Origin of the sequence: Campylobacter concisus (genome assembly GCF_002913715.1) — a bacterium.
GTDB classification, from domain to species: Bacteria; Campylobacterota; Campylobacteria; order Campylobacterales; family Campylobacteraceae; genus Campylobacter_A; species Campylobacter_A concisus_AG.
The window spans coordinates 57,672-158,720 of the sequence record NZ_PPCE01000006.1 but is presented as its reverse complement, the minus strand read 5'-3'; the positions used below and the strand labels follow the sequence as shown (position 1 = coordinate 158,720).

General features: G+C 37.2%; 98 protein-coding genes (1 of these 98 cut by a window edge). 91 read left to right on the top strand and 7 right to left on the bottom strand.

Annotated elements, in window-relative coordinates; translation table 11 throughout:
* Positions 1-264 precede the first annotated feature (264 nt).
* From CYO92_RS03770 to CYO92_RS03530, 50 genes are all read left to right on the top strand, one after another.
* On the top strand, positions 265-2,148 hold the full coding sequence (locus CYO92_RS03770; protein WP_103588441.1) for a TonB-dependent receptor domain-containing protein: 1,884 nt from the start codon (positions 265-267) through the stop codon (positions 2,146-2,148).
* Between the two features lie 128 nt (positions 2,149-2,276).
* Positions 2,277-3,623: an FAD-dependent oxidoreductase gene (locus tag CYO92_RS03765; protein WP_103588440.1), complete on the top strand. Its 1,347-nt coding sequence runs from the start codon at positions 2,277-2,279 to the stop codon at positions 3,621-3,623.
* A 38-nt stretch (positions 3,624-3,661) separates the two neighbouring features.
* Entirely contained in the window at positions 3,662-4,339 is a 678-nt protein-coding gene (locus CYO92_RS03760) for a DUF4272 domain-containing protein (protein WP_223315374.1), read from the top strand.
* 45 nt (positions 4,340-4,384) lie between these two features.
* A complete protein-coding gene (locus CYO92_RS03755) occupies positions 4,385-5,443 on the top strand; it encodes an NAD-dependent epimerase (protein ID WP_103588438.1) in 1,059 nt (352 codons plus the stop codon).
* A gap of 9 nt (positions 5,444-5,452) precedes the next feature.
* Positions 5,453-6,031, top strand: coding sequence for a DNA-3-methyladenine glycosylase I (locus CYO92_RS03750; protein ID WP_103588437.1), 579 nt, complete (start codon positions 5,453-5,455; stop codon positions 6,029-6,031).
* Complete coding sequence (locus CYO92_RS03745) at positions 6,031-6,879, top strand: DNA ligase (protein ID WP_103588537.1); 849 nt, start codon at positions 6,031-6,033, stop codon at positions 6,877-6,879. Before CYO92_RS03750 ends, CYO92_RS03745 begins: the two co-directional genes overlap by 1 nt.
* An 80-nt stretch (positions 6,880-6,959) precedes the next feature.
* Positions 6,960-7,943 (top strand): UDP-glucose 4-epimerase GalE, encoded by a 984-nt coding sequence (gene galE, locus CYO92_RS03740; protein WP_103588436.1) that lies wholly within the window; start codon positions 6,960-6,962, stop codon positions 7,941-7,943.
* 8 nt (positions 7,944-7,951) lie between these two features.
* Entirely contained in the window at positions 7,952-9,274 is a 1,323-nt protein-coding gene (locus CYO92_RS03735) for a UDP-glucose dehydrogenase family protein (RefSeq protein ID WP_103588435.1), read from the top strand.
* Positions 9,271-9,711: an ecotin family protein gene (locus CYO92_RS03730; RefSeq protein WP_103588434.1), complete on the top strand. Its 441-nt coding sequence runs from the start codon at positions 9,271-9,273 to the stop codon at positions 9,709-9,711. Before CYO92_RS03735 ends, CYO92_RS03730 begins: the two co-directional genes overlap by 4 nt.
* On the top strand, positions 9,708-10,940 hold the full coding sequence (locus CYO92_RS03725) for a nucleotide sugar dehydrogenase (RefSeq protein WP_103588433.1): 1,233 nt from the start codon (positions 9,708-9,710) through the stop codon (positions 10,938-10,940). Before CYO92_RS03730 ends, CYO92_RS03725 begins: the two co-directional genes overlap by 4 nt.
* Before the next feature lie 8 nt (positions 10,941-10,948).
* Complete coding sequence (locus CYO92_RS03720) at positions 10,949-13,075, top strand: STT3 domain-containing protein (RefSeq protein WP_103588432.1); 2,127 nt, start codon at positions 10,949-10,951, stop codon at positions 13,073-13,075.
* Positions 13,075-14,592 (top strand): MATE family efflux transporter, encoded by a 1,518-nt coding sequence (locus CYO92_RS03715; protein ID WP_103588431.1) that lies wholly within the window; start codon positions 13,075-13,077, stop codon positions 14,590-14,592. Before CYO92_RS03720 ends, CYO92_RS03715 begins: the two co-directional genes overlap by 1 nt.
* Positions 14,593-15,354: a glycosyltransferase family 25 protein gene (locus tag CYO92_RS03710; protein WP_103588430.1), complete on the top strand. Its 762-nt coding sequence runs from the start codon at positions 14,593-14,595 to the stop codon at positions 15,352-15,354.
* Entirely contained in the window at positions 15,355-16,287 is a 933-nt protein-coding gene (locus CYO92_RS03705) for a glycosyltransferase family 2 protein (RefSeq protein ID WP_103588429.1), read from the top strand. It begins immediately after the preceding gene.
* Entirely contained in the window at positions 16,284-17,342 is a 1,059-nt protein-coding gene (locus CYO92_RS03700) for a glycosyltransferase (RefSeq protein WP_103588428.1), read from the top strand. The genes CYO92_RS03705 and CYO92_RS03700 overlap by 4 nt, the downstream gene beginning before the upstream one ends.
* On the top strand, positions 17,339-18,382 hold the full coding sequence (locus CYO92_RS03695; RefSeq protein WP_103588427.1) for a glycosyltransferase: 1,044 nt from the start codon (positions 17,339-17,341) through the stop codon (positions 18,380-18,382). The genes CYO92_RS03700 and CYO92_RS03695 overlap by 4 nt, the downstream gene beginning before the upstream one ends.
* Positions 18,379-19,503, top strand: a complete 1,125-nt coding sequence (pglJ, locus tag CYO92_RS03690) for an N-acetylgalactosamine-N,N'-diacetylbacillosaminyl-diphospho-undecaprenol 4-alpha-N-acetylgalactosaminyltransferase (protein ID WP_103588426.1) — start codon at positions 18,379-18,381, stop codon at positions 19,501-19,503. The genes CYO92_RS03695 and pglJ overlap by 4 nt, the downstream gene beginning before the upstream one ends.
* Complete coding sequence (locus CYO92_RS03685) at positions 19,496-21,595, top strand: STT3 domain-containing protein (protein WP_103588425.1); 2,100 nt, start codon at positions 19,496-19,498, stop codon at positions 21,593-21,595. The genes pglJ and CYO92_RS03685 overlap by 8 nt, the downstream gene beginning before the upstream one ends.
* Before the next feature lie 2 nt (positions 21,596-21,597).
* A complete protein-coding gene (pglA, locus tag CYO92_RS03680) occupies positions 21,598-22,713 on the top strand; it encodes a N,N'-diacetylbacillosaminyl-diphospho-undecaprenol alpha-1,3-N-acetylgalactosaminyltransferase (protein WP_103588424.1) in 1,116 nt (371 codons plus the stop codon).
* On the top strand, positions 22,706-23,311 hold the full coding sequence (pglC, locus tag CYO92_RS03675) for an undecaprenyl phosphate N,N'-diacetylbacillosamine 1-phosphate transferase (protein WP_103588423.1): 606 nt from the start codon (positions 22,706-22,708) through the stop codon (positions 23,309-23,311). The genes pglA and pglC overlap by 8 nt, the downstream gene beginning before the upstream one ends.
* Positions 23,298-23,888, top strand: coding sequence for a UDP-N-acetylbacillosamine N-acetyltransferase (gene pglD, locus CYO92_RS03670; protein ID WP_103588422.1), 591 nt, complete (start codon positions 23,298-23,300; stop codon positions 23,886-23,888). The genes pglC and pglD overlap by 14 nt, the downstream gene beginning before the upstream one ends.
* Before the next feature lie 48 nt (positions 23,889-23,936).
* Positions 23,937-25,028, top strand: a complete 1,092-nt coding sequence (pglE, locus tag CYO92_RS03665; protein ID WP_103588421.1) for a UDP-N-acetylbacillosamine transaminase — start codon at positions 23,937-23,939, stop codon at positions 25,026-25,028.
* Positions 25,029-26,810 (top strand): UDP-N-acetylglucosamine 4,6-dehydratase (configuration-retaining), encoded by a 1,782-nt coding sequence (gene pglF, locus CYO92_RS03660; protein WP_103588420.1) that lies wholly within the window; start codon positions 25,029-25,031, stop codon positions 26,808-26,810.
* A 2-nt stretch (positions 26,811-26,812) separates the two neighbouring features.
* Positions 26,813-27,709, top strand: a complete 897-nt coding sequence (locus CYO92_RS03655) for a PDC sensor domain-containing protein (RefSeq protein ID WP_009294679.1) — start codon at positions 26,813-26,815, stop codon at positions 27,707-27,709.
* Positions 27,706-28,317, top strand: a complete 612-nt coding sequence (gene hisH / locus CYO92_RS03650; protein ID WP_103588419.1) for an imidazole glycerol phosphate synthase subunit HisH — start codon at positions 27,706-27,708, stop codon at positions 28,315-28,317. The genes CYO92_RS03655 and hisH overlap by 4 nt, the downstream gene beginning before the upstream one ends.
* The gene (gene hisA / locus CYO92_RS03645; protein WP_103588418.1) at positions 28,317-29,027 is read left to right on the top strand and encodes a 1-(5-phosphoribosyl)-5-[(5-phosphoribosylamino)methylideneamino]imidazole-4-carboxamide isomerase; all 711 of its coding nucleotides are present in this window, start codon (positions 28,317-28,319) and stop codon (positions 29,025-29,027) included. Before hisH ends, hisA begins: the two co-directional genes overlap by 1 nt.
* A gap of 63 nt (positions 29,028-29,090) precedes the next feature.
* Positions 29,091-29,456: a chemotaxis response regulator CheY gene (locus CYO92_RS03640; RefSeq protein WP_103588417.1), complete on the top strand. Its 366-nt coding sequence runs from the start codon at positions 29,091-29,093 to the stop codon at positions 29,454-29,456.
* Positions 29,456-30,289 carry a 50S ribosomal protein L11 methyltransferase gene (locus tag CYO92_RS03635; protein ID WP_103588416.1) on the top strand — a complete coding sequence of 278 codons (834 nt, stop codon included), beginning with the start codon at positions 29,456-29,458 and terminating at the stop codon, positions 30,287-30,289. Before CYO92_RS03640 ends, CYO92_RS03635 begins: the two co-directional genes overlap by 1 nt.
* A complete protein-coding gene (gene ftsH, locus CYO92_RS03630; RefSeq protein WP_103588415.1) occupies positions 30,282-32,207 on the top strand; it encodes an ATP-dependent zinc metalloprotease FtsH in 1,926 nt (641 codons plus the stop codon). The genes CYO92_RS03635 and ftsH overlap by 8 nt, the downstream gene beginning before the upstream one ends.
* Before the next feature lie 2 nt (positions 32,208-32,209).
* Positions 32,210-32,836, top strand: coding sequence for a phosphatidylserine decarboxylase (locus tag CYO92_RS03625; RefSeq protein ID WP_087577562.1), 627 nt, complete (start codon positions 32,210-32,212; stop codon positions 32,834-32,836).
* Positions 32,829-33,560 carry a CDP-diacylglycerol--serine O-phosphatidyltransferase gene (gene pssA, locus CYO92_RS03620; protein ID WP_021091822.1) on the top strand — a complete coding sequence of 244 codons (732 nt, stop codon included), beginning with the start codon at positions 32,829-32,831 and terminating at the stop codon, positions 33,558-33,560. The genes CYO92_RS03625 and pssA overlap by 8 nt, the downstream gene beginning before the upstream one ends.
* A gap of 144 nt (positions 33,561-33,704) precedes the next feature.
* Entirely contained in the window at positions 33,705-35,219 is a 1,515-nt protein-coding gene (locus CYO92_RS03615; RefSeq protein ID WP_103588414.1) for a 2-isopropylmalate synthase, read from the top strand.
* 689 nt (positions 35,220-35,908) lie between these two features.
* Positions 35,909-36,865, top strand: coding sequence for a transposase (locus CYO92_RS03610; RefSeq protein WP_103588413.1), 957 nt, complete (start codon positions 35,909-35,911; stop codon positions 36,863-36,865).
* A 169-nt stretch (positions 36,866-37,034) separates the two neighbouring features.
* On the top strand, positions 37,035-37,223 hold the full coding sequence (locus CYO92_RS09505; protein ID WP_223315389.1) for a hypothetical protein: 189 nt from the start codon (positions 37,035-37,037) through the stop codon (positions 37,221-37,223).
* 24 nt (positions 37,224-37,247) lie between these two features.
* Positions 37,248-37,490 (top strand): hypothetical protein, encoded by a 243-nt coding sequence (locus CYO92_RS09500; protein WP_223315390.1) that lies wholly within the window; start codon positions 37,248-37,250, stop codon positions 37,488-37,490.
* An 84-nt stretch (positions 37,491-37,574) separates the two neighbouring features.
* On the top strand, positions 37,575-39,005 hold the full coding sequence (locus CYO92_RS03600) for a hypothetical protein (RefSeq protein WP_103588412.1): 1,431 nt from the start codon (positions 37,575-37,577) through the stop codon (positions 39,003-39,005).
* Positions 38,993-39,292: a hypothetical protein gene (locus CYO92_RS03595; protein ID WP_072594633.1), complete on the top strand. Its 300-nt coding sequence runs from the start codon at positions 38,993-38,995 to the stop codon at positions 39,290-39,292. The genes CYO92_RS03600 and CYO92_RS03595 overlap by 13 nt, the downstream gene beginning before the upstream one ends.
* 16 nt (positions 39,293-39,308) lie before the next feature.
* Positions 39,309-40,145 carry a hypothetical protein gene (locus tag CYO92_RS03590; protein WP_103588411.1) on the top strand — a complete coding sequence of 279 codons (837 nt, stop codon included), beginning with the start codon at positions 39,309-39,311 and terminating at the stop codon, positions 40,143-40,145.
* Positions 40,146-40,163: 18 nt separating this feature from the next.
* Positions 40,164-41,360, top strand: a complete 1,197-nt coding sequence (locus tag CYO92_RS03585; protein WP_103588410.1) for a hypothetical protein — start codon at positions 40,164-40,166, stop codon at positions 41,358-41,360.
* Positions 41,360-42,124 carry a hypothetical protein gene (locus tag CYO92_RS03580; protein ID WP_072594636.1) on the top strand — a complete coding sequence of 255 codons (765 nt, stop codon included), beginning with the start codon at positions 41,360-41,362 and terminating at the stop codon, positions 42,122-42,124. Before CYO92_RS03585 ends, CYO92_RS03580 begins: the two co-directional genes overlap by 1 nt.
* A complete protein-coding gene (locus CYO92_RS03575; RefSeq protein ID WP_072594637.1) occupies positions 42,114-42,311 on the top strand; it encodes a hypothetical protein in 198 nt (65 codons plus the stop codon). Before CYO92_RS03580 ends, CYO92_RS03575 begins: the two co-directional genes overlap by 11 nt.
* Positions 42,311-43,120: a hypothetical protein gene (locus CYO92_RS03570; RefSeq protein ID WP_103588409.1), complete on the top strand. Its 810-nt coding sequence runs from the start codon at positions 42,311-42,313 to the stop codon at positions 43,118-43,120. Before CYO92_RS03575 ends, CYO92_RS03570 begins: the two co-directional genes overlap by 1 nt.
* Entirely contained in the window at positions 43,083-43,442 is a 360-nt protein-coding gene (locus tag CYO92_RS03565; RefSeq protein WP_072594639.1) for a hypothetical protein, read from the top strand. The genes CYO92_RS03570 and CYO92_RS03565 overlap by 38 nt, the downstream gene beginning before the upstream one ends.
* Positions 43,443-43,495: 53 nt before the next feature.
* Entirely contained in the window at positions 43,496-43,888 is a 393-nt protein-coding gene (locus CYO92_RS03560; protein ID WP_103588408.1) for a hypothetical protein, read from the top strand.
* 476 nt (positions 43,889-44,364) lie between these two features.
* Entirely contained in the window at positions 44,365-44,712 is a 348-nt protein-coding gene (locus CYO92_RS03555; RefSeq protein ID WP_103588407.1) for a hypothetical protein, read from the top strand.
* A 10-nt stretch (positions 44,713-44,722) separates the two neighbouring features.
* Entirely contained in the window at positions 44,723-45,058 is a 336-nt protein-coding gene (locus tag CYO92_RS03550) for a hypothetical protein (RefSeq protein WP_103588406.1), read from the top strand.
* Positions 45,059-45,066: 8 nt separating this feature from the next.
* A complete protein-coding gene (locus CYO92_RS03545) occupies positions 45,067-45,444 on the top strand; it encodes a hypothetical protein (RefSeq protein ID WP_180997987.1) in 378 nt (125 codons plus the stop codon).
* The gene (locus tag CYO92_RS03540) at positions 45,425-45,682 is read left to right on the top strand and encodes a hypothetical protein (RefSeq protein WP_103588404.1); all 258 of its coding nucleotides are present in this window, start codon (positions 45,425-45,427) and stop codon (positions 45,680-45,682) included. Before CYO92_RS03545 ends, CYO92_RS03540 begins: the two co-directional genes overlap by 20 nt.
* The gene (locus tag CYO92_RS03535) at positions 45,657-45,956 is read left to right on the top strand and encodes a hypothetical protein (RefSeq protein WP_072594645.1); all 300 of its coding nucleotides are present in this window, start codon (positions 45,657-45,659) and stop codon (positions 45,954-45,956) included. The genes CYO92_RS03540 and CYO92_RS03535 overlap by 26 nt, the downstream gene beginning before the upstream one ends.
* Before the next feature lies 1 nt (position 45,957).
* Positions 45,958-46,296: a M15 family metallopeptidase gene (locus tag CYO92_RS03530; protein ID WP_103588403.1), complete on the top strand. Its 339-nt coding sequence runs from the start codon at positions 45,958-45,960 to the stop codon at positions 46,294-46,296.
* Between the two features lie 208 nt (positions 46,297-46,504).
* On the opposite strand, the gene CYO92_RS03525 is transcribed toward CYO92_RS03530, so the two are convergent.
* Positions 46,505-47,155, bottom strand: coding sequence for a tRNA threonylcarbamoyladenosine dehydratase (locus CYO92_RS03525; protein WP_103588402.1), 651 nt, complete (start codon positions 47,153-47,155; stop codon positions 46,505-46,507).
* On the bottom strand, positions 47,145-47,921 hold the full coding sequence (surE, locus tag CYO92_RS03520; RefSeq protein WP_103588401.1) for a 5'/3'-nucleotidase SurE: 777 nt from the start codon (positions 47,919-47,921) through the stop codon (positions 47,145-47,147). Before surE ends, CYO92_RS03525 begins: the two co-directional genes overlap by 11 nt.
* A gap of 102 nt (positions 47,922-48,023) precedes the next feature.
* Here surE and lpxB point away from each other — a divergent pair, with 102 nt between their 5' ends.
* From lpxB to CYO92_RS03400, 24 genes are all read left to right on the top strand, one after another.
* Positions 48,024-49,058, top strand: a complete 1,035-nt coding sequence (gene lpxB, locus CYO92_RS03515) for a lipid-A-disaccharide synthase (RefSeq protein WP_103588400.1) — start codon at positions 48,024-48,026, stop codon at positions 49,056-49,058.
* A 3-nt stretch (positions 49,059-49,061) separates the two neighbouring features.
* On the top strand, positions 49,062-49,547 hold the full coding sequence (gene greA, locus CYO92_RS03510) for a transcription elongation factor GreA (protein ID WP_072594430.1): 486 nt from the start codon (positions 49,062-49,064) through the stop codon (positions 49,545-49,547).
* 63 nt (positions 49,548-49,610) lie between these two features.
* Complete coding sequence (locus CYO92_RS03505) at positions 49,611-50,402, top strand: UDP-2,3-diacylglucosamine diphosphatase (protein ID WP_103588399.1); 792 nt, start codon at positions 49,611-49,613, stop codon at positions 50,400-50,402.
* The gene (locus CYO92_RS03500) at positions 50,402-51,355 is read left to right on the top strand and encodes a chemotaxis protein (protein ID WP_021091802.1); all 954 of its coding nucleotides are present in this window, start codon (positions 50,402-50,404) and stop codon (positions 51,353-51,355) included. The genes CYO92_RS03505 and CYO92_RS03500 overlap by 1 nt, the downstream gene beginning before the upstream one ends.
* A gap of 8 nt (positions 51,356-51,363) precedes the next feature.
* Positions 51,364-53,718, top strand: a complete 2,355-nt coding sequence (locus CYO92_RS03495) for a hybrid sensor histidine kinase/response regulator (protein WP_103588398.1) — start codon at positions 51,364-51,366, stop codon at positions 53,716-53,718.
* 9 nt (positions 53,719-53,727) lie between these two features.
* On the top strand, positions 53,728-54,225 hold the full coding sequence (locus tag CYO92_RS03490) for a chemotaxis protein CheW (RefSeq protein ID WP_085658145.1): 498 nt from the start codon (positions 53,728-53,730) through the stop codon (positions 54,223-54,225).
* An 8-nt stretch (positions 54,226-54,233) separates the two neighbouring features.
* Positions 54,234-54,860, top strand: coding sequence for a phosphoserine phosphatase SerB (gene serB, locus CYO92_RS03485; RefSeq protein WP_103576701.1), 627 nt, complete (start codon positions 54,234-54,236; stop codon positions 54,858-54,860).
* Between the two features lie 6 nt (positions 54,861-54,866).
* Positions 54,867-55,859: a transaldolase gene (locus CYO92_RS03480; protein ID WP_103588397.1), complete on the top strand. Its 993-nt coding sequence runs from the start codon at positions 54,867-54,869 to the stop codon at positions 55,857-55,859.
* Between the two features lie 118 nt (positions 55,860-55,977).
* Positions 55,978-56,514 (top strand): 50S ribosomal protein L25/general stress protein Ctc, encoded by a 537-nt coding sequence (locus CYO92_RS03475; RefSeq protein WP_021091684.1) that lies wholly within the window; start codon positions 55,978-55,980, stop codon positions 56,512-56,514.
* Between the two features lie 11 nt (positions 56,515-56,525).
* Positions 56,526-57,074 (top strand): aminoacyl-tRNA hydrolase, encoded by a 549-nt coding sequence (gene pth / locus CYO92_RS03470; protein ID WP_103588396.1) that lies wholly within the window; start codon positions 56,526-56,528, stop codon positions 57,072-57,074.
* The gene (locus CYO92_RS03465) at positions 57,071-58,135 is read left to right on the top strand and encodes an LptF/LptG family permease (RefSeq protein WP_103588395.1); all 1,065 of its coding nucleotides are present in this window, start codon (positions 57,071-57,073) and stop codon (positions 58,133-58,135) included. Before pth ends, CYO92_RS03465 begins: the two co-directional genes overlap by 4 nt.
* A 55-nt stretch (positions 58,136-58,190) precedes the next feature.
* Entirely contained in the window at positions 58,191-59,420 is a 1,230-nt protein-coding gene (lysA, locus tag CYO92_RS03460) for a diaminopimelate decarboxylase (RefSeq protein ID WP_103588394.1), read from the top strand.
* Complete coding sequence (pheA, locus tag CYO92_RS03455) at positions 59,398-60,477, top strand: prephenate dehydratase (RefSeq protein WP_103588393.1); 1,080 nt, start codon at positions 59,398-59,400, stop codon at positions 60,475-60,477. Before lysA ends, pheA begins: the two co-directional genes overlap by 23 nt.
* Entirely contained in the window at positions 60,477-61,574 is a 1,098-nt protein-coding gene (gene hisC / locus CYO92_RS03450; RefSeq protein WP_103588392.1) for a histidinol-phosphate transaminase, read from the top strand. The genes pheA and hisC overlap by 1 nt, the downstream gene beginning before the upstream one ends.
* A 4-nt stretch (positions 61,575-61,578) precedes the next feature.
* The gene (gene fliF, locus CYO92_RS03445) at positions 61,579-63,276 is read left to right on the top strand and encodes a flagellar basal-body MS-ring/collar protein FliF (protein ID WP_103588391.1); all 1,698 of its coding nucleotides are present in this window, start codon (positions 61,579-61,581) and stop codon (positions 63,274-63,276) included.
* Positions 63,276-64,307, top strand: a complete 1,032-nt coding sequence (fliG, locus tag CYO92_RS03440) for a flagellar motor switch protein FliG (RefSeq protein WP_021091747.1) — start codon at positions 63,276-63,278, stop codon at positions 64,305-64,307. The genes fliF and fliG overlap by 1 nt, the downstream gene beginning before the upstream one ends.
* Positions 64,304-65,167, top strand: coding sequence for a flagellar assembly protein FliH (gene fliH / locus CYO92_RS03435; protein WP_103588390.1), 864 nt, complete (start codon positions 64,304-64,306; stop codon positions 65,165-65,167). The genes fliG and fliH overlap by 4 nt, the downstream gene beginning before the upstream one ends.
* Positions 65,160-66,986 (top strand): 1-deoxy-D-xylulose-5-phosphate synthase, encoded by a 1,827-nt coding sequence (gene dxs / locus CYO92_RS03430; RefSeq protein WP_103588389.1) that lies wholly within the window; start codon positions 65,160-65,162, stop codon positions 66,984-66,986. The genes fliH and dxs overlap by 8 nt, the downstream gene beginning before the upstream one ends.
* 72 nt (positions 66,987-67,058) lie before the next feature.
* Entirely contained in the window at positions 67,059-67,469 is a 411-nt protein-coding gene (locus tag CYO92_RS03425; RefSeq protein ID WP_054197019.1) for a Fur family transcriptional regulator, read from the top strand.
* 139 nt (positions 67,470-67,608) lie between these two features.
* Positions 67,609-69,015 (top strand): CHAD domain-containing protein, encoded by a 1,407-nt coding sequence (locus CYO92_RS03420; RefSeq protein ID WP_223315369.1) that lies wholly within the window; start codon positions 67,609-67,611, stop codon positions 69,013-69,015.
* A gap of 12 nt (positions 69,016-69,027) precedes the next feature.
* On the top strand, positions 69,028-69,750 hold the full coding sequence (gene ubiE, locus CYO92_RS03415; protein ID WP_103588388.1) for a bifunctional demethylmenaquinone methyltransferase/2-methoxy-6-polyprenyl-1,4-benzoquinol methylase UbiE: 723 nt from the start codon (positions 69,028-69,030) through the stop codon (positions 69,748-69,750).
* The gene (gene xseA / locus CYO92_RS03410) at positions 69,743-70,909 is read left to right on the top strand and encodes an exodeoxyribonuclease VII large subunit (RefSeq protein WP_103588387.1); all 1,167 of its coding nucleotides are present in this window, start codon (positions 69,743-69,745) and stop codon (positions 70,907-70,909) included. Before ubiE ends, xseA begins: the two co-directional genes overlap by 8 nt.
* A 2-nt stretch (positions 70,910-70,911) precedes the next feature.
* Positions 70,912-71,991: a phosphoserine transaminase gene (gene serC, locus CYO92_RS03405; RefSeq protein ID WP_103588386.1), complete on the top strand. Its 1,080-nt coding sequence runs from the start codon at positions 70,912-70,914 to the stop codon at positions 71,989-71,991.
* Positions 71,991-73,451, top strand: coding sequence for a class I SAM-dependent methyltransferase (locus tag CYO92_RS03400; RefSeq protein ID WP_103588385.1), 1,461 nt, complete (start codon positions 71,991-71,993; stop codon positions 73,449-73,451). Before serC ends, CYO92_RS03400 begins: the two co-directional genes overlap by 1 nt.
* Before the next feature lie 30 nt (positions 73,452-73,481).
* Here CYO92_RS03400 and CYO92_RS03395 read toward each other — a convergent pair whose 3' ends face one another.
* Entirely contained in the window at positions 73,482-74,222 is a 741-nt protein-coding gene (locus CYO92_RS03395) for a sulfite exporter TauE/SafE family protein (protein ID WP_103588384.1), read from the bottom strand.
* Positions 74,223-74,373: 151 nt separating this feature from the next.
* Here CYO92_RS03395 and CYO92_RS03390 point away from each other — a divergent pair, with 151 nt between their 5' ends.
* Positions 74,374-75,645, top strand: a complete 1,272-nt coding sequence (locus CYO92_RS03390; RefSeq protein ID WP_103588383.1) for an anthranilate synthase component I family protein — start codon at positions 74,374-74,376, stop codon at positions 75,643-75,645.
* Here the strand turns inward: CYO92_RS03390 and CYO92_RS03385 are convergent.
* From CYO92_RS03385 to CYO92_RS03370, 4 genes are read right to left on the bottom strand one after another with little or no spacing between them, the layout of a single operon-like run.
* On the bottom strand, positions 75,642-78,512 hold the full coding sequence (locus tag CYO92_RS03385) for a response regulator (RefSeq protein WP_103588382.1): 2,871 nt from the start codon (positions 78,510-78,512) through the stop codon (positions 75,642-75,644). The genes CYO92_RS03390 and CYO92_RS03385 overlap by 4 nt on opposite strands.
* Positions 78,502-79,257, bottom strand: coding sequence for a hypothetical protein (locus CYO92_RS03380; RefSeq protein WP_103588381.1), 756 nt, complete (start codon positions 79,255-79,257; stop codon positions 78,502-78,504). Before CYO92_RS03380 ends, CYO92_RS03385 begins: the two co-directional genes overlap by 11 nt.
* The gene (gene uvrC / locus CYO92_RS03375) at positions 79,254-81,071 is read right to left on the bottom strand and encodes an excinuclease ABC subunit UvrC (RefSeq protein ID WP_103588380.1); all 1,818 of its coding nucleotides are present in this window, start codon (positions 81,069-81,071) and stop codon (positions 79,254-79,256) included. Before uvrC ends, CYO92_RS03380 begins: the two co-directional genes overlap by 4 nt.
* Positions 81,065-81,535 carry a hypothetical protein gene (locus CYO92_RS03370; RefSeq protein ID WP_180997986.1) on the bottom strand — a complete coding sequence of 157 codons (471 nt, stop codon included), beginning with the start codon at positions 81,533-81,535 and terminating at the stop codon, positions 81,065-81,067. Before CYO92_RS03370 ends, uvrC begins: the two co-directional genes overlap by 7 nt.
* A 9-nt stretch (positions 81,536-81,544) precedes the next feature.
* Here CYO92_RS03370 and CYO92_RS09320 point away from each other — a divergent pair, with 9 nt between their 5' ends.
* The 16 genes from CYO92_RS09320 to CYO92_RS03285 all read left to right on the top strand — a co-directional run.
* The gene (locus CYO92_RS09320; RefSeq protein WP_180997835.1) at positions 81,545-81,712 is read left to right on the top strand and encodes a hypothetical protein; all 168 of its coding nucleotides are present in this window, start codon (positions 81,545-81,547) and stop codon (positions 81,710-81,712) included.
* 115 nt (positions 81,713-81,827) lie between these two features.
* Positions 81,828-83,216, top strand: a complete 1,389-nt coding sequence (nhaD, locus tag CYO92_RS03365) for a sodium:proton antiporter NhaD (protein ID WP_103588379.1) — start codon at positions 81,828-81,830, stop codon at positions 83,214-83,216.
* Between the two features lie 10 nt (positions 83,217-83,226).
* Positions 83,227-84,759 (top strand): glutamine-hydrolyzing GMP synthase, encoded by a 1,533-nt coding sequence (gene guaA / locus CYO92_RS03360; protein ID WP_103588378.1) that lies wholly within the window; start codon positions 83,227-83,229, stop codon positions 84,757-84,759.
* Between the two features lie 371 nt (positions 84,760-85,130).
* Positions 85,131-85,535, top strand: coding sequence for a YbgA family protein (locus CYO92_RS03355; protein ID WP_103588377.1), 405 nt, complete (start codon positions 85,131-85,133; stop codon positions 85,533-85,535).
* Positions 85,519-85,887 carry a TIGR02328 family protein gene (locus tag CYO92_RS03350; RefSeq protein ID WP_103588376.1) on the top strand — a complete coding sequence of 123 codons (369 nt, stop codon included), beginning with the start codon at positions 85,519-85,521 and terminating at the stop codon, positions 85,885-85,887. Before CYO92_RS03355 ends, CYO92_RS03350 begins: the two co-directional genes overlap by 17 nt.
* A 555-nt stretch (positions 85,888-86,442) precedes the next feature.
* Positions 86,443-87,087 (top strand): cupin domain-containing protein, encoded by a 645-nt coding sequence (locus tag CYO92_RS03340; protein ID WP_103588375.1) that lies wholly within the window; start codon positions 86,443-86,445, stop codon positions 87,085-87,087.
* 113 nt (positions 87,088-87,200) lie between these two features.
* On the top strand, positions 87,201-88,361 hold the full coding sequence (locus CYO92_RS03335; RefSeq protein ID WP_103588374.1) for a multidrug effflux MFS transporter: 1,161 nt from the start codon (positions 87,201-87,203) through the stop codon (positions 88,359-88,361).
* Positions 88,354-88,992, top strand: a complete 639-nt coding sequence (locus CYO92_RS03330; protein ID WP_103588373.1) for a uroporphyrinogen-III synthase — start codon at positions 88,354-88,356, stop codon at positions 88,990-88,992. Before CYO92_RS03335 ends, CYO92_RS03330 begins: the two co-directional genes overlap by 8 nt.
* Positions 88,993-89,225: 233 nt before the next feature.
* Positions 89,226-90,470, top strand: a complete 1,245-nt coding sequence (gene purD, locus CYO92_RS03325) for a phosphoribosylamine--glycine ligase (RefSeq protein WP_103588372.1) — start codon at positions 89,226-89,228, stop codon at positions 90,468-90,470.
* Positions 90,467-90,916: an RDD family protein gene (locus tag CYO92_RS03320; protein ID WP_103588371.1), complete on the top strand. Its 450-nt coding sequence runs from the start codon at positions 90,467-90,469 to the stop codon at positions 90,914-90,916. The genes purD and CYO92_RS03320 overlap by 4 nt, the downstream gene beginning before the upstream one ends.
* The gene (locus tag CYO92_RS03315; protein WP_103588370.1) at positions 90,909-93,068 is read left to right on the top strand and encodes an LPS-assembly protein LptD; all 2,160 of its coding nucleotides are present in this window, start codon (positions 90,909-90,911) and stop codon (positions 93,066-93,068) included. Before CYO92_RS03320 ends, CYO92_RS03315 begins: the two co-directional genes overlap by 8 nt.
* Positions 93,069-93,767, top strand: coding sequence for a sodium:proton antiporter (locus CYO92_RS03310; protein ID WP_103588369.1), 699 nt, complete (start codon positions 93,069-93,071; stop codon positions 93,765-93,767).
* Positions 93,757-95,955: a polyribonucleotide nucleotidyltransferase gene (locus CYO92_RS03305; protein ID WP_103588368.1), complete on the top strand. Its 2,199-nt coding sequence runs from the start codon at positions 93,757-93,759 to the stop codon at positions 95,953-95,955. The genes CYO92_RS03310 and CYO92_RS03305 overlap by 11 nt, the downstream gene beginning before the upstream one ends.
* A gap of 17 nt (positions 95,956-95,972) precedes the next feature.
* Positions 95,973-96,824, top strand: a complete 852-nt coding sequence (locus CYO92_RS03300) for a universal stress protein (RefSeq protein ID WP_021091781.1) — start codon at positions 95,973-95,975, stop codon at positions 96,822-96,824.
* A 311-nt stretch (positions 96,825-97,135) separates the two neighbouring features.
* Positions 97,136-100,753: a DNA polymerase III subunit alpha gene (gene dnaE / locus CYO92_RS03290; protein WP_103588367.1), complete on the top strand. Its 3,618-nt coding sequence runs from the start codon at positions 97,136-97,138 to the stop codon at positions 100,751-100,753.
* Positions 100,753-101,049, top strand: partial view of a DUF6882 domain-containing protein gene (locus tag CYO92_RS03285; RefSeq protein ID WP_103588366.1) — the beginning only. Its footprint extends 393 nt past the window's final position; only the first 297 of its 690 coding nucleotides appear in the window; the start codon lies at positions 100,753-100,755; the stop codon falls past the right edge of the window. Before dnaE ends, CYO92_RS03285 begins: the two co-directional genes overlap by 1 nt.

Here is a 101,049-nt window from a genome sequence, read left to right as displayed (position 1 = left end):
TTTAAAAATAGTTTATATTTTTGCCAAAAAACTCAAAAATTTATCCAAAATTTATACTTAAAATTATAATATTCAATCTCAAAATTATGCTATAAAATTAAAATAGTAATTTTAATAACCAAATTAGGAGGAAATATGAGATTTAAAAGCTTATTGAAACTCTCTCTTGCAGCAAGCATAGCAGTTTGTGCAAATGGGGCAGACTAGAGCGTATTAAGCGGAGTTGAGGTAACAAGTAGTAGTGGCGGATATGGTGTTGATGACATCAAAATTTCAACTAGAAACGCTAGCCTAGTAAAAGACGTGATGAGAGACATCCCTGGGGTTTACGTAGGCGGAACAAACGGCATGAATCAAAAAATTTACATGAGGGGCGTGAGCGACCGCGGTCTAAATATCACGATAGATGGCGCAAAACAAAACGGAAATACATTTCACCACAACGCTGACTTGCTGATCGATCCAGATCTTATAAAAGCTGTTGATGTCGAGGTTGGTTCAAGATCAGTGGTAAACGGCTCAGGTGCACTTGGCGGTTCGGTCGCCTTTAAAACGGTTGATGCAAAAGACTTGCTTGATGATGGTGAGATCATCGGCGCAAAGATAAAGACAGGATACGCCTCAAATAACAGCGAATTTTCTCAAGGCCTTATGCTCTTTACCGCGCCGGTTGAAGGGCTTGATTTTATAGCCGCTATTAATCACAAGGGCTACGACTACGGCAAAAGCGGCAACAAAAGAAAGATAGGCGGCGACGGAAACGATCTTAGCTATCTTTTAAAGCTTGGTTACAGCTTCCTTGATGCGCATAGAATTTCTATCTCAAGAGAGCATAATGAATTTAAAGGCATGTATCCAATGAGAGCCGAGTTTGGCAGCTGGTATACTGGTCAATTTCCTGTTGATAACCGAAAATATGAACGTGATACTACAACGCTAAAATACGAGTACAAACCAAGCGATCTTCTAAATTTAGATGTAACGGTATACAATACCGAGCATAAAAAAGATGACCCGGTCTTAAAAATTTTAGGCGTAAAAACAAACGGTATAAATGCAAAGGCTAAAAGCGTAGTCGAGACCGGCGCTTTGACGCAGACGCTTAGATACGGCGCTGAGTTTTACCAAAGTAAAAATTTTAACAAGCCAAATAATCACTATCCTGAAAAAGTAAATAACTACTCTATCTACGCAGAAGATGCGCTAAATTTTAGTTCGTTAACTGTTACTCCAGGCATCAGATACACTCATCACGAGCTAAAAAGCTACGATGGTAGAGCCGGAAATGTAAAGAGCTACACTTATAAATACAATGAATTTACCCCAGCACTTGCACTTGATTATGAGATACTTAAAGGTCTTAACGCTTTTGCAAGCTATGCAAGAGTCTTTAGAGGGCCTGATGTCATGGAGTCTATGTATGCTAGTATGGCAGAAAATTTTGAAGCCAACAAAAATCTAAAAGCTACAACTGGAAACAGCTACGAAACTGGTCTTAAATATCATGGTGATATAAGCGAAGCTAGTTCATATAGCCTCTCTGCAAAATACTTTATGACAAAATATAAAAACTTAATCGTAGATAACAGCTCTTATAAAATTGGAATGCTGCCAAATACAACAACTATTTTTAAACGTATAAATGCTGGTGGAGCTGATATAAGTGGCGTTGAGCTACTTGCAAGGCTAAATTTAGACGCACTAAGCCTAGCTGCTAGCTACACTCATCAAAAGGTAAAATATAAAGATAGAGTTGCAAACACAGAAAGGGGCGGATACTATACCTCAAACGTTATCGGCTACCGCGATCAGGGCGATAAATACACATTTAACGCAGAGTACGCATTTTCAAGGATCGATACGCTAATAGGCTACAACTTAATCTACTTTGCATCAAAAAATACCGTCTCAGCCGGTAATGATAAGAGCGCTAAGATACCAAGCTACGCAGTTAGCGACATCTATGCTAGCTATACGCCAAGTAGCGGCAAATTTAAAGGGCTAGAGATAAATGCTGGAATTTACAACCTCTTTAATAAAACTTATGCTTCGCAGTCTCAAAGAATGGCTGATTATACAGGCAATCCAGACTATGTAGACTGGGAGCCGGGTAGAAATTTCAAAGTAAACGTATCTTATAAATTTTAACTTTGTGGCAAGGTGAAAGCCTTGCCAAATTTTTCTTTTATATAAAAATTCTAGCTTTTTTCACTATGCTGTTTGTTTTAAAATTAATATAGTATCATTTTGGCGACTAAACTTTTTTGGGAGAAAAAATGAGGCAGAAGCACTTTGAAGTGGTAATTGTCGGAGCAGGCATTAGCGGGACGGCGCTCTTTTACGAGTTGGCTGCATTTAGTGATATAAAAAAGGTTGCACTTTTAGAAAAATATGACGGCGTAGCTACTCTAAATTCAAACGGCAAAGGCAACTCACAAACCATTCATTGTGGCGATATCGAGACAAATTACACACTAGAAAAGGCAAAAAAAGTCTCTCGTGTGGCAAATATGCCAGTAAAATATGCTCTAAAATACAATCTTGATGGCAAGTATATGTTCGCTCATCAAAAGATGGCACTAGCTATCGGAGATGCCGAAGTAGAGCGCATGAAAGAGAGATATGAGAGTTTTAAAGAGCTTTTTCCTTACCTTGAAATTTATGATAAAGAGCAGTTAAAACAAATCGAGCCAAACGTCGTTTTTGACGCAAATGGCAATGAGAGGCCAGAAAACATCATCGCCATAGGCACGCAAAATGGGCAGTTTACGACGATGGACTTTGGTGGCTTAGCAAACTCTCTTGTGCAAAATGCGCTAAATTTAGGCGCAGATGGTTATGAGATCAGCCTAAACTCAGAAGTAACTGATATAAAAAAGGCGGGCGATACATTTCACATAAAGATAAATGATGGCGAGGTGATCACTGCAAACTACGTTGTAGTAGATGCTGGAGGGCATTCGCTATTTCTAGCTCACAAGATGGGTTATGGGCTTCATCTTAGCACACTGCCCGTTGCTGGAAGCTTTTATTTCGCAAAAAAACGCTTACTAAACGGCAAAGTTTATATGGTACAAAACGATAAGCTACCATTTGCCGCGCTTCACGGCGATCCAGATATCCTAGCTAATGGAAACACTCGCTTTGGACCAACAGCTCTAGTCATACCAAAACTAGAGAGATACCACGGCTGTTCAAGCTTTTTTGACTTTTGTAAATGCCTAAAATTTGATAAAAATATCTTTGAAGTCTTTACAAATCTCTTAAAAGATAGCGACATCAGATCTTATATTTTAAGAAATTTCTTATTTGAAGTGCCATTTATCAATAAAAAAGAATTTGTAAAAGATGCCAGAAAGATTGTGCCAAGCCTAAGTGAAAATGACCTAAGCTATGCTGTAAATTTTGGCGGCGTAAGACCGCAAGTTATCGACCGTAATAAAAAGTGCCTTGAGCTTGGCGAGGGCAAGATAAGCACAGGCGAGGGCATAAGTTTTAATATGACTCCAAGCCCTGGGGCTACGAGTTGCTTTGAAATAGCAAGAACTGATATGATCGAAGCCTGTAAATTTTTAGGTAAAAATTTTAACGAAGAGAAATTTAACGCTGAGTTTTTTGGATAAAAATGGGAGTGTTTGATATTTTTAAAAAAGGTGCGGATATGCCAAAAACAGCACAACAAAGAAAAGATGAGAGTATAAAAAATTTAAAAAAAGAGGGTGTGGCTGTGCTTGAGAGCCTGCCACTAAGGTATGACAATAGTGAAGTTACGCCAAGAAGCATTGATGAGATCATTGCTCGTGCGGTTTGCTCATTTACAGCGATCATGTGCGCTTGTACGATTCGTGACAATGGCCACTTAAGCGAAGATGAGATAGCTTGGGCTAAAGACTTTTTGGGCGATTTTTATAATGACCTAAGTGTAAAAGAAAAAGAGGTCGTAGAGGGTAGAGCCGATATAAATTTGGCCGTAAATATGGGCTGGAAGTATGAGTCACTTTGGATCTTGCTTTGGGCACTTGGCATAGCTAAAGATATCGGAGAGATGGATAAAATTTGCGACTGTGATTTAGTGATGGACGTCTTTAGAGAGGGTGGGCTCAAAAACCGCTCAAAACTGCGCAGTTTGGATGAAATTTTAAGCAAACTCGACCTAGTTTATCGCTACCACTGGGCGTGTGTGGACGCAAGGATAAATGGCAAAAAGGTTGCTGGACTTGACGAAGAGGTCGTTATGGAAAGACGTGCAGGGCTTGAGTGGTTATGTTGCAAAGGTTTGGAAAATGACGATTTGAAAGCTGAATTTAACGCTTGGGACTACCCTGATCTAAATACGTAAATTTACATTTTTGCACTAAAATAAGCCAAAAATGAAAGGAAAAATATGAAAATTTTAGTAACTGGAACAGCTGGATTTATAGGATTTCACTTGGCAAACGCCCTTACAAAAAGAGGTGATGATGTCGTTGGATATGACGTGATAAATGACTATTACGACGTAAATTTAAAGCTTGCACGCCTAAAAACGGCTGGCTTTGAGACTAGCGAGATAGACTACGGCAAGCTTATCGTCTCAAAAACACATCCAAATTTAAAATTTATAAAAGCAGACCTCGCTGATGAAAAGACGATGAAAGAGCTTTTTGGCAAAGAGAAATTTGATGTAGTGGTAAATTTAGCCGCACAAGCTGGCGTTCGCTACTCGCTCATAAATCCAAAAGCCTACATCGATAGCAACATCACAGGCTTTATGAATATCCTCGAATGCTGCCGCCACAATGAGATCAAAAATTTAGTCTATGCAAGCTCAAGCTCGGTTTATGGCCTAAATGAAAACATGCCATTTTCTACGCACGAGGCGGTAAATCACCCTATAAGCCTCTACGCAGCGACCAAAAAGAGCAACGAGATGATGGCGCACACTTATAGCCATCTATTTAATGTGCCAACGACTGGACTTCGCTTTTTTACGGTGTATGGACCATGGGGACGTCCTGATATGGCGCTATTTTTGTTTGTTGATGCTGCGCTTAAAGATAAAACTATCGACGTCTTTAACTACGGCAAGATGAAGCGCGACTTTACCTACGTGGACGACATCGTAAAGGGTATCATCAAGTGCATAGATAACCCTGCTAAGCCTAATCCAAACTGGGACGCAAAGCATCCAGATCCTGCCACTTCAAAAGCGCCGTTTAAGGTCTATAATATCGGTAACAACAGCCCAGTCGAGCTCATGGACTACATCAAAGCAGTTGAGATAAAGATCGGCCGCGAGATCAAGAAAAATTTTCTCCCACTTCAAGCAGGCGACGTGCCAGCGACATTTGCTGATGTGAGCGACTTGGTGGCTGACTTTGACTATAAGCCAAATACAAAAGTAAATGACGGCGTAGCTAAATTTGTTGAGTGGTACTGCAAGTTTTACGGAGTTGAGATTTAGGGAACGCAGATGAGGCGATGTGAATGGGCAAAAGGCGAGCTTGATATAGCTTACCACGATAACGAGTGGGGCAAAGCCATAAAAGATGATAGAAAATTTTTTGAAATGATAGTTCTGGAAGGCTTTCAGGCGGGACTTTCGTGGCATGGAGTGCTTCAAAAAAGAGAGGCCATGAGAGAGGCGTTTGATGGCTTTGATCCAGAGAAGATCAAGCATTACGGCGAGGCTGAGATAGCTAAATTTATGCAAAATGAGAGGCTGATTCGTAACCAATTAAAACTAAAATCACTTTCTGCAAATGCCCTTGCATTTTTATCCGTAACCAAAGAATTTGGTAGCTTTTATGACTATTTGTGGGGATATTTATTAAAAAAATTTGATTCCAAATTTGACGGCAAACAGATCATAAATCACTATCAAGATATCAAACAAGTGCCAGCCACTACGCCGATGTCAGACTTTGTGGCAAAGGAGCTAAAAAAGCGAGGGTTTAAATTTTTAGGCTCTGTTAGCACCTATGCATTTTTGCAAAGTGTGGGCGTTGTAGATGATCATATGGATTATTGTTTTTGCAAGGCAAAAGCTTGATTAGAATATTTTTTGCGGTTTTAGTCCTTTTAAATTTTGCATTTTCTCTTGATTTGCTGCGCCTTAGCGAGTATAAAGATCAAAATGTCAGTGGCTGGCTAGCTAGCGAGAAGCTTGATGGCGTGCGTGCCTACTGGGACGGAGAGAATTTACTCTCAAGACAGGGCAAAAAGCTAAATGCACCGCTAAGTTTTACTAAAAATTTTCCTAAATTTGCGCTCGATGGTGAGCTTTACTCAAAGGAGCTTAAATTTGAAGAAATTCAAGCGACCGTTATGGATAAGTTGCCCTATGAAAAAGCGTGGGGCAGGCTTAAATTTCACATTTTCGACGTGCCTGAGGCAAGTGGTGGCTTGCTTGACCGTCTTGAAGTTTTAGCTAAATTTCTAAAAAATAAGCCAAATCAAAATTTGATCATCATAAAACAGATAAAAATGCGTGATAACGCTCAATTTTTGAAATTTACTGAAAGTATCATCGCAAAAGGCGGCGAGGGAGCAGTGGTGCGTGAGCCAAATGCACCGTACGAGCGAAAAAGAAGTAAAAATGCACTGAAATTTAAAAAATTTAAAGATGCCGAGTGTGAAGTAATCGCTATAAATAAAGGCAGCGGCAAATACGTAAAATTTGCTGGCTCGCTTACCTGTAAAGCGCTTGGTGGCAAAGATGACGAAGAAAAAGCTGGCGAGCCAAAATCTGGCACTATCTTTAAAATAGGCTCAGGACTAAGCGACGAGCAGCGCACAAATCCCCCAAAGATAGGCTCTATCATCACATATAAATTTCAAAATTTAACCTCTAATGGCAAGCCAAGATTTCCAATATTTTTAAGGGTTAGAGAAGATTAAAATTTATTCAAAAGCCTTGCTTTACTTTTGCTTTACCCTATTTTTGATAAAATTAACCACTTTTTACGAAAGGCTTAAACTTGAAAATTTTAGTAACAGGTGGTGCTGGATACATCGGCAGCCACGTAGTAAAAGCACTTTTAAAGCAAGGCAATGATGAGATAACCATCATCGACAATCTCTGCAAAGGCTCACAAAAAGCACTTGAGGCGCTCCAAAAAATCGGAAATTTTAAATTTATAAACGCAAATCTAGAAGATGATCTAAGTGAAATTTTTGCTAATGGCAAATTTGATGCGATCATCCATTTTGCAGCGTTTATCGAGGTTTTTGAGAGCATGAGCGAGCCACTAAAATACTATCTAAACAACACTGCAAACGTTGCGAGGGTGCTAAGATACGCAAAAACTTACAATGTAAATAAATTTATATTTAGCTCAACTGCTGCAGTTTATGGCGAGCCAGACGTGGCAGAGGTGAGCGAAACAACGCCTACAAACCCGATAAATCCATACGGCAGAAGTAAGCTTATGAGCGAGCAGATCATCAAAGACTATGCTGCTTCAAATGAAAATTTTAAATTTGCAATACTTCGCTACTTCAACGTGGCAGGCGCGGACGAAGAGGGACTTATCGGTCAAAACTATCCAAACGCTACACATCTCATCAAGGTAGCTGTGCAAACTATACTTGGTAAGCGCGATAGCATGGGTATCTTTGGCGATGACTATGCAACAAAAGATGGCACATGTGTAAGAGACTACATTCACGTTAGCGACCTAGCAGACGCTCACATCAGCGCACTAGAGTATATTGGCAAAAATGGTAGCGAAACTTTTAATGTGGGATACGGCAGGGGATTTAGTGTAAAAGAGGTCATCGAGGCCGCAAAAAAAGTAAGTGGAGTAAATTTTAAAGTGCTAAATGCGCCAAGAAGGGACGGCGACCCAGCTATCCTCATTTCAAACGCAAGCAAACTACGCTCGCTAACAAGCTGGAAGCCAAAAAGAGATGATCTAGCTCTCATCATAAAAACCGCCCTTGAGTGGGAAAAGAAAATTTAAGGATAAGCATGAAAGTAGCTGTGATTGGAACCGGATACGTTGGACTAGTAAGTGGCGCATGCTTTGCCAAAATGGGCAACAGCGTGATCTGCGTCGATGTCGATGAAAAAAAGATCGAGGCACTAAAAAACGGTGTCGTGCCGATATATGAGCCAGGGCTTGCTGATATCGTAAGTGAGTGCTACAAAAATGGCTCGCTTAAATTTAGCACGCAGATAACTGAGGCGCTAGAGCATGCAGATGTGTTATTTATCGCGGTGGGTACGCCTATGGGCGCTGATGGACAGGCGGATTTAAAATATGTCCTCTCGGTGGCAAAATCGATCGGAGAAAATTTAAGCAAACCGCTAATCGTAGTCGATAAATCAACCGTTCCAGTGGGTACTGGAGCTAAGGTGCATGAGGTGATCAAGGCTGAGCTTAAAAAGAGAAATGTAGAGGTTAAATTTGAAGTCGTTTCAAACCCAGAGTTTTTAAAAGAGGGTGCAGCAGTTGAGGACTTTTTGAAGCCAGACCGCGTAGTTATCGGGGCTAGCAGTGAGTGGGGCTTTAGCGTGATGAGAGAGCTTTACGAGCCATTTATGAAAAATCACGACAGGCTCATTTGTATGGATGTAAAGTCAGCCGAGATGACAAAATACGCTGCAAATTCGATGCTGGCAACCAAAATAAGCTTTATAAACGAGATAGCAAATATCTGTGAACGCGTGGGCGCTGATGTAAATTTGGTGCGAAAAGGCATCGGCAGCGACTCAAGGATCGGATATAGCTTCATCTATCCAGGCTGCGGATACGGTGGCAGCTGCTTTCCAAAAGACGTTGAGGCACTCATCTACACAGCTAGACAAAATGGCTTTGAGCCAGAGCTTCTAAACGCAGTCGAGTCAAGAAATAAGGCCCAAAAAAGAGTACTGTTTGATAAAATTTATAACTTCTTTGGTGGCGATCTAAAGGGCAAGACGATCGCTCTTTGGGGGCTTGCATTTAAACCAAACACAGACGATATGCGCGAAGCTAGCTCGCTAACATTGATAAAGCTTTTAGACGAAGCTGGCGCGAAAGTGGTGGCATATGATCCTAAATCAAGCGAAGAAGCTAAAAAATATATGCCAAATTTAGATGTAAAATACGCTAAAAATAAATATGACGCGCTTAATAACGCCGATGCTATGGTGCTTGTAACCGAGTGGAGTGAGTTTAGATCGCCTGATTTTATGGAGATCAAAGAGAGGCTAAAAAATGCCGTTATTTTTGACGGACGTAACCAATATAACGCTAAAATTTTAGCTGAGCATGGATTTAAGTATTTCCAAATCGGAGTAAAGGCATGAGAAAAATTTTACTTTTTATCGCAGCTTGCGTGCTTCCATTTGCGCTTTTTGCAGGCGAAAATGCGCCAAAAACCGAGGAAAATATTTTTGAGTTACCTATCTCAAAGATGCCGCCTGATTATTTTAAATACGAAGTCGCGTTTTTTAAAGAGATAGAAATCGACTGCAACTTCGCCTTTTTGCTCGGCGGAAAGCTCGAGGAAAAAGAGGACGCGCGTGGGATTTATTACGAATTTAATGGCGGTGACGAGCTAGCGCAAACGATGATGCTCTGCAAGGACAGAAAGAAAAAGAGGCGGGTTTATTATGAGCTCACTAAAATTTTACCAGGCGTTAGCCCTATTAGAATCATAACTCCAAAAGGCGTAAGTGCGGAAATAAGAATGTACGAACGCGTAAAAAAGATAGAAGCAAAAAAGAAAGGAAAAAATAAATGAAAATAGCAGTAGTTGGACTAGGATATGTGGGACTTCCACTTGCAGCAGCTTTTAGCGAGAAGTACGAAGTAGTGGGCTTTGATGTAAATGCAAAACGTATAGAGGAGCTTAAAATTGGGTATGACAGAACGCTTGAACTTAGCAACGAGCAGATGAAAAAAGCGATCGATAATGGCATGAAATTTAGCCTAAATTTAGATGATATTAGAAGTTGCAACTTCTTCATCGTGACCGTTCCAACTCCGATAGATAAGAACAAGCGCCCTGATCTAACTCCAGTCGTAAAAGCGACTGAGAGTGTGGCAAAAGTGCTTAAAAAAGGCGACATCGTTGTTTATGAAAGCACCGTTTATCCAGGCGTTACAGAAGAAATTTGCGTGCCACTTCTTGAAAAAAGCGGTTTGAAATTTAACAAAGACTTCTTCTGCGGCTACTCACCAGAGCGCATAAACCCGGGTGATAAAGAGCATACTGTAACAAAGATCAAAAAGATCACAAGTGGCTCAACTCCAGAGATCGCTGATAAGGTCGATGAAATTTATCGCTCGATCATCACAGCTGGCACTCACAAAGCTTCAAGTATCAAAGTAGCCGAGGCTGCAAAGGTCATCGAAAACACTCAGCGTGACATAAACATCGCCTTTATAAACGAGCTTGCGATGCTTTTTGAAAAGCTTCATATCAACACTATTGACGTGCTTGAGGCTGCAGGTACTAAGTGGAATTTCTTAAATTTCCGCCCAGGCCTAGTTGGCGGACACTGCATCGGCGTAGATCCATATTATCTAACTCACAAAGCTCAAGAGGTAGGCTACAACCCTGAAATGATCTTAGCAGGTCGCCGTATCAACGATGATATGGGCAGATACGCAGCCGATCAAGTGATAAAACTAATGATAAGAAAAGGCGTGCTTATCAACAAAGCCCGCGTGCTTGTTCTTGGTATGACATTTAAAGAAAACTGCCCAGATATAAGAAATTCTCGCGTTATAGACGTGGTTGATGAGCTAAAAGACTTTGGCTGCAAGGTCGATGTGACCGATCCTTGGGCCGATAGCGCTGAGGTAAAACACGAGTACGGCTTTGATCTAGTAAAAGAGTATAACCTAAACGACTACGACTGCATCGTGATCGCCGTAGCTCACAATGAGTTTAAAAAGCTAAATTTAAAAGGCCATTTAGTTTATGATATAAAAAATATCTACCCAGAGGCTGACGCTAGGCTGTAAGGAATTTAGTGCACAAAGTAAGCATAAATTGTAAAATTTTACTTATATTTCTAGCCGCTTATCTGTTTGGGTTTGCGGTTAGGATGCTCTGGGTATTGTGGGCAAAGGATATGCCAGAGTTTTACTTTAATGGCGAATTTATGCTTACGACAAATGACGCATACTACTACGCAGAAGGTGCTAGAGATATGCTGGTTGGCTTTCATCAGCAAAATGACTTTAGCCCCTTTAATCACCCAATCTCAACTATAGTTTTTTATATTTGCAAAATTTTACCTTTTAAGATCGAAAGCGTGATGTTTTACATGAGCGTCTTTTTAGCTCCTCTTATCGCACTTCCAGTTGTTTTGATATCAAATGAGCTTAAGGCGCTAAAAGCTGGGGCAGTGGCAGCGTTTATGAGTGTTATCTTGCCAAGCTATCTTTCAAGGACATCGCCTGGATATTTTGATAGCGACATGTTAAATGTCACATTTGCACTTTTTATCATCTATTTTTTGATCAGGCTTTTAAACACAAATGAACAAAAATTTATCGTTTTGCCTGGAGTCTTTGTATCGCTTTATCTTTGGTGGTATCAAAGCTCATATGCACTTATTTTAAGCATTTTCTTTATGTTTTTGCTATATACGCTAGTTTTTATGCGAGATAGATTGCAAAATTATCAAGCGATATTTTTTATGTTTATAAGCATCGTAAGCTCAAATGTTTTTACTAAAGATCCACTAATAGCAAATAAAATTTTGGTTTTAAATTTAGCAGTTATTGCTTTGTTTTTCTCTCTTTTTTGCAAATATAAAAATTTACTCTCAGCTAGAAATTTAGCCATTTTTCTTACTTTAATGCTAGCTGTTTTTATCTATTTTGGTGGTTTTGATTTCATTACTTCAAAGATGGGTATTTATGTTTTTAAAGGCAATGAAATTCTTAGCGATAAATTTCACTTTATAAATGAGTATAATTTCATCAGCGAAGTAAAAAGTGCTAGTCCTTTGTATTTTATATATTTCATGTCAGGAAATATTCTTATATTACTGGCAGCTATTATTGGATACTTGCTACTTTGCTTTAAATTTCGTCCATTTTTACTTACTTTGCCAATGCTTGGACTTGGACTCGTCTCTTTCTTTGGTGGAGTTAGATTTGTTATGTACGTAACACCACTTGTTGCGCTTGGTTTTGGGTATTTTTTGCATTTTTTTTTAAATTTATTTGATCTTAGAAATTCTATTAAAAATTTATCACTTTTGGTTTTTGCCGTAGCCGCTCTTGCTATAAATTTAGATTTTGCTTATTCATATAGGCCAAAGACTGTAATTAGCCGTGATGAAGCAGTAGCGCTTGATGGGCTCAAAAAGGTCACAAAGCGCGATGATTATGTATTTTCATGGTGGGATTACGGGTATGCTATAAGGTATTTTGCTGATGTTATGACTTTAAACGATCCTGGTAGACAAGGTGGCGAAAATAATTATTTTGTTAGCCTTGCTTTGAGAAAAGATGAGGCATTTTCGGCTAGACTTGCAAGAGTGACAGTTACTTATAATGACATCTCACTTGAGCAAAATGTAAGGCCAATAGATAAAATTTTAAAAGACTACAACACAAGCAATATAAATACTTTTTTGAGTCAGCTTGAAAGCGAAAATTTCACTCTGCCAGCTGCAAAAAAAGAGGTTTATTACTATCTTGTGCCAAATATGATTGACATCGCGCCAAATATCTTTAGATATAGCTATATTGATATTACAACTGATAAAAGGCAAAAAGAGAATTTTTATCATGTTAGTGCATTAAATGGCGTTAGCGAAGCTAGTATCGACCTTGGAGATGGTTATACTTTGCCTACAAATGAGCAAAAATTTATCATACATAACGACGAGAAAATAGCCGTAAAATCATTTTATAAGGTAAAAGGTGCTGGAAGAGATTTGCGAATAGATGAAAAAATCATAGATGAAAACGCCAAAATTTATGTGGTTTTTTTGGAAGATTATGCGCGGATATTGTTGCTTGATGAAAATGCTTTTAACTCATCTTTTGTACAGCTTTTTATATTTGAGCGAGCTGATGAGCGATACTTTGAGCCATTTGTCATCTCAAGTGGTGTAAAAATTTATAGGTTAAAAATCTAATGCTAATCAATCTAATAAGCTCAATCGTCGTTTTTGTCGTATCAATGGGCATAAATTTCTTTCTTACGCCATTTATCTTAAAAAGTCTTGGCAACGAGGCTTTTGGCTTTGTGGGCCTTAGCAACGCCATCGTAAGCTACGCAGCGGTTGTAAGTGTAGCCATAAACTCGGTCAGCGGGCGCTTTGTCGCTCATGCATGGCACAAAAAGGATCTAAGCCTTGCGAACACCTACTACTCATCAGTTCTTGTTGTAAATATCTTATTTTGCGCCGTAGTCGTGGTGCTTAGCTCCGTTTTTATACTAAATTTGCAAAGCTTTTTAAACGTCCCTGAAAATTTACTTTTTGACGTGAGAATGACTCTTGTTTTTTACTTTATAAATTTCTGCGTTGGGCTATTTAACGGCGTTTTGACGGTTTGTGCTTTTGTGACAAACAAGCTCTATCTACTCTCCATCAGAAACGCCATCTCAAGCGCGATCCTAGCAGCCCTCATCGTGGCGCTCTTTTTCTTTTTTAAGCCATTTATCTCATACATTGCCATTTCAGCACTAGTTGCTAGCCTTTTTGTCTTTTTTAGCACCATTTTTATGTCAGCTCGCATCACACCGGAGCTAAAATTTAGCCTTAGTAAATTTGACTTTTCTAAGATAAAAGAGCTTTTAAGCTCTGGCATTTGGAACAGCTTTAATGCGCTAAATCGCATACTTTTAACGGGCATGGATCTTTTTATCTGCAACATTTTTGTCAATGCAAACGCCACTGGCCTTCTTTCAGTCGCCAAGGCCGCCCCTATCATACTTGAGAGCTTTGTAGCGCAGCTTAGTGGTATCTTTGCGCCAAAATTTGTCGAGCTTTACTCTAAAAATTTGATCACGGACCTCATAAAAGAGGCTAAATTTTCAATGAAGGTGATCGCCTTTGTGATGAGCGCTCCAGCCGCATTTTTCGTCGTTTTTGGGCTTGATTTTTACACGCTTTGGCTACCTTTTAAGAGCGCAGATGAGGTTAAATTTATCTACAATGTCTCGATGATCACGCTAGTGCCTATCGTATTTATAAGCTTTGTTTTCTCGCTTTTTAACCTTGATAGCGCGACAAACAAGCTTCGCCGCCCAGCCATTGCCAACACCATCCTTGGCGTTAGCACGATCATAGCGCAGATCGCACTACTTAAATTTAGTGACTACGGCGTTTATGGCATCGTCATCGTCGCAGCCATTTTTTATAGCATAAGAATTCTTGGCTTTGACCTCATAAATGCTGCTTTAAATTTAGAGGTGAAACTCACCACATTTTACGGGGTTTATTTTAAAAATTTAGCCGTTTTTGCGCTTTGCGTGCTTGCGATGTTTGCCTGCAAGGACTTTGTGAGCTTAGATAACTGGCGAAAATTTGCTATCTTTGCTGCGATATACGCCGGCGCAGCTTATGTTTTGGGATATTTTTTGTTTTTTAATGCCTTCGAGCGAGGCATAGTCTGGCGTAAAATTTTAAAAAAATTTAAAAGGTCTTAAATGAATGAAATTTACCTGATCTCTTTGGCAAAAGATACCAAAAGGCGCGAGCTTTTGCAGCAGAAATTTGGCTCTTATGATAGCTTTAAGCTAATAGACGCAGTTGATGGCAGGGAGCTAAACGCGAGGGAGTACTATAAGATCATTTCGCCATCATTTAAAGCTTACGGCAAGGTTTTAAGCCCAGCAGAGGTTGGCTGTTCGCTCTCGCACGTAAAAGCTTACGAGGCATTTTTGGCAAGTGAGGCGAAATTTGCCCTCATCTTTGAAGATGACGTGATAGGAGATGATAATGCCATAAAAGAGGCATTTTTGGCAGCTAGTAAGATGCCTGAAAATAGCGTGCTGATATGCGGCATGCAAGATGGGCTAGAGGGCAGGTTTAGCGCCTTCGGCAAAAAGGTGGATACTAGCCTAAGTAGGCCACTTTGGCAGGTCTCAAAGCACTCATTTTCAAGCATTTATAGAGCAGGGGCTTATGTGCTAACTAAAAAAAGTGCTAAAAATTTGCTTGAAATTCATAAGCGTGCGCTTTGCACGACCGATGTTTGGGACTATTTGCTTGGTGTTAATGATATGCAGATGTATTTTTGTGATCTTTTTGCACATCCAACTGATCTTAGTGACTCAAATATCGAGGGCGAGCGCCTTGAGAGAGGATACAGCGCAAATTTAAAGGCATATATAAAAACAATTAAATTTATACTTTTCTCACGGCTTGAAAAGCTTCAAGGCTATGAGAGAATTTTTAAAAGGAGCTAGATGAGCGAGCCATTAATCAGCATCGTAACCGCGACTTATAAGCGTCCAGAGCTTTTAAAAAAGGCCATAAAAAGCGCTCTAGCTCAAAGCTATAAAAATTTAGAAATAGTTGTAACCGATGACGGCGATGACGAGATTGCGAGTGAAATTTGCAAGAGTTTTAACGACGCTAGGATCAAATTTGTAAAAAACAGCGCTCACAAAAAGAGCCCAAATGGCAACAAAAATAACGGCTTTGACAACGCAACAGGCGAGTTTGTCTGCTTGCTTGACGATGACGATGAACTTTTGCCAGAGGCGATTGTTGAGTGCTATGAAATTTTAAAAAGTGGCGAGTATTCGTGCGTTTTTGCAGACGCGATCTGCGAGAAAGATGGCGTGATGACCGAGATGATAGCTGGTAGAAGCCCATATAACAAGAGTGGGGCGATGAGCAAGGTTGATTATCACTGTGGGCGGATAAATGGGGAGTATTTTAAGCTTTTTTCACGTGAATTTATAGATGATTTTAGGTTTGATGAGAGCAGTTTCGGCGGCGAAAATGAGCTTTACATCCGTTTTTTTGAAAAAAATGTATTCTATCTTAAAAAGCCACTTTACATCTACCGCATCGCAAGAAGCGATAGTGCGACGCTAAATGCCAGCAAACACGCTCTAAACGTAGCAAACGCCTACATAAAAACGGCAAATATGCACTACGATATAGCTATCAAACATGAGCCAAAATTTCTAGCCTTGCAGTATAAAAACGCCGCTTACTATGCCAAAATAGCAGGCGAATATGGCCTTATGCTAAGGTGTATCTTTAAAAGCCTTAGTATTAAATTTAGTAAAGAGGCGTTTATATTTTTGCTGCTTAGTCCGCTTCCAAGTGGCATTTTACCAGCACTTTCAAAGCTTAGAGTAAAGATCAAACAAAGGTTTGGCGTATGAAGATATTATTTGTCACATCAACGCTTAGAAGTGGCGGTGCAGAGAGGGTTTGCGCGGTGATCGCATCAAGATTTAGCGTGGATCACGATGTAAGCCTTGTTAAATTTGACAAGGATGAGCCATTTTACGAGCTGGCAAGCGGCGTGAAGCTCATAAATTTAGGCATTGGGGCTGATGAGCTTGGCTTAATTGGAAATTTAAAAAAGAGAGTTTTGAAAGCGCTTGCCTTAAGAGCGCTCATACGAGAGGGCAAATTTGACGCTGTAATATCCTTTTTAGACGCCGTAAATACCTTGGTACTCTTTAGCTCAGCTGGGTTAAAGACGCCTATAATAATAAGCGAGCACACAAACTATCTTGCACCAAAAAGAGCGATCTTTAAGGTGCTAAGACGCATAAGCTATCCATTTGCAAACGCACTTAGCGTCTTAAGCGACGAGGATCGTGGCTACTACTCAAAATTTTGCAAAAATGTGATGAAAATTTACAACCCACTCTTTGAAGAGGTGCGCAGTGAGAGTTTTGCCAAAGAAAATTTAATCATCTTTGTTGGCAGGCTAAATAAGATAAAAAACTGCGAAATGTTTGTAAGAGTGGCTGCAAGCTTAAAGCAATGTGGCTATAAATTTGCTGTCGCTGGAGATGGTGGTGAGAGAGCAAATTTAGAAAATTTAGCTAAAAATTTGGACGCTAATATCGAATTCTTAGGCAACGTTAGCGACATCGCCTCACTTTATAAAAGAGCAAAGGTGCTGCTTTCTTGCTCAAATTTCGAGGGTCTTGGAAACACCTTGATAGAGGCGATAAACTACGACTGCGTGCGGGTTGCGACAAGAACTAGCGGGGCAAAAGAGCTTATAAAAGATGGCTTTGATGGCTTGCTTTGCGAGATAAATGACGCTGATCAGATGAGCAAAAAGCTTGCAAATTTGATCCAAGATGAGACAAAAATGGGCGAATTTGTCAAAAATGCAAGGGCTAGACTTGATGAGTTTAGCGTGGAGCAAATTTATAAAAAATGGCTAGAGCTTTTAAGGCTTGGAGGTGTGAAGTGAAAATTCTTTTTGTCATCGCCGCACTTAGAAATGGCGGAGCTGAGCGAGTGCTAAATGTGCTTGCAAATGAGCTTAGCAAGGACAATGAGATCACTATCGCCCTGCTTGAAGAGGATCTTGGGCTTTATAAATTTAGTGACAATATAAATATCATAAATCTTAACGTCACTGGCTCAGGTGTCGCTTTAAAATTTAAGAAAATCCTCGCCCTTAGAGCACTTTTTAAAGAGCAAAGAGCTGATCTTATAATGAGCTTTATCGACTGGACAAATGTCGCTTGTGTGCTGGCAAATGCTGATCTAAGGAGCAAACTAATAGCAACCGAGCATCACGAGCATAGCTACTTAAAAAGCAAAATCGCAAGCGCTATGCGTGATATTTCCTATAAATTTGTAGATGGCTTAAGCGTGCTAAGCAAAAGCGACTACGAGTACTATAAATTTGTCAAAAACTGCGAGGTCATCCACAACCCACTTTTTATCGACATGCCTAAAATTTGCAAGAAGCAAAACGTCATCTTAAGCGTGGCGAGGCTGGAGGTGGTAAAGGGCTATGATGTCTATTTTGAGGCGCTTAGCAAGGTAGATAAGAGCTTGCTTGATGGCTGGGAGATAAAGATCGCAGGCAGTGGCAGGCAAGAAGTACAGCTAAAGCAAATGGCGTCAAATTTAGGGCTTAACATCAAATTCTTAGGCCATATGAGCGACGTCACAAAGCTTTATAGCGAGGCAAAAATTTTTACTCTTAGCTCAAGAAGCGAGGGGCTTTCAAATGTGCTAATAGAATCAGGCGCTTTTGGTTGCGCTAGGCTAAGCAGTGACACCGTGGGCGCAAGGGAGCTTATAAATGACGGCACGGACGGACTTATCTTTAAAAATGGCGACGCAAATGATCTAAAAGATAAGCTTGAAATGCTTTTAAAAGATGAAAATTTAAGGCAAAAACTAGCAAAAAACGCCAGCGAAAGTGCAAATTTATTTAGCAAAGAAAACATCATCAAGCAGTGGCGAGAATTTATAAAAAAGGTTGTTAGCAAGTGAAAAAATTAGCCGTTTTTTTATATTCGATGGGACCTGGTGGGGCTGAGCGAAATGTGGCAAATTTACTGCCATTTTTGATCAAACGTTATGAAGTTCATCTCATCTTAATGAGCAAGGTCATCGCCTATGAGATCCCAAGCGAGGTGCAGATCCACTTTATAGAAAACAGCGATCCTTATGAGAACGGGCTAAAGAAGCTTGCAAGGCTCTTTTTGGCAATGCCAATGCTTGCCTTTAAGTATAAAAAACTTTGTCAAAATTTAGGCATAGACACGCAGTTTGTGCTTATGAACCGCCCTTGTTATATTGCTGGGCTTGCTAGAATTTTAGGGCTAAAGGCTAGGCTAGTTATCAGCGAGCGAAGCTGTCCGTCGATCCTATATAAAAACGATCTAAGCGGGCGAGTTAATAAATTTTTACTCACTCATCTTTATAAAAAAGCTGATCTAATTCTCGCAAATGCAGCTGGCAATAAAGAGGATCTGGTGCGAAATTTTGGCATGAGTGAGACTAAAACAAAGGTGCTTTATAACGCCCTTGATCTAAAAACTATAAATTTGCTAAAAGATGAGCCACTTGAGGATGATTTTAAGCCATTTTTCATAAACATAGGCCGCCTTGATAGCGGTAAAAATCAAGCCATGTTAATAAAAATAATCGCATCTATCAACGACCATCGAGCCACGCTTGGCATCCTTGGCAAAGGACCTTTAAAGGACGAGCTACAAAATTTAATCGACAAGCTTAATGTAGGCGAGCGAGTAAAGCTTCTTGGCACTGATAAAAATCCTTTTGGGCACATAAAAAATGCCTCTTGCTTGCTTTGCGCTTCGCGTTTTGAGGGCTTTTCAAATGTCTTGCTTGAAGCACTTGCATGCGAGAAAACTATCATCTCGACCGAACATAAGAGTGGCGCAAAGGAGCTTTTGGGCGAGAGTGAGTTTGGTATTTTGGTACCAGTTGATGACGAAAATGCGATGAAAGAGGCGATGATAAAGGTGCTTAATACGCCTGAAATAAGGCAAAATTTTGAAAAGGTTGCGTATAATCGGGCTAAATTTTTTGATAGTGAAAATATAGCGAGCAAGCTTATAAATTTTTTGGAAAATCCTAATGAATAAAAATTTGTTTTTTAAAAATTACTCTTTATACTTGATGATATTTGTCGCAGTCCTTTTTAGCGTGGTTTGTAGGCTCTACTGGGTCTTTTGGGCGAGTGAATATCCGGTATTTTTCTGGAACAACGAGCTAATGATCAGCACAAACGACGGCTACGCATTTGCCGAGGGCGCAAGGGATATGCTGGCTGGCTTTCACCAAGAAAACGACCTTAGCTACTACGGCTATCCGCTTTCCACACTTACTTACTGGATCGTAAAATTTCTAGGCGTTAAGCTTGAGACGGCGATGATTTATATGAGCGTATTTTTCTCATCGCTTGTCGCTATGCCAGTCATCTTGATCGCAAATGAGTATAAGTTAAAATTTGCTGGCTTTATCGCTGCACTTCTTGCAGTGATCGCAAATAGCTACTACAACCGCACAATGGCAGGTTACTACGACACCGACATGCTCATCATCCCGCTTAGCGTCTTTGTCGTTTGGGGACTTGTTAGGGTGCTTGAGAAAAAGGACACAAATAGCCTAATAATAGCGCCTTTAAGCGCACTTATTTATATGTGGTGGTATGCGAGCGCATTTTCGCTTATTAGCATTTTAACTGGGCTATTTTTACTTTACACGCTCATTTTTGATAGGAAAAATCCACTTTTTTACCTTGAAATTTCGCTGCTTTTGCTTGCTATCTCAAATCTTGATCTAACGCTTAAATTTATTGCTATCATCGCTATTTATGCGTTTTGTCTTTTTAAAAAAGAGGTGATAAATTTAAAAATTGCTCTTGGTATTTTGGCATTTGTTTTTATTGTTTTTGTAATTCGTGGCGGACTAAATCCGATTATTTTTCAGCTTAAATTTTACGTCTTTAGAGATGCGCCTGAAGTTGGAGGCATGAGCTTTCACTTTTTTAATGTCAATCAAACCATCCAAGAGTCAAGCATCGTTGATTTTACGCTATTTTGCGAGAGGATCAGCGCAAATATCATCACATTTTTGATCTCACTTGCTGGCGTTGCTCTTTTTTGCTACAAACACCGCTCATTTGCCGTCTCGCTTGGCATGCTTGCACTTGGCTTTTTAGCATTTAAAAGTGGCCTTAGATTTACTATTTATGCTGTGCCTATTATGGCGCTTGGCTTTGGCTATTTGGTGGAGTTTATACTTTCAAATTTAAAGCTAAAAGGAGCGGTACTAAATCTTGCGAGAGCCTTTATAACCATGCTTGCTCTTACTCCAGCGCTCATTCATATCTATGGTTACAAGGCTGAGCCAGTTTTTGTACACAAAGAGGTTGAAATTTTAAATAAGCTAAAAGGTATCGCAGGACGCGAGGACTACGTGGTTGCGTGGTGGGACTATGGATATCCGATCAGATATTACAGCGATGTTAAGACGCTCATTGACGGCGGAAAGCACCTTGGGCGTGAAAATTTTGCCGTGAGTTTTGCGCTTGGAAGCGATGAGATGAGCTCGGCAAATATGGCAAGGCTTGATGTTGAGTACACAGAGCGAAATTTTAAAGAGCGATTTAATGGCAATTTGGCTCAAATTTTAAAAGAGAGAAATGCAAGCATCGATCAGTTTTTTAGCGATATAAAAGAGGCAAATTTTAGCCTGCCAGCAAAGACAAGAGATATTTATTACTATCTTCCAGATAGGATGCTTGGTATTTTTCCGACCATTTTGCAATTTAGCAAGATCGATCTAAAAAGTGGTAAAAATTTAAACAACGGCCTTTTTATCGTCACAAGAGCGATCTCTCAAAATGAAAATGGCATTAGACTAAATGGTGGTTTTACGCTCACAAGTGATGTCACAAATTTAATCTATGATGGCAACATCTTGCCTCTTAAATCTTTCATAGAGACTGATTATAACGAGGCTGGCAAGCTAAATGTCAAAGAGTATAAAAATAACGAAAGCTCAAATATTTCTGTCATTTTTATGAGAGATTATGGCAGGTTTATCATCCTTGATGAAAGTATTTTAAATAGCGCATACATCCAGCTTTTTGTGCTTGAAAGGTACGATCCAAAAATTTTTGAGCCAGTCATACTTGATGGGGCGGCAAAAATTTATAAATTAAAGAGGTAAAAATGGCAAGGATAGGGTTTTTAAGCCACGCTGACATGAGTATACACTTTTTTAGGCGTCCAATAATGCAGGCTTTAAAAGATATGGGGCATGAAGTTTTTGCTATCGCTCCAAAGGGAAATTTTACTGATGAGCTTGCTAAAAGCTTTCACTCCGTTACCTACGAGCTTGACAAAGCCAGTCTAAATCCACTAACTGTGATAAATAACTCAAAAAAACTTTCTCAAATTTTAGGTGAGCTAAATTTAGACCTGCTTCAAACTGGCGCTCACAAGTCAAATGTCTTTGGCACGTTTGCCGCTAAAAACGCTGGCATAAAGCACGTGATAAATTTGGTTGAAGGTCTTGGCAGCTTTTATATCGATGATGATATTAAGATAAAGGCAGTGCGTTTTGTCATGGAGAGTCTTTATAAATTTTCCTTTGCTAAGGCTGATGCCTGCGTATTTGTAAACGACTCGGACGCTGATTATATGATTTCAAAAAATTTGATAGATAAAAGTAAAGTGTACCGCATAAAAAGTGTCGGCGTTGATACTATCAAATTTGACCCAGCCATCACGCAGGCGGCTGATCTTGGCGATAAAAAGGTGATTCTCATGATCGCAAGAGCCATGTGGCACAAGGGCGTTCGTGAATTTTACGAGGCAGCTGAAATTTTAAATGGCTACAGAAACTGCGAATTTGTCTTTGTGGGCGAGGGCTTTAGTGGCAACAAATCAACCGCAGATGAGAGCTTTTTAAAAGGTGGTAAAGTACGTTATCTTGGCGCTAGAAACGACATACCACAGCTGTTAAAGGCTTCTTACTTGCTAGCACTTCCTAGCTACAAAGAGGGCTTTCCAAGAACGGTTTTAGAGGCGATGAGTATGGCTAAAGCAGTCGTTGCTAGCGATGTTACAGGCTGCAATGAGGCAGTAAAGGACGGCTACAACGGACTTTTATGCAAGGTAAAAGACGCAAATGATCTTGCTGGAAAGATAAAAATTTTGCTTGATGACGAAGCACTTTGTGCTAGACTTGGGCAAAACGGCAGAAGCTGGGCGGTTAGCGAGTTTGACGAGAAGCAAATCGCAAAAAGATATATAGAAATTTATAGGAAATTTATAGATGTATAGAAATTTTTTAAAAAGGGTGATTGACATTTTGGGGGCACTATGTTTGCTCATCTTAACATCGCCTATTATCGTAGCAACGGCGATTTTTATCTATTTTAAAGTAAGCCGCGATGTCATTTTTACGCAGGCAAGACCAGGTCTTAATGAGAAAATTTTTAAAATTTATAAATTTAAAACAATGAGCGACGAGCGTGACGCAAATGGTGAGCTCTTGCCAGACGAGCAGCGTCTTGGTAGATTTGGCAAACTGATCCGCTCGCTTAGCCTTGATGAGCTGCCACAGCTCTTTAATGTGCTAAAAGGAGACATGAGTTTCATCGGACCAAGGCCGCTTTTGGTTGAGTATCTGCCCATCTATAACGAAACACAAAAGCACCGCCACGACGTACGTCCAGGTATCACAGGCCTAGCGCAGGTAAATGGCAGAAACGCCATAAGCTGGGAGAAAAAATTTGAGTATGATGTCTATTACGCTAAAAATTTAAGCTTTATGCTTGATGTAAAGATTGCCTTACAGACCATCGAAAAGGTGCTAAAACGAAGTGGCGTCAGCAAAGAGGGGCAGGCTACGACGGAGAAATTTAATGGCAAAAACTAAGAAAATTTACATCTACGGCGCGAGTGGGCATGGTCTTGTGGTCGCTGACATCGCTAGAAGCAACGGCTATGATGAGATAGTTTTTTTAGATGATGCTAGCGAGTGTAAATTTAGCCCAGAGCTTGAAAAAGCCGATATCATAATAGCCATTGGCGAAAACAAAACTAGGCAAAAGATCAGCAAAAAAGTAGAGGCTGCTGGCTTTGAGATAGTAAATTTAGTCCATAAAAGTGCGGTTGTGAGCGAAAGCGCTGTAATAGAAAAAGGTGTAGTTGTCATGCCAAATGCCGTGATAAACGCAAAAGCTCGCATAAAAGAGGGTGCTATCATAAATTCTGGCGCAGTCATAGAGCATGAGTGCGACATAGGTAAATTTGCTCACATCAGCCCAAATGCAGCCCTTGCTGGAAATGTTAGCGTGGGCGAATTTACGCATGTTGGCATTGGCTCAAGCGTCATTCAAGGCATAAGCATCGGCAAAAACTGCATCGTTGGTGCTGGAAGCGTGGTTGTTAGAGATATAAAAGATGGCACAAAGGCGTATGGCGTGCCTGCATGCGAGCGCGCTAAGATATAAATTTAAAAATAAGTGCTAAAATCGCCAAAAAATCACGAAAGGGATGAAATGGATAGGGTTTTTTTATCTCCACCAAATATGAGCGGAAAAGAGCAGGAATATATAAAAAAAGTTTTTGAAAGCAACTATATAGCGCCACTTGGCGAGTATGTTAATAAATTTGAAGAAAGTATAAAAAGCTACACCGGAGCAAAAGATGCTCTTGCACTAAGCGCTGGAACGGCGGCGCTTCACCTAGCACTTCGCGTCCTTGGCGTAAAAGAGGGTGATTTTGTACTAGCTTCTAGCTTTACCTTCATGGCTTCAGTCTCGCCTATACTTTATGAAAAAGCAACTCCAGTATTCATAGACTGCGATGAGAGCTGGAATTTAAGCCCAGAACTACTTAAAAAAGCAATATCAAATTTACCTAAAAAGCCAAAGGTATTAGTCGTTACTCATCTTTACGGACAAGCTTCAAAGATGAAAGAAATTTGCGAAATTTGCCAAAACGAGGGCATCGCTTTGGTTGAAGATGCAGCTGAAGCACTTGGCGGATTTTACGGCGGCAAGGCGCTTGGCACATTTGGCGTGATGGGTGCATATAGCTTTAATGGTAACAAGATCATCACCACTTCAGGTGGCGGTATGCTAGTTGGTGACAAGGAATTTGTGGAAAAAGCTAGGTTTTACAGCACTCAAGCAAGAGAGCCTTTGCTTCACTACGAGCACAAAGACTATGGCTATAACTACCGTTTAAGTAACGTGTTAGGCGCTATTGGCGTGGCTCAGATGGAAGTTTTGGAAAAAAGAGTCGAGCAAAAGAGAAGAGTTTTTGAAATTTATGAAAAAGAGCTTGGCGACGTTTTAGAATTTATGCCAGAACTGCCAAATTCTAGTGGTAACAGATGGCTGACAACTGGTGTTTTTGCTAAAAAAGATGCACATTTAAAAGTGATCAAGGCGCTAGCTGATGAGAATATCGAGAGTCGTCCACTTTGGAAGCCTATGCATTTACAGCCTGTATTTAAAGGTGCGTTAAGCTTTATCGATGGATATAGCGAAGATCTATTTTCAAGAGGAATTTGCTTGCCAAGTGGCAGCGATATGAGCGAACAGACACAAGAAAGAGTGATAAAAATAGTCAAGGAAAATGCGTAAATGTTTCATGCAACAAAGTTAAAAAGGCTTGTATTTTTCCTTCTTGGCGATGTTTTTATATTTGTTTTTTCGATATATGCGGCTTATCTTTTAAGGTTTAACGCCGACATCCCAGATATCTACGTGCAAGGGCTTTTTGTAACGGCTGGATTTTTGATCGTTTTTAAGCTCTTTTTTATGTGGATGTTTAAAATTTACAAGGTACCGTGGAGATTTTTTGGATTAAACGAAGCAAGAAAAATTTTCTTAGCTCACGTTTGCTCAGCGGTTTTATTTACGATCATTTTTTTTATCATTCAAGATTTTTTAAATCCATATCCAAGAAGCGTTATTTTCATTGATCTTCTTATTTCATGCTTACTTGTTGGGCTTTTAAGAATTTCAAAACGCATGGTGCTTGACTTTTCAAACAAACCTCACAAAGGTGAGCCTTGTATCGTTATAGGCGCAACGTCAAAAGCGCTTCACGTCTTACGTGGCTTAAAGCAGGGCTATCTTGACTACTACGCAGTTGGCGTGGTAGATGGCAGAAGTGATCTTGTTGGTACTTATTGTGATGGATTTTTAGTTCAAGATAAAAAAGAGATACCAAGCCTTATAAAAGATTATGATGCAAAGACCGCTATCATCGCGCTTGCATTAGATCAAGACGAGCTTCAAGCTCTAGTTGATGAGCTAAGTGGATATGGTATAAGAGATATGAAGCTCTTCTCTCTTATCGAAAATGAGCCGATCAAGGATATCTCGATCGAAGACTTGCTGGCTAGAAAGCCAAAAGACTTAAATCCAGAGGCTATTTCAAATTTTTTAAAAGATAAAAGAGTGCTTGTCACTGGAGCTGGCGGTAGTATAGGAAGCGAAATTTGTAAGCAGTGCTTGAAATATGGTGTAAGTGAGCTTATAATGGTTGAGCACAGCGAGTTTAATCTTTATAAAATAGGCGAAGACACAAAAGACAAAAGAACTATTAGCAAGCTTGTAAATATCACAAATTTAAAGGACTTTGAAGAAGTCTTTGCTGACTTTAAACCTGAGATCGTTATCCACGCGGCTGCTTATAAACACGTGCCGCTTTGCGAGCTAAACCCTCGCTCAGCAGTTGAAAACAACATCCTTGGTACAAAAAATGCAGTCGATCTTTCTAAAAAATACGGCGTTAAGAAATTTGTCATGATCTCTTCAGACAAGGCTGTACGTCCAACAAACATAATGGGTACAACTAAGCGTGTTTGCGAGCTTTACGCACTAAACTCAAACGAAGCAGGTGTATGCGAGATAGTTTGCGTTCGCTTTGGTAACGTCCTTGGCTCAAGCGGCTCTGTCATACCTAAATTTAAAGCGCAGATCGCTGCAAATAAGCCACTAAGCGTCACTCACCCAGAGATCACAAGATATTTTATGCTTACATCAGAAGCGTGTCAGCTAGTCCTTCAAGCAGCCTCTATCGCAAAAGGTGGCGAGCTTTTCGTGCTTGATATGGGCGAGCCTGTTAAGATCGTTGATCTTGCTAAAAAGATGCTTCTTCTTTCAAACAAAGAGCATTTGGGTATAGAATTTGTGGGTCTTAGACCAGGTGAAAAGCTTTATGAAGAGCTACTTATCAACAAAGATGATGTGCAAACAAAATATGAGTCGATCTTTGTAACGCATTCAGAGCCTTATGATTTAGTGCTTTTAAACTCGCAGATAAGTGAGCTTTTGCAGCTTGAAGATAACGAGATCGCACCTGCACTTAAGGTTATCGTGCCTGAGTTTAATCATGCGCTAAATTTAAAAGGCTAGTTTTGGTTATAAAAGATATTAAGAGATTTAGTGACACGAGATACAAGGCAAGGGCGTATATCTGCTATTTATTTAGTAGAAATTTGCCAAACAGACTGCCTGGAGTGTGCTTAGAAAACATAAAAGCTGGCTTTGATAAGATCAGCCACGAGATAGAAAATTTTGATGCACTATACATTTTAGACGAAAATGGCATACAGATCGAAGACTCGATCAGCCTAAATGAAAAGTATAAAATTCCAAAAGGTGAAAACCGCGCAAATAAAGCCTACTACTACACCGCCGTGCGCGAGAAAAGGTGTGTTTTAAGTGATCCTTATCCATCAAGTCTAAATGGAGGTTTATGTGTCACAGCAAGCGTGCCTATCTATAATGAAAAAAATGAGCTTAAATTTATCGCTTGCATCGATATAAGCCTAGAAAATATCCTAAATATGGTCGATAGCGGCTTTGTCGAGGAGCATTTTGGTAGATTTTTAAAGACAGTTTATGCGCTCTTTTGTGCATCGCTTTTTATGATCTGCGCATTTTTGTTTTGGCACGGCGTAAAGAGCTTTATCTCAAAGAGCATCGAGCATATAAATGTCGAAGAAATTTTTGAATCAACCATCATTTTAACGCTGGCTCTTGCCATTTTTGACCTTGTAAAGACGATATTTGAAGAAGAGGTTTTAGGCAAAAATCACGAAGAAAATAGTGTTATTTATAAGACGATGGTTAGATTTATCGGCTCTATCATCATCGCACTTGCGATCGAGGCGCTCATGCTAGTCTTTAAATTTGCTATCACTGCACCTGAAAATATCATAAACGCTATCTATCTAATAGGCGGCGTGGCGATGCTAATGGCGGCACTTAGCTTTTATCTTTTTAGCGTAAAAAGGCAAGAGAACAGATGATTGCTATTATTGATTATGGTGCGGGCAATATCAAAAGCGTGATAAATGCTTTTGATTTTCTTGACAAAAAATGTACCTTAGTAAGTAAGCCTGAAAATTTAAAAGAGTACTCTCACATCGTTTTACCAGGCGTTGGGGCATTTGGTGAGGCGATGAAGAAACTAAAATTTAACGGCATGGATGAAGCGATAAAAGAAGCTGTGAAAAGTGGAAAAGCCTTTATAGGAATTTGCCTTGGTATGCAGCTTTTGTTTAAAAAAAGCTTTGAATTTGGCGAGCATGAAGGGCTTTCTCTTTTCCCAGGAGAGGTCGTAAAATTTAATGAAGCTAATTTCGATAAACCATTAAAGATACCCCATATTGGTTGGAACGCTTTGGAATTTAAGCAAAATAGCCCATTAAATTTAGGACTAAAAAAGCTTGAGTATTTATATTTTGTACATAGCTATCATGTGGTTTGTGATGATAAATTTGCACTGGCAAAGACGACTTATGGATATGAATTTACAAGTGCGGTTTGGTATGAAAATATTTTTGGCTTTCAGCCTCATCCAGAAAAAAGTCATGAAGCTGGACTTAAAATTTTAGAGAATTTTGCGAGGTTGTGATGGAAATTTTTCCAGCGATTGATTTAAAAGAGGGGCAAGCGGTTAGACTTAGCAAAGGTCTTATGCAAAGTGCAAAAATTTATAGCAACGAGCCAAGTGAACTTGCTAAGAAATTTGAAGATTATGGCGCAAAATGGCTTCATGTGGTTGATTTGGATGGTGCATTTGCTGGAGAGACGATAAATTTTAAAACAATTGAAAAGATTACAAAGGCTACAAATTTAAGCGTCCAAGTGGGTGGTGGCATAAGAGATGAAGAGCGAATAAAACGCTATTTAGACCTTGGAGTTAGCAGGGTGATCCTTGGCTCAGTTGCCCTTCATGATCCAGAATTTACAGCAAAAATGGCTGAAATTTATAGAGTCGTAGTCGGCATTGACGCAAAAGATGGCTACGTGGCCGTGCAAGGTTGGGGCGAGATCTCAAATATAAAAGCAATTGATCTTGCAAGAAAATTTGCAGATGTTGGCGTGGAAGCTGTGATTTGTACCGATATTAACAAGGATGGAATGCTTGGCGGAGTTAATGTTGAGTTTAGCTTGCAAATAGCTAGAAATAGCAAGCTTGAGACAATAGCAAGTGGTGGCGTGAGTGATATAAATGATATTTTGATGCTAAAAGCCACAAATGAGATTAGTGGCGTAATAGTTGGGAAAGCCTACTATGAAGGGTTACTTGACCTAAAAGAGGCCTTTAAACTACTTAGATAGCGTTAAAGCTTTTATAAATTTAAATTAGCTAGAATAGGGCAATTTTTACTAAAAGGATATTATGTGAAGATTTTGGTTGTAGATGACAGTTCAACAATGAGAAGAATCATAAAAAATACTTTACAAAGGTTAGGACATCAAGAAATTCTTGAGGCTGAGCACGGTCTTGAGGCCTGGAATATCTTAACTCAAAATGAAGGTATCGAAGTTCTTATCACTGACTGGAATATGCCTGAGATGAATGGTCTTGAGCTTGTTAAAAAGGTAAGAGCAGAGCAAAAGTATATTGATATGCCTATCATAATGGTAACAACAGAAGGCGGAAAAGCTGAAGTTATAACAGCTTTAAAAGCAGGTGTTAATAACTACATCGTTAAACCTTTTACGCCACAAGTTTTAAAAGAGAAGCTTGAAGACGTTCTTGGTTAATGAAAGATAAATTCTACGAATTAAGCATAAAAACATCAAATTTTTATGATGAAATTTTAGAGCTAGTTTTCTCTTTTGGGGTCACCTGTGTTGAAGAGCTAGATCACGAGATCATCATCAGGGAAGAGTATGATCTAAAAGATATAGCTTGGGGTATTGAAGAGTATACAAAAGGACTCTCTAGTGTTTGTAAAATTTCAAATGATTTAAAAATTTCTCTTAATTTAAAAGAAAATAAAGACTGGCTAGGCGAGTATAAAAAGGCAGTTAAGCCTATTTTGGTTGATAAAATTTATGTTAGACCTAGCTGGGAAGAGCCACTTAATGGCGTAACAAATATCATAATCGACCCAGCTCTAGCCTTTGGCTCAGGGCACCACGAAAGTACAAATTCTTGTTTGCAACTTTTACAAAAATATGCAAAAAGTGGCAATACTGCTTTAGATGTAGGATGCGGAAGCGGGATATTAAGCATAGCTTTAGCAAAGCTTGGCTGTAAGGTCGATGCTTGCGATACAGACGAGCAAGCTACACAAAGTTCACTTAGTAACGCTGAGTTAAATGAGATTAAATTTAATAAAATTTGGACAGGCTCTATCGCAAATTTAGAGCAAAAATATGACATTGTTGTAGCAAATATCATCGCTGATGTCATTTTTATGCTCTCAAATGACTTAAAAAAATCGCTTAAAAAAGGCGGCTACTTGGTATTGTCAGGAATTTTAAACAAATACGAAGATAGGATTAAAGATACATTTAAGGATTTGGAGCTAATTGAGATAAAACAAAGTAACGATTGGAGTAGCTTTGTTTATAAGGAAATAGATGAATAACCAAAATAATAACCAAAACAATGGCAACAATAACGGTTTTTTTAATAAAAATCCTATTTTTATTTTTGCTATTTTTGCAATAGTTATAGTTTTAGCTTTTAGAAGCTTTAGTGGAGACGGACTAGGTGGCTCTTTTGGGCTAAATAGCAATGCCCAGAGTAAAATGGTAGCTTATTCTGAGTTTAAAGATATGTTAAAAAATAAGCAGCTAAATGAGGTTGCTATCTCGGAAACTACCATAAAAGGCATAGGTAGTGACAAAACTATCTATCTTGCAAAACGTATAAATGATCCAACGCTCATTGGCATACTTGAGCAAAATGGCATAACTTATAGCGTTTATAGCGAAAATAACTGGTTTGGAGATCTTATATTTTCATGGATCATACCGGTGTTTATATTTTTTGCTATTTGGATGTTTATCGCTAGTCGTATGCAAAAGAATATCGGCGGTGGCATACTAGGTATAGGAAGTGCGAAAAAGCTTATAAATTCTGAAAAACCAAAAGTTAAATTTGACGATGTTGCAGGCGTTGAAGAGGCAAAAGAAGAGGTTCAAGAGATAGTTGATTATCTAAAAAGCCCAGATAAATATCTAAGACTTGGAGCTAAAATTCCAAAAGGTATTTTGCTAGTTGGCCCTCCAGGTACTGGTAAAACGCTTCTTGCAAGAGCAGTTGCGGGCGAGGCTAGCGTGCCATTTTTTTCTATGTCGGCATCAAGCTTTATAGAGATGTTTGTCGGTGTTGGTGCAAGTAGAGTTAGAGATCTTTTTGAAAATGCTAAAAAAGAGGCTCCAGCGATCGTTTTTATAGATGAGATCGATGCGATCGGTAAAAGTAGAAATTCTGGTCCAATGGGTGGCAACGACGAGAGAGAGCAGACGCTAAATCAGCTTCTTTCTGAGATGGACGGCTTTGATGCGGATAAGTCGCCAGTCATCGTTATAGCAGCTACAAATAGACCTGAGGTTTTGGACGCTGCGCTTTTAAGACCGGGTAGATTTGACAGGCAAGTGCTTGTTGATAAGCCTGATTTTAAAGGACGCTGCGATATTTTAAAAGTTCACATGAAAGATGTAAAGATTGGCAAAGATGTAAATATCGAAGATATTGCAAGGCTTACGACTGGTTTAGCTGGCGCTGATCTTGAAAATATCATAAATGAGGCAGCACTTCTTGCAGGACGTAAGTCAAAGACCTTTGTCGAGCAGGCCGATCTTGTGGAGGCTGTTGAGAGATCGATTGCTGGACTTGAGAAAAAGTCTCGCCGCGTAAATCCAAAAGAAAAAAGAATCGTCACTTATCATGAGTGCGGTCATGCCTTGATAGCTGAGCTAACAAAAGGTGCAAAAAGGGTAACAAAAGTCTCAGTCGTACCACGTGGTCTTGCGGCACTTGGCTATACTTTAAATACACCTGAAGAGAATAAATTTATGATGCAAAAGCATGAGTTGATAGCAGAAGTAGATGTACTTTTGGCTGGTAGAGCTGCTGAAGAGGTGTTTATTAAAGAAATTTCAACTGGAGCTAGCAACGACCTAGAGCGCGCGACTGATATCATAAAAGCTATGGTTAGTATGTATGGCATGAGCGATGTTGCTGGTCTTATGGTGCTTGAAAAGCAACGTGCTACATTTTTAAATGGTGGTCAAAGTATCAAAGACTATAGTGATAAGATGGCTGAAAAGGTTGATGAGTTTGTAAAAACGCTTCTTCATGAAAGATACACAGCTGTGCTTAGTTTGCTTGAAATTTACAAAGGTGCTATTGAAAATATGGTATCAGCACTTTATGAAGAAGAAACAATCGAAGGAAAAAGAGTTAGAGAGATCATTAAAAACTATGAGATCGAAAATGATCTAGAGAGCAGGCTTGTAGAGACCGAAGAAGACGAAAAGAGTAAAAAAGAGGAATAAAAATGAGTGGCTATATCGCGAAAGCAGGATATAAATTTATATTATTTTTTCTAATTTTATTTGTTTTATCTTTGCTGTTTGGGATCTTGCCACTACTTTTTGCTATTTTACTTTTTTTGGGGCTTTATTTTTTTAGAGACCCTGAGAGAGAGCCATTTTCTGATGATAAATTGGCTTTACTATCGCCGATTGATGGCAAGATAAAAGAGATCAGTGCTTCAAATTTTGATAATAATGAAGTAGCTAAGATCGTTATAAAAAAATCTTTTTTTGATGTTGGTACATTAAGGGCTGTGAGTGATGTAAAAGTAGCTGAAATACGCAAAAGACATGGCTTATTCTTATGCCAAGCTATGAAAATTTCAGAATTTTTAAATGAAAGAGCGATTATTCACTTTGAAAAAGAGAATATAAAATTTGTTATGAAAATTATAGCTGGAGCTTTAAGTCGAAGTTTAGAAATTTCAAATGTTACTAGCCTGAAAGCCTCTAGAAAATTTGGTTTTTTAGGAAGTGGTGAGGTGATTTTATACTTGCCAAGAGATACTAAAATATGTGTAAGCGTTGGAGAAAGCGTAAAGGCTGCTTCACTTTTGGGATATTTTGAAGAGGGAAAAAGAGATGAATAACATACAAAAGATGCAACTAATGTATATCTTGCCAAATTTATTTACAGCAGCTAGCGCTTTTTTAGGTGTTATTAGCATTATTTCATCTATTCAAGGTAACTATTTTAAAGCCATTATTTATATAATCTTATCGCTTATTTTAGATGGACTTGATGGACGTGTGGCTAGACTTACAAAGACAACTAGCAAATTTGGGGTAGAGTTTGATAGTCTTGCAGATCTTGTTGCTTTTGGTGTAGCACCAGCGATTTTATTTTATTTGACTATTGGTAAAAATTTTGGCAGATTTGGAGCACTTATAGCTGCTATGTTTGTGGTTTTTGGAGCTATCAGGCTTGCTCGCTTCAATGTAACTACTGGTACATATGAGCCAAATGTTTTTATCGGACTTCCTATTCCATCAGCAGCTATTGTGAGCGTACTTTGGGTTGGAATTTATATCGACTATACTTTTTTAGAGGGATTTGAGTGGTGCTTGATGCTACTTGAAGCTACTTTGGCAGCTTTAATGGTTAGTAACATCCGCTATCCAAGTTTTAAAAAAATAAATTTAAAACAAACTCATGTGATAAGAATTTTAGTAGCTCTTGTAGTTGCATTTTCGATGCTTTATCTATATCCATTTGAAAGTGCGACTTTGGTTATGAGCATCTATATGCTTTATGGTATAGTAAGAGCTACTATAATGTTTAGTAAAAATTCCAAAAAAAAGGAGAGCGAATGAGCGAAAATGGCGTCATAAAATCACGTAAATTTTTACCAAAAATCGAAATCAAAAACTCTCTACTGCTGCTACTTAGGTAGCAAATTTCTCTTTACTTAACTCATCAAATTTAAAATTTAAATATAAAAATAAAAAAGGACAAAAATGGATAAGAATAAAATTATAATCTTTGATACAACTTTAAGAGATGGCGAGCAAAGCCCTGGTGCATCGATGAATACAGCCGAAAAACTACAGATCGCACTTCAGCTTGAAAGGCTTGGCGTGGATGTTATGGAGGCTGGATTTGCGGCAGCAAGCCCAGGGGATTTTGATGCGGTAAATCAGATAGCAAAGCAAGCCTCAAATATCACGGTTTGCTCTCTTGCACGCGCAGTTGAGCGTGATATTAAGGCAGCTGGCGAGGCATTGGCTCCAGCTAAAAATAAGAGAATTCATACATTTATAGCAACAAGCCCAATTCATATGGAGTACAAGCTAAAAATGAGCCCAGATGAAGTAATAAAACGTGCAGTCGAGTCTATAAAATACGCAAAAACCTTTTGCGATGATGTAGAGTTTAGCTGCGAGGACGCTTGTAGAAGTGAAATGAGCTTTTTAAAAGAAATTTGTGACGCTGCCATAAATGCGGGTGCAAAAACTTTAAATATCCCTGATACGGTTGGTTATTTATATCCTGAAGAGATAACTGCTCGCATTAGTGAAATAGTAAAATTTGTAGGCAATAGAGCGATAATCTCTGTGCATAATCACAATGACTTAGGCATGGCTACAGCAAATTCACTAGCAGCCATAAAAGCTGGTGCAAGGCAGGTCGAAGGTACGATAAATGGCATAGGTGAGCGTGCTGGAAATGCTGCGCTTGAAGAGATCGTGATGGCTATCAAAACCCGCCAAGACGTCTTTGCTCCATTTTATACAGGCATCATCTCAAAAGAAATTTATCCAACTTCAAGACTGATTGCTAGTATTATAGGCATTGAGCCTCAACCAAATAAAGCTATCGTTGGTAAAAACGCCTTTGCGCACGAGAGTGGCATACATCAAGACGGCGTGCTAAAGCATAAAGAGACCTATGAGATAATTAGCGCTGAGAGTATAGGCCTTGAGAAAAATTCTCTTGTTTTAGGTAAGCATAGTGGTCGCCACGCGTTTAAAGATAAGCTTGCTAGCCTTGGATTTGACCTTGATAGCGATGCTCTTAATAAGGCATTTGAAAAATTTAAAGAGCTAGCTGATAAGAAAAAAGAGATATTTGATGATGATATTAGGGCTCTTGTGGCTGAAGAGATTACAAAAATTCCACAAGCTTATGAGATCACGGCTCTTCTTCAAAGTAGCGGCGGAAGCCTTGCAAGCGCTTCAATTAGCATAAAACACAATGATGAGATCATCAGTGACTCAGCTCTAGGAAATGGTACTGCCGATGCGATATTTAAGGTAGTTGATCGCATTAGTGGCATTAGTGGCACGCTCAAAGACTATAAAGTGGCGTCTGTTTCTCAAGGTAAAGACGCACTTGCAAAGGTTGATGTAAAGGTCGAGTTTGAGGGCAAAACGGCTGTAATAGGCCATGGACTTGACATAGATACTATGATGGCAAGTGCAAAAGCCTATGTTGGTGCACTAAATAGCTACCTTCGCATACATAAAAACTAAAATTTTAGCTGGCTGTTAAATTTACAGCTGGCTACTTTAAATTTAATCCAAAAAATATATAAATTCTTAAAATTCAAATCCTTTATTTAAAAAATAGAATTTTTACTATCTTGGCAAATTTTAAAATCTTACTCACTCGCCTTAGCAACTTACTAATTTTAGGACTCATAAACATTCGCCACTAAATTTAGAAGCGTGATATGCTCGCTTGTAAATTTTAAAATTTGATAGGGTTTAGACCGCATGCAGTGCGAAGTACTAGCGTATGCCTTTTGAATGTGCGAGGGATTTGGGGGATTAAAGGGGGATGAGGGGATGGACTTCGTGTCTGCCACGCAGTTGTGAGCATGAGAAGTAAAATTAAGTCCCCTTGCCTCCCTTTTGAATAAAAAATTTACAAATTTAATCAAGCCATTTTGTAAATTTTAAACTTTCATTCACTCGCAAGAATTGATTACTAAAATTTGTATGATACTTCCATAAAATTAAAGAGAATTTACCTTGTCTTGTTTCGTTTTTCTCTTTTGATTTTATAAAATTTCCATAAGCCCCTGTTACTAAAATAAGCGATTTCCACGCTGTAGCCAAGATTTAGGGCTTATGGGTTAGTGTTTCGATTAAAAATCTTAGTGCTTGACACTGAATACAAGAAAGAAACATAACCTAAATTTTATTCAGGAGTATCAAAAATGAAAAAAGCGTTTTTTTGTGGTGTTGATGTTTCTAAAGATAAAATCGACGTTTGTTTTTTAACTTCTATTCTGAGTGAGAAAGCTAAATTTGAAACATTGCCTAATAACCATGAGCTTATCAAAGTTTATTTTGATAGTTTTAAAAATGATGAAATTTTAGTCGTTTTTGAAGCCACTTCAAATTATCATTTGACACTTCAAAGGGCTTTATCTGATTTAGGTATTAGATATTGTGTTACGAACCCCTATAAATCATCTTTATTTTTAAAGCATCTTAGCACTATAAAAACTGATATAAGCGATAGTTATGGCTTGGCTGTTTATGCTAGGACTTTTAAAAGTGAGATCGCACCTGATAAGTATAATGCCGAGTATTTAGAGATAAGAAGTTACAATTCAACTTTAAATTTGCTCCAAAAAATAAATACTCAACTTAAAAATTTTAAAAGCTCTCAGAAAACTTTAAATAATAAAGTAATTGATGATGTTATTGCAAATCTTATAAAAGAGATTGCAAAGCTTCAAGCTATGCTTCAAAAACTAGCTTTTGATCTTGTTAAAAAAGCTATTCCAGAAACAGAAGAGATCATTAAAGAAAATAAAGGCTTCGGCATTGATCTCGCTTTAAATTTATTTCCACAACTGCATTTTAATAGGGATAAATCTGAAAAGCAATTTATAAGTTTTATTGGTCTTAGTCCTAGAATTTTTCAAAGTGGCTCAAGTGTTCATAAAAACCAAAAGATAAACAAAATGGGCAATTCTAATATAAGGCGTATTCTATTTATGACTGCATTATGTGCAATTCGTTTTAACGCTAAATTCAAATCACGTTATGAGCGTTTATTAGCTAACGGCAAAAAGAAAATGGTTGCTGTCGTTGCTGTAATGTGTGCAATAGTTCGCTATTTAAAAAGCTTATTTCCCTTTAACGTTCAAGCAAGGGCTTTTTAATGCGTCCAGCTTATATCGAAATTTTAAAAGCTGTTTGCAAAGTTTTACAAAAACAAAAAACATTAACAAGAAAGGACATTATTAATAATTCTAAGGTTTCTAAGTCGTCGCTATCTCGTGCGATCAACAATATATTCAAAATTGAAAACATTACTACAAAGGATTAAAAATGGCAAAAAATGCAACAGCTCCATTAATGGATAGCACAAGCGAAAATCTTTATAGAGAAATTTATCAATCTCTAAATCAAAATTTAGATTATTTCGAGCAAAAGATTAAAGTTTTAAAGACTAAAAAGATCGATGGTAAGCAAAAGCTAGATAAAGATAACAATCCCATTATAAACGAGTTTGGATAGTTTGAAAAGTGGGATGATAGTTATATGATAACTTTTGTCGCTCTTAATAGTGGTGGAGAACATTCTACGAGAATAACACAAGAGCAATATCTCGATTTAAAAGAAGATGAAGTATATATTGCCAGCGGTAAGATCGAATATAGGCTTTATAAGGATGCTTATAACTCGACCCCAGTTATTGTCTTTAATAAATTTGTGCCTGCGATTGATAGTTTTGTCACGGCAATGCTAAAAATGGAAGCACTTAAAAATGGCTCGAATGCTTGAAAAATAGGGGCTAAAGCTTAGCCCCGTGCCTAGACTATCAGCAAGGTTAGGCGGGACAAGCTGGGTTTTGTTAAAGGTTTAAAAATGATATATAAAGACGATAGATTTAAAATACTTCATCAAGGTATCGATACTTTAGTTATCGGCGTAAATTGTATTGATGAAAAATTTTTTAATACAACTTTTTCAAGCTTTATTCGCAAGATAGCTACACTAAAACAACAAGCACAAAATTTACGCACATTTGGCGAAAAGTATATTTTGGATGATTTGGGCTTTGATTATGGAAATTTTAAAGTATCAAGTAAAGGCTTAGGTCAATATTTTGGATATTTTTCAAACGATGATATATTTTGCACCATTTCAGATACTAAATTTAAGCCAAAAGGGCTATATCATTTAAAAATTCAATTTAGAAGCATATTTTTACTTAAATATGGACACGTTAGAGCCTATGAGCTTGTAAAAAAATTTTTAAGTGATATATTTAAAGAGCATTTTAAAGTAAGTGTTTTAAGGCTCGACCTTGCAACTGATGTAACTGGCATAAAATATACTCCACAAGATTTTTTACAATTTAGAAGTTTAAAAAGGGTTTCTAACTATTCAGATCAATATAAAAAAGATGACGATGATTTAATAATTGATGAAAATTCACCAGTTTTTAATGATATAACTGAAATTAATGTTAATAATTTTATGCGTTTTACTCGCTTCGAAGGTGTAAGCTTCGGAAAAAATCCGCATATGTTTAGGGTTTATGACAAAATAAAACAAGTTCAAAGCAAAAATATTTCAACTCTAATTTTTACAAAATGGGAAATAAACGGCTTTAACCCCGCTGTTGATATGTTTGTATTTAGACATGAAGCGGAGTTTGGGCGATCTGCAATAAAAAGATTAATCCCTATTAATGAAAGTGATGAAATTGCTTATATTTTTAATCATTTGGGGGCTTTTTGGTCGCAAGGACTTAGTATTTGTAAATGGTATGATCTAACTGATGCTGAAATTAATCGTTTAACTGCTGGCACTATTCAAAGTGATAGTGCAAGAAAAATTTATCAAAGATGCGATTTTGATGATAATAGGCTTAAATTTTGGGATATGCTCTTGCCTTGGGGCGATGATAAATTTAAAGCTCTTACTATGCACGATCTTATTCAGTCAAAGGATATTAAAAAAGCAAAAATGGCTTTAAAAGCCTTTGTAAGTGCTGTTTATACTAATTTGGGTGTTAGTGGTGAAAATTTTTTATATGTTTTTACTGAAACACTTAAAGATCTTGAAAATGATGGTTTAACTCTTCACGAATACGGTTTATCAAAGCTTGCCGGCAATTTTTTGAAAAATGAAAAAACTATAAAAAGTCAGAATTTAGATATAGATAATCCCCTTTTTGATGTTTTTAACGCTTCTTTAAATGATTTTTTTGTTGCCATTAGCAAAATAAGAAATGATGATTATATTCATCCTATAACGAATGCTTTAAAGGGGTTTCAATGCAAAAATTAAATGCTTATGGTCTTTTGGTGTGTGAATTATTAGATAGTGGCAAGGATGTTATTTGTATTGATATTAAATGTCCTATCGTTAAAAGGCTTTACGCCAAAAAACTTGGTTTTATTTGGGCTGATATTGTTATTGGTAGTAGAAAGGCTTTTTACTCGGCTCTTGATGAATTAAATATTCTTTTTATTCAAACAAATTTGAAAAAGCTATTAGATAGCAAAGGTTATTCTTTGCGAAATGGTCGTAAATATATTTTTGCTGTTAAACAGCCTAGATTAGATTTATTTTAAAAAAAAGGGTTATAAAATGTTAAATATTATTAAAAATTTAGGTGCTTTCTCTTTAAGTGATAGTGGTTCTTTAATAAATAGTCTTAGTCAGTATCAGCCTTGTAATTATTCTTTAGATGATATTAAAACTATTCATCGTTGTAATGCTAGTGATCCGATATATCTTAAAGACATTTATTCTAATCAAATTTTCGTTAAATTGTTTGATTTTTTGGTTTATGGTGGCGATGATGAATTTTTTATTTGTGATTGTATTTTAAATCCTTTAGATGTTTCTGATATACGTTTTGCTATTTCTGGTCTTTACGTTGAAATTGAAAAGAAAGATATACCAAAGGGGCATAAACTTCTCTCTTCTGATTTTAATCTAGCTAATATTTTTTCTTCTGCTCTTCTTGATTTGCCATTTTCAACTATACAAAGTGATATTACTTTAGGAGCTTTTTCTAAAGGTCAAATCGTTCAAATTAAAGATTTTAGCTTGCCTTTTTATGTTTTAGGTTGCTCTTTATTACAACTTGGTCTTAATAAATTTATTCTTTTTTATGATGTTTTTTGTCTTGATTATGAATTAGTAAAACTTGGTGTTTTTAGTGTTCGCCGAATTTTTGTTCCAGCTGGATTAGTTAGACCATTTAAGTTTGATAAAACATTTTATAAATATGTGATTGCTTTATATGCTTATATTTTTAAGAGTTCTGCTGTTAATTCTCTTGATTTATCTGATGTTGTTAAACAAATTTTTGAATATTCTGGCGAAGAAGATTTATTTAGTTTATTTTTAAGATTACGTAATGAAGCTGTTGAAAAGCAAGCTAAATCCGAAAGTAACGAGCCACCTATTTATTTATAAAGAAAGGTATTTTAAATAATGTATTCTGGTATTACTCAAGCTATTAGTAAAGTTAGTCAAGTTAATAGTGCTTTAAAAGCTGGTGGGGTTGCTGGTGCTATTGGTGCTGGTGCTAATTTTGATTTAAAAGATAACCCTGTTACTGATATAACTGCTCTTGGTATTTGGGGATTAAAAAATGTTTATAATAGTTTTTTTGATAAAAAAGAAAGTGTAGATGTTGATAAAAATATAAAAGAGCTTAGTGAATATTATGCTAAACAACGTGAAGCTAAAGCAATAGACGCACAAAAAGAAAAAGAAAAACCTAAAGAAGATAATTTACCTAAGCCATCTGATAACGATAAGCCTAGCAGTGTCCCACTAACTTTACTTGGTGTTTTGGATCAGCAAAATCATATATTAAAGCTTATGTCTTTAAATTTAGCTGTTTTAGGAGCTGTGAAAAATAATGCTTTTGATAAACAAGCTAGCGCTAAAAAAGATAATTTATATAATCAATCTCCAGAAATTCAAGGGCGTGTTACATTTGATAGAAAAACTGGATATTGGGTTGATCCTACTACTAAAACTCTTTATAATCCTTATACTGGCGATCGTATATACGATAATGCTTCGTCAAATACTGGCACTAATTCCGCTGTTTCTACTGGTGTAGATTTTAAAGAAGTGTTAAAATCTCAAGAAAAAATTAATAGTGAAATTTCTAAATATATCTCAACTATTGGCGAAAATCAAAAAGTATATAATCAAAATTTAGAAAAGCTTGTTGTTAATTCAAAAGAGTATTCGCAAGCTATGAAAGATGGCTTGGCTGGTGTTAAACTCAAAGCCAGTGTTACTGTCGACAATAATTTAAACGCTTCTTTGGCTATTAATAAGCCAGTTGAAATTACTTTGCCTAGTTCTTATGTCGATAATCAAAAAATACTTAGCGATAATTCAACTAAAACACTTGAAATTTATAAAGAAAAAGCTGATTTTGATAAAACTGATGTTGCGATTAAAGACCTTGATGGTAATATTGTTGCAACTACTTCGCCACGCGCTATTGCTTTATCTCGTCAAGCTGTTCAAACTCGTGTTTTAACTGATGAAAATAATTTTGAATTAGATAGTGATGCTTTAAATTTATTTGATATTCCTATCCCAAATTTTAAAGATTTATTTGATACTGAATTACCTAGTAAAACTTTACTTAAGGATTTAAAATAATGGCTGATAAACGTTCTGAAGCTGGAAGAATTTTAAAGCTTGGCATTGATGAAATGTTTGAAGACTTAACCTATAGCGTTGCTTATGATCAAGTTTTATCTAAATTAAAAAATAGTGGTATGGATGACGGCATTTTAAAAGATGCAATAAATAGTGGTGTCACTATTATGTTTAGCGCGGCTTTAGTAAAGTATATTCAACTTCAAGAAAGTGTTGTAAATAAAATTATGAGTATTGTTTATGCTGGTGTTGTAGCTTTACTATCCCCTTTAGGTAGATATGCCAAAAATAAGCTTAGTAATATAAAAGGCGTTAAACTTAATAGAATGCTTGGTTTTTTAACTGGCAATTTTTCTGATCGTATTGGTGTTGCCAAAGTTTTTGTGGAGTGTGGTAATCAAATTATAAATACTAATAATTCTAATAGTTCAGCACTCCAAAATGTCAATACCGTTATTAATCAACGCCAGCATATTTTAGAAACTAAAAATCAAGAATTTAACTATGCAAAAGCAAAGGTTGATAATATAAATCAAACACTACTTTTTAAGCTTTTTAGCTCTCGCTTTACTCCGCAAGATAAAGAAATTCTTAGACGTATAACTGGAAGTGATAAGATTGATATTGACGCTTTAAATCACGTTGCTGATTTTATGTTTGTTACTGATGATGCTGGTAATGTTTTGGGTCTTAGTGAGATGTTTATTACTATGATGAATGGACTAGGCTATTTTAATGGAAAGGATAAAAAGCATGGCTCTTGATTGTGAAAAGGCTTTTGAAGAAGAAATGAAGAAATTTGATAGTATTGGTGCTTGTCTTGCTCGTATTGAAAAAATATTAACTGACAATTTAAAAGATAAAAAAGATGATAAAAGCGGTTTGGCATCTTTGGATGAAACAAATCGTCTTTTAAAAATTCTTTGCCGTGATCTTGTAGGTAAAGAATAATGGTTTCTTTGCTGTGTGGTTGCTGTAATAAGAAAAAAGATTTTACTTTTTATATTGAGAGAGTATTATTTTTTCGTTCTAATACTGAAAATTTAAATGCTAGTATTGATGAAAAATATGATAAGAAAGATGCGCTTTTTGATTGCGGTTTTTCTGGTAATAGTTGTATTCGTGATAAGCGTATTTCTTCTCTTTTTGGTCTTGGCTTTTATTTTTCTGCTTATACTAATTCTAGCATTAAAAAGGCTAATGCCCCTTTACATATGCATTATAATAGCGATGATGCTGACGATTATGAATATAGGGTAGGCACTGATTTTTTAACTCCATCTGGTAAGATTAATATTACGGATTTGCCCAGCTCTTCCGAAATTTCTTCTTATTTTGATAGTAATTTATTCTTTTCTTTTAGTGATCGATCTGATTACTTTTATTTTTGTATTCCTGCATCTTTTAATTATGTAAAATATACCAGCCGTCTCTCCTTTTCTGATTTTTCTTGTTATTCATCTTCTAGCCCCTTTTTTAGAAGTGATCTTCGTCTTGGTCTTTTGGATTGTGACTATACTGGTATTCATACTGAAGCTTTTAATCTTTTTTCTATTTTTTCTAGTTTTGTTAATAAATCTTTTGTTTATGAATTTTCTGATTTTATTAATGTATTTGAAAATTCTCTCTCTTCTTTTTATTCTCAATTTTATAGCGATGTAACTAACTTTAATTTACAACATCGCTATTTATCAGTTTATCGATTTTCAAAAAAGGAGTATTATGCCTATCTACAAAATTACACAACAGCAAGGCAATAGGGTTATCACTTCAACACTTGAAGCTAAAAGTGTGTCTGATCTAATTGCTTTTTTAGATGCTGTTTCCACTGCTGAAATTAAGTATATTTATAAAGTCGAGTTTGAAACTCAAAAAACTAATTTTCCGTCTGATGACTTCAATTACAATAAGCAATTTAAAGCTTTTGTATCTAATAAAAATCGTATGTGCAAGCAAATTTTAATTCATAATGTAAAAAAGACTAAAAACGAAGCTGAAATATCTGCTTTAATTAAAACACATTTAGAAGTAGGCGGACTTGCTGTAAAAGGTGTTTCTTGTTCGCTTTTTATGGATAAGTAAAAATTTAATAATTTGTCTTTATAATTATTTCTTTATATAAAAAGGAGTTGCTTATGCTTAGAAAAATTGTTGCTTTTTGTTTGTTTTTTAATATTTCTTTCGGATATAGTTATTTTGATAATTTAAAAGAGTCTTTTATTAATATGTCAGATGTTGAAGCGTCTGAATTTATTTGTAAAAACTATCCTTATGTTGTTATGGCTTCTGGTCGTTCTTATCTTAAGGGATCTATTTGTTATGTCGATTATTCTCTTTATGATGATAAAAAATTGGCTGAGGCTGAAAACGTTTTAAATTATAAATTTTGTAATTATGATGAGTTGAAAGCGTTTTTACACTCTAAAGGCTCTTTAGAGGTTAAATTTTATGGATCAAATAAAAATTTACTCAAAACTATCCGCTATAATAAAGTTTCACGTATCCCTTGTTCTTTGATAAAATTTTAAATTTTCTTCTGTGTTCTTCTTGATAGACATTGTCCCCCCTCCCAAACACGGCGCCCCACCGCTCTGCGGTGTGTGCCGTGTTTTCTTTTCTCCCCTTTTAGTTTATTCTTTTCTTATTGTCTTATTTTCTTTCTCGATCTTTTTTCTTCTATAGTTATTTTTTGTTTGCGTTGTGGCGATAGTTTCTGCGATTGCTCGAATATCTTAAAACTTATAATTGTGTCTTTTTGCTAGCTATCGCCACGCAAACACTACGCGGACGAAAAAGCGAAGCTTTTGAGCGTTGCTGAAGCGTCCTATTTCATTGTCTTTATTTTATAAGTTTCGCTTATCTCTTTTTAATATCGTATTTCCAGCATTTTTTAACGCTATGAAACAACTTTTTATTTTTTTTTCTAAAATTTGCTTTGTTTAAAACGTTTTAACAAAAACAAGCAAATTTAAAAAAGTCGAATGACAAAAGAAAGGATAAAAAAATGTTAAGACAAACAATAGACGGACTTTATGCAAAAAGTCTTACTTTTTCTAGTGGTAGTGATGAAGATGCTTTACTTCCGCTTTTAGCTGGCAAAGTTGAAAGTTATTCAGTCTTTGGCGATGGTGGCGCTGCTTTAGCTTCAACACCTGATCCACTTAATCGTAAAAATGTGATCGTTGGTGCTAAGACTGCGACTGGTAGAATTTCTACTATGGTAACTATTCCACACGTTAAACAAAGTTATATGTTTCAAAATTTTCTTTCTGATTTTACTGGAAAATTAGATGCAAATTATGATACTGCTGTTAAATGCGATTATGTAACTTTGAAATTTGATAGACTTTAAGGAGTAAGAGATGTCTAAATGTTTAGTTAAAAATACAATAAATAATAGAACTTATGGCTTTGCTTTGCCGTGCGGTGGTGCTGAAGCTAAAGCATTTTGTGATAATGCTCTTGAAGGAACTTACGTAATACTTTCTCGTGCTAACGAGCAAGGTAACTCAAGCGAAGCAAGCGTTATTGAATATACTATTACTGGTAAAAATACGGCTGGCAATAAAACTACTTTTAGCTTTTATACTAAGCCTAGTATCGATGAAGACCAGATCAAAACCGCTTTAGCTGGTAAAAAATTTAATGGCGTTAAGTTTGATGAAATTTACGTTATTAGTGCCAGAAAAGTAAAATAGTGTTTTCAATGTTAAATTTAAGCTCCCTATTTGGTAGGGGGCTGTTAATACATATATTTGCTTATTCTATTTTGCTTCTTTATATATCTTTTTTAAAAGGTGAAGTAAGAAACTATGATGCAAAAGTTAGCACTTTAAAAGCTCATCTAGCAACTGAAAAAGAATATACTAAAAACGCTTTTTTAATTATTGATAATCAAAATTTAAAAATTAAGCAATTAAAAATAGATAGCGAAAAAATATCTAAAGAAAATAATATTTTAAATCAAAAATTACAAAAACGTTTTAGCACTATCGAAACACCTAAAACGGATGATTGCTTAAGTAAGCTAAAATTTTACGATACTTTACTTTTAGAGTTTAGCAATGGTAACTATTCCAAATAAGCTATTTTTCTTTTTCTTGCTATCTTATCTTGTCTTGTTTGTTGGTTGCTCTGCAAAATCTTCACAAGGTGCTATTCAAGAAGCTTATATACCTATAAAATGTGATGTAACAATTCCAGATAAGCCTATTTTTGATCCATTAAATCCAGAAAGTTTAAAAGATTTAATTATTTATTGCATAAGAGTAGAAGATTTATTAAAAGGCTGTGTAAATGGACAATTTAAACAAGGACGATAATTATTTAATTTTAGTTCTTTTTGTTGGATTTATAGCATCAATTTTAAATCTTGAAACTAAAGATTTTTCTAAAATCAAATATAAAATTTTATCTTATTTGCTTAGTTTTTTAAGTTCTATGTTTTTATGTTGGATTAGTTATGAAATATTTTTTTTCTTTCTAAACAATATTAGGGTTTCGGTTGCTCTTGCTGGTTTTGTAACTTGGCGTGGTACTGATTGGATATATTCAAAAATTGATAAAGCCTTAGATAAAAGGATAGAAAGGGATTAACATGACACTTGGCGAACATCAAGAAGCTTTTATGAAAGACGTTGAAAAACTTTTAGCTTATCTTCATTCTAATGGATACTCTGTAAGGGGTGGCGAATTAGAAAGGACACAAGCCCAGCAAGAAATTTATTATAATAGTGGCAAGAGTAAAACTATGAATTCTAATCATCTAAAAAGATGTGCGATAGATTTACATATATTTAAAAATAACGTTTGGTTACAATCAAAGCTAGAATTACAAGATATTGGCAATTATTGGGAGAGCTTAAATACTCTTAATCGTTGGGGCGGTAATTTTAAAAACTTTATTGATATTCCCCATTTTGAAAGAAACTGTTAAATTCTCTTGACTTCTATCTTAAAATCTTGGCTTCGCTTACCGCTTATCTCAAATTTTAGAGCCGAAATTACTCGCTCATAAATTTTAAAATTTGCTAGATTCTCATCTTGGATTGTTAAATTCGTGTTTTGTAGAGCTGGCTACTAAATTTATATCCACAAAATGTCAGCTCTTATTTGAAATTTTGCTTGTAGAATAAATTTTTGACTTACTGCCCAACTATCTTTTTAACAGCTAGTGAAGCTAAATTTAGTCCAAAACAAGCAGTCACGCCCATGAAACTTCCAAGTGGCTTGCAAAGTGGCTCTTCTGTTGAAAAGACCACGTCAAATTTACCGCTAAAGCCTGATCTTTTGAGCTCATATCTATATTTTCTAGCTAGCGGATCGACTGAGGTTTTCCAAACGCTAGCCACCTTGATCTTGGTTGGATCAACCCTTTTTGCCCCACCCATCGAGGCTATAAATTTGCTAGGATCTACCGCATTTGCAAGGGCGATCTTGGCAGCGATATCATCGATCGCATCGATCACCACGTCAAATTTACTAAAGTCAAATCCAGCAACAAACTCAGGCGTGATCAGCGTCTGAATGGGCGTGATACAAGGATAAATTTTGGCAAACTCCTCCACCTTTACGCCACCAACGTTTTCGCTGTAAATTTGGCGGTTTTGATTTGTTATGTCAAAGATGTCTTTATCGATTAAAGTGATGCTTCCAACCCCGCTTCTAGCAAGTGCATCTACGCACATTCCGCCCACACCACCAGCTCCACAAACTAGCACTTTTGCGCTTTGAAGCCTGCTAAAACCATCCTCGCCAAAGAGCCATCTTGTCCTCGTAAATCTATCATTTTGCATCAAATTTCCCTTTTAAGCTCTCCAAACTCTCGTATGAAGTCATATTTAGTTTTATGGGCGTTATCGTGGCAAAGCCCTCATTTACCTTGCTGATGTCGCTTGGCTCGCCTTTTTCGTATTCAAGTGCGGCGTTTCCAAGCCAGTAGTACTCGATGCCTCTTGGGTTGCGATTAAGCGTAGCATGCGTGGCGTAGGTGCGTTTGCCAGCTGGGACGACGGTGTAGCCTTTGAAATTTTTGCTTGTCACGGCTGGGATATTTACATTTAGAAATTCTCTTTGATTTAGCGAAATTTCATCCTCTAGCACCTTTGGTACGATAAATTTCACCACCTCTTTTGCTAGATTAAAGCCAAGTTCATTTAGCGAGTTGTTTGCATAAAACTGCGAAAAGGCGATACTTCTAATGCCTTGCAAAACGCCCTCCATCGCCGCTCCACACGTACCAGAGTAGGTTATATCTTCGCCTAAATTTGCTCCGTGGTTTATGCCACTTATTACAAGGTCTGGCTTTTTGTTATAAAGTGCGTGAAGTGCGAGATAGACGCAGTCACTGGGCGTTGCGTCGTCAAGTTTAAAAAAGCCATCATCAAGTTTTATAAACCTAAGTGGCCTTGTGAGCGTCAAAGAGTGAGCGCAGGCTGATTTTTCAGAGCTTGGAGCTACGATCGTGACATTTACGCCATCTATCTCGCTTAAAGCTTCTTTTAAAGCAAGCAAGCCAGTCGCCTCAAATCCATCGTCATTTGTTATCAAAATTTCTTTCAAATTTTATCCTTTAAAGGGTTGGATTTTATCACAGCTTTCTTAAAATTTTAAAGAATTTTTGCGTATAATGCCCCTAAAAAAAGACCTGATGAAAGTGTGTAAATGAAAATTTTAGTCTCCGCTCTTGAGCCATCAGCAAATTTGCATTTAAAAGAAATTTTAAAAAATTTTGAGTGCGAATTTGAGCTAATGGGAATTTTTAGCGAAGAGCTTGGCACGCCATATATGAAAAGTAGCGAGTTTTCAGCGATGGGTTTTGTCGAGGTTTTGCCGCTCATCTTTAAAGCAAAAAAGGCGATAAAAGTGATGAGCCAGATGGCAAAAGAGGTTGATGCTGTGCTACTAATCGACAGTCCAGCCTTTAACTTACCGCTTGCAAAAGCGATAAAAGAGGCTGGCGCAAAAGTAGCCGTGACATACTACATCTTGCCTCAAGTTTGGGCGTGGAAGCCAAAAAGAGTGAGCGTGGTTGAGAGGTATTGTGACAACCTAGCTTCGATCCTGCCATTTGATGCGAAATTTTATAGCCGATCGACCTACGTGGGACATCCTTTGATGGATGAGATAAAGCTTAAGAAAACTAGTCTAAGTAGCAGTGGCAAAGTGGCGTTTTTGCCAGGATCAAGAAGGTCAGAGATTTCAAGACTGATGCCAGTTTATAGAGAGCTTGCTGAGAATATTGAGGCAAAAAGGTTACTTGTCGTGCCACCATTTTTGCTTGATAAAGTGGGCGAAATTTATGGCGATGTGAGTGATTTTGATATCGTCTCAAATACGCCTGAAGCCTTGTATGAGAGCGACTTTGCCTTTGTTTGCTCAGGTACGGCTACTCTTGAAGCAGCGCTCATTGGTACGCCATTTGTGCTAGCATATAAGGCAAAAGCAATAGATATTTTTATAGCTAGAAAATTTGTAAAGATCAAGCACGCTGGACTTGCAAATATAATGTTTGATTTCATGGGCAAAGAGCCGCTTCATGAGGAGTTTATCCAAGAGTTTGCAACGGCTGAAAATTTGCTAAGAGCTTATGAGAGCTGCGATAGGCAGAAATTTTTAAAAGGCTGTGACGAATTGAGAGAGTATTTGTCGCATGGCAGCAGTAAAAATGTAGTAAAAATTTTAAAAAATATGGAGTAAAAAATGAGTGAACCAATGACAATGCACGGATATGAAAAGATAGAAGCTGAGCTAAAAGATTTAAGGCTGGTGCAACGTCCTCAAATCGTAACTGAGATCGACATCGCAAGAAGCCACGGCGATCTAAAAGAAAACGCTGAGTATCACGCAGCAAAAGAAAAGCAGGCCTTTATAGACGCTAGGATCGCTGAGCTTAGCGCGCTTCTAGCAAATGCCGAAGTGATCGATCCAAGTAGCTACGAGCATGATAGAGTTAGATTTGGCTCAAGCGTTACGATAATGGACGAGGAAACCGAAATAGAGCACACATATACGATAGTTGGCATTAGCGAAAGCGACATCGATAAAGGCTATATCTCGATAAACTCACCTCTTGCAAAGCAGCTTTTGGGTAAGGCTGAGGGCGATGAGGTAGTGCTAAATTTACCAAAAGGTAGAAGCGACGTTGAGATCGTAAAAATTTGCTATAAGCCTATAAAATTTGACTAAGAAGATGATGCAAAGAGTCAGAAACTGCTTTTTGGCTCTGCTATTTTTTAATTAAGGCAAAATTTGAGTGAATATCTATATGTCCCCGTTATAAAAGAAGGCGCGATTTTTTTAGCTGATGCACATGAAAACGTAAACCGAAATGGCTTTTTAAAATTTTTAAGAGCTGTTGATAGCGGGGAGATCAAAGAGCCGCCACAAATTTTTTTGTTAGGTGATATGTTTGATTTTTTAACTGGTGAAGGCGAATATACAAGAGAATTTTACGCCGAGCACTTAAGCCTTATCAATAAAATTTCACAAAAGGTAGAAATTGTTTACTTCGAGGGCAACCACGACTTTAGACTTTCAAATTTATTTAATAAAACAAGAGAAATTTGGGATGGGCACGAGATGCTGCGCTATAAAAGCGTTAGGGTTTATGATATTTACGATCAGCCAGCAAATTTTAAGACGATCAATGAAGAGCACGTTCAGATCGCACATGGCGATATATTTTTACCTTTTATAGATAAATATGCACTTAGATTTTTGCGTCTTAGATGGTTTTTAAAATTTATGAATGCTTTGGATAAATTTTTAAATTTTAAAATATCAAAAGCGATACTAGCCAAACTTACTAAGAAAAATTTAGACTATAAAATTCCTAATTTTAAGGAGCTAATGAGCAAGCATTTGCAAGGATATGAGGCTAATATCGTGATAGAAGGACACTATCATCAAGGTGAGAAATTTAACATTTACGATAAGTTTTATATAAATTTACCTTGTTTTGCATGTGAGCAAAGTTATTTTGTTGTAGAATACGCCCAGCAAAAATTAAATTTGCTCAAAATGAGTTTGAAAGGACATTGATGTTTGGAGATAACGTACTAAAAACGGACTCAAACGAGATGGAACTTGTTGATTTTCGTATCTTTAAAAAGACCGAAAACAAAGTATATGAAGGAATATACGGAGTCAATGTCGCAAAGGTGCGGGAGATCATTAAGATGCCAAATCTTACAGAGCTTCCAGGCGTTCCTGAGTATATCGAGGGAATTTTTGATTTAAGGGGCGTGGTGATCCCTGTAATAAATTTGGCAAGATGGATGAATATTATCGAGCCAACTGAAGGCGTAGTTATAAAGCCACGTGTTATTATTGCTGAGTTTAGCGGTATTTTGATCGGTTTTATCGTCCATGAGGCAAAAAGGATCAGGCGTATAAGCTGGAAAGATATCGAGCCTGCAAATTTTGCTTCAGGTTCTGGCGCTTTAGATAAAGGCAAAATAACAGGCGTAACAAGAATAGAAAATGATGAAGTTTTACTTATCCTTGATCTTGAAAGCATTGTTGAAGAGCTTGGAATTTACTCACCAAAGATCGAATTTGATGTAACAGATGATCAAAAATTAAAAGGTGCTGCTTTAGTTTTAGATGATAGCTCAACTGCTAGAAAACTAGTAAAAGATGCACTTGAGAAGATGGGACTTAGCGTAGTTGAGGCTAAAAACGGCGTTGAGGGCTTGGAGAGAATGGAAGAGCTTTATCAAAGATATGGAGATAACTTATCAAGAGAGCTTAGAGTTATCTTAAGTGATATCGAAATGCCACAGATGGATGGATACCGCTTTGCTTCAACTCTTAAAAATGATGAAAGATTTAAAGAAGTTCCAATAGTATTTAACTCCTCATTGAGTAATGATTTTAGTGAAATCAAGAGCAAAGAAGCTGGTGGTGCGGCGTATCTTACGAAATTTGACGCAAGCATATTTTATCAAGAAGTGCTAAAAGTTATTGAAGCACATTCTAAATCTGCAAAATGAGGTGAAACATGGATGATATGAAAGAAATAATGGAAGACTTTTTAATAGAGGCTTTCGAACTTATTGAGCAGATAGATCATGACCTTGTTGAGCTTGAGTCAAACCCTGAAGATTTGGAACTATTAAATAGAATTTTCCGCGTTGCTCACACAGTAAAAGGTAGTTCAAGTTTTTTAAATTTTGATGTTCTAACAGAGCTTACTCACCATATGGAGGATGTTTTAAATAAAGCTAGAAAAGGCGAGCTAAAGATTACTCCAGACATTATGGACGTGGTTCTTGAGTCAGTTGATATGATGAAAGGCTTGTTAAGCAGCATTAGGGATCATGGAAATGATACAGCTGCTGGTATTGATATTAAAAACATTTGTGCAAGACTTACCCAAATTTCTGAAGGTGAGGCTCCAGCAGCAGCTCCTGAAGCTCCTGCCACACCGGTAGCTGAGCCAGCATCAGAACCGGTAAAAGAGCCAGAGTCAGCCGCGCCTGCCGAAGAAGCACCAGAGATAAGTGATGCCGAGCTTTCAAAACTAAGTGATTCAGAAGTTGAAGCTGAGATAGAAAGACTCTTAAAGGTTAGAAAAGCTGAGGATCAAGCAAGGCGTGCTTCAAAAGGTATAGCACCAAAATCTCCTAGCGAGATAGCCCCAGCTGCAAGTAGCACTTCAGCTCCAGCTGCAAAAGCAGAGAGCAAAGAAAAAGATGGAGATAAAAAGGTCCCAGCAGCAAGTAGCGGTGCAGTAGCGCAGGAACAAACTATACGCGTTGAAGTAAAAAGACTTGATCATTTGATGAACCTAATCGGTGAGCTTGTTCTTGGTAAAAACCGCTTATTAAAAATTTATGATGACGTGGAAGAGAGATATGAGGGTGAGAAATTCCTTGAAGAGCTAAACCAGGTGGTTTCAAGCCTAAGTCTAGTTACGACTGATATTCAGCTTGCAGTTATGAAGACAAGAATGCTACCAATAGCAAAAGTCTTTAATAAATTCCCACGTATGATACGCGATCTTAGCCGCGACCTTGGTAAGCAAATCGATCTTGAGATTTCAGGTGAAGAGACTGAGCTTGATAAGTCAATCGTAGAAGAGATCGGCGATCCACTAGTTCACATCATCAGAAATTCATGCGATCACGGTATCGAGGATCCTGAGACAAGAAAGGCAGCAGGTAAGCCAGAAAAAGGCCTTGTTCAACTAAAAGCTTACAATGAAGGTAATCACATCGTTGTTGAGATAGTTGATGATGGTAAGGGTTTAGATGCTGACATGCTTAAATCTAAATCGATAGAAAAAGGCATCATCACTGAGCGCGAAGCTGATGCGATGAGCGAAAAAGAGGCATTTGGTCTTATCTTTAGACCAGGATTTTCAACTGCAGCAAAGGTTACAAACGTATCTGGCCGTGGTGTTGGTATGGACGTTGTTAAGACTAATATCGAAAAACTAAACGGTATCATTGATATTGAAAGTGAAGTTGGAAAAGGCACAGTTATGAAGCTTAAAATTCCACTCACACTCGCGATTATTCAGTCGCTACTTGTTGGAACACAAGAAGAATTTTATGCTATTCCACTTGCTAGTGTTCTTGAAACTGTTCGTGTGCCGATTGATGATATTTACACGATCGATGGCAAAAATGTACTAAGGCTAAGAGATGAAGTCTTGTCTCTTGTTAGACTTTCTGATGTATTTGGTGTAGAAAAAGCTTTTGATGGTGGAGATCAAACTTATGTCGTAATAATCGGTGTTGCTGAAGCAAAACTAGGTATTATCGTCGATACTTTGGTTGGACAAGAAGAGATTGTTATTAAATCAATGGGTGATTATTTACAAAATATCCCAGGTATTGCCGGTGCGACTATTAGAGGTGATGGCCGTGTGACATTGATTATCGATGTTGGTGCTATGATGGAGATGGCAAAAGATATCAAGGTAGATATTAGAGCCGAAATAGAAGATAGCACAAAAGCAAAGGAAAAACCAAGCGATTATAAAGTCTTGATAGTTGATGACTCAAAAATGGATAGAACTATCATGCAAAAAGCGCTTGAACCAACTGGGGTAACAATAATAGAGGCCACAAATGGTGTTGAGGCATTAAACATCGTAAAATCTGGAGAACACTCCTTTGATGCGATCTTGATAGATATTGAGATGCCAAGAATGGATGGATATACACTAGCTGGCGAAATTAGAAAATACTCTAAGTACAGAAATTTACCACTTATTGCTGTTACATCAAGGACATCAAAAACAGATAGATTACGTGGTGTAGAAGTTGGAATGACTGAGTATATTACAAAACCATATTCAGCCGAGTACTTAGAAAATGTCGTTAGAAAGAATATAAAATTAGCTTAGGGGTAAGGGATGAACAATAAACTAAATCAAGTTTTAAGCAAACAAAAACAGCAAATAAATGGTCCTGAGTTAAAAAATAATGAGGATATAGTTCAGCTAGTAGGATTTGTTGTCGGTGAGGAAGAGTACGCGATACCTATTTTAAATATCCAAGAGATAATCAAACCTATTGAATATACACGTGTTCCTAGTGTACCTGATTACGTTCTTGGCGTGTTTAACCTACGTGGAAATGTTATTCCGCTTATTGATTTGCGTAAGCGTTTTTCACTAAATGTCACAAAACAAAGCCCAAGCACAAGATATATCGTTATGAAAGATGCGGATAATATCGCTGGCTTTGTGATAGACCGCTTGACGGAGGCTATCAGAATAGACCGTAATAGGATCGATCCGCCACCAGAGACTTTAGTAAAAGACAAAGGCATGATTTATGGTATCGGTAAGCGCGATCAAAATATCCTTACGATCTTAAAGGTCGAAAGCCTTTTAAAACGTGATTTTTAGGGTATAGCTTGATAAAACTTTGTGTTTTTGACTTTGACTCTACAATAATGGACGGCGAGACAATAGATATTCTCGCCGCCGCTAATAATGCTAGTGAAGAAGTAGCTAATATAACTAAGCGTTCGATGAATGGCGAGCTTGATTTTTTTGAAAGTCTTACAAAAAGAGTAAAATTTTTAAAAGGATTGCCGCTTTTAAAAGTAAATGAAATTTGTAAAAATTTACCCATAATGCCAGGAGCTGGCGAGCTAATAGAGGCTTTAAAGCAAAAAGGTATCAAAGTTGTGGTCTTTAGTGGTGGATTTCACAATGCAACCGATGTAATGCAAAAAAAACTTAATTTTGATGCAAATTTTGCAAATATCTTGCATCATAAAGATGGAATTTTAAGTGGTGAAGTTGGCGGAGAGATGATGTTTAGTAGTTCAAAGGGAGATATGATTGACCGCTTGTGTGGACTATTAAATTTAGGCAAGGATGAGATAATGTGTGTTGGGGACGGGGCCAATGACATATCGATGTTTAGAAAGTGCGACCTTAGCATTGCATTTTGTGCAAAAGATATCTTAAAAAAAGAAGCGACACATTGTGTTGATGTTAAAGACTTGCGTGAAATTTTAAAATTTATAAGGTAGAAATTAATGTATGACAACGAAGCTAAATTCTCTCTTTGGTGTGATTTTATAGAGAGAAATTTTTTACAAAGTGAATTTAACTCTTTATTGAAAAATAATGTTATAAACGGTGCTACAAGCAACCCAGCTATTTTTAAAACAGCGTTTGCTTCACCTGCTTATAAAAAGATCATAGAAACTAGCAATAAACGCCATCCAAAAGATCTTTATGAAATTTTGGCTACTCAAGATATAAAAATTGCAGCATGTAAAATGTTAAGGAATTATGCAAACGGCGATGATGGCTTTGTAAGCATTGAGGTTGATCCAAATTTAAGTGACGATACAGCCGCAACGATAGAAGAAGGTATCAGGCTTTATAATCTAATATCAATGCCAAATGTTATGATAAAAATTCCAGCTACAAAAGATGGTTATGAGGCGATGAGCGCGCTTATGGCAAGGGGAATTAGTGTAAATGCTACGCTTATATTTTCACCAGATCAGGCTAAAAACTGCCTTGAAGCATTTAAAGAAGGCAGTAAGGCTTATGCAAGTCGCTTTATAGATACTACTATGCCAAAAGGTGTGATAAGTGTTTTTGTAAGTAGATTTGATAGAAAGCTTGATGAAGTTATGGCTGCAAAGAGCTTGCCAACAGGACAAATTGGCATAATGAATGCTGCGAATATATACCACCTGATTGAAGATTTTGGACTAGAAAATATAAGAACACTTTTTGCAAGTACAGGTGTAAAAGGTGGTGGTTTAAGAGGGGATTATTACGTTAGAGAGCTAATGTATAAAAATTCTATAAATACAGCACCAATAGAGACGATAAAAGAATTTATAAAAGAAAAAGCAGAGGCAAAAAATGTACCTAGTAAAGAAAATATCTCAAGCTTTTTCCAGATTATAAAAAATAATGAGATAGATATAAATGTCGTTTATAAAGATTTATTAAGCGATGGTTTAAAGCAGTTTGTATCAGCATTTGATGATATTATGAAATCACTTTAAACAAAGAAGCCCAAGCTAATACACAAACAGCAGAAGCGATCATTCTTAAATAAGCTTTATGTGAAATTTATAAAGCATTGGATAAAATCAGCACCTATTTTTTTATGAAAGGAAAACGATGTTAGAAGGAATCGTTAGAGAGAGTATCGGTAAGAAGTCTGCGAAGGCTTTGAGAAGAGATGGTTATCTAATCGCCAACATTTATGGCAAGGGATTAGAGAATGTTGCAGCTGCTTTTAAAGTAAATGATTTTATTAAAGAAGCACGCAAAAAAGAGAGCCTTGCTTTTGATGTAAAAGTAGGCGGAAAAGTTTATAATGTCGTTATTGTTGATTACCAAAGAGATGTTGTTACAAGTGATCTTAAACACGTAGATCTAAAAGTAGCACTTCCAGGCGTTTTATCAAAATATATGATCCCAGTTAAGCCAGTTGGAACACCTATTGGTCTTAAAAATAAGGGCGTTTTGATCCAATCAAAAAGACGTCTTTGCGTAAAATGTACAGCTGAAAATTTACCAAATTCATTTGACGTTGATGTAAGCAAACTTGACATCGACGATACTATTTTGGTTCGTGACATCACAGCTCCTAAAGGCGTTACTATTGTAGACGCTGACCGTGTTGCGGTACTTGGAGTTATTAAAGCTAAATAAAAAGGGCTTTTGTGACACTAATAGCGGGGCTGGGAAATCCTGGCTCCAAATATGAAAACACTAGACACAATATAGGCTTTATGCTTATAGATCTCCTAAAAGACTCAAATTACAAAGATGTTAGCTCAGCCAAATTCCAAGGCGAAGTTTTTAAATTTAACGACATTATCTTGCTAAAACCAACAACTTTTATGAACCTCTCAGGACAAAGTGTAAAAGCGGTAAAAGACTTTTATAAACCAGATAGAATAATCGTAATACACGATGACCTTGATCTTAGTTTTGGTGCAGTTAAATTTAAAAAAGGCGGTAGTAGCGGCGGGCATAACGGTATAAAATCGATCGATGGACTAATAGGCAACGAGTACGAAAGGGTGCGTGTTGGCATTGGACACCTTGGTGATGCTAAAAATTTTGTCCTTGGAGAGTTTAGTGATGAGGAGAAAAAGGCTTTAGATGAAATTTTGGCCTACACAAAAAATGCAGTTTGCGAGCTACTAAAGAGTGATATTAATGAAATTTCACAAAAATTTACAGTAAAAAAAGGTCTTATCAAATGAAACTATACGCCAGATACGTTGGCTGGGTCTATATAAAATCTTTTTTTATCGTATTTTTAGCGCTTGAATTATTTTATGTTGGTATCGATCTACTTACAAATTTAAAAGATCTGCCACCATCTGCTAACCTTCAGCTCCTTTATGTTGGGCTTACTGCGCTAAGTGCCATTAGCTACGTTTTGCCACTTTCGCTTATTTTTGCACTAATAATTTTACATGTAAATATGGTTAGATCAAACGAGCTAATCAGCTTTTATGCACTTGGTATTAGTAAAAATAGTCTAATTTTTCCACCATTTTTTATTGCGCTTTTTGTAACTATTTTTTATGTTGGCTTAAATTTTACTCCATTTGCCTATGCGCACGACTATCAAAAAAGCATCGCTAAAAATACGGCTTTTTCAAAAAGCACAAATGATTCGTTTTTAAAGTTTGAAGGCAAATTTATCTACATAAAAGAGCTAAATTCTGTGAATCAAATAGCAAATGATGTTAGAATTTTTGAGATAAATGGCACAAATTTACTCTCAACTACATTTGCAAATCACGCTAATTTTAAAGACAATGAGTGGATTTTAAAAGATGTTAATCAAACTCTTTTGCCGCAAATTTTAGAGCTTGGTGAAGCTGGTTTTAATAAAATACAAAGTGATAGCTTAGATGCATTAAAAGGCTTTAAGCCAAAGAGTATTGAAAGCGCTGTTAGTGTTGAAAACTCAAAATTTAATATCCCAGATGCGATAAATTTTATAAAGACATTTAAGAATGAAGGCATCGGCCTTGATAGTGCAAAAACAGCTTTTTACAACCTTGCTATCGCACCATTTTTTGCACCATTTTTGTTGCTCATTTTTTACTATCATTTGCCTGTAACTGGTAGATTTTTTAATCTTGCGCTTTCGACTTTTATTTTTGTTGTGATAACTCTTGTCGTTTGGGGGCTGCTCTTTATTCTTGCAAAATTTGCACAAACTTCTGTAATCTTGCCAGAGATTGGTATAGTTTTACCGGTCATTTTACTTTTTGCATACGCCATTTATCTCATAAAATCGCATCGTTAAGCCAAATTTTGGCAAGCTTTTTGTAAAATCAAGCCATTTTAATAAAGGCTATTTTATGGATTTTAAAGAGCTTGCACGTAGATACAAAACCCCACTTTACATTTATGATTTTAACCACATAAAAAACCGCTATGAAGCACTAAAGAATGCATTTTTTGCTAGAAAATCTCTCATTTGTTATGCGGTGAAAGCAAACTCAAATCTAAGTGTTTTGAAATTTCTAGCCGACCTTGGAGCTGGATTTGATTGTGTTAGCATTGGCGAAGTAAAAAGAGCACTTTTAGCAGGCGCAAAGAGATATCAGATCATTTTTAGCGGTGTTGGCAAGAGCGATGAAGAGTTAAAAGAGGCTTTAAAAAATGAAATTTTACTCATAAATGTTGAGAGTTTTGCTGAACTTTTAAGGCTTGAGGAGATCGCAAAAGGGCTAAACTTAAAGGCAAGAATTAGCATTAGAGTAAATCCAGGTGTCGATGCAAAAACTCACCCATATATCTCGACAGGGCTAAATGAAAATAAATTTGGCGTTGATGCTGAAACAGCTAAAAGAATGTACATCCACGCTAAAGCTTCAGACTCTCTTGAGCCAACTGGTATACATTTTCATATCGGCTCTCAGCTAACATCACTTAGCCCGATAATAGATGCTGCAAATATTGTTAGCGAGCTTTTAAGAGAGCTAAGAGCGCTTGAGATAGACATCAAATTTTTTGATGTTGGTGGCGGACTTGGCATCATCTATAACGATGAAAAAGAGATAAATTTATATGACTACGCACAAGGAATTTTAGGCGCGCTAAAGGGTCAAGACGCAACTATCGTTTGCGAGCCAGGGCGCTTCATTGTTGGTAATGCTGGCTACTTTGTCGCAAGTGTTTTATATGAGAAATTTAACGGCAAAAAGAGATTTGTCATCACTGATGGCGCGATGAATGATCTTATTAGACCAAGCCTTTATGGTGCTCATCATGAAATTTTTGTTTGTGGCAAGGATAAAAATTTAGGTGTTTGTGACGTGGTCGGTCCAGTTTGTGAAAGTGGCGATTTTTTAGCAAAAGATATAGAGCTACCAGAGTGCGATAGTGGCGATATCATCGTGGTTAAAGGGGCTGGGGCTTATGGATTTAGCATGAGTTCAAACTACAACACAAGAAACAGAGCCGCTGAAGTTTGCGTGCTTGATGGCAAAGATAGACTTATAAGAAGACGTGAGAGCTTTGAAGATGTCGTGGCACCTGAGATAGAATTTTTGGAGAGCGCTGATGCAAGAGCTAAAAGAGCTTAGAAAAGAGATCGATGCGATCGATGATCTCATCTTAAATAAACTAAATGAAAGGATGATTTTAGTTGAACAAATCGGCAAGCTAAAACAAACTAGCGGAACGCCCATATATCGTCCTGAACGCGAGCGAGCTATCATAAACCGCTTAACTAGTCTTAGCAAAGACAAAGCTTTAAATAAAGCTGCGATCGAGGCCATTTATCTTGAAATTTTTGCTGTAAGTAGAAATTTAGAAATGCCTCAAAAGATCGTCTATCTAGGACCTGAAGGCACTTACACGCATCAGGCGGCTCAGAGTAGATTTGGTGCGATGAGTTCATATTTGCCACTTGCTACGATCGAGGCAGTTTTTACAAAATTAGCTCAAAAAGAGGCAAAATACGGCGTTGTGCCTATTGAAAACAACACCGAAGGCGCTGTTGGTGCTACGCTTGATTGTTTGAGTAAATTTAGCGATATAAAAATAGTTGCTGAGCTTTATGTGGATATCCATCACAGCTTTGTTAGCATAAATGAAAATTTAAAAGATATAAAGCGAATTTATTCACATCCGCAAGGGTATAATCAATGCCGTAAATTTTTAGAAGATCATATGCTAAACGAAATTGAATTTGTTCCAGCAAAATCAACCGCAGCAGCTGCATATATGGCATCAATGGATAGAAACTCAGCCGCCATTTGCTCAAAGATTGCAGCAAAAATTTATAACGTGCCAATCGTCTATGAGACGATTGAAGACAATATGGCAAATAGAACGAGGTTTTTGATTTTAAGCGATTTTAAAAACGCCAAGGTTGAAAACTCAAAAACTTCAATCCTTGCAAAGACTGATCACAGTCCAGGACGCCTTGCTGATCTACTTTCTATCTTTAAAAATGAAAATATCAATATCACAAAACTTGAGTCACGCCCTATAAAACAGCGCGAATTTAAGTCAATGTTTTATCTTGATTTTGAAGGACATATCGACGATGAGAAGGTACAAAATGCCTTTGAACTCGCAAAAGAGAGCGGTGCTGAGATAAGCTGGTTAGGAAGTTATTTAAACGGAGAAGAGTAATGAAGTTTAATGATTTTTTAGATGATTTAGTTAATTATGAGGCTGGAAAGCCGATCGAACTTGTAGTTAGAGAATTTGGTATCGAGGCAAAAGATGTAATCAAGCTAGCTAGCAACGAAAATCCTTTTGGCACTAGCAAACGCGTAGAGGAGGCACTAAAAGAGGCCGCTAAAAAAGCGCATCTATATCCAGACGACAGCTATTTTGAACTAAAAGAAGGGCTGGCTAAAAAATTTGGCGTAACTAGTAAAAATTTGATAATCGGCTCCGGAAGCGACCAGATCATAGAATACGCACTGCACGCAAAAGCAAACAAACAAAGCGGTGTTTTGATGGCTGGTGTGACCTTTGCAATGTATGAAATTTATGCAAAGCAAACTGGAGCAAAAATTTATCGCACAAAGAGCATGGGGCACGATCTAAATGAATTTTTGGAAATTTACAATGCAAAAAAAGATGAAATTTCAGTCATTTTTCTATGTATGCCAAACAACCCTTTGGGTGAGTGTTTAGATGCTGAAGAGATATTTAAATTTATAGAAAAGATTGATGAAAATACACTTGTGGTGCTTGATTGTGCCTACAACGAATTTGCTAAATTTAAAGATAGCAAAAAAGAGATAAGGCCAAGTGATGTGGCTAAGCTTAAAAATGTCATCTATCTTGGAACATTTTCAAAGGCTTACGCACTTGGTGGCATGCGCGTAGGATACGGCGTAGCAAATGAAGAGATAATAGGCGCTCTCTCAAAACTAAGAGCTCCATTTAATATCACAACCCCAAGCCTAAGAGCCGCGATAGTAGCACTTGGAGATGATGAGTTTGTGCAGCAAACCATGCAAAATAACTTCGAGCAAATGAAGAGATATGAAGAATTTGCAGAGCAAAATGGCATAGAATTTATCCCAAGCTATACGAATTTCATAACTTTTAAATTTAACGAGCCAAAATCAAGCCAGATATGCGAAAAGATGCTAAAAAAGGGTATAATTTTGCGAGATCTAAAAAGCTACGCCTTAAATGCGGTGAGAATCACCATCGGCCTTAGCTGGCAAAATGATAGAGTTTTTGAAGAATTAAAGCAAATTTTAAAGTAGGAATATGGATTTTAAAGCATTACTTCATCAAATAAGTCAAATTTATCAAAAGCTTTCATTAAAGCAAAAAATCGTTGCTGCTAGCTCGATCGTCTTGGTCGTGGCATTTTTGGTATTTTTAACACTCTATAAAAGCAAAAATGAAAATTTTGCAGGTTACGGCGTCCTTTTTGAAAATATTAGCCCAAATGATTCTGCCTTAATACTTGATCAGCTAAACAAAGATGGAATTAAATATAAATTAGCAAACGAAGGCACTATCCTTGTGCCAACGAGCGATGTCTATAAAGAGCGTATCGCTGTTGCAACGCTTGGAATACCAAAAGAGAGCAAAATCGGTTTTGAAATTTTTGATAAGCAAGAATTTGGCGCGACCGATGCCGAGCAAAGAGTAAAATTTCAAAGAGCGCTTGAGGGCGAACTAGCTAGAACGATCGAGAGCCTCTCGTCTATCCAAAAAGCGACTGTTCGTATCGCTATCCCTAAAGAGAGCGTTTTTACTGAGCGTCAAGCACTTCCAACAGCGTCTATCGTTGTTGAGCTAAAGCCAGGCGTTAGCCTAAACGCAAAGCAAATTTTTGGCATTAAAAACCTTGTCGCTGCCTCTGTTACAAATTTAAGCACAGAAAATGTAAAGATCATCAATCAAGATGGCGTCGCACTTGGCGATGAAGACGGTGAGTTTGATAGTGATGCTATAGCTCAGCAGATACGCTATAAGCGCGAGTTTGAAAATAACTATGAGCAAAAGATCGTAAATGTGCTAGCTCCTATCGTGGGCGGAGCAGATAAGGTCGTAGCAAAGGTAAATATCGACTTTGACTTTGATAAAAAAGATACAAAAAGCGAGGTTTATGACCCAAATAACGTCGTAAGAAGTGAAAGTAATATCGAGGAAAAACGCCAAGGCTCAGCTCCAAATGAAGTGGGCGGCGTGCCAGGTGCGGTTAGCAACGTAGGCCCTGTTCAAGGGCTAGATGATAGCACTTTAAAAGAGCAGTACAACAAAAGCTCGCAGCAGACAAACTACGAAATTTCAAAGAAAGTGACAAATGTCAAAGGGCAGTTTGCTAGCATAAATAGAGTGAGTGCGGCTGTCGTTATAGACGGACTTTATCAGAGCAAAAAAGACAAAGACGGCAAGCCAACTGGCGAGCTTGAATTTGCCCCACTTACCAAAGAGCAAAGAGAGTCAATCACAAATTTAATCAAACAATCAATCGGCTATAACCAAAATAGGGACGATGAAGTAAGTTTAGATAACTTTGAGTTTAAAACCGGCAAAGATATAAGCGCTAGTGAGAAGATGGATGGCTTTGTGAATAACTATGTAGTGCCATTTATGCCGCTGTTAAAATATATTTTCGCAGCATTGTTGCTTTATATTTTCTATAAAAAAGTCATTGTGCCATTTATGCAAAAGATGCTTGAAGAGACAAAAGAAGAAGAGGAGCAAGTTCAAGATGGCCTTGAAGATATTGAGGTAGATGCTGAAGATACACTTGAGAAATTTAAAGCTGCTCGCAAAAAGGTCGAAGAGCAGCTAGGACTTAGTGGCGAGTTTAATGAAGATGAACTAAAATACGATGTTTTACTTGAGAAAATGAGAGCAGTCATCACAGAAAGAAACGAAGAGATAGCAATGCTACTTCAAGATATGGTAAAAAATGACAGCGACTTTAATATGCGTAAGGAAATTTGATGTCAATAAAGCTAAATGACAAGCAAAAAATGATTTATGATGATCTATCGATGCCTGAAAAGATTGCTATTTTGCTGATTCAGCTTGGCGAAGAGGCAACTGCTCTTATTTTTTCTCACATGGATGTTGATGTCATCACTGAAATTTCAGGCTATATCGCAACTGCGAAAAATATTGATAAGCAAGTCGCAAGCGCTGTACTAGAAGAATTTTACGCATTAATGCAGTCAAATCAATATATGAGAAGTGGCGGTTTAGAGTACGCAAAAGAAATTCTTTACCGCACATTTGGTCCAGAAGCTGCTCAGAAAATTTTAGACAAGCTTGCAAAAAGCATGGAAAACTCAAAAAGCTTTGGCTATCTTGATAAGATAAAACCACAACAGCTTGCAGACTTTATCATAAAAGAGCACCCTCAAACCATCGCGCTAATACTAGCTCATATGGACTCAACAAGTGCTGCTGAAACGCTTAGCTTTTTCTCAGATGAGTTAAGAAGCGAAGTCGTGATCAGGATGGCAAATCTTGGTGATATTAGTCCATCGGTAATTAAGCGTGTTTCAACTGTGCTTGAGGGCAAGCTTGAAAGTCTTACATCATACAAAGTCGAAGTTGGCGGTCCAAGAGCTGTAGCAGAAGTACTTAATAGACTTGGGCAAAAAGCTAGCAAAAGCACGATCGAACGCATCGAACAAAGCGATGATAAGCTTGCAACAACGATTAAAGAGCTTATGTTTACCTTTGAAGATATTATCAACCTTAACGCAACCGCAATTAGAGAAATCCTTAAAAATGTCGATAAAAAAGACCTTATGGTCGCATTTAAAGGCTCAAGCGATGGCATAAAGGATAAATTTTTATCAAATATGTCTCAGCGTGCAGCAGAAGCCTTTAAAGAGGAGATGCAATATCTTGGTGCGGTGCGTGTAAAAGATGTTGAAGAGGCTCAAAGACGCATAGTAGAGACGGTGCAAACTCTAGCTGATCAAGGTGTATTCCAAGTCGGCGAAGCAGATGAGATGATAGAATGAAAAGCAGCGTAATAACCAGTGAGACTTCTCCAGCTCACTTTATAGAAAATTATAGATTTAAGGTGCTTGGAGTTGGAGAGCGAGCCACAGATAGTGCTCCTGTATTGATAGAGGAAAATAATCTTAGTGAAGAGCTAAGTGAGCAAAATTTTGGGCAAAAGAGTGAAAATTTTGTTCCTCAAGCTAGTCATCAAACGCAAACAAACTCACAAAACCACTTTGCTTCTCAGGCTCAAAGTCCACAAATACAGCAAGGAGGTGAGTCGAGCTTTGTTGAAGAACTGCTTAAAAAAACAGATGAGCTAAGTAGCAATATCATCAAACTTCAAATGCAAATAGAAAATCAAGAGAGCGAATTTGCTAAGCGCCTTGATACTGAAATTTCTCGTGCTAAAGAAGATGGCAAAAATGAGGGTATCGCCCAAGCAAATGCGGCAAATGAAGCGAAGATAAATGAGCTTGAGGCTAGATTTAGCGCTTCAGCTGCAAAGTTAGATGAGCAGTATGTTAAATTTGATGAGTTTTTGAAAAAGAGCGAGGAAGAGCTTGGGCAAACTGCGATAAAGATCGCAAAAGAGGTGATAGAAAAAGAGGTTTCAAGCGTATCTAGCCAGATCGCTCATCACCTAGCAAATTCGCTTATAAAAGAGCTAAGCGACGTAAAAAACATAGAAATTCGCGTAAATCCAGAAGATAGCGAATATATAAAAGAGCAATTTAGCAAGAATGAACACGTCAAGATAAGCGCTGATGATGCTATAAGCAAAGGCGGTGTGGTTATTATAAGTGATGGCGGCAATATCGATGCGACTATGCAAACAAGGCTAGAAAAACTAAAAATGCTGGTAAATAATGAATAAAGACGTTAAAAGTTTAGATGTTGATGAACTAAACGCACTTTGTCATGACATCAGGGATAAAATTTTAGCCACCGTTAGCAAAAATGGCGGTCATCTTAGCTCAAATATTGGTGCAGTCGAGATCATCGTTGCGATGCATAAAATTTTTGATGTGACAAAAGATCCATTTATTTTTGATGTGAGCCACCAAAGCTACGCACACAAGCTACTAACTGGACGCTGGGAGAGCTTTGATACACTTAGAAAATTTAATGGTATCAGTGGCTATACAAAGCCAAGCGAGAGTAAATTTGACTACTTTGTAGCAGGGCATAGCTCGACGTCCATATCTTTAGCAGTTGGTGCTGCAAAGGCGATAAAACTTAAAAATGAAGATCGTATCCCAGTAGCTGTCATAGGTGATGGCTCACTAAGTGGCGGAATGGCGTACGAGGCGCTAAATGAGCTAGGGGATAGAAAATATCCTTGCGTCATCATCCTAAACGACAACGAGATGAGTATAAGCAAGCCTATAGGCGCGCTTAGCAAGTATCTAAGCCAGATGATGGCAGGACAGTTTTATCAAAAATTTAAGGGCAGGGTTGAGAAATTTCTAAGCTATATGCCAGATTCAGCTGCATACATGGCTAGACGTATCGAAGAGGGCATTAGACTCATCACTCCTGGCATGTTTTTCGAAGAGCTTGGACTCGAGTATATAGGCCCAGTTGATGGACATGACCTTTCAGCGCTTCTTAGTACATTTGAAACTGCCAAAAATATGAAAAAACCAGTCATAGTGCATGTACAGACGCTAAAGGGCAAAGGATATGAATTTGCTGAGGGGTGTTATGAAAATTGGCACGGAGTTGGGCCATTTGATCTAAAAAGTGGCGAATTTATCAAAAGACAGTCAAACAAGTCAGCCACGGCGATCTTTAGCGAGCAGCTTTTAAAGATGGCAAGAGAGCATAGCGACATCGTTGGCGTAACGGCCGCGATGCCAACAGGCACTGGCATGGACGCTTTGATACAAGAATTTCCAGATCGTTTTTGGGACGTAGCGATAGCCGAGCAGCATGCAGTCACCTCGATGTCAGCTATGGCAAAAGAGGGTTTTAAACCATTTGTTGCAATATACTCGACATTCATGCAAAGGGCCTATGATCAAGTCATTCACGACGCTTCTATTTTAAATTTAAATATCACCTTTGCGATGGATAGGGCTGGCATCGTGGGCGAGGACGGCGAAACGCATCAGGGTGCTTTTGACATTAGCTTCTTAAACGCTGTGCCAAACATGGTTCTTTTTGCCCCAAGGTGCGAAGAGAGCATGAAAAATGTTATGGAATTTGCCTACTCTTACAAGGGTGTTAGCGCATTTAGATATCCGCGTGGGGCATTTATCTTAAGAGATGAGTTTGAAGCTCAGCCACTTGAGTTTGGCAAGGGTGAAATTTTAGCTGACGCAAAGAGTGATATCGCATTTTTAGGCTATGGTAACGGCGTTGGTAGGGCAAATTTGGTCAGAAATTTACTAACTGGCAAGCTTGATGTGATATTGGTTGATCTTGTCTTTGCAAAACCACTTGATAGTGAGCTTTTATTAGGTCTTGCAAAACGCACTAAAAAGTGGTACATATTTAGCGATAGTGCTAAAAAAGGCGGTATTGGCGATATAGTAAGTGCATTTCTACAAGAAAATAAAATCTCAAATATAAGCGTCATTAGCTTCGAGTATGAAGATAAATTTATCCCACATGGTTCAACTGCTGATGTTGAAAAGTATCTTGGTATAAGTGCTGAGCAGATTACCAAAAATTTACTAGAAAATAATTAATATCATTTAATAAAGTAACGTTTAATATTATTTTTGCTAGCATAAGCCAAAATAAAAACAAGGAAAAGCATTATGCAATACGTATCATTATTAAAGCAATCTGGGCTAAAAGTCACGCCACAGCGCCTTAGCGTTTTAAGAATTCTTGATCGCCACACGCATCCAACGATTGATGAGCTTTATGATGAAATTTTAAAAGAGAGTCCATCGGTTTCTCTAGCAACGGTTTATAAAAATTTAAATACTTTAAAAGACGAAGGTCTTGTAGTTGAAGTAAATATCGTCAATCAAAAAGCTAGATACGACATATACGAATATCCACATATCCATGTTGTCTGTGAAAGCTGTGGAAGCGTTGAGGACGTGAGTTACGATGATGCTGAGCTTGGCAAATATCAAGAGGCGCTAGAAAAGAAGATCGGAAATATAATAGAACGTCTAAACATCGTAGCTAGCGTAAAAAGCTGTAAACACTGTAAATAAAATTTATGTTGCTATTTAGCAGCATAAATTTCATCTTTTTTCTTATAAAAATACTTTTAAAATAAGCCTAAATTTAGTATCTTTCTCATTGTTTTAAGCACTAACTTGCTAAAATGAACAAAAAATTTTGGAGAAAAATGTGAGTTTGGAGATAGAGCGTAAATTTTTACTCAAAAATTCTCAAATTCTAGATTTTTTAAAAGAAGCTGGAGTAGTTTTTAAGCACCTTGAAATTTCTCAATTTTATACCAAGATAACGCAAAATGAAGAGATCCGCTTTCGAAGTGAAGAGGATAAATTTATAAAAACTGTAAAGATCGGTAAAGATCTAATCAGAGAAGAAAATGAAGAATTTTGCGAAAAAGTGGAGTTTAAAAAGGCTCTTAAAAACCGCATCGGTAGCTTCATCTTAAAAGATAGATACACTTTTAAACTAAATAATAATCCTTGCAATATCGACATTTTTAAAAATGAATTAAACGGGCTTTGTACATTTGAAATCGAATTTAGCGATGAAAATGAGGCTGTCTTTTTCAATCTGCCACCATTTTTAGAAAATTTTTGCCTAAGTGATGTAACTTGCGATAAAAGATATAAAAATAAATTTCTTGCCATCCATGCTAATGAAAATGAACAAATCGACTACAAAAGAGCCTATAAGATCATAAAAGAAAAAGAAATTCTGCCAAATTTTGCTGCAAATCTAAAAAGTGGAGAGGCGCTAAGAGTCCTTTTTGTTAGTATTTTTAAAGTAATAAAAAGGCTAAAAAGCCAGTACTTGATAGATAAAGATGAAGAAGTTTTGCATGAGCTTCGCGTAAATTTAAGAAAGGTTAGATCGATCCTTAAAATTTTTAGTGGCGTTTTTGATGAGAAAGTGACACTTTTTTTTGGTGAGAATTTTAAAATACTTGCAAACTCGACAAACAAAAAGCGAGATTTAGATGTATTTTTAAGCTTTTTAAACGAGCAAAAACATGCAAACGAGCCTATCTATTTTGTGAAAAAGGCTCTAGATTTAGAGTATGAAAATGTAAAAAGCTACCTTGGTGACGAAGAAAACTACGCATTTTTAAAAGAGTGGGAGATATTTTTAAACGAGGGTGAATTTTATAAGTCAAAACTCTTTGATGTAAGCCTCTCACGTCTTGGTTCGTTTAAACTTAGAATGCTTTTGGTTTTGGCTCAAAAAAGGCTAAAAAGCCTTAATCAAGACTGCCCAAATGAGAGCTTTCATGATCTTAGGATAGAGCTTAAAAAGATTAGATATACATACGAGTTTTTATGTGAAATTTTCTATTTTGAAGGGTTTAAAAAGTATGAAGAGAAGCTAAAGCAGATGCAAGAAATTTTTGGTAATCTTCAAGACTATGACGTCTGGCTCGGTATCCTTAAAAGGCTTCCAGAAATGCCAGATAAAGAGAGGCTCGAGAGTAAAATTTACAAGCAAATTTATAAAAGTAGAGAAGAGATACTAAAAAAGCGTCTTAAATTTATAAAAGCAACTCGCAAAATTTCAAGAAATTTAAAAATTTACTACATATAAAAGGGCAAATTTATGCAAAAACAAGAAAAAATCGTTGATATGTTTAACCAGATCGCTCCGACTTATGACGTCGCAAACAGAGTGCTAAGTCTTGGTGTGGACGTGAGCTGGAGGAAATTTGCCTGCAGATATATGCTAGAAATTTTTAAAGAAAGAAGCATAAATATCGTAGATGTGGCTTGTGGTACTGGCGATATGATGGGGCTTTGGAGTGAAATTTCAAAAGAATTTGGCGTAGAGGTGAAAAGTCTCACTGGCATCGATCCATCAAGTGGTATGCTAAAAGAGGCTAGGGCGAAATTTCCAAATTTTAAATTTATAGAGGCCTACGCTGATAATACAACGCTCGCAAGTGGTGAGGCTCAAATTTTAAGCATAAGCTACGGCATAAGAAATGTGGTCGAGCGAAAGGCGGCGCTTAGGGAGTTTAATAGAGTGCTTGCTTTAAATGGCTACGTAGTCGTGCTCGAATTTACCAAACGCCAGAAAAAGGGCTTTATAACTGCGCTAAGAGATTTTTACCTAAGTAAAATTTTGCCAAGTATCGGGGGCTTTATCTCAAAAAATAAAGAGGCATACGAGTATCTGCCAAGCTCGATCGAAAATTTCTTGGACGCAAAGAGTTTTTGCGATGAGCTTATAGAGGCTGGCTTTGAGATAGAGCTTTGCAAGGGCTTTAGCATGGACATTTCGACATTATTTATCGCCAAAAAGGTAAGAGAGATCAATGCTTAGCGTATCTGAGCTAAACGAAAAAGCAAAGGCGCTGCTTGAGGCAACCCTTGACTATGTCGAGGTAAGTGGCGAAATTTCGCGCCTTACTAAGCATGCCTCTGGGCACTGGTACTTCACGCTAAAGGACGAAAAGTCCAGCATCTCAGCCGTGATGTACCGCATGAATAACCAAAAGGTGAAGTTTTTGCCAAAAGAGGGCTTGAAGGTCAAAATTTATGGCAAAGTGACCATTTATTCGCCAAGTGGGTCGTATCAGCTAGTAGCTAGCGCGATGCTGCCTGATGGCGAGGGCGAGCTTGAGCTTGCGTTTAGGCAGCTTAAAGAAAAGCTCGAAAACGAGGGGCTTTTTGACATCGGCGCAAAAAAAGAGATACCAAATTTACCTAAGAAAATAGCCCTTGTCACAAGCGCCACTTCAGCTGCACTTCAAGACATGCTAAAGGTGGTAAAGAGCCGCTGGAGGCTAAGTGAAATTTTTATATTTGACGCGCTAACTCAGGGCGAAAGTGCTCCAAGCTCGCTTATAAAAGCTTTGCGCAGAGCCGATAAATACGGCGTCGATGTGATCGTTTTAGCTCGTGGAGGCGGTAGCAAAGAGGATCTTTGGTGCTTTAACGACGAGGGCCTAGCTCGCGAAATTTACGCTACAAAAACGCCAGTCATAAGCGCTATCGGACACGAGATAGACTACGTTATAAGTGACTTTGTAGCAGACCGCAGATCACTTACGCCAAGTGCAGCCATGCTTGATCTGTTGCCTGATGAAGAGGCGTTTTTTCAGTATCTTGACAGGCTCAGCGATGATCTTGATAGTGCCTTAAATTTAAAGATCACAAAGAAGCAAAATCTGCTAAATTTACTACTTTCTAAATTTTCATCAAACGCCCTAAAATCTAGGATCGAGCTAAAATTTAGCGAGGTAGCAAACAAGCAAAATGCCCTAACAAACGCCGTGCAAAGAAAGATATTGCTTCTTGGCTCAGCTCTTGGCTCGCTTGAAAAAGCTTATGAGATGAGGGAGCTCTTTTTTGAGAGCACGAAGGGGCTTATCGAGGTTAGAAAAGATGGCAAGAGAGCCGATCTTAGGGATTTAAATTTGAATGATGAGATCGAGCTTATCTCGCAAAATACACATAAAAAAGCAATTATCAAGGAGTAAAAATGAGTAGAAAAATCAACTTTAGCGCAGGCCCAAGCGCGATACCATTAGATGTTTTAGAGCACGCAAAGGCCGAATTTACCGATTACAGAGGCGAGGGCTACTCGATCATGGAGATCAGCCACAGAAGCAAGACCTTTGAGGAGATCCACTTTGGTGCGATGGAGAAGATAAGAAAGCTTTATGGTATCGGCGATGAGTATGAAATTTTATTCTTGCAAGGCGGCGCACACTTGCAATTTAGCATGATACCGATGAATTTATATCAAGGTGGCAGGGCTGAATATGCAAACACCGGCGTTTGGACAAACAAAGCTATCAAAGAGGCAAAAGTGCTTGGCGTAAATGTAGATGTCGTTGCAAGCAGCGAGGATGAAAATTTCTCTTACATCCCTGAGTTTAAATTTAGTGATGACGCCGATTACGCCTATATCTGCTCAAACAACACGATTTATGGCACGCAGTATAAGGCTATGCCAAAGACCAAATCGCCCCTTGTTGTCGATGCTTCGAGCGACTTTTTCGCTAGACCGCTTGATTTTAGCAGTATCGGCTTGCTTTATGGTGGCGCTCAGAAAAATGCAGGCCCAAGCGGCGTGACTATCGTCATTTTAAGAAAAGACCTAGTTGATCGCGTGAGTAGCCAAAACGTCCCTATGTTTTTGCGCTACAAAACGCACGTAGAGGCAAACTCACTTTACAACACACCGCCAACTTTTGGAATTTATCTTTTAAATTTAACCATGCAGCACCTGCTAGACCTTGGCGGACTTGCCGAGGTTGAGAAGATAAACGCCAAAAAAGCAAGCACGCTTTATAGCATAATAGATAGCTCAAATGGCTTTTACGTGGGTCACGCTAAAAAATCAAGCAGGTCAGATATGAACGTGAGCTTTACGATACCAAAAGATCATGCGCTTGAGCCAGTTTTCGTCGAAGAAGCGCTAAAAGAGGGCATGCTAGGGCTAAAAGGTCACAGACATCTTGGCGGCATAAGAGCCTCTATCTATAATGCCGTTAGCCAAAGCGATGTTGAAAAACTTGGCGAGTTTATGAGAGAATTTGCAAGAAAACATAGCTGATGAATAAAACAAAGAAAGCTTACGATGAAATTCCTTATTTCTCGGCCGCATTTAGCGACTGCTCGCCAGTTAGGATAGAAGCGGTTGCTAAATTTCTGGGACTTAAGGCAGCTGGCTTAAAAGAGGCTAGAGTGCTTGAGCTTGGCTCATCATACGGTGGCAATATCTTGCCATTTGCCATTTCGCATAAAAACGCAAAAGTTGTTGGTATCGACATCTCAAGCCATCAAGTGGCTGAAGGTAACAAGGTAGCAAAGCAGATAGGTTTAGAAAATTTTACTCTGCTTGAGCGAAATTTTTTGCACATGAACGAAAGCGATATAAAAAAGCTTGGGAAATTTGACTATATTATCGCTCATGGTGTTTATAGCTGGGTGAGCCCAAATGTAAGAGATGCGCTGCTTGCCACGATTAAGGCATTACTAAGCGAGGATGGCATCGCTTATGTTTCGTATAATACCTATCCTGGCTGGAAGAGTCTTGATATTTTAAGAGATTTTATGCTTTTTGTAAGCTCAGGCAACGACAGCAAAGAAGCACTTGCTCATGTGAAAGGTGAGTTAAATTTTTTGCAGGATTATTTGAAATTTAGCTTACAAAACCAAAGCGATGTCGTATACAAAGATAGTATGAAGCTTCTTTTAACACAGCTAAATTTCTTACAAGGCATCATCGCAAAGGGTAATGATTATTATATATTGCATGATTTTTTAGAGGCTAGCAACGAGCCAACTTACTTTCATAAATTTGCTAAACATATCGATAAACATGGACTTTGCTACGTCATAGATGCTTCACTAAATGACATCTTTGCAAGCTCAACTGGAATTTACCGCTTCGACGCACATATCGAGCAAAATTACAACTCTCGCATCAAAAAAGAGCAACTAAACGATTTTTTATTTAATAGATCATTTAGAAAAAGTCTCATCGCTCACAAAGAGAGGCTTGGCGGTGCTGAGGACTTTGACGCGGTACTTGGAGAGAGTGAGCTTGATAGGATTTATTTTGCATATTTTAGCGAGCAGCCAAGAACAAAAACGCAAGAAATTTTAAGCAAAGCCTATCCACAAAGCTTAAATTTAAGCGAAGTAAAGGCGGCACTTGGCGAGAATGCAAACGAAGCTTTTGTAGGGCTACTTGAAATTTTAAACGATCAAAACACTAAAATTTCTTCTTCAAAACTCAAAGCACTTACCTATGAGCCTTGCAAAACTAGACTAAAGTCTAGAGCTGCTGCGTATCTGGAGTATTTTTTAAATGCTAGCTCACCAGTTATCTCTTTGGCAAATGAGTTAAATGGCAAGCTAAACTTAAGCTATGAAGAGATCAAAATCGCTTTAAAATTTGATGGCAAAGCTAGTTTAGAAGATATCGCAAAGAGCGTAAATTTAAGTAAAGATGAGCTAGATAAGCTTGCTTTTAAATTAAGCGAAGCCTACTTTTTTGAAGAAATTTAAGACTAGCTAGCCTAGCCTTAAATTTTTGATTTAGCCAAATATCATATCTTTTAAGATTAGAATTATCATCAAAAGATAAAAGAGTAAAAACCATTTTTTAAGCGCTTTTTTATCCATAGCTTGTGTCTTTTTGGTGCCAAAGTATGCGCCTATTAGCGAGCCAAGGCCTAGAAAAGCACCTTCTAGATAAGAGATATGGCCGCTTAATGAAAGTGAGATAAAGCCAGAGAAGGCTGCAAACATCACAAAAAATACTCCCATTGAAACGGCTTTTTTTAGCTCATAGCGTAAAAAGCCAACCAAAATAGGAGCGATAAAGACGCCACCACCGATACCAATACTAATGGCAAGAGCACCTACAAAAAGACCAACTAAAAATAGTAAGAAAAGTGAGTTATTTGCGTTTGAGCCGTCACTATTTGGCATAAAATATAATTTCAAAAGGGATAAGATAAATGTAGTAAGTAAGAGTGACTCGAGTAAAATTGCGGGCGCATACGAGACGATGATGCCACTAAAACTAGCTCCAACTAAGCCTCCAAGCCCTAAAACTACGCCGCGATTTAGTTTTAAAAGGCCAGCTTTGTAGTTTAGATACGAGCCAAAAGTCGCACTAAATATCATTTGCATGACGCTTATGCCAATAGCGGTTTTTATGTCATACCCAAAGGCGACCATTATAGGAACGACGACTGTGCCGCCACCGATGCCAAAAAAACCAGCGATATATCCAACGCCGATACCAATTACAAAAAGTTCAACAAAAAGCATAAATTTCCTTTTATGAGTGCCAAATTTTAGCCAAGCGGTGTTAAAAAATAGTAAAAAGGTGAAATTAGGGCATAAATTTAGAAATTTGATAAAAATTTTAAAAACTAAAAGCGAACTTTTTTTATAATCATCAAAAATTTAAAGGGAAAAAATGCTCTTAGAACAACCACTGTTTTATTATGAAGTGATTAGAGAAAAATTTAAAAATAGCTACCTAGCCGAGGATAAGACACAAACGATTATAGGCATTGATTGCGATTATATCGATGAAAAGGATATGGATTTTTATAGGCTTAGAAGTTATTTTGATACAAATCGTAATAAATCTTTAGCTCCATTTGCAGGTCTCTTTGGTGTTTTTACTTATGATGGTGTGAGATATTTTGAATATATCGGAGAAGAGAAAGCTAAAAAGTACGAATTTCCAAAATTTATCTATGCCGATGCAAAGGCCTATCTACACTTTGACAAGATGAGTAAAATTTATACATTTTATGGAGATAAGAATAAATATTATGATTTTTTGCTTGATGCGAAAGTTGAATGCAAAAGCAAAGAGCAGAGTAAATTTAGTATAAAAACTGATCTTGGTAAAGAAAAGAAACACTTTGAGGATATGGTTGAGTTAGCAAAAGAGTATATAAGAAGTGGCGATGTCTTTCAGGTGGTGCTTGGTGAATTGCTTGAAATTTCAACGAATATGAGCAGTTTGGAATTTTATAAAAAGCTCTCACTTACAAATCCAAGCCCATATATGTTTCATTTTCCTACACCTTATGGCGATGTAGTTGGCTCTTCGCCAGAGCTTGTTTTTGAGATGAAAAGTGAGCAAATTTTTGTAGCTCCGATTGCGGGCACAAGGCCTAGAGGAAGTGATGCAAATGCAGATGCGGCACTTGAAAATGAGCTATTAAGTGACGAAAAGGAGCTGGCTGAGCACAAGATGCTAATCGATCTTGCTAGAAATGACATTGGCAGGGTTTCAGAGCCAAAAAGTGTATCCGTAAAAAATGCGATGCATATACAAAAATATGAAAAAGTAATTCATATTGTAAGTGATGTCTATGGCAAGTGCGCCAAGGGGCTTGATCTTTTTGATGTCTTAGCTAGTATTTTCCCAGCTGGCACACTAAGCGGAGCCCCAAAAATAAGAGCTATGCAGATAATCAATGAGCTTGAAATTTCTGAGCGAAATATCTATGGCGGTGGCATTGGATTTTTACATTTTAATGGTGATGCTCAGGTTGCTATTCTTATTCGATCAGCCATCTTTGTGTCAGGTGAAAATGGCTTTAGTAATGTATTTGTGGGGGCTGGAGCTGGTATAGTTTATGACTCAAAGAGCGAAAGAGAATACGCTGAAATTTGCCATAAGCGAGCAAGCGTGCTAAATGTATTTAAAAATAACGCAAAAGAGTTTTAGGCGTTAAACTTAATAAATTCATAAGAGCTTTTAGCGTAGCTAGTACCCATAGAATCGATTTGCTCTCTTACTGTAGCTGAAAGCTCTGCTTTTGTGATATTTTTAGCTAACACTTTTACAAAAGGAAATTCACTTCTTTCTTGTGCGCCAAATATCAGCACTCTTGTATCAACCTTTTGGCTTTGCCTTATCTTATCAACAACTCTTGTTAGCTCTTCATAGTTGAAGCCTTTTACATTTTCATCTATAAGAACGATACCGTAAGTTTTGGTTTTTATCTTTGTTAATAGCTCATCAAAGCTATTTGTGGTTTCAAGTGTGTTGTAAAATTCTCCTAAAGCTGAGCTAAATATTTTATTTTCCATTGGCGATTTCTTAAATAAAATAATATTTTCGCTTTTTGCTAGATAGCTTTCGTCTATTGCAATCTCGCCAAAATTTGGTAAAAATTTTCTAAAAATTTGAGCCAGTTCGTCGCTATTTATTGGCGTTTTTATATAAGCGTTGAAGTATTCTTTGACACTCTCTCCATCTATATTTGAAGTATTTGAAAGCATTAGTATAATTGGAATTTTCGCATTTTGTATAGCTGCTTTTATAAGATCAAGATTTTTTTGAAGGCTATTTTTTTCAGCTTCGAAAAATTTTGAGCCAACAAATATAAGGTCAAAATCACCTTGCTTTATGGCTTGTTTTAGATCTTTTTTATTGCAAACTCCAACAACTTCGCAGTTAAATTTACTAAAACCACTTGCTGTTATATCTATGTAAATTTCGTTAGTATCGCAGATTAAAATTTTTGGTTTATCGTTTAAATTTTTATTCATAATATCAGCTTCACCCAAGCAAAGTAGTCTTGTGATGCTTAATGGAGTTAGCGGGTCTTTTAAAATGAGCGGATTTTTAATATCTTGACCTTGCTTATTGGTATTTCTTAAAAATATAGCATCATAATTTTTTGTAATAGATGGACTAGTGCTTGTTAGCATATCCACTTTGAGCCCAAGGTCTTTTGTGGTCTGCTCAAAAGCTTCGTTGTAAGCTACATTTGCGTCTTGTAAGAATGCTAGTTTATGATCGCATTTTATATCAAAGTCTTTATAGTTTGATGTTGTTTTAAAGATGACTACAAATTTAAACTCATTGCCAATACTTGGAAACGAATTAATCTCCAGCTTGCTTTCTAAATTTTTTAAATAAATTTGAGCGATTTTTAGATAAAACTCGCTCTCATCATTATTTAAGCTATTCTCATCATCTGAAAATATATCTGAAATTTGCTTTTCACTCATGGCAGCTGAGCTATTTTTTATGCTAAAGCTTACAGAACAAAGTCCGCTTCTATCAAACTCTTTTTGAACTTTTTTGATAGTGATGATAATATTTTGATGTCTTAAAGACATTGATAAAGACGCCAAAAAGATAGAGTTAAATGCGGTTTTTAATGAATTTAGATTTCCTTCTAGTTCATTTGTAAGGCTTGGATCAAGATAGCTTATAAAATTTATCTTTTTGCTTTGCGAATAGACAATATTTGCTTGCAAAATTTCTTCAAAGCTTTTTTGAGGATCAAATATCTCGGTTTTATTGCATTCGCTATATTTTTTAACATTTGAGATATTTTTAGCATTGTTATAAAGCGAAGTCATGATATTTGCATTTTTTTCTATCGTGTCTATAAATACTTGCTTTTTGCTATTATTTGTTTCTATTTTTAAAGCCGCAGTCGATGTAAAAATTTCTTTATTAATAGACTCTAGCTTCTTGCTCACTGATAAAATATATCTATCTTTTATCTGAAAAAAGCTGCTATCTTTTATATAGGTTTCTTTTAGATCTTCATAAGCTTTTATAAGCTTTGATATCGCATTATCCGCACTTATCTCTTTTGATGATAGGATATAACTCGATATGTATTTTGACTTATCGATAAGCACCTTTAAAAATTTCAACCTAGCAGAAATACCAAGCAAAGACAAAATGAGCAAGCCACAAAGCGAAAACTCAAAAAAGGTCTTTATGCCAAAGCTTATTTTCTCGCTCTCGGTAAGTTCTAGTAGCTCATTTTTTATGTTTATGGCACTATCTAATAAAAGTATAAATTTATCATCTTCATACTGTTTGATTAAGATAATATCTTCGATATTTAGTTTTTCAGAAAATGCGATCTTGGCTTTAGCTTCTCTTATCTTTTTAGCTTGATAGTTGGCTTCAAACTGGTTAAAGTCTTTGTAAATATTCTCTTTTAGCTCACTTTTTGGAAGCATATCAAGATTTGGCGTGTTGTCCTTTACGGAATATATATTTTCTCTCACATTACTGTTTATTGAAAATAAAGGGCCATTTATAAAGATATTTTTTACGTAGTATTTTGTGTTGTTTGCTAAAGAGAGTTGATTGTAAATTTTACTTAAAGTTGCGGCATAAGCTTTTATTATAAGCGGAAAGTCTCGGTCTAAGTCCTGTTTAAAATCGCTATCTATTTCTCCATTTATATTTTGGAAAAATTCATAAAATAGTTCATCAAATTGATCATTTTGATTTATATTTGCTAGCAATTCTTTTAATTTATTTATATTTCGTATCTCGATACGATCGTCTTTTCTTATAGAATTTATAAATTTTTGTGTATTTTTTAAGGTGCTATCTCGCAACTTTTTTATATCTTCTTGGCTTTTGCCTATTAGTGTATCGTGCTCTTGTATTACAGATCTTATAGTTTGAAATACTAAGGATTGTTTATATAGTTTTTCATTTAGATCTTTTAGTTCTGTAAATTTTTTATAGCTTTCATTTCCGCTATATGCGCAAAAGATCGCTGAAATTATTATTGGCGCTAACAATATATAAAATTTATTATTTTTCATGGATACTCTTTTTGCTATATTTTTTGACGATATTTTCTATCTCAATTAGTCTTTTGGTAAAAAGAGACATCTCTTTCATCTTTCCATTTTGATTGTTATCTAAAAAAGCGTTAAGCTCATTTGCAAGGGTATTAAGCTTTAAATTTAATGCAGCTTCTCTTATCTCATCTACGTATTTTTTGAGCATTATCTCATCTTTTGCGATTATGGCTGATTGGATCTGGATAAGAATTTCTCTTGCGTTACGCAAAAATATATTTAAATAGGATGCAAAATCTTTTTTATTTAAATTTAGTATTTTAAGCGATGTTTCAAACCAGGAATCATCGATAAGTGATTGTGTCTGTGTGTCAAAAAGATACCATGCGTTTAGTTTAAAAACAGGCAGTCTTAATGTAGGTTTTACTTTTACTGCTGCTATTAGATTTTGGTTGTTTATTATGTCTTGCTTCTCTAAAAGCACAATAAAAAATTTTTCACCATTTTTTAAAATAGCATTTTGCAATCTCGCTTCTAGTAAGATCGCACCACCATCTTTTCTTTTTAAATTTACTCTAGCACTATTATCTTTCGTATTTTGTAAAAATTCTAAGAAGCTGTAGTTTGGGCTTTCTTGGCTTGTTATGACTAGCTCGCTTATATCTTTGTATCGCAACAAAAAGTCATCTAAACTATCAAAGCCCAATAGCTCAAGTGAATCTTGCGTTATCGCAGATATTTTTAAATTTTCATCATATATTATCACTTCAAATTTCCTTCTTTGAGCACCGCAAGCTTTTCTGCTACGCTTTTATTTGTTATTTTTGCCACTTCGTCTAAATTCGCTTCGCTGATTTTATCAAAACTTCCGTAAAAGCTGATTAATTTCGCGATACTTCCTTCAGATACGCCAGCTTGCTTTAGAATTGATCTTTGCATATCGTTTTTCTGCCTTGTTTTTCTGTGAAAACTTATGACAAACCTATGGCTTTCATCACGCATTTTTTGGAAAAACTGCAGCTTTTTATCGCTCGTACTTAGGCTAAAGCTACCATTTTTGGTATAAATTTTATCCTTTGCTTCGCCTTTTGCGCGGTGAGCTTTGGCATCAATTTTTTCTTTTGAGATAGCGATCACATCGACATTTGCGCCACTGCTTGCTAAAATTTCACAGGCTAAGTTTAAAAGCACCTCGCCACCGTCAATAACCCAAAGATCAGGCGGACTAAGCTTGTCAAATCTAAGCGCTCTGGCTGTCAAACTCTCTTTCATCTGATCGTAGTCGTTTTTAGAGCTTAGGTGCATGTGACGGTAGTTTTGCTTCGCCCACTCGCCGTGTTCATAGCGTACCATCGCTCCGACACTTGCCTCGCCAAAAAGGTGCGAGTTGTCGTAGGCTTCGACCACGTAAGGCGTGTGAGCAAGACCAAAATACTCTTTTATCTCGTTTAATAGCACGTTATCGTGCGTTTTTAGATATTTTTCGATGCTAACTTCAGCGTTTTTGGTAGCGATCTCACAAATTTTACGCTTATCGCCAATTTTAGGGCAAGTGATACTAAATTTGCGTCCAAATCTCTCGTTTAAAATTTCCTCCACCAGCTCGCTATCTTCAAAGCTCTCATGCACATAAATTTTGGTGCTAATTATCGGCTGTCCAGCTATGAAGCTTTTTAAAATGGCCTGCTTATAAGCCTCGTTTATCTCATCTTTTTGAGCGTTTTTGGCCTGCGTGATGTCAGTTTTCACGCCAGTTATCTTGCCACTTTGCACGCTAAATCTTACCGCACAGATCATATCGTGCACGCAAGCGACCGAGTAGGCCTCGAAGTCCTCAAGTTTAGCTAGATCAACTTCAACTTTTGTTTGCATATTTTTAAGTGTTTGTATCTTATCTCTAGTCGCAGCTGCTTGCTCGTAGTCTTCTGCCTTGGCGTAGTTTAGCATGAGCTCTTCAAGGCGAGTAATGAGTAAACTTGGATTTTGTAAGGCCGCGATAGCTTCGTTTACGATCTTAGCGTAGTTTTCTTTTGAAATTTTGCCCTCACATGGGGCGTAGCATCGTTTTAGCTGGTAAAATAGGCAGGCTTTTTTGCCTTTGATGCAGGACTTTTTCTGAACTAGGTTGAAATTTAGATAAAGCGCTTCAAGTAGCTCTCCTGCTCCACTAAAATATGGTCCAAAATAGCGTATATTTGAGCCTTTGACCACCTTTCTGGTGATCTCAAATCTTGGAAATTCATCATTTAAATTTATAAAGATATAAGGGTAGGTCTTGTCGTCGCGAAGCAAGATGTTGTATTTTGGTTTTAGTTGCTTGATGAAAGAATTTTCAAGTATCAGCGCGTCTGCTTCGCTTGGAGTGACGATGTATTCAAGATGCACAGCTTCGCTTATCATCTTAGAAATTCTTGGGCTTAGTTTTTCAGCCGGAGCTAGGCTTGGGGTAAACTTAAAGTAGCTTTTGACCCTGTTTTTTAAAATTTTGGCTTTGCCGACATATAAGAGTCTATTTTGCGCGTCAAAATACTGATATACGCCAGGCTCGTTTGGAAGCGTTCTTATCTCGTCTATTAGCATCTTACCTGCTCATTTTTCTTGAGCAAAATTTCTCTTAGCTCTTCAAATTTTTGGTGTATTTGCTCGTCTTTTGCTAAATTTTTAAAATTACCTTTGCTAGCTGGCGCATAAAAGATGGCACTTTGCTCTTTTTGATTAAAAAATTTTAAAAATTTGCTCACGACAAATCTTATATTTTCTTCTTTCTTGTTTTTTGCATAATTGATTTCGTTAATAGGTTTTGGAGTAAGAATGCTGTTAAAAACGCTATTTTTATTAAATTTGCAAAAGGTTTTTAATAACCTTTTTATATCATTTATACTACTATCACGCCTAAGCTCTAAAAGCCCAGTGGGATGAGTAAGAACAAAGGTCAAAACACCTTCTCTAACGTAGCAAAAAGCTATATAAAATCGTTTTGCTTTCCCCATAAGCTCTAAAAGCTGTTGGCACTCATTTGCCATGCTTAATTTTTCTTTATACAAAGGATTTTCGTGAATAGTATTTATCAAAAATTTAGCGTTTTTCATGGGCTTATCTTATCATCTTTTATTTTAATTTTTACTCTTTTTGCATTTAGCGGTTGTGGCTATAAAGATGATCCATTTTATGGAAATGCTCCAGTAAAAGAAAAGAAAACTGACAGGATAAACAAAATCTAGTAAAATTTTCGTATCTAAATAAAAATGTAATGTAAGCTTAATAATTTTAACTAACCTAATTTTTAGGCTCATTTAAGTAATATACCAAGATTTTTTATTCTACAAGGAGAGTATAATGAGGTTTTTTGGACTTCTAGGCTTGTTTTTCGCGATGGCTTTTGGTGCTGATGGAGAAACCGCAGCTATTGACTTAACTACTACATGGGCAGGAATTTTATCGCTTATAATTTTTGTTGTTGGATATTTTTTCATAGCAGCAGAAGAAAATTTCCATATCGACAAAGCAAAACCTGCTATCTTTATCGGTACGTTTATGTTCCTGCTTATCGGCGTTTATATGCTTATAAATGGCATGGATGTGCATTCGCTTGAACATGAGGTAAATCACCTGATTTTAGAGATCGCTCAGATTGTATTTTTCTTGATGGTGGCGATGACTTTTATAGAAGCACTTATAGAAAGAGACGTATTTAATGCACTTAAATATAATCTCGTATCAAAAGGCTATACTTATAGAAAACTATTTTGGCTAACTGGTGTTTTGGCATTTTTCATAAGCCCAGTAGCTGATAACCTAACAACAGCACTTATTCTTTCAACCGTTCTTCTAACGATAGATAGAAATAATACAAATTTCCTAGTGGCTGGCGCGATAAACATCGTCGTTGCAGCAAATGCAGGTGGAGCATGGAGTCCATTTGGCGATATCACTACGCTTATGGTTTGGGCAGCAGGTAAGTCACCATTTCTAGACTTTTTCGCACTTTTCCCAGCATCTATTATTGGCTGGCTTGTAACAGCATTTTTACTTTCTCGCGTGGTACCAAGTACTGCACCGCATTTTGATGTGGCAAACGAGCCAAAAGTGGTTATGAAAAAGGGCGGTAAAGCGGTTATTTTTATAGGTGCATTTACTATCTTTTGTGCAGTTATGATGCATCAGCTTTTCCACTTGCCAGCGATGTGGGGAATGATGTTTGGTTTCTCACTACTTAGTCTTTATACTTACTATTTCAAAAAAGCTCACAAAAATGAAGAGCCAATGCATGTATTTCACTATATGTCAAAGATCGAAAACAACACACTATTTTTCTTCTTTGGAATTTTAGCTGCAGTTGGTGCTCTTCATTTTGCTGGATTTTTAAATTACGCTGTATCACTTTATGATAAATTTGGCTCAACTGCTGTAAATATCGGCGTTGGATTCCTTTCAGCAATCGTTGATAATGTCCCTGTTATGTCAGCTGTTTTGAAAGCAAATCCAGCAATGGGAGCTGATGCAGGCGAGGCAATGAGTCAGTGGCTACTAGTGACACTAACTGCTGGTATCGGCGGTTCGATGATCAGCTTTGGTTCAGCAGCTGGTGTTGGAGTAATGGGTAAATTAAAAGGAATTTATACCTTTGGTGCACATATGAAATACGCTTGGATGGTGGTTCTAGGATATATCGTATCGATCATTGTTTGGTATGTGCAGTTTGAAATTTTTCATATCTATTTTTAAAAGGTTATAAATGAACAATACGATTATAGTTTTGGATTTTGGTTCGCAATACACTCAGCTAATAGCCAGAAGGCTAAGAGAAGAGGGCGTCTATACTGAAATTTTGCCATTTAATGCAAAGCTTAGTGAGATAAAGGCGAAAGAGCCAAAAGGTATCATTTTAAGTGGCGGTCCAGCTAGCGTTTATGCTAAAGATGCTTATTTTTGCGATAACGGCGTCTTTGAGTTAAATATCCCTATACTTGGCGTTTGCTACGGCATGCAGCTACTTGCTCACACACATGGGGCTGAGGTTTTAGCGGCTGATCAAAAAGAGTATGGTAAGGCTGAGCTTAACGTTATTAAAGAGCATGAGCTATTTAAAGATACACCTTCAAAACAAATCGTATGGATGAGTCATAGTGACTATGTAAAGGACTTGCCAGAGGGCTTTGAGGTGATCGCTGTTAGTGAGAATTCGCCTTATTGTGCTTTTGGCGATGATAAACGTAAATTTTATGCGATCCAGTTTCACGCAGAGGTGCAACACAGCGAGTATGGCACGCAAATTTTAAAGAATTTTGCTAAATATATCTGCGGTTGCGAGAGCACATGGAACATGGGAAGCTTTGCTAAAAACAAGATAGAAGAGATAAGAAAAACAGTAGGCACTCACAAGGTGCTTTGTGCAGTTAGCGGTGGCGTGGATAGCTCCGTGACTGCGGCACTTTTAGCGGCTGCTGTGCCTGAAAATTTGATCCTTGTCTTTGTTGATAACGGACTTCTTAGAACAAACGAAAGAGAGCAAGTTGAAGCTACATTTAGAACAAAGCTTGGCGTTGAGCTAGTTAGCATAGACGCGAGCGAGATCTTCCTTGGCCGCTTAGCTGGTGTGATAGATCCTGAGAAAAAACGCAAGATCATAGGTGAGACCTTTATAGAAATTTTTGAGCAAGAGGCCAAAAAGCATGGTGATGTGAAATTTCTAGCTCAAGGCACTCTTTATACTGATATCATCGAAAGCTCAGTAGTTGGCTCAAGTAAGACGATAAAGAGCCACCACAACGTTGGTGGTTTGCCTGATTGGATGACATTTGAGCTAATAGAGCCGCTAAGAGAAATTTTTAAAGATGAGGTTAGAAAGCTAGGTCTTGAGCTTGGGCTAAGCCGTGATTTAGTATTCCGCCATCCTTTCCCAGGACCAGGCCTTGCTATCCGCATAATGGGCGAAGTAAATAAACCAAGCCTTGAGCTACTTCGAAAAGCTGATGTGATCTTACGCGATGAGCTAAAAAGTACTGGCTGGTATAACAAAACTTGGCAGGCGTTCTGCGTACTTTTAAATGTAAATTCTGTTGGCGTTATGGGTGATAACCGCACTTATGAAAACGCTGTTTGTGTGCGTGTGGTCGATGCGAGTGATGGCATGACTGCTAGCTTTTCAAGACTCCCTTATGATTTACTTGAAAATGTAAGCCGACGCATTATAAACGAGGTAAACGGTATAAACCGCGTAGTTTACGATATCTCAAGTAAGCCACCTTCAACTATTGAGTGGGAATAGAGTAAAAAATATTTTTGCTGTAAAATCGTTGAAGATACAATATTGCAACGGTTTACGGAAGCAAAAAGCTCTTTTGATACTAAAAATGAGAAAAAGTAGGTTTAAAAGAGAGTTTTAAATTTAGATAAATTGTTTAGAGAGCCTCCCATTATTTTGCTGGGAGGCTTTTGTGGAAAAAGCGGTTAATAAATTTGAATAGGTTATAGTAATAAAAATTATTTGTATCTGAGCCCACTTTAACATACTAATAATGCAGGATATTCATTTATACCTTACCTAAACAAAAATTTAAATGCTATTAATAAATGCTTAAATGGTGATACATTGTATGGGATTTGTTTTGGTTTGAATTTTTTGAAAGAAGCGTCAACATGAGACACAAAGATACAAGAATAGAATGTGAAGAGTTATGGGCAAAAAATAAATATTTTGTACTAAGCAAATCGCATAAAACATATTTGGAGATAAGGGCGTATTTGAGGGAAAAAGAATTGGATGTTGTATGGCTAAATGAAAAAATACATGAAACAAGAGATATGAAGGAGAGTAAAAAAGATTTTAGTAATGCCGTTCTTCACATATGGGGATATTTCAAAAAAGATGTAAGTACGATTGAAAAACAAGTATTATTTGATATATTAAATGGATATATGGAAGGGGAAAATAGTCAGAAGGTTGTAATTGAATGCATTAATACCTTACTAAAGAAATACCCTAATGAATATTTAGAAAAATCAACTTTGTTAACAGTAGAACAATATGAGACTATGGCATGAAAAACTTATCCACTTATTGCCCAAAAGTCAGCTTCTTGGGCAACATAGGGAATGTTGTGCTCTGAGGGGCAATGGATGGAAAAAGAAACATAAAACTGTAGACTATGTGTTTACATATTCCCCATATCATCTTTTTATTTACCATGTATTGGTTATGGAGGAGATGGAAAAAAGAGGTTACAGTGTTTCTGTGGAATGGAAAGATAAAAATTATAGAGGAAGGACAGCAGAAAAGTACGATAATCTTAAAGAGGAAATTATAGGCAGTCCAATTTACAAAGAGCACAATATTGAATATCTGGCTGATTGCATAGAAAATTTAAGAAATAAAGGTATACATTTAAAAGTATAGAAGTTGTGGAGGAGTAAATCGATACAAAAATAAAAGAAGTTGAAGATAAATTAGAAAAGTAAGCTGTGTCAAGAGAAATATTATATGGCCTTTCAGAATGCTTTGGAATACCCGAAAGCACAGAAGAGTATATTCGTGATTCACGGTAAAAGCCTTTTCTCGCTTGCCATATGAATGATGAGTCGATTGGTTTTGTTGTATAAATGCAACCGGCAAAGATTGTGCAGATATTTTTGTAATTGGCATAGAAAAGAAATTCCATTAAATGGGTGTTGGATCAGTACTTAACGAAGCTTACAAAACTATGGCAAGGAAGCCGGGTTACGCATATTAAAAACAGAAACTAAAAAGATACCGTTATAGAATAAAAGAAACAAATATGATATGGTAATTATTGAGTGGGAATAGGCACCAAATCCATTTTATGAAATTTTCTGTAAATGGAACTTCTTTATACGCATTGGTTTTAATTAGGATATATTTTATCTTTTTATTAACATTGGTCAATGAAATTTAGTTCTTAACCTTTTATAATTTTGCAAAAAAGGATATAAAATGAGTCAAATTTATAGTCTCACCAAAGATACAAATATAGTTGAAAAAAGCGTCGTTAGTAAAAGGCTCTTTCAAAACAAAAATGCAAGCGTCGATATATACGCATTTGACGAGGGTGAGGAGCTAGACCACGAGATGCTTTTTATAGATAGCCTTGCCTTCGTCATTGACGGCGAAGCACAGCTTGAGTATGGCAAAAAGCAGATGAAGCTTGGACGCGATGAAGCCTGCCTTATCGAGGCAAAAACCTGGCGAAAGCTCAAATTTACAAAGAAGACAAAATATTTACTAATAGATTTTAAGGAGAATGTTATGATAGATCATTTACCTAAGGCAGCTATTTTTAGCTTAGTTGATGCAGTGGAATACGAAAAAGGCAAGATAGTTAGCAAGACGCTTGTTAAAAATGAGAATGGCTCGATGTCGCTGCTTAGTTTTGACACAGACCAAGAGCTCTCAACTCACGCAGCTCCAGGCGATGCACTACTTATCGCACTTGATGGCGAGATGAAGCTAACTATTGGTGATGAACATTTTGATATCAAAAAAGGCGATACCATCGTGTTACCAGGCAAAATACCACACGGATTAAAGATAAAAGATAAATTTAAAATGCTCTTAATCGTCACTAAAGACAAAATGTAATACTAAGCCCTATTTTTAGGGCTTCTTCTTTATAATAACAATAGTAAATTTATACTTAATAACCCAAAAAGCAAAGTCATAATATAATCTCTTTTAAAATTTAAAGAAAAACTATGAAAAAAGAAAATTCCAAACTATTTTTGTTGCTATTTTTAGGTGCTCTCTCTGCCTTTGGACCATTTGTTACAGATCTTTATTTGCCAGCACTTCCGGCTATTACCGAGTGGTTTAAAACAAGTGTTACAGCTACGCAATTAACGATCACGACATCAATGGCAGGCTTAGCCATAGGTCAGCTCATAGTTGGTCCAATAAGTGATAAATTTGGCCGAAAACTGCCCCTTACCATCTCGCTCATCGTCTATACGATAAGCACTATTTTTATATTTTTTGCACAAAATATCCAGTTTTTTATCTTTATGCGCATCATCCAAGGGCTTGCAAGTGCCGGCAGCTTAGTTATCTCAAGGGCTGTTGTGAGTGATCTTTATAAGGGTCATGAAATGACTAAATTTTTTAGTCTTATGATGGTTGTAAATGGCCTTGCTCCGATACTCTCGCCAATTGGTGGCAGCTTGCTACTTAAATTTACCGACTGGCGCGGCATCTTTATGGCACTTACTATCATTGGTATTTTGCTTTTTATCGCAAATTTTTATTTCAAAGAGAGCTTAAGTCAGTCAAATCGCTTAAAAATGCCTTTGCTAGTGACTTATAGTGTTTTTGGCAAAATTTTAAGAAAGAAAAAATTTATGCTTTTCGTAAGCATTCAGACATTTGCGATGGGTGCGATGTTTGCCTATATAGCGTCATCTTCGTTTATTTTTCAAGAATTTTATTCTCTAAGTCCAGTAAGCTACAGCTTTTGCTTTGCTTCAAATGGTTTAGGGCTTGTTATAGGAGCTAGGCTTGCTAGTCTTTTAAATGAGAGAAAAGCGCTCAAAACTGGGCTTTTTGGCACCTTGTTTGCTAGCATTTTTATTGCTTTCATGCTTTGTTTTAAATTTGAAGTGATCGGCGTCATTATCGCATTTTTCTTATTACTTCTTTTTACAGGATTTGTCTTGCCGACTGCTTCATCGCTAGCTATGAACGAAGGCAGAGAATACGCAGGTTCAGCCTCAGCGATACTTGGATTTTGCCCATTTTTCTTAGGTGGAGTCGTCTCCCCGCTAGTTGGGCTTGGTGATATATTTTACTCGACTTCTATTGTTGTTTTAGCCTGCACATTACTTGCTTTGATATCTTTTTTAAGGTTAAAAAGAGTTGCGTAAAATTTATCTTATTTCAAATACAAAAACGGCTGATGAGAGCGTTGTAAATTTAAGCGTTAGCAAGATCGAGTTTTTAAAATTTGAACTAAATTTAAGTGAATATGATGTGCTGGTAGCTACTTCTAAAAATGTTTTTAATGCATTAAAATTTAACAATATAAAAGCTATAAATTTGCCAGTCTTTGCCATCGCAAATAGTTGTGCGACAGCCGCAAGAGAGTTTGGATTTAGTGAAATTTATACCGGAAAGAACGCTCACGGAGATGACTTTGCAAGAGAAATTTTGCCACTTTTAAAAGGTAAAAATGTTCTTTATCTAAAGGGTAAAGATAGTGCTTCAAATTTCTTAGAAATTTTACAAGATGGCGGAGTAAACATAAAGGCGATTTTCGCCTATGAAAATGTCTTAAATCCTTGCAAAATGGAGCTAAAGCCACCAAAAAATAGTATCCTGATCTTTGCTTCTCCGCTAAATGTCAAAAATTTTCTTAGTAATTTTGGCTGGGATGAGAGCTATCAAGCGATAAGCATTGGAAAGGTCACTGCAAAAGAGCTAAAATTTACCGAGCCAATAGTAAGCCAAAGTCAAGATATAAACGCCTGTATCGCGCTTGCCAAAACATTACTTTAAGCAAAGAATTTATATAATTTTATTGCCTGAGTGAAGCGAGTCAGCATTTTACGGGGTCCAACACTTTTTTGTTAGCGAAAAGGTATGGATGCCTTGTGATGTGGCTTCGTTTGAGTCTGAAAAGGCGAGAAGTTGCAACCGTTTGGTATCCATCTATTTGCAAGATTGGCTTTGTTTATGGGCCACTCTTCTATGCGACGCCCACTCGGGTTTTTTAAATTTACGGAGATGAAATGAATATTCTCATAATAGGAAGTGGCGGCCGCGAATACGCCATTGCTCTAAAACTAAAAAACGAAAAAAATATAAATTTATACTTTGCGCCAGGAAATGGTGCGACCTCACGCCTTGGTGAGAATTTAAACATAAAAGACTTTCATGAACTTGCAAATTTTGCTAAAAAAAATAGTATCGAGCTAACTATCGTGGGACCTGAAGCGCCTCTTAGCGAAGGTGTGGTAGATATATTTAAAAAAGAGGGATTGCTCATATTTGGACCAAGCAAAGCAGCTGCTAGACTTGAAGCTAGCAAAGCCTATATGAAGGACTTTTTGGCTAGAAATAACATAAAAACCGCAAGATATTTAAATACAGATAATAAAGAAAAAGCATTTAAATTTATTGATACCCTAAGCGCGCCGATGGTCGTAAAGGCAGATGGTCTTTGTGCTGGAAAAGGCGTTATAATCGCAAATTCTAAAGAGGAGGCCAAAGAGGCAGTTAGCGACATGCTAAGTGGAGCTAGCTTTGGCGAGGCTGGTAAATCTGTGGTGGTTGAAGAGTTTTTAGACGGCTTTGAGCTAAGTTTTTTTGCTATTTGCGACGGCGAAAATTTTGTAAGCTTGCCAGTGGCACAAGACCACAAAAGATTACTTGATAATGATGAAGGTCCAAATACTGGCGGCATGGGTGCTTATGCTCCAAGTCCGCTTGCTTCAAAAGAGCTGATAAAAAGGGTTGAAGAAGAGGTTGTAAAGCCAACTTTAAAAGGGATGAAAAACGAGGGCAGTCCGTTTTGTGGAGTGCTTTTTGTGGGACTGATGATCGTGAAAAATGAGCCTTATGTACTTGAGTTTAACGTAAGATTTGGCGATCCTGAGTGCGAGGTATTGATGCCGTTAATTGACGGAAATTTAAGTGAAATTTTACTAAATGCTGCAAAGGGCGAGCTAAAGCCTATTAGCTTAAAAGATGAATTTGCAGTTGGCGTTGTGATGGCCAGTAAGGACTATCCGTATAAAAGTAGTCCAAAAGCTAAAATTTCAGTTTTAAATGATGTAAAAGATGCTCACATCGCTTATGCTGGTGTTAGTGAGCAAGATGGAGAAATTTATGCAGATGGTGGCAGGGTATTAGTCTGTGTGGCCACTGCGAAGAGTATAAAAGAAGCACGTGATAGAGCTTATGAGCTTTGCGAAAATGTAAAATTTGACGGAGCACATTATAGAAAAGATATTGCCTGGCAGGCATTAAAATGAGTATGCAGATAGTTGAAAAACTTGAAAAAGAAGAAATTTCGCTAGCGCCATTTTCAAAAAGAGTGCTAGCTTACTCAATTGATGAATGTATCGTTTCTTTTTTGTTTTTGATCATTTACTGGGATGCCTTTTTGTCGGTTATGAGCTATGATGAAGCTAGAAATTTGACCTTAAATTTCTTTTGGCAAATAGTCGCACTAAAGATTATTTATCATGCATTTTTTGTTTGGTATTATGGCGCGAGTCTTGGGCAAATGCTAACAAAGACGATGTGCATTAATGTAGAAATTTTAGATAGACCAAATTTTATTTCAAGCTTGGTAAGAGCGATTTTTAGGTTGGTTAGTGAAGCTTGTTTTTATCTTGGTTTTGCATGGGCATTTGCAAATCCAGTTAGGCAGACTTGGCAAGACAAAATAGCAAAAACAGTGGTGATAAATGCGTAAAATTTTATTTTTAGTTCCGGTTTGTATTTTAAATCTAAGTGCAGCTGTGCAAGATGTGCAGCTATTAGCTGATGATGTGAAGCAAGATAAAGGCATTGTCACGGCCAATAAAAATGTTGTTGTGTATTCACAAGATTATCTTGTGACAGCTGATTGTGCTGTGTATAATCAAAATAATTCGGTTATCGAGCTTTTTGGAAATGTCAACATGATGAAGGGCAAGAGCGAAGTCTCTCGCTCAAACTATGCAAAGCTAAATTTAAAAAATAATGACACTGCTTTTGAATCGCTTTTTATGATGAATAAAGACATGGAAGTATGGATGAGAAGCGATGAGAGCAGCTCTGACAGTGAGTACTATAGAGTAAAAAAAGCGATGGTTTCAAGCTGTAATGTCCAAGATCCTGACTGGAGCATCACCTCAAGCTCAGCTATGCTAAATAAACAAAGCAAATTTTTACACCTTTTTAACCCAGTCTTTCGTATAGCTAATGTGCCAGTTTTTTACTTACCATATTTTGGTTTTTCAACAGATACCACAAGAAGAACAGGTCTTTTACCGCCTGAACTTGGATACGGAAAATCTGAAGGTTTTTATTACAAGCAGCCGATTTATTTTGCACCTTATAATGAGTGGGACTTCGAGCTTGATCCGCAGATAAGAACAAATAGAGGTGCTGGAATTTATGGTGCGTTTAGATTTACTGAATCGCCTGATTCAAGGGGCGAAATCAGCTTTGGCTCATTTACTGATAAAAACAGCTACCAAGCCAAGCAAAAAGGAGAGACATCAAATAAGGCTGAACTAAAAAATAAAACACATAAAGGCATTGGACTAAAATACGAAAGAGATAAGCTTATAAGATACCTTAGCGAAGCGGATTTGCAAGAGGGAATTTGGATAGATGCAACAAAGCTAAATGATATAGATTATTTAAATTTAAAGGGCAGGGATGATGATTATGATTCGCTTGTAACTTCTAAATTTAACTACTTCATTGCAAATGACGATCATTATTTTGGTGCTTATGCAAAATACTACATAGACACTGAAAAAATTGGCTCAAAAAATGAGAACAAAGACACGCTTCAAGAGCTTCCATCGCTTCAGTATCATAAATTTACAGATGATATTGTCTTGCCAAATATCTTATATTCACTCGATATTCAGTCACATAGATATGATAGAAAAATAGGCGTTAGAGCGACTCAGTATGAATTTACACTTCCAGCTTCAGTGCATGTGCCACTACTTGATGATAGCTTAACGTTTTCATTTTACGAGTATCTTTACGCTTCAAGGATAAACTACGAAAACAAGATAAATTCATTTGATGATAAAAGAGAAGATAAGCATACAAATTTTGTAAATAATTATCACAAATTTGCCCTTCACACTGACCTTGCAAAAGCGTATGAAAGCTTTTATCACACTCTAAATTTTGGAGCCGAATACCTACTACCAGGTTATAGAAAAGGAAATTTAGATGATGAGTTTATCTATGATGAAAATCTAAATGAGTATGAAAATTTCTTGGCTCAAGAGCAGAGTAAGGAAGAAATTTCTGGTTATCTGACTCAGTATTTCTTTAACTCTAATGGTAGAAAGATTATAAAACATAGTATTTCTCAAGGATATTACACAAAAGAAGATGAATATTCGAATTTAAAAAATGCTATCTATCTATATCCATTTGAAAATTTAAGCCTTTATAATAAGCTTGAATATTCACACAAGAGCAAAGAGCTTAAAAAGGTACAAAGCGGATTTTCATACACAAATGATCTATTCTGGCTAAATATGCTTCACACCATGAAGAAAAATGATAGCAAAATAAAAAATAGCGCAACAAAAGATAGCTATTTTACAAGTGGTCTTGGAGTAAAATTACCTCATCAGTATAGTCTTATTGGCGGCTGGCAATATGATATCGAGCGAAGCTACACAAAAAGCTGGAGAGTTGGCGTGCTTCATCAAAGAAAATGCTGGAATTACGGGATAATTTATCAACAAGATGTCGAGCCAACAACAACAATAAATGGCTCAGCATCAACTAGAAAAAATGGTATCTATTTCACGATAAATTTCTATCCAATGGGCGGTTTGCACTATGACTTTTCGCAAAGCAGCACAAAATCGAGTGCCAACTAAATGATAACAGCTAAATTTAAGGATCAATTAGAAGCAGCTAGCAAACTAATTGAAATTTTGCCAAAAAAAGAGCTTGTAGATAAAAAGACGATAGTTGTTTGTATGTCACTTGAGTCAGTTATACTCACAGATGCAGTTTGTAGAAGTTTAAATTTAAGCTACGAGATGCTCTTTAGCGAGCCAATACCTGCACCAAATAATAGCGAATGTGATGTTGCAATAGTTAGCGAGACAGAAGATATAGTATTAAATGATAAACTTATAAAAGCTTTTGGTATAAGCTATGACTATATCTATGGTGAAGCACACAGAAAATATGAAGAAAAAATTTTAAAAAACGTTTATAAATACCGAAAAGGAAATTTGATAGGAGAGCTAAAAGATAAAAATATTTTACTAATCGATGAGGGGTGCGAGACTGGTATGACGGCACTCATTTGCATAAAGACGTTGCTTGATGTGAAGGTAAAATCCATTTCATACGCAACGCCAGTGATTGCTACTGATGTCTTTACAAATTTAAATGATATGGTTGATGAAATTTACACGATAAACAAGATCGTTGATTTTATCGATGTGGATTCGTATTACGAGAAAAAGATCGAAGCTACGAGTGAGCGTATCATGTCAATATTAGAAGAGAGCCCTTATTATTTGCCGTTACAAAAACAACAAGGAGATAAAAATAATGCAATATAGTATAGAAGTCAATAATCAGGTTGAAATTTTTGACCTTAATAAAGTAGCAAAACAAGCTAGCGGAGCGGTACTCTTAAGGGTGAAAAATACCGTAGTTTTAGCAACTGTTGCAAGAGAGGACACGCAAGTTGAGGAGGATTTTTTACCTCTAACAGTGCAATACATTGAAAAAGCTTACGCCGCTGGTAAAATTCCTGGCGGTTACGTTAAGCGCGAGACAAAGCCAGGCGACTTTGAAACGCTAACAGCTCGTATCATCGATAGATCTCTTAGACCACTCTTTCCAAAAGGTTACGCATATCCAACTCAAATAGTGGTAATGGTGCTTTCAGCTGATCCTGAGGTTGATTTGCAAGTTGTAAGTCTAAATGCAGCCTCAGTTGCTCTTTATCTTAGTGATATCCCGGTAAATCGCCCAGTTTGTGGCGTGAGAGTTGGTTATATAGATGAAAAATTTGTGATCAACCCAAGCAACTCTGAACTAAAACAAAGTGCGATCGATCTTTATGTAGCTGGCACAAAAGATGAGCTTTTGATGATCGAGATGAGAAGCTTGCCTCAACAAACTACGCAGCTTATTCCGATGGTCGCTATTGAGCCAATGATAGATCCGAGCTTAAGTGATAGCATGGCTCAAAAACAGCTAATGAATGAATTTAGCGAAGATATGATGGTTGAGGCGATTGATTTTGCTGGTAAGGCGATATTAAGGGCTAGCAGTGCTTACGAAGAAGCTTTCAAAGAGCATAAAAAAGAGGACGCTGCGCTTGAGCTAAAACCTGAGATAGAAAATGAAAATATCGCTATTTACATTGATAAATTTTATAAAGCTGAAGTCAAAAATGCTATCAATCAAATGGCAAAAAGCGAGCGCGCGAGCGAACTTAGCAAGATCGCAAAACAAATTTCAAGCGATGAGGTCGCTCAAAAAGAGGGCTGGGACGAGGCTGTCATCACAAATGTCCTTGGCAAATATAAAAAGAAAATCGTTAGAGAGCAGATCATAAACGAGGGTGTTAGAGCTGATGGACGTGGTCTTGAAGAGGTTAGACCTATTAGCATCGAGACAAATGTGCTTCCAAATGCACATGGCTCATGCCTCTTTACAAGAGGTCAAACTCAGGCGCTAGTTGTTGCTACTCTTGGCACAGATAGCGATGCTCAGATGTATGACATCCTCACTGAAAAAGTACCTTTTGTAGAAAAATTTATGTTTAACTACAATTTCCCAGGCTTTAGCGTAGGTGAGGCAAGCCCATTAAAAGCTCCTGGTAGACGCGAGCTTGGACATGGAAATTTGGCCAAACGTGCCCTTGCGCCAAGCATTGATCTAGCATCACCATACACAATAAGAGTCGTTTCAGAAATTTTAGAGAGCAACGGCTCAAGTTCGATGGCTAGCGTTTGTGGTGGCTCTCTTGCACTTAGGGCAGCTGGCGTAAATACTTTAAAACTTGTCGCAGGTGTCGCTATGGGATTAATATTTGAAGGCGATAAACACGCAGTGCTAACAGATATCATGGGGCTTGAAGATCACGATGGCGATATGGACTTTAAAGTAGCGGGCACAAGCGATGGTATCACAGCGCTTCAGATGGATATTAAGCTTGGTGGCATTAGTTTAGAAGTGCTAAAAGAGGCACTTTATCAAGCAAAACGTGGTAGAGAACATATCTTATCTTTGATGACAGAAGCGGATAAAAATATAGAAATAAATGAAGACGTGCTTCCAAAACTTGAGCTATTTAACGTTGATCCAAGCAAGATCGTAGATATCATCGGTCAAGCTGGCAAGACTATAAAAGAGATCATTGAGAAATTTGAAGTCTCAATCGATCTTGATAGAGAAAAAGGCGAGGTAAAAATCGCAGGTGGAGCAAAGAAAAATGTCGATGCTGCAAAAGACTACATCATCTCTATCACTTCAAAAGACAATGGACGCTCGTTTGGTAAAAAGCCATTTAAACACGACAAAGAGCGTTCAAAACCAAATTTTAATATCGGTGATGAGTTTTTAGGAACCGTAAAGAGTGTTGTTGATTTTGGTGTGTTTATCGAGCTAAAAGATGGCATTGATGGCTTGCTTCATATCTCAAAGATAAAAACCCCATTAAACGTAGGCGATCAGGTAAAAGTGTGTGTGAGCGAGCAAAAAGGAAATAAAATTTCGCTCTCTTTGGTTGAATAAATTTTAAAGGACAGATGATGAAATACAAAAAGTTGCTTTTTCCAATAGGAGCTGGAGATGATATCGAGCCAAGAATTTATGGTGCCCTAAAGGTTGCTCAGTGGTTTAACACACATATGGAAATTATGACTTGCCAGCTTGACCCAAGCGTAGTTTATAATATGAAAATGACGCTTCGTGGAGGAGTACTTTTTGAAGAATTTCTAAAATCAGCTAAATCTGAACTAGCTGTCGAGCATGAAGAGAATGAGAAAATTTTCAATAAAATTTGTGCTGAGCTTGGCATAAAAGTAACTAGTGAAATTATTGAAGATGTTTGCACTGCAAATTTTACGATTCATAGTGGCAAAAGAAGCGCGATAGTGGAGCAAGAGAGTAAATTTTGCGACCTAGTTGTGGCTGCTGTGCCACTTGATGGAAAGATCACTGGTACATTTGAGTCAGCTGTTTTAAAAAGTGGTAAAAATGCGATTGTAATCCCTAGAAAAATGCGTGAGTTTAAAGCTGATAATATCCTTGTTAGCTGGACAGGCACTACTCAAAGCTCAAGGGCATTAACAGGCTCGATCGATCTTTTAAAAAAGGCAAAAAAGGTTCAGTGCATTACCTCAAAAGCAAGCCTTGGCGATAATGCTGAACTAAATCTTAAAAAGCTTGAAGAGTACTTCAAAATTCATGGCATATCAGCCACTTTTGAAGTGATTGCTACTACGATGATACCTGGTGAAGCACTTTTAAAAGCAGCTATTGATAGAAATGCTGATCTAATCGTTGCTAGTAGATATGGTGAAAATGGTCTTATGGAAATGGTGCTTGGTGGCACTTCGAGATTTTTCTTAGAACACACAAATATCCCAGTTTATCTATAATGGATTGCGGCTTAGTCCGCGATCTAATTCTTTTTCACTTTATAGATTTTCAAATTCCTTTCACTCGAAAGAATTGACTACTAAATTTTGGCTTCACTGACCGCTTAGTTCAAATTTTAGAGTCGAAATTACTCGTTCATGAAATTTTAAAATTTACAAGACCTTAATAGCATAGTGCATCAGATGACAGCGCGCTTCGTTCTTAGCCACAGACTGAAAAATATCTAAATTTTAAAGCTCCCATTAAGATTTCATCAAGCACCTTATTAGCCAAAATTTTGTAAAATCCACTCATTAAAAAAGGATAAAAAATGAGTGAAAATTCTAGCTTTACGCACCTACATTTACACACCGAATACTCCCTACTTGACGGAGCGAACAAGATAAAAGAGCTAGTTCATGTGCTTCATGATAGAGGCGACACAGCAGCGGCGATTACTGATCACGGCAATATGTTTGGAGCGATAGATTTTTACAAAGCGATGAAAAAAGAGGGGATAAAACCACTAATTGGCATCGAAGCTTACGTGCATAACGGCGAGCAGCTTGACGACAAGAGCACCAAACAGCGCTTTCACCTCATCCTAATCGCCAAAAACGAGACCGGCTATAAAAATCTGATGTATCTTAGCTCCATGAGCTACATCGAGGGCTTTTACTACTATCCTCGTATCAATAAAAAAATCTTAAAAGAGCATAGCGAGGGCCTAGTTTGCAGCTCAGCGTGCTTGCAGGGCGAGGTGAGCTGGCATTTAAATTTAAGCGATCGCAATGTGAAATTTGGCGCAAAGGGCTACGAGAGAGCAAAAGAGGTCGCACTTGAATATAAAGAAATTTTTGGAGATGACTTTTATCTTGAGATCATGCGTCACGGCATCGGCGATCAAAAACGCATTGATGATGATATTTTACGCATCGCTAAAGAGACTGGCATAAAGGTTATCGCTACAAACGATACTCACTACACTTTTAAAGAGCGAGCCGACGCACATGAGGTTTTTATGTGTATCGCGATGAACAAAACTTTAGATGATCCAAACCGACTTCGCCACAGCGTTCATGAGTTTTTTGTTAAAAGCAAAGAGCAGATGAGTGAGCTATTTTTAGATATCCCTGAAGTGATAGAAAATACCCAAGAGATCGTGGATAAGTGCAACCTTGAGATCAAGCTTGGCAACCCAACTCCGCCAAATTTTAAATTTACACTTGAGTATGCTAAAGAGAGAAATTTAACACTTCCAGAGCCAGAAAATAGATATAGCTTTAAAAATGATGCTGTATTTTTTGAATATGAATGTAGAAAAGGTCTTGAAGAGAGGCTAAAATTTGTCCCTGAAAATTTACATGACGAATACAAAAAGCGTCTTGAGATAGAGATTGGCATAATTAATAAAATGAATTTCCCAGGCTATATGATGATCGTTTGGGACTTCATAAATGAGGCCAAAAGTAGAGGTGTGCCAGTTGGCCCAGGACGTGGTTCCGCGGCTGGTAGCTTGGTCGCTTACTCGCTAAAGATCACCGACCTTGACCCGATCCCATACAACCTACTTTTTGAGAGATTTCTAAACCCAGAGCGTGTTAGCATGCCAGATATCGACGTGGATTTTTGTCAAAGTAGGCGTGGCGAGATAATTGACTATGTTACGCAAAAATATGGAAAATTTAACGTTGCTGGCGTTATTACATTTGGTAAATTGCTTGCAAAGGGTGTCATTAGGGATGTTGCTAGGGTTTGTGATATGCCTTACGCCGAAGCCGATGCGATGGCAAAGTTAATACCTGATGAACTAGGCATTACACTAAAAGATGCTTATGAAAAAGAGCCAAAGATAGCTGAGCTAATAAACCAAAATCCAAAGGCAGCTAAAATTTGGAAATTTGCACTTGATCTTGAGGGGCTAAATAGAAATGCCGGTCAGCACGCAGCAGGTGTCGTTATCTCAAATGAGGAGCTGTGGAACAAAACTCCGCTATTTCGCCAGCCAAATAGCCCAGAAGATCGATATGTTACGCAGTATAGCCTTAAATATCTTGAGGATGTGGATTTAATTAAATTTGACTTTCTTGGACTAAAAACACTAACAGTTATCGATAATGCCATAAAGCTCGTTAAACAACGAACTGGCAAGGATATTATTTGGGAGCAGATCGATAAAAACGATTCTAATGTTTATAAAATGATACAAAGCGGCCAAGCGATAGGAATTTTCCAAATCGAGGGCGAGGGCATGAGAAAGCTAGGAACTAGCTTGCGTCCAGACTGCTTTGAGGATATCGTCGCGATGCTAGCGCTCTACCGCCCAGGACCTATGGAGAGTGGCATGCTTGATGACTTTGTCAAAAGAAAACATGGCGAGGCAGAGATAACCTACTCATTTAAAGAGCTTGAACCAATCCTTGCGCCAACATACGGCGTCATCGTCTATCAAGAGCAAGTTATGCAAATCGTTCAAGCCATAGGCGGCTTTAGCCTTGGCGGGGCGGACCTTGTACGCCGTGCGATGGGTAAAAAGATCAAAGAAGAGATGGATAGGCTAAAGGGTGAGTTTGTAAAAGGTGCTGAGGCAAAAGGGCTAAATGGACAAAAAGCAGACGATCTTTTCGAGCTAATTGTAAAATTTGCAGGATATGGCTTTAATAAATCTCACTCCGCAGCTTACGCCTACGTCACATTTCAGACGGCTTATCTTAAGGCTTATTACCCGGCTGAATTTATGGCCGCACTTCTTACGAGCGAAGAGAGCAACGTCGATAAGATCGTTCGCTATATCGATGAGATAAAGCGTATAAATATAGATACTTTACCGCCATCTATCAACAAATCAACTAAAGAATTTAGCGTCGTTAAAAATGAGGGTCACGATGGCATTATCTTTGGGCTTGGCGCGATTAAAGGTGTTGGCGGAGCGGCTATTGAAAACATTATCACTGAGCGTGAAGCAAATGGCGAGTTTAAGAGTATGGATGACTTTGTCTCAAGGATCGATCCATTTAAAGTAAATAAAAAGGTCTTTGAAAGTCTCATAAAAGCTGGTTGCTTTGATGAGTTTGGCTTTAGTCGTAAGATGCTTATGCAAAATGTAGAAAATATCATAGAAGCTTGCAAGAGTGCTGCTCAGATCCGTAAAAATGCAGTTGAGAGTTTATTTGGCGAAGATGAGAGCATGAACGATGTGAAGATAAATTTTGTCACGATAAATGACGAATTTGACATCAAGCAAATTTTAAAATTTGAGCAAGAGAGCGTTGGTATCTACCTCTCAGGCCACCCGCTTGATGATTATAAAGACGAGATCAACAAGATAAAATATACTCTAAGCTCAGAATTTGAGAGCTTGCCACAAAGTGCTGAAATTTTAGTCGTTGGTAAGATCGAAGACTTTAGCACAAGGATAACCAAAAGTGGCAAGAAAATGGGCACTATAAATGTGCTTGATTTTCACGGAAATATCGAGATCGCAGTCTTTGAAAGAGAGCTTGGTAACATCGAAGATATCGTAAAGGACGAGGCAAAACGCGACCTGCCTTATGCTTTTAGGATAAATATCACAAAAGATGATCAATTTGTAAGGACAAATTTAAACGAGGTTTATAGCCTAGAAGATGCACAAAATTTAGACTTTAAGACAAGAAAACTAAAACAAAACTCTAAATTTTCTAAAAATGAAGAAGCTAGCACGCCTCAAAGAGCAAGAGAATATGCCGAGCTAGAGGTGCTTTTATGCCTTAGTGAGCTTAGCAAAGATAAGATAACTAGCCTTTATAATCTTGGCTATAACGAACATATAAAAAGTGGCACAAACAATGATAAACGTCTTGTTATTAAGATAAAAAATGAAAATACGGCTCAAATTTTTGTCTATAAGACAAAATTTGTTGTAAATGACAGCTTTAAAGAAAAAGCACTTCAAGCAATAGCTTGCTAATGCCTAAAGAAGCGATGTTTTTAGATAAGCTTAGCGTAGATAAAAGTAACTGGAGCGAGCTTTTTAGCGCATGTGTTGGCAAAGCGACATTACTTCAAAAACGTGCATTTAAGCTGCTTGTTGAAGGTAGCAACTGGCAGGTTGATTTTGATAGTGGTAAAATTTACTTTGATGGGTGTGAGTTTGACATGCAGTTTATTGGCTCTGAGAGCTTCTCGTCAAATACGTGGCTTTGGGGTTATGAAAATATAAATGGCTTTGATGAGCGGTTGCTCGAGCTTGCAAATAAAGCACGT

Coding starts and splice junctions, on each gene's coding strand:
- CYO92_RS03530 (WP_103588403.1), top strand. CDS start 45,958: ATGACACTTGGCGAACATCAAGAAGCTTTTATGAAAGACGTTGAAAAA.
- pheA (WP_103588393.1), top strand. CDS start 59,398: ATGCAAGAGCTAAAAGAGCTTAGAAAAGAGATCGATGCGATCGATGAT.
- CYO92_RS03585 (WP_103588410.1), top strand. CDS start 40,164: ATGTATTCTGGTATTACTCAAGCTATTAGTAAAGTTAGTCAAGTTAAT.
- CYO92_RS03595 (WP_072594633.1), top strand. CDS start 38,993: ATGCAAAAATTAAATGCTTATGGTCTTTTGGTGTGTGAATTATTAGAT.
- CYO92_RS03400 (WP_103588385.1), top strand. CDS start 71,991: ATGAATAAAACAAAGAAAGCTTACGATGAAATTCCTTATTTCTCGGCC.
- CYO92_RS09505 (WP_223315389.1), top strand. CDS start 37,035: ATGGCAAAAAATGCAACAGCTCCATTAATGGATAGCACAAGCGAAAAT.
- dnaE (WP_103588367.1), top strand. CDS start 97,136: ATGAGTGAAAATTCTAGCTTTACGCACCTACATTTACACACCGAATAC.
- CYO92_RS03710 (WP_103588430.1), top strand. CDS start 14,593: ATGAATGAAATTTACCTGATCTCTTTGGCAAAAGATACCAAAAGGCGC.
- CYO92_RS03580 (WP_072594636.1), top strand. CDS start 41,360: ATGGCTGATAAACGTTCTGAAGCTGGAAGAATTTTAAAGCTTGGCATT.
- xseA (WP_103588387.1), top strand. CDS start 69,743: ATGCTTAGCGTATCTGAGCTAAACGAAAAAGCAAAGGCGCTGCTTGAG.
- CYO92_RS03310 (WP_103588369.1), top strand. CDS start 93,069: ATGATAACAGCTAAATTTAAGGATCAATTAGAAGCAGCTAGCAAACTA.
- CYO92_RS03465 (WP_103588395.1), top strand. CDS start 57,071: ATGAAACTATACGCCAGATACGTTGGCTGGGTCTATATAAAATCTTTT.
- CYO92_RS03560 (WP_103588408.1), top strand. CDS start 43,496: ATGCTTAGAAAAATTGTTGCTTTTTGTTTGTTTTTTAATATTTCTTTC.
- hisA (WP_103588418.1), top strand. CDS start 28,317: ATGGAAATTTTTCCAGCGATTGATTTAAAAGAGGGGCAAGCGGTTAGA.
- CYO92_RS03625 (WP_087577562.1), top strand. CDS start 32,210: ATGAGTGGCTATATCGCGAAAGCAGGATATAAATTTATATTATTTTTT.
- CYO92_RS03495 (WP_103588398.1), top strand. CDS start 51,364: ATGGATGATATGAAAGAAATAATGGAAGACTTTTTAATAGAGGCTTTC.
- CYO92_RS03715 (WP_103588431.1), top strand. CDS start 13,075: ATGCTAATCAATCTAATAAGCTCAATCGTCGTTTTTGTCGTATCAATG.
- CYO92_RS03685 (WP_103588425.1), top strand. CDS start 19,496: ATGAATAAAAATTTGTTTTTTAAAAATTACTCTTTATACTTGATGATA.
- CYO92_RS03535 (WP_072594645.1), top strand. CDS start 45,657: ATGGACAATTTAAACAAGGACGATAATTATTTAATTTTAGTTCTTTTT.
- CYO92_RS03765 (WP_103588440.1), top strand. CDS start 2,277: ATGAGGCAGAAGCACTTTGAAGTGGTAATTGTCGGAGCAGGCATTAGC.
- CYO92_RS03475 (WP_021091684.1), top strand. CDS start 55,978: ATGTTAGAAGGAATCGTTAGAGAGAGTATCGGTAAGAAGTCTGCGAAG.
- guaA (WP_103588378.1), top strand. CDS start 83,227: ATGAACAATACGATTATAGTTTTGGATTTTGGTTCGCAATACACTCAG.
- greA (WP_072594430.1), top strand. CDS start 49,062: ATGAGTGAACCAATGACAATGCACGGATATGAAAAGATAGAAGCTGAG.
- pglF (WP_103588420.1), top strand. CDS start 25,029: ATGTTTCATGCAACAAAGTTAAAAAGGCTTGTATTTTTCCTTCTTGGC.
- CYO92_RS03490 (WP_085658145.1), top strand. CDS start 53,728: ATGAACAATAAACTAAATCAAGTTTTAAGCAAACAAAAACAGCAAATA.
- uvrC (WP_103588380.1), bottom strand. CDS start 81,071: ATGCTAATAGACGAGATAAGAACGCTTCCAAACGAGCCTGGCGTATAT.
- CYO92_RS03575 (WP_072594637.1), top strand. CDS start 42,114: ATGGCTCTTGATTGTGAAAAGGCTTTTGAAGAAGAAATGAAGAAATTT.
- pglC (WP_103588423.1), top strand. CDS start 22,706: ATGTATAGAAATTTTTTAAAAAGGGTGATTGACATTTTGGGGGCACTA.
- CYO92_RS03315 (WP_103588370.1), top strand. CDS start 90,909: ATGCGTAAAATTTTATTTTTAGTTCCGGTTTGTATTTTAAATCTAAGT.
- lysA (WP_103588394.1), top strand. CDS start 58,191: ATGGATTTTAAAGAGCTTGCACGTAGATACAAAACCCCACTTTACATT.
- CYO92_RS03570 (WP_103588409.1), top strand. CDS start 42,311: ATGGTTTCTTTGCTGTGTGGTTGCTGTAATAAGAAAAAAGATTTTACT.
- CYO92_RS03590 (WP_103588411.1), top strand. CDS start 39,309: ATGTTAAATATTATTAAAAATTTAGGTGCTTTCTCTTTAAGTGATAGT.
- hisC (WP_103588392.1), top strand. CDS start 60,477: ATGAAGTTTAATGATTTTTTAGATGATTTAGTTAATTATGAGGCTGGA.
- nhaD (WP_103588379.1), top strand. CDS start 81,828: ATGAGGTTTTTTGGACTTCTAGGCTTGTTTTTCGCGATGGCTTTTGGT.
- CYO92_RS03760 (WP_223315374.1), top strand. CDS start 3,662: ATGCCAAAAACAGCACAACAAAGAAAAGATGAGAGTATAAAAAATTTA.
- pssA (WP_021091822.1), top strand. CDS start 32,829: ATGAATAACATACAAAAGATGCAACTAATGTATATCTTGCCAAATTTA.
- CYO92_RS03540 (WP_103588404.1), top strand. CDS start 45,425: ATGGTAACTATTCCAAATAAGCTATTTTTCTTTTTCTTGCTATCTTAT.
- dxs (WP_103588389.1), top strand. CDS start 65,160: ATGAATAAAGACGTTAAAAGTTTAGATGTTGATGAACTAAACGCACTT.
- fliH (WP_103588390.1), top strand. CDS start 64,304: ATGAAAAGCAGCGTAATAACCAGTGAGACTTCTCCAGCTCACTTTATA.
- CYO92_RS03705 (WP_103588429.1), top strand. CDS start 15,355: ATGAGCGAGCCATTAATCAGCATCGTAACCGCGACTTATAAGCGTCCA.
- CYO92_RS03550 (WP_103588406.1), top strand. CDS start 44,723: ATGTCTAAATGTTTAGTTAAAAATACAATAAATAATAGAACTTATGGC.
- fliG (WP_021091747.1), top strand. CDS start 63,276: ATGTCAATAAAGCTAAATGACAAGCAAAAAATGATTTATGATGATCTA.
- ubiE (WP_103588388.1), top strand. CDS start 69,028: ATGCAAAAACAAGAAAAAATCGTTGATATGTTTAACCAGATCGCTCCG.
- CYO92_RS03545 (WP_180997987.1), top strand. CDS start 45,067: ATGTTAAATTTAAGCTCCCTATTTGGTAGGGGGCTGTTAATACATATA.
- CYO92_RS03335 (WP_103588374.1), top strand. CDS start 87,201: ATGAAAAAAGAAAATTCCAAACTATTTTTGTTGCTATTTTTAGGTGCT.
- CYO92_RS03635 (WP_103588416.1), top strand. CDS start 29,456: ATGAAAGATAAATTCTACGAATTAAGCATAAAAACATCAAATTTTTAT.
- CYO92_RS03355 (WP_103588377.1), top strand. CDS start 85,131: ATGAGACACAAAGATACAAGAATAGAATGTGAAGAGTTATGGGCAAAA.
- purD (WP_103588372.1), top strand. CDS start 89,226: ATGAATATTCTCATAATAGGAAGTGGCGGCCGCGAATACGCCATTGCT.
- CYO92_RS03615 (WP_103588414.1), top strand. CDS start 33,705: ATGGATAAGAATAAAATTATAATCTTTGATACAACTTTAAGAGATGGC.
- CYO92_RS03320 (WP_103588371.1), top strand. CDS start 90,467: ATGAGTATGCAGATAGTTGAAAAACTTGAAAAAGAAGAAATTTCGCTA.
- CYO92_RS03725 (WP_103588433.1), top strand. CDS start 9,708: ATGAAAATAGCAGTAGTTGGACTAGGATATGTGGGACTTCCACTTGCA.
- CYO92_RS03350 (WP_103588376.1), top strand. CDS start 85,519: ATGAGACTATGGCATGAAAAACTTATCCACTTATTGCCCAAAAGTCAG.
- CYO92_RS03525 (WP_103588402.1), bottom strand. CDS start 47,155: ATGCAAAATGATAGATTTACGAGGACAAGATGGCTCTTTGGCGAGGAT.
- pglE (WP_103588421.1), top strand. CDS start 23,937: ATGGATAGGGTTTTTTTATCTCCACCAAATATGAGCGGAAAAGAGCAG.
- CYO92_RS03735 (WP_103588435.1), top strand. CDS start 7,952: ATGAAAGTAGCTGTGATTGGAACCGGATACGTTGGACTAGTAAGTGGC.
- CYO92_RS03390 (WP_103588383.1), top strand. CDS start 74,374: ATGCTCTTAGAACAACCACTGTTTTATTATGAAGTGATTAGAGAAAAA.
- pglA (WP_103588424.1), top strand. CDS start 21,598: ATGGCAAGGATAGGGTTTTTAAGCCACGCTGACATGAGTATACACTTT.
- CYO92_RS03395 (WP_103588384.1), bottom strand. CDS start 74,222: ATGCTTTTTGTTGAACTTTTTGTAATTGGTATCGGCGTTGGATATATC.
- CYO92_RS03480 (WP_103588397.1), top strand. CDS start 54,867: ATGTATGACAACGAAGCTAAATTCTCTCTTTGGTGTGATTTTATAGAG.
- CYO92_RS03750 (WP_103588437.1), top strand. CDS start 5,453: ATGAGGCGATGTGAATGGGCAAAAGGCGAGCTTGATATAGCTTACCAC.
- CYO92_RS03700 (WP_103588428.1), top strand. CDS start 16,284: ATGAAGATATTATTTGTCACATCAACGCTTAGAAGTGGCGGTGCAGAG.
- CYO92_RS03500 (WP_021091802.1), top strand. CDS start 50,402: ATGTTTGGAGATAACGTACTAAAAACGGACTCAAACGAGATGGAACTT.
- ftsH (WP_103588415.1), top strand. CDS start 30,282: ATGAATAACCAAAATAATAACCAAAACAATGGCAACAATAACGGTTTT.
- CYO92_RS03305 (WP_103588368.1), top strand. CDS start 93,757: ATGCAATATAGTATAGAAGTCAATAATCAGGTTGAAATTTTTGACCTT.
- CYO92_RS03610 (WP_103588413.1), top strand. CDS start 35,909: ATGAAAAAAGCGTTTTTTTGTGGTGTTGATGTTTCTAAAGATAAAATC.
- hisH (WP_103588419.1), top strand. CDS start 27,706: ATGATTGCTATTATTGATTATGGTGCGGGCAATATCAAAAGCGTGATA.
- CYO92_RS09500 (WP_223315390.1), top strand. CDS start 37,248: ATGATAACTTTTGTCGCTCTTAATAGTGGTGGAGAACATTCTACGAGA.
- CYO92_RS03730 (WP_103588434.1), top strand. CDS start 9,271: ATGAGAAAAATTTTACTTTTTATCGCAGCTTGCGTGCTTCCATTTGCG.
- CYO92_RS03385 (WP_103588382.1), bottom strand. CDS start 78,512: ATGAAAAATAATAAATTTTATATATTGTTAGCGCCAATAATAATTTCA.
- serC (WP_103588386.1), top strand. CDS start 70,912: ATGAGTAGAAAAATCAACTTTAGCGCAGGCCCAAGCGCGATACCATTA.
- fliF (WP_103588391.1), top strand. CDS start 61,579: ATGGATTTTAAAGCATTACTTCATCAAATAAGTCAAATTTATCAAAAG.
- CYO92_RS03755 (WP_103588438.1), top strand. CDS start 4,385: ATGAAAATTTTAGTAACTGGAACAGCTGGATTTATAGGATTTCACTTG.
- lpxB (WP_103588400.1), top strand. CDS start 48,024: ATGAAAATTTTAGTCTCCGCTCTTGAGCCATCAGCAAATTTGCATTTA.
- CYO92_RS03555 (WP_103588407.1), top strand. CDS start 44,365: ATGTTAAGACAAACAATAGACGGACTTTATGCAAAAAGTCTTACTTTT.
- CYO92_RS03600 (WP_103588412.1), top strand. CDS start 37,575: ATGATATATAAAGACGATAGATTTAAAATACTTCATCAAGGTATCGAT.
- CYO92_RS03340 (WP_103588375.1), top strand. CDS start 86,443: ATGAGTCAAATTTATAGTCTCACCAAAGATACAAATATAGTTGAAAAA.
- pglD (WP_103588422.1), top strand. CDS start 23,298: ATGGCAAAAACTAAGAAAATTTACATCTACGGCGCGAGTGGGCATGGT.
- CYO92_RS03425 (WP_054197019.1), top strand. CDS start 67,059: ATGCAATACGTATCATTATTAAAGCAATCTGGGCTAAAAGTCACGCCA.
- CYO92_RS03300 (WP_021091781.1), top strand. CDS start 95,973: ATGAAATACAAAAAGTTGCTTTTTCCAATAGGAGCTGGAGATGATATC.
- CYO92_RS03565 (WP_072594639.1), top strand. CDS start 43,083: ATGCCTATCTACAAAATTACACAACAGCAAGGCAATAGGGTTATCACT.